This window comes from Curtobacterium aurantiacum (assembly GCF_018598555.1).
GTDB lineage: Bacteria > Actinomycetota > Actinomycetes > Actinomycetales > Microbacteriaceae > Curtobacterium > Curtobacterium aurantiacum.
Genome location: NZ_JAHEWN010000013.1, coordinates 1 through 104,883, shown reverse-complemented (window position 1 = coordinate 104,883; position 104,883 = coordinate 1). Strand labels below are relative to the sequence as shown.

The 104,883-nt window shown below is 70.4% G+C and carries 94 protein-coding genes, 1 rRNA gene, 1 pseudogene and 1 riboswitch; of the genes and pseudogenes, 52 read left to right on the top strand and 44 right to left on the bottom strand.

What is annotated here, in order from left to right; genetic code table 11:
• Positions 1–370: 370 nt before the first annotated feature.
• Positions 371–628 carry a hypothetical protein gene (locus tag KK087_RS12635; RefSeq protein ID WP_307860060.1) on the bottom strand — a complete coding sequence of 86 codons (258 nt, stop codon included), beginning with the start codon at positions 626–628 and terminating at the stop codon, positions 371–373.
• A gap of 33 nt (positions 629–661) precedes the next feature.
• Here KK087_RS12635 and KK087_RS12630 point away from each other — a divergent pair, with 33 nt between their 5' ends.
• Positions 662–1,024 carry an Hsp15 family ribosome-associated heat shock protein gene (locus tag KK087_RS12630; RefSeq protein WP_017886594.1) on the top strand — a complete coding sequence of 121 codons (363 nt, stop codon included), beginning with the start codon at positions 662–664 and terminating at the stop codon, positions 1,022–1,024.
• Here KK087_RS12630 and KK087_RS12625 read toward each other — a convergent pair.
• The 4 genes from KK087_RS12625 to KK087_RS12610 form a co-directional block, all read right to left on the bottom strand.
• Positions 1,018–1,392 carry a hypothetical protein gene (locus KK087_RS12625; protein WP_214530213.1) on the bottom strand — a complete coding sequence of 125 codons (375 nt, stop codon included), beginning with the start codon at positions 1,390–1,392 and terminating at the stop codon, positions 1,018–1,020. The genes KK087_RS12630 and KK087_RS12625 overlap by 7 nt on opposite strands.
• Positions 1,392–2,330: a J domain-containing protein gene (locus KK087_RS12620; protein ID WP_214530212.1), complete on the bottom strand. Its 939-nt coding sequence runs from the start codon at positions 2,328–2,330 to the stop codon at positions 1,392–1,394. The genes KK087_RS12625 and KK087_RS12620 overlap by 1 nt, the downstream gene beginning before the upstream one ends.
• A gap of 173 nt (positions 2,331–2,503) precedes the next feature.
• On the bottom strand, positions 2,504–3,250 hold the full coding sequence (locus tag KK087_RS12615; RefSeq protein ID WP_214565751.1) for a phosphotransferase enzyme family protein: 747 nt from the start codon (positions 3,248–3,250) through the stop codon (positions 2,504–2,506).
• A 102-nt stretch (positions 3,251–3,352) separates the two neighbouring features.
• Positions 3,353–4,273 carry an NUDIX domain-containing protein gene (locus tag KK087_RS12610; protein ID WP_214565749.1) on the bottom strand — a complete coding sequence of 307 codons (921 nt, stop codon included), beginning with the start codon at positions 4,271–4,273 and terminating at the stop codon, positions 3,353–3,355.
• 68 nt (positions 4,274–4,341) lie between these two features.
• Positions 4,342–4,437: riboswitch (TPP riboswitch) on the top strand.
• On the opposite strand from KK087_RS12610, the gene thiM reads away from it, so the two are divergent.
• The 3 genes from thiM (at position 4,426) to thiD (ending at position 7,525) form a co-directional block, all read left to right on the top strand.
• Positions 4,426–5,292: a hydroxyethylthiazole kinase gene (gene thiM, locus KK087_RS12605; protein ID WP_214530209.1), complete on the top strand. Its 867-nt coding sequence runs from the start codon at positions 4,426–4,428 to the stop codon at positions 5,290–5,292. It overlaps the preceding riboswitch by 12 nt.
• Positions 5,289–6,038 (top strand): thiamine phosphate synthase, encoded by a 750-nt coding sequence (gene thiE, locus KK087_RS17460; RefSeq protein ID WP_307860059.1) that lies wholly within the window; start codon positions 5,289–5,291, stop codon positions 6,036–6,038. Before thiM ends, thiE begins: the two co-directional genes overlap by 4 nt.
• Positions 6,035–7,525 (top strand): bifunctional hydroxymethylpyrimidine kinase/phosphomethylpyrimidine kinase, encoded by a 1,491-nt coding sequence (gene thiD, locus KK087_RS12600; RefSeq protein ID WP_250901073.1) that lies wholly within the window; start codon positions 6,035–6,037, stop codon positions 7,523–7,525. The genes thiE and thiD overlap by 4 nt, the downstream gene beginning before the upstream one ends.
• Before the next feature lie 89 nt (positions 7,526–7,614).
• Here the strand turns inward: thiD and KK087_RS12595 are convergent, their stop codons facing one another.
• The 3 genes from KK087_RS12595 to KK087_RS12585 form a co-directional block, all read right to left on the bottom strand.
• Positions 7,615–8,124: a metallophosphoesterase family protein gene (locus KK087_RS12595; RefSeq protein WP_214565747.1), complete on the bottom strand. Its 510-nt coding sequence runs from the start codon at positions 8,122–8,124 to the stop codon at positions 7,615–7,617.
• Entirely contained in the window at positions 8,121–8,591 is a 471-nt protein-coding gene (locus tag KK087_RS12590) for a MarR family winged helix-turn-helix transcriptional regulator (protein WP_214530207.1), read from the bottom strand. Before KK087_RS12590 ends, KK087_RS12595 begins: the two co-directional genes overlap by 4 nt.
• 99 nt (positions 8,592–8,690) lie before the next feature.
• On the bottom strand, positions 8,691–8,987 hold the full coding sequence (locus tag KK087_RS12585) for a GNAT family N-acetyltransferase (RefSeq protein ID WP_214565745.1): 297 nt from the start codon (positions 8,985–8,987) through the stop codon (positions 8,691–8,693).
• A 76-nt stretch (positions 8,988–9,063) separates the two neighbouring features.
• Here KK087_RS12585 and KK087_RS12580 point away from each other — a divergent pair, with 76 nt between their 5' ends.
• Positions 9,064–9,699 (top strand): NADPH-dependent F420 reductase, encoded by a 636-nt coding sequence (locus KK087_RS12580; RefSeq protein WP_214530205.1) that lies wholly within the window; start codon positions 9,064–9,066, stop codon positions 9,697–9,699.
• Between the two features lie 133 nt (positions 9,700–9,832).
• Here the strand turns inward: KK087_RS12580 and KK087_RS12575 are convergent, their stop codons facing one another.
• Positions 9,833–10,801 carry an aldo/keto reductase gene (locus tag KK087_RS12575; RefSeq protein ID WP_214565743.1) on the bottom strand — a complete coding sequence of 323 codons (969 nt, stop codon included), beginning with the start codon at positions 10,799–10,801 and terminating at the stop codon, positions 9,833–9,835.
• 97 nt (positions 10,802–10,898) lie between these two features.
• On the opposite strand from KK087_RS12575, the gene KK087_RS12570 reads away from it, so the two are divergent.
• Positions 10,899–12,185, top strand: a complete 1,287-nt coding sequence (locus tag KK087_RS12570) for a hypothetical protein (RefSeq protein ID WP_214565729.1) — start codon at positions 10,899–10,901, stop codon at positions 12,183–12,185.
• A gap of 217 nt (positions 12,186–12,402) precedes the next feature.
• On the opposite strand, the gene KK087_RS12565 is transcribed toward KK087_RS12570, so the two are convergent.
• The gene (locus tag KK087_RS12565; RefSeq protein ID WP_214565727.1) at positions 12,403–13,260 is read right to left on the bottom strand and encodes a LysR substrate-binding domain-containing protein; all 858 of its coding nucleotides are present in this window, start codon (positions 13,258–13,260) and stop codon (positions 12,403–12,405) included.
• 143 nt (positions 13,261–13,403) lie between these two features.
• Here KK087_RS12565 and KK087_RS12560 point away from each other — a divergent pair, with 143 nt between their 5' ends.
• Complete coding sequence (locus KK087_RS12560) at positions 13,404–14,726, top strand: MFS transporter (RefSeq protein WP_214530201.1); 1,323 nt, start codon at positions 13,404–13,406, stop codon at positions 14,724–14,726.
• Between the two features lie 179 nt (positions 14,727–14,905).
• Here KK087_RS12560 and KK087_RS12555 read toward each other — a convergent pair whose 3' ends face one another.
• A complete protein-coding gene (locus KK087_RS12555; RefSeq protein ID WP_250901071.1) occupies positions 14,906–15,553 on the bottom strand; it encodes an NAD(P)-dependent oxidoreductase in 648 nt (215 codons plus the stop codon).
• Positions 15,554–15,661: 108 nt separating this feature from the next.
• Between KK087_RS12555 and KK087_RS12550 the strand changes: the two genes are divergently transcribed.
• Together KK087_RS12550 and KK087_RS12545 are read left to right on the top strand one after the other, a co-directional pair.
• Positions 15,662–16,024, top strand: a complete 363-nt coding sequence (locus KK087_RS12550) for a winged helix-turn-helix transcriptional regulator (RefSeq protein ID WP_071247254.1) — start codon at positions 15,662–15,664, stop codon at positions 16,022–16,024.
• A gap of 76 nt (positions 16,025–16,100) precedes the next feature.
• Positions 16,101–17,132, top strand: a complete 1,032-nt coding sequence (locus KK087_RS12545) for an NADPH:quinone reductase (RefSeq protein ID WP_214565723.1) — start codon at positions 16,101–16,103, stop codon at positions 17,130–17,132.
• Between the two features lie 126 nt (positions 17,133–17,258).
• On the opposite strand, the gene KK087_RS12540 is transcribed toward KK087_RS12545, so the two are convergent.
• Both KK087_RS12540 and KK087_RS12535 read right to left on the bottom strand, forming a co-directional pair.
• Positions 17,259–17,444 carry a hypothetical protein gene (locus tag KK087_RS12540; RefSeq protein WP_111093138.1) on the bottom strand — a complete coding sequence of 62 codons (186 nt, stop codon included), beginning with the start codon at positions 17,442–17,444 and terminating at the stop codon, positions 17,259–17,261.
• 41 nt (positions 17,445–17,485) lie between these two features.
• On the bottom strand, positions 17,486–18,295 hold the full coding sequence (locus KK087_RS12535; protein ID WP_214530197.1) for a hypothetical protein: 810 nt from the start codon (positions 18,293–18,295) through the stop codon (positions 17,486–17,488).
• A 113-nt stretch (positions 18,296–18,408) separates the two neighbouring features.
• Here KK087_RS12535 and KK087_RS12530 point away from each other — a divergent pair, with 113 nt between their 5' ends.
• Both KK087_RS12530 and KK087_RS12525 read left to right on the top strand, forming a co-directional pair.
• Entirely contained in the window at positions 18,409–19,305 is an 897-nt protein-coding gene (locus KK087_RS12530; RefSeq protein WP_214530196.1) for a patatin-like phospholipase family protein, read from the top strand.
• Positions 19,302–21,374: a S9 family peptidase gene (locus KK087_RS12525; RefSeq protein WP_214565721.1), complete on the top strand. Its 2,073-nt coding sequence runs from the start codon at positions 19,302–19,304 to the stop codon at positions 21,372–21,374. The genes KK087_RS12530 and KK087_RS12525 overlap by 4 nt, the downstream gene beginning before the upstream one ends.
• Positions 21,375–21,437: 63 nt before the next feature.
• Here the strand turns inward: KK087_RS12525 and KK087_RS12520 are convergent, their stop codons facing one another.
• Positions 21,438–22,643 (bottom strand): glycosyltransferase, encoded by a 1,206-nt coding sequence (locus tag KK087_RS12520; RefSeq protein WP_214565719.1) that lies wholly within the window; start codon positions 22,641–22,643, stop codon positions 21,438–21,440.
• Between the two features lie 62 nt (positions 22,644–22,705).
• On the opposite strand from KK087_RS12520, the gene KK087_RS12515 reads away from it, so the two are divergent.
• Together KK087_RS12515 and KK087_RS12510 are read left to right on the top strand one after the other, a co-directional pair.
• Positions 22,706–23,602, top strand: coding sequence for a UbiA family prenyltransferase (locus tag KK087_RS12515; RefSeq protein ID WP_307858421.1), 897 nt, complete (start codon positions 22,706–22,708; stop codon positions 23,600–23,602).
• Entirely contained in the window at positions 23,599–25,044 is a 1,446-nt protein-coding gene (locus KK087_RS12510; protein WP_214565717.1) for a phytoene desaturase family protein, read from the top strand. The genes KK087_RS12515 and KK087_RS12510 overlap by 4 nt, the downstream gene beginning before the upstream one ends.
• Before the next feature lie 67 nt (positions 25,045–25,111).
• On the opposite strand, the gene KK087_RS12505 is transcribed toward KK087_RS12510, so the two are convergent.
• Positions 25,112–26,293 (bottom strand): acyl-CoA dehydrogenase family protein, encoded by a 1,182-nt coding sequence (locus tag KK087_RS12505; RefSeq protein WP_214565771.1) that lies wholly within the window; start codon positions 26,291–26,293, stop codon positions 25,112–25,114.
• Between the two features lie 59 nt (positions 26,294–26,352).
• Here KK087_RS12505 and KK087_RS12500 point away from each other — a divergent pair, with 59 nt between their 5' ends.
• Positions 26,353–26,961, top strand: a complete 609-nt coding sequence (locus KK087_RS12500; RefSeq protein WP_214530192.1) for a QsdR family transcriptional regulator — start codon at positions 26,353–26,355, stop codon at positions 26,959–26,961.
• The gene (locus KK087_RS12495) at positions 26,958–27,401 is read left to right on the top strand and encodes an acyl-CoA thioesterase (RefSeq protein WP_214565709.1); all 444 of its coding nucleotides are present in this window, start codon (positions 26,958–26,960) and stop codon (positions 27,399–27,401) included. Before KK087_RS12500 ends, KK087_RS12495 begins: the two co-directional genes overlap by 4 nt.
• Positions 27,402–27,512: 111 nt before the next feature.
• Here the strand turns inward: KK087_RS12495 and KK087_RS12490 are convergent, their stop codons facing one another.
• Positions 27,513–30,995, bottom strand: a complete 3,483-nt coding sequence (locus tag KK087_RS12490; RefSeq protein ID WP_214565707.1) for a proline dehydrogenase family protein — start codon at positions 30,993–30,995, stop codon at positions 27,513–27,515.
• Between the two features lie 105 nt (positions 30,996–31,100).
• Between KK087_RS12490 and KK087_RS12485 the strand changes: the two genes are divergently transcribed.
• From KK087_RS12485 to KK087_RS12475, 3 genes are all read left to right on the top strand, one after another.
• Positions 31,101–32,003 (top strand): LysR substrate-binding domain-containing protein, encoded by a 903-nt coding sequence (locus KK087_RS12485; protein ID WP_214565705.1) that lies wholly within the window; start codon positions 31,101–31,103, stop codon positions 32,001–32,003.
• Between the two features lie 322 nt (positions 32,004–32,325).
• Positions 32,326–33,912: a putative Ig domain-containing protein gene (locus KK087_RS12480; protein WP_214565703.1), complete on the top strand. Its 1,587-nt coding sequence runs from the start codon at positions 32,326–32,328 to the stop codon at positions 33,910–33,912.
• A gap of 142 nt (positions 33,913–34,054) precedes the next feature.
• Positions 34,055–34,687, top strand: a complete 633-nt coding sequence (locus tag KK087_RS12475) for an FMN-dependent NADH-azoreductase (protein WP_214530188.1) — start codon at positions 34,055–34,057, stop codon at positions 34,685–34,687.
• A gap of 23 nt (positions 34,688–34,710) precedes the next feature.
• On the opposite strand, the gene KK087_RS12470 is transcribed toward KK087_RS12475, so the two are convergent.
• Positions 34,711–35,754 carry an MBL fold metallo-hydrolase gene (locus KK087_RS12470; RefSeq protein WP_214565701.1) on the bottom strand — a complete coding sequence of 348 codons (1,044 nt, stop codon included), beginning with the start codon at positions 35,752–35,754 and terminating at the stop codon, positions 34,711–34,713.
• A 157-nt stretch (positions 35,755–35,911) separates the two neighbouring features.
• Here KK087_RS12470 and KK087_RS12465 point away from each other — a divergent pair, with 157 nt between their 5' ends.
• The 3 genes from KK087_RS12465 (at position 35,912) to KK087_RS12455 (ending at position 37,400) form a co-directional block, all read left to right on the top strand.
• Positions 35,912–36,955: an ATP-dependent DNA ligase gene (locus KK087_RS12465; RefSeq protein ID WP_214565693.1), complete on the top strand. Its 1,044-nt coding sequence runs from the start codon at positions 35,912–35,914 to the stop codon at positions 36,953–36,955.
• A 143-nt stretch (positions 36,956–37,098) separates the two neighbouring features.
• A complete protein-coding gene (locus tag KK087_RS12460; RefSeq protein WP_214530183.1) occupies positions 37,099–37,260 on the top strand; it encodes a hypothetical protein in 162 nt (53 codons plus the stop codon).
• Positions 37,257–37,400, top strand: coding sequence for a hypothetical protein (locus KK087_RS12455; RefSeq protein WP_214530182.1), 144 nt, complete (start codon positions 37,257–37,259; stop codon positions 37,398–37,400). Before KK087_RS12460 ends, KK087_RS12455 begins: the two co-directional genes overlap by 4 nt.
• 24 nt (positions 37,401–37,424) lie before the next feature.
• Here KK087_RS12455 and ligD read toward each other — a convergent pair whose 3' ends face one another.
• Positions 37,425–38,447, bottom strand: coding sequence for a non-homologous end-joining DNA ligase (ligD, locus tag KK087_RS12450; protein WP_214565685.1), 1,023 nt, complete (start codon positions 38,445–38,447; stop codon positions 37,425–37,427).
• 153 nt (positions 38,448–38,600) lie between these two features.
• Here ligD and KK087_RS12445 point away from each other — a divergent pair, with 153 nt between their 5' ends.
• Genes KK087_RS12445 through KK087_RS12435 form a run of 3 tightly spaced genes read left to right on the top strand, consistent with a single transcriptional unit; the run spans position 38,601 to position 41,257 of the window.
• Positions 38,601–39,437, top strand: a complete 837-nt coding sequence (locus KK087_RS12445; RefSeq protein ID WP_214565683.1) for a DUF429 domain-containing protein — start codon at positions 38,601–38,603, stop codon at positions 39,435–39,437.
• Positions 39,438–39,446: 9 nt separating this feature from the next.
• Positions 39,447–40,649 carry a glycosyltransferase gene (locus tag KK087_RS12440; protein ID WP_214565681.1) on the top strand — a complete coding sequence of 401 codons (1,203 nt, stop codon included), beginning with the start codon at positions 39,447–39,449 and terminating at the stop codon, positions 40,647–40,649.
• Positions 40,646–41,257 (top strand): uracil-DNA glycosylase family protein, encoded by a 612-nt coding sequence (locus KK087_RS12435; protein WP_214565679.1) that lies wholly within the window; start codon positions 40,646–40,648, stop codon positions 41,255–41,257. Before KK087_RS12440 ends, KK087_RS12435 begins: the two co-directional genes overlap by 4 nt.
• Before the next feature lie 48 nt (positions 41,258–41,305).
• Here KK087_RS12435 and KK087_RS12430 read toward each other — a convergent pair whose 3' ends face one another.
• On the bottom strand, positions 41,306–41,734 hold the full coding sequence (locus tag KK087_RS12430) for a DUF6892 domain-containing protein (RefSeq protein WP_214530177.1): 429 nt from the start codon (positions 41,732–41,734) through the stop codon (positions 41,306–41,308).
• 98 nt (positions 41,735–41,832) lie between these two features.
• On the opposite strand from KK087_RS12430, the gene KK087_RS12425 reads away from it, so the two are divergent.
• From KK087_RS12425 to KK087_RS12420, 3 genes are all read left to right on the top strand, one after another.
• A complete protein-coding gene (locus KK087_RS12425) occupies positions 41,833–43,287 on the top strand; it encodes an APC family permease (RefSeq protein ID WP_214565677.1) in 1,455 nt (484 codons plus the stop codon).
• Entirely contained in the window at positions 43,287–43,415 is a 129-nt protein-coding gene (locus KK087_RS17680; RefSeq protein ID WP_284732980.1) for a hypothetical protein, read from the top strand. The genes KK087_RS12425 and KK087_RS17680 overlap by 1 nt, the downstream gene beginning before the upstream one ends.
• A 257-nt stretch (positions 43,416–43,672) precedes the next feature.
• Entirely contained in the window at positions 43,673–44,293 is a 621-nt protein-coding gene (locus KK087_RS12420) for a hypothetical protein (protein WP_214565675.1), read from the top strand.
• Positions 44,294–44,297: 4 nt separating this feature from the next.
• Here the strand turns inward: KK087_RS12420 and KK087_RS12415 are convergent, their stop codons facing one another.
• The 3 genes from KK087_RS12415 to KK087_RS12405 form a co-directional block, all read right to left on the bottom strand.
• Positions 44,298–44,732, bottom strand: a complete 435-nt coding sequence (locus tag KK087_RS12415; RefSeq protein WP_214565673.1) for a hypothetical protein — start codon at positions 44,730–44,732, stop codon at positions 44,298–44,300.
• Positions 44,733–44,827: 95 nt separating this feature from the next.
• On the bottom strand, positions 44,828–45,286 hold the full coding sequence (locus KK087_RS12410) for a DUF6264 family protein (protein ID WP_214565671.1): 459 nt from the start codon (positions 45,284–45,286) through the stop codon (positions 44,828–44,830).
• Positions 45,286–45,666, bottom strand: a complete 381-nt coding sequence (locus KK087_RS12405; protein WP_214565670.1) for a DoxX family protein — start codon at positions 45,664–45,666, stop codon at positions 45,286–45,288. The genes KK087_RS12410 and KK087_RS12405 overlap by 1 nt, the downstream gene beginning before the upstream one ends.
• Before the next feature lie 90 nt (positions 45,667–45,756).
• Here KK087_RS12405 and KK087_RS12400 point away from each other — a divergent pair, with 90 nt between their 5' ends.
• Positions 45,757–46,089 carry a hypothetical protein gene (locus KK087_RS12400; RefSeq protein ID WP_214530171.1) on the top strand — a complete coding sequence of 111 codons (333 nt, stop codon included), beginning with the start codon at positions 45,757–45,759 and terminating at the stop codon, positions 46,087–46,089.
• 93 nt (positions 46,090–46,182) lie between these two features.
• On the opposite strand, the gene KK087_RS12395 is transcribed toward KK087_RS12400, so the two are convergent.
• Positions 46,183–46,683 (bottom strand): DUF427 domain-containing protein, encoded by a 501-nt coding sequence (locus KK087_RS12395; protein WP_214545238.1) that lies wholly within the window; start codon positions 46,681–46,683, stop codon positions 46,183–46,185.
• Positions 46,684–46,898: 215 nt separating this feature from the next.
• On the opposite strand from KK087_RS12395, the gene KK087_RS12390 reads away from it, so the two are divergent.
• Positions 46,899–48,311, top strand: coding sequence for an amino acid permease (locus KK087_RS12390; protein WP_214565662.1), 1,413 nt, complete (start codon positions 46,899–46,901; stop codon positions 48,309–48,311).
• Between the two features lie 32 nt (positions 48,312–48,343).
• On the opposite strand, the gene KK087_RS12385 is transcribed toward KK087_RS12390, so the two are convergent.
• Positions 48,344–49,345, bottom strand: coding sequence for an AraC family transcriptional regulator (locus KK087_RS12385; protein ID WP_214565660.1), 1,002 nt, complete (start codon positions 49,343–49,345; stop codon positions 48,344–48,346).
• A 116-nt stretch (positions 49,346–49,461) separates the two neighbouring features.
• Positions 49,462–49,659 (bottom strand): hypothetical protein, encoded by a 198-nt coding sequence (locus KK087_RS12380; RefSeq protein ID WP_214530165.1) that lies wholly within the window; start codon positions 49,657–49,659, stop codon positions 49,462–49,464.
• Between the two features lie 122 nt (positions 49,660–49,781).
• Between KK087_RS12380 and KK087_RS12375 the strand changes: the two genes are divergently transcribed.
• The 4 genes from KK087_RS12375 (at position 49,782) to KK087_RS12360 (ending at position 55,347) form a co-directional block, all read left to right on the top strand.
• Positions 49,782–53,228: a DEAD/DEAH box helicase gene (locus KK087_RS12375; protein WP_214565658.1), complete on the top strand. Its 3,447-nt coding sequence runs from the start codon at positions 49,782–49,784 to the stop codon at positions 53,226–53,228.
• Positions 53,229–53,302: 74 nt separating this feature from the next.
• Positions 53,303–54,109 carry an HNH endonuclease family protein gene (locus KK087_RS12370; RefSeq protein ID WP_250901069.1) on the top strand — a complete coding sequence of 269 codons (807 nt, stop codon included), beginning with the start codon at positions 53,303–53,305 and terminating at the stop codon, positions 54,107–54,109.
• Between the two features lie 76 nt (positions 54,110–54,185).
• Positions 54,186–54,851 carry a GOLPH3/VPS74 family protein gene (locus tag KK087_RS12365; protein WP_214565655.1) on the top strand — a complete coding sequence of 222 codons (666 nt, stop codon included), beginning with the start codon at positions 54,186–54,188 and terminating at the stop codon, positions 54,849–54,851.
• 79 nt (positions 54,852–54,930) lie between these two features.
• Entirely contained in the window at positions 54,931–55,347 is a 417-nt protein-coding gene (locus KK087_RS12360) for an SseB family protein (RefSeq protein ID WP_214565653.1), read from the top strand.
• 209 nt (positions 55,348–55,556) lie between these two features.
• Here the strand turns inward: KK087_RS12360 and KK087_RS12355 are convergent, their stop codons facing one another.
• The 3 genes from KK087_RS12355 to KK087_RS17675 all read right to left on the bottom strand — a co-directional run bounded on the left by KK087_RS12355 (position 55,557) and on the right by KK087_RS17675 (position 59,825).
• Complete coding sequence (locus tag KK087_RS12355) at positions 55,557–55,973, bottom strand: hypothetical protein (protein ID WP_214565651.1); 417 nt, start codon at positions 55,971–55,973, stop codon at positions 55,557–55,559.
• 64 nt (positions 55,974–56,037) lie between these two features.
• Positions 56,038–59,532 carry a TM0106 family RecB-like putative nuclease gene (locus tag KK087_RS12350; RefSeq protein WP_214565649.1) on the bottom strand — a complete coding sequence of 1,165 codons (3,495 nt, stop codon included), beginning with the start codon at positions 59,530–59,532 and terminating at the stop codon, positions 56,038–56,040.
• Positions 59,533–59,609: 77 nt separating this feature from the next.
• Positions 59,610–59,825: a DUF1653 domain-containing protein gene (locus KK087_RS17675; RefSeq protein ID WP_307860058.1), complete on the bottom strand. Its 216-nt coding sequence runs from the start codon at positions 59,823–59,825 to the stop codon at positions 59,610–59,612.
• Positions 59,826–59,916: 91 nt separating this feature from the next.
• On the opposite strand from KK087_RS17675, the gene KK087_RS12340 reads away from it, so the two are divergent.
• The 13 genes and pseudogenes from KK087_RS12340 to KK087_RS12280 all read left to right on the top strand — a co-directional run bounded on the left by KK087_RS12340 (position 59,917) and on the right by KK087_RS12280 (position 76,980).
• On the top strand, positions 59,917–60,669 hold the full coding sequence (locus KK087_RS12340) for a hypothetical protein (RefSeq protein ID WP_214565647.1): 753 nt from the start codon (positions 59,917–59,919) through the stop codon (positions 60,667–60,669).
• Positions 60,670–60,760: 91 nt separating this feature from the next.
• Entirely contained in the window at positions 60,761–61,240 is a 480-nt protein-coding gene (locus KK087_RS12335; RefSeq protein WP_307860057.1) for a TlpA family protein disulfide reductase, read from the top strand.
• Positions 61,237–61,716, top strand: coding sequence for a DUF4395 domain-containing protein (locus KK087_RS12330; RefSeq protein ID WP_214565645.1), 480 nt, complete (start codon positions 61,237–61,239; stop codon positions 61,714–61,716). Before KK087_RS12335 ends, KK087_RS12330 begins: the two co-directional genes overlap by 4 nt.
• Positions 61,717–61,819: 103 nt before the next feature.
• Positions 61,820–62,422 carry a hypothetical protein gene (locus tag KK087_RS12325; protein ID WP_214565643.1) on the top strand — a complete coding sequence of 201 codons (603 nt, stop codon included), beginning with the start codon at positions 61,820–61,822 and terminating at the stop codon, positions 62,420–62,422.
• On the top strand, positions 62,419–63,021 hold the full coding sequence (locus KK087_RS12320) for a hypothetical protein (RefSeq protein ID WP_214565641.1): 603 nt from the start codon (positions 62,419–62,421) through the stop codon (positions 63,019–63,021). The genes KK087_RS12325 and KK087_RS12320 overlap by 4 nt, the downstream gene beginning before the upstream one ends.
• 234 nt (positions 63,022–63,255) lie before the next feature.
• Complete coding sequence (gene vsr / locus KK087_RS12315) at positions 63,256–63,744, top strand: DNA mismatch endonuclease Vsr (RefSeq protein WP_307860056.1); 489 nt, start codon at positions 63,256–63,258, stop codon at positions 63,742–63,744.
• 84 nt (positions 63,745–63,828) lie between these two features.
• Positions 63,829–64,941 (top strand): TerB family tellurite resistance protein, encoded by a 1,113-nt coding sequence (locus tag KK087_RS12310; RefSeq protein ID WP_214565639.1) that lies wholly within the window; start codon positions 63,829–63,831, stop codon positions 64,939–64,941.
• Between the two features lie 469 nt (positions 64,942–65,410).
• Complete coding sequence (locus KK087_RS12305) at positions 65,411–65,848, top strand: N-acetylmuramic acid 6-phosphate etherase (protein ID WP_307860061.1); 438 nt, start codon at positions 65,411–65,413, stop codon at positions 65,846–65,848.
• A gap of 45 nt (positions 65,849–65,893) precedes the next feature.
• A pseudogene (locus tag KK087_RS18030) lies at positions 65,894–66,004 on the top strand (PTS sugar transporter subunit IIB); the annotation flags it as partial.
• Between the two features lie 424 nt (positions 66,005–66,428).
• On the top strand, positions 66,429–67,415 hold the full coding sequence (locus KK087_RS12295) for a PTS transporter subunit EIIC (RefSeq protein ID WP_367575437.1): 987 nt from the start codon (positions 66,429–66,431) through the stop codon (positions 67,413–67,415).
• A 536-nt stretch (positions 67,416–67,951) separates the two neighbouring features.
• Positions 67,952–68,746 (top strand): hypothetical protein, encoded by a 795-nt coding sequence (locus KK087_RS12290; RefSeq protein WP_214550803.1) that lies wholly within the window; start codon positions 67,952–67,954, stop codon positions 68,744–68,746.
• Positions 68,747–68,840: 94 nt separating this feature from the next.
• Entirely contained in the window at positions 68,841–71,888 is a 3,048-nt protein-coding gene (locus KK087_RS12285) for a DEAD/DEAH box helicase (protein WP_214565635.1), read from the top strand.
• Between the two features lie 301 nt (positions 71,889–72,189).
• Positions 72,190–76,980 (top strand): DEAD/DEAH box helicase, encoded by a 4,791-nt coding sequence (locus tag KK087_RS12280; protein WP_214565633.1) that lies wholly within the window; start codon positions 72,190–72,192, stop codon positions 76,978–76,980.
• 21 nt (positions 76,981–77,001) lie between these two features.
• Here the strand turns inward: KK087_RS12280 and KK087_RS12275 are convergent, their stop codons facing one another.
• Positions 77,002–78,144, bottom strand: coding sequence for an McrC family protein (locus tag KK087_RS12275; protein ID WP_214565631.1), 1,143 nt, complete (start codon positions 78,142–78,144; stop codon positions 77,002–77,004).
• A gap of 46 nt (positions 78,145–78,190) precedes the next feature.
• Positions 78,191–80,332: an AAA family ATPase gene (locus KK087_RS12270; protein WP_284732978.1), complete on the bottom strand. Its 2,142-nt coding sequence runs from the start codon at positions 80,330–80,332 to the stop codon at positions 78,191–78,193.
• Positions 80,333–80,455: 123 nt separating this feature from the next.
• On the opposite strand from KK087_RS12270, the gene KK087_RS12265 reads away from it, so the two are divergent.
• Positions 80,456–81,721 carry a hypothetical protein gene (locus KK087_RS12265; RefSeq protein ID WP_214565627.1) on the top strand — a complete coding sequence of 422 codons (1,266 nt, stop codon included), beginning with the start codon at positions 80,456–80,458 and terminating at the stop codon, positions 81,719–81,721.
• Positions 81,722–81,826: 105 nt separating this feature from the next.
• On the opposite strand, the gene KK087_RS12260 is transcribed toward KK087_RS12265, so the two are convergent.
• Positions 81,827–82,030, bottom strand: a complete 204-nt coding sequence (locus KK087_RS12260) for an HTH domain-containing protein (protein WP_214565625.1) — start codon at positions 82,028–82,030, stop codon at positions 81,827–81,829.
• Between the two features lie 91 nt (positions 82,031–82,121).
• Positions 82,122–83,054, bottom strand: a complete 933-nt coding sequence (locus KK087_RS12255) for an NADP-dependent oxidoreductase (RefSeq protein ID WP_214565623.1) — start codon at positions 83,052–83,054, stop codon at positions 82,122–82,124.
• A gap of 441 nt (positions 83,055–83,495) precedes the next feature.
• Here KK087_RS12255 and KK087_RS12250 point away from each other — a divergent pair, with 441 nt between their 5' ends.
• Genes KK087_RS12250 through KK087_RS12235 form a run of 4 tightly spaced genes read left to right on the top strand, consistent with a single transcriptional unit; the run spans position 83,496 to position 86,990 of the window.
• Entirely contained in the window at positions 83,496–84,335 is an 840-nt protein-coding gene (locus KK087_RS12250) for an ABC transporter ATP-binding protein (RefSeq protein WP_250901067.1), read from the top strand.
• Positions 84,332–85,129 (top strand): ABC transporter permease, encoded by a 798-nt coding sequence (locus KK087_RS12245; protein ID WP_111023905.1) that lies wholly within the window; start codon positions 84,332–84,334, stop codon positions 85,127–85,129. Before KK087_RS12250 ends, KK087_RS12245 begins: the two co-directional genes overlap by 4 nt.
• Positions 85,130–85,158: 29 nt before the next feature.
• Entirely contained in the window at positions 85,159–86,361 is a 1,203-nt protein-coding gene (locus KK087_RS12240) for a sensor histidine kinase (protein ID WP_214565621.1), read from the top strand.
• Positions 86,358–86,990, top strand: a complete 633-nt coding sequence (locus tag KK087_RS12235) for a response regulator transcription factor (RefSeq protein ID WP_214565619.1) — start codon at positions 86,358–86,360, stop codon at positions 86,988–86,990. Before KK087_RS12240 ends, KK087_RS12235 begins: the two co-directional genes overlap by 4 nt.
• Here the strand turns inward: KK087_RS12235 and KK087_RS12230 are convergent, their stop codons facing one another.
• From KK087_RS12230 to KK087_RS12195, 8 genes are all read right to left on the bottom strand, one after another.
• Positions 86,991–88,196 carry a hypothetical protein gene (locus KK087_RS12230; protein ID WP_214565617.1) on the bottom strand — a complete coding sequence of 402 codons (1,206 nt, stop codon included), beginning with the start codon at positions 88,194–88,196 and terminating at the stop codon, positions 86,991–86,993.
• Complete coding sequence (locus KK087_RS12225) at positions 88,154–88,459, bottom strand: hypothetical protein (protein WP_111058151.1); 306 nt, start codon at positions 88,457–88,459, stop codon at positions 88,154–88,156. Before KK087_RS12225 ends, KK087_RS12230 begins: the two co-directional genes overlap by 43 nt.
• Positions 88,460–88,723: 264 nt before the next feature.
• Complete coding sequence (locus KK087_RS12220) at positions 88,724–90,832, bottom strand: glycoside hydrolase family 36 protein (RefSeq protein WP_214565615.1); 2,109 nt, start codon at positions 90,830–90,832, stop codon at positions 88,724–88,726.
• Entirely contained in the window at positions 90,829–91,722 is an 894-nt protein-coding gene (locus KK087_RS12215) for an ABC transporter ATP-binding protein (RefSeq protein WP_214531544.1), read from the bottom strand. The genes KK087_RS12220 and KK087_RS12215 overlap by 4 nt, the downstream gene beginning before the upstream one ends.
• On the bottom strand, positions 91,719–92,675 hold the full coding sequence (locus KK087_RS12210; RefSeq protein WP_214565613.1) for an ABC transporter ATP-binding protein: 957 nt from the start codon (positions 92,673–92,675) through the stop codon (positions 91,719–91,721). Before KK087_RS12210 ends, KK087_RS12215 begins: the two co-directional genes overlap by 4 nt.
• Positions 92,672–93,712, bottom strand: coding sequence for an ABC transporter permease (locus tag KK087_RS12205; RefSeq protein ID WP_214531542.1), 1,041 nt, complete (start codon positions 93,710–93,712; stop codon positions 92,672–92,674). Before KK087_RS12205 ends, KK087_RS12210 begins: the two co-directional genes overlap by 4 nt.
• Positions 93,713–93,726: 14 nt before the next feature.
• Positions 93,727–94,716, bottom strand: coding sequence for an ABC transporter permease (locus KK087_RS12200; protein WP_071247140.1), 990 nt, complete (start codon positions 94,714–94,716; stop codon positions 93,727–93,729).
• Between the two features lie 34 nt (positions 94,717–94,750).
• Positions 94,751–96,436, bottom strand: coding sequence for an ABC transporter substrate-binding protein (locus tag KK087_RS12195; protein WP_214565611.1), 1,686 nt, complete (start codon positions 96,434–96,436; stop codon positions 94,751–94,753).
• Between the two features lie 116 nt (positions 96,437–96,552).
• On the opposite strand from KK087_RS12195, the gene KK087_RS12190 reads away from it, so the two are divergent.
• Positions 96,553–99,141 (top strand): glycoside hydrolase family 2 protein, encoded by a 2,589-nt coding sequence (locus KK087_RS12190; RefSeq protein WP_214565609.1) that lies wholly within the window; start codon positions 96,553–96,555, stop codon positions 99,139–99,141.
• Positions 99,142–99,280: 139 nt separating this feature from the next.
• On the opposite strand, the gene KK087_RS12185 is transcribed toward KK087_RS12190, so the two are convergent.
• The 4 genes from KK087_RS12185 to rrf all read right to left on the bottom strand — a co-directional run.
• The gene (locus tag KK087_RS12185) at positions 99,281–101,440 is read right to left on the bottom strand and encodes an alpha-galactosidase (RefSeq protein ID WP_307860055.1); all 2,160 of its coding nucleotides are present in this window, start codon (positions 101,438–101,440) and stop codon (positions 99,281–99,283) included.
• Positions 101,437–103,452, bottom strand: a complete 2,016-nt coding sequence (locus tag KK087_RS12180) for a beta-galactosidase (RefSeq protein ID WP_307860054.1) — start codon at positions 103,450–103,452, stop codon at positions 101,437–101,439. Before KK087_RS12180 ends, KK087_RS12185 begins: the two co-directional genes overlap by 4 nt.
• A gap of 104 nt (positions 103,453–103,556) precedes the next feature.
• Positions 103,557–104,687: an ROK family transcriptional regulator gene (locus KK087_RS12175; protein ID WP_214565608.1), complete on the bottom strand. Its 1,131-nt coding sequence runs from the start codon at positions 104,685–104,687 to the stop codon at positions 103,557–103,559.
• 127 nt (positions 104,688–104,814) lie between these two features.
• A 5S ribosomal RNA gene (rrf, locus tag KK087_RS18040) occupies positions 104,815–104,883 on the bottom strand; the annotation flags it as partial.

Genomic DNA, 104,883 nt, shown 5'->3' with positions numbered 1-104,883 from the left:
GGGTTCGCGTCGCCGGGGTCGCACGGTGCGGATCTTGTCGGTGGGTGCGTGCGTGCGTGCGTGCGGCGCGGGGGCGTGGGGTTCGCATGGTGCGAGGTTCGTCAGCCGGTGCGAGGCTGGTGGCTCCGTGCCGCACCACAACCCCGCACCGAACCCCCGACGACGCACCCACCGACAAGATCCGCACCGTGCGACCCCGGCGACGCGAACCCCGCACCGTGCCGCCTCCGCCACACCGTGCGAGGCTGGCGGCTCCGTGCCGCACCACAACCCCGCACCGAACCCCCGACGACGCACCCGCCGACAAGATCCGCACCGTGCGACCCCGCCTCGACAGCACGACAAGGCCGCACGGTGCGAGATGAGCGCGTCAGCGCCGAGCAGGCCGCGCGGGCGGGGGCGGCGGGACGGGCTTCGCGGCGACGACGTCGGTGAGCCGGACCTCGACGGGGCCGCGGCGGGTCGCGATCGTCACGGTGTCGGGTGTCCGGGCGACCAGGTCACCGAGGGCGTCCTGCGCACCGTCCCCGTGGTGCGCCCGGACCACCAGGCGGTCCCCGATCGCGGCATCGTGCAGCACCCCGAGCGCACGGGCTCGGGCGATCGCCGCCTGTTCGTCCGCATGCACCGCCCCAGGGTACGGGCCGCCTAGAGTGTCGGCATGGAGAAGGCCCGGGTCGACAGCTGGATCTGGGCCGTCCGGATCACCAAGACCCGGTCGGCCGCGACCGCCGCGTGCAAGGCCGGTCACGTCCGGGTCAACGGGGAGCGCGCGAAGCCGGCGCAGCCGATCGGCCCCGGCGACGAGGTGCGGGTGCGCCAGAACGGCTTCGACCGCATCGTCATGGTCACCGGCATCATCCTGAAGCGGACGAGCGCGCCCGAGGCGGCGAAGCACTTCGAGGACAAGACCCCGCCGCGGCTCTCCAAGGAAGAGGCCGGGTTCGTCCCGATGCGCGAGCGCGGTGCCGGACGGCCGAGCAAGCGGGAGCGCCGCGACCTCGAGAAGCTGCGCGGCTACTGACGCTTCGGCTTGCCGTACGGGTCGATGACGACTTCGAACTCCGTCTCGCCGTCCCAATCGACGGCAACCGGCTGCCCGGTCCAGCGGGCCTCGAGGTGACCGTCGTCGTCCTCGTCGGAGCCGCACAGGGCCGAACCGCTCGGAACCCGCTCGATTGCCACCCGTCCGTCACGGCCGACCGCGTACAGCTCGACGACCCGTCCACGGATCGACTGCGTCCGCGCCGAGTCGTGTCGGACCTCGCCGAACCGCCGTGCTCCGTCCGCAGAGACGACCCAGTACTCGACGACGTCGCCGATCTCGACGGCCAGGCCGCAGCACTCGTGCTCCCAGCCGCCGATCTCGACCACGACGTGCGACGCGGACATCAGACGAAGCGGACGGTCTGCTGCAGGCGGTCGCGGATCTCGAAGACGTCGACGGAACCGGCTGGCGACCAGACGCCGTTCAGCACCTGGGCGAGCGCACTCCGGCGGACGACGAGGGCGGTGGGCTTCTTCGGGGAGCCGACGAGCTGCACGTCCTCGGTGACGGCGGCGTCCGGCACGACGAGCAGCCGCCCGGAGAACCGCACCCGGGTCTGCTTCTGCACGGCACGGGCGGCGCGCACGAGCTCCTTGACCGGGCGCTCCCCCGGCGCGAGCGTCTCGCCGACGATCTCCCCGTGCTCGACGCGCACGGGAGCGCCCCAGTCGATGGACTCGACGGCCCACAGCCCGCTCGGGGTCAGGACGGCGTGGTCGAGCTTGCCCTCGGACCCGGCGTCGAGGTCGTGCCAGACCGTGACGCCGATGCCCATGTCGGAGACGATCGAGGCGGTCGCTTCTTCTGCCAGGGCCTCGGCCAGCAGCCGCCGGATGTGCCGTGGCGCGGAGCGGATGAGCGTGGGGTCGTACGGGTCCTCGATGGGATCGCCGAGTCCGACCCACTCGCGCTCCGCCTGCAGGAAGACCTCGCGCGACCGACCACCGGGGTGTCCGTGGGACCGGGCCCGTGGGCGGGTGTCGCGACGCGCTGCCGGGGGTGCGTAGGCGTCGCGACCGGTGTCGGGCCTCCCGGCGGTCGCCCCGGACGGACCGGACGCGCCGTACGCGCGGGACCCGACGTCGTACGCGCGCCGCGCGGCGGGGGTCCCGATGCGCTCCCATGCGAGCTGGACCTGACGGAACCGCTGGGCGTCACCGCCGAGGTCGGGGTGGGTCTCGCGAGCCGCCCGCCGGTAGGCGCGGCGGAGCGCGTCGTCGTCAGCCGTCGCGGGGACGCCGAGGACTTCGTAGGGGGTGGCGTCGGCCGGGCTGTCCGTCATGGCCCTGCGACATTACCGGAGGCAGTGTCGGAGTCCGCCGCATGGTTGCTGGGTACGGTCTGGGCCACGCCGCCGGTTCCGCACCGACGCGCCACGGCGGCTCGCGGTCCGTCCTCGGTGGCGTCAGACCACCGCGGTCGCGACGGGCGCGCTGAGGACACCCCGGCTCGTGGTCACGCGACGGCGGCGCTGATGGCGTCGGCGTGCTGCTCGAGGTAGGCGACGTCGGCGCGGTACAGGTCGGCGTGGCCGTGCTGCAGGTCGCTGACGAACTTCGGGTTGCCAGCGGCGGCCTCGTGCTCGATCGTGGTGACCAGGGCGACGAGGGACGCGATCATCGTCTCGGCGAGGACGCCTCGGGAGCGGTCGTCGAGGGCGTAGGCGCGGCAGAACTCGGCGGCCCGCGCGAGCCGTGCGTCGAGGTCGGGTGCGGTCGCGCCCTCCACCGCGCCGGTGGTGAACGGGGCGAACCGGTAGACGGCGCTCGCGACGTCCCACACCCGTGGGCCCGGGTGGGCGGTGTCGAAGTCGATGAGGCCGACGGCGGCGATGCCGTCGTAGACGCAGTTGTAGGGGGCGAAGTCGCCGTGCACGATCGTCTCGACAGGGGCGCGGTCCGCCTGCGACCAGAGGTCGTCGGTGGCGCTGCGCGGGAAGCTGGCCGCGGCGTCGTGGAACTGACGGAGCAGTCGGGCGCTGGTGACGAGGGCCGCTTCGCTGGCGATGTCCTCGGTCCAGGGGTACTCCCCCGCGACGCCGGGGACGAACGAGACCGTCTCGAGGGTGTCGCCGAGGGCGATGGGTTCCGGGGCCGCGACGAACCCCTGCTCGTGCAGGTGGGCGAGCAGCCGGTGCACCGTGGGGGTCCACGGCCCGGCGGGGCGGTGGACTCGGTCGTCAGCCCTGGTGATGCGCTCCAAGGGGAACCTCCTGCGTGTTGCGTCTCCGTCGACGGAGGGCCAGCGTACCGGCAGCGACCGACGGTCGTCCCCCGACCATCCGGAACACGGCGGTCGGATCCGCTACAGCTGGTCGCGCAACCAGGACGGCCCGTGGACCGTCGCGCCGAGGGTCTCGACACGGTCACGGAGCTCGCGGTCGGCCGTCACGACGACGACGGGGCCGTCGCCGTCCGCCACCGCGGCACGTGCGGCCTCGACGATGGCGTCGTCACCCGAGGCCGGGGCACGGACGACGTCGACCGCGCCGGTACCGGCACCTGTACCTGCACCGGCACTCGGGTCTTCGGCGGCAGCGCGCGCCTCGCCCTCGAGCACGACCGTCCACCGCGGCCACCACCGCGCGAACGGCAGGTCCAGCAAGGGAGCGGACACCCCGCCCGCGGCGAGCGCCGACACCTGTGCCAGCAGGCGCGAGGCGGCTCCGGCCCGGTCCTTCCACCAGCCGTCCGGAACGCTGCCGACGACGTTCGCCGCGTCGACGACGACGTGCGGCGTGGTCGCGACGGTGGCGCGGAGCGCCGGCCACGACCTCCCGAACCCGGGGTGCAGGGGCAGGTCGTCGACCTGGTCGATCGGGATCCAGGACAGCGCGAGGCTCTCGCGGTCGGCGATGACCGGTTCGAAGGGCCGGGAGGCGCGCCCCACGACGGTCGTGTAGGTCCAGAACCCCAGGTCGAGGAGCGCCGTGTGGCGCAGGGCGATCGCGTCGTCGGGGACGCCGGCTTCTTCGGCGGACTCGCGCAGCGCGGCGGTCACCGCGTCCTCACCCTGGTGCCGTGCCCCGCCGGGGATGCCCCAGGTGCCGCCGTGGTGGCTCCACTCGACGCGGTGCTGCAGGAGGACGCGGCCGGCGCCGTCGTCGACGAGCAGGCCGGCGGCGCCGAAGCGTCCCCACGCCTTGGTGCCGTCGGGGCCGACCGACCAGGCGTCACCGGGGTCGCGGGGGCCGGGCGGGGGCCCGGGAGGCGTTGCATCTGGCACGGTCCAACCCTGGCACACGGTGCCCCGAGCAGGCCTCGAAGTGGTCACCGGGCGTCGTGTACGGTGTCGGTCGAGACACGGGGTGCCGCATCCAGCGGCTGAGATCACACCCGTCGAACCTGCTCGAGCTCGTACTCGCGAAGGGATCGTCCATGGAAACCGCTGCGCCCTCCCCTGACTGGGCCCACCGAACCGCCGAACTCCTCGAGGCCGTCCGTGCCCGGGGCCCGCTGGTGCAGTGCATCACGAACACCGTCGTGCAGAACGTCACGGCGAACGTGCTGCTCGCACTCGGGGCCTCACCAGCGATGGTCGACGTCGCCACCGAGGCCGGGCCGTTCGCCCGTGTCGCCGACGCCCTGCTCGTGAACACCGGCACCCCGCACGCCGAACCCCGGGTCGCCGCGCTCGAGGCCGTGCACGCCGCCCGTGACGCGGGGACCCCGTGGGTCCTCGACCCGGTGGCCGTCGGCTCGCTGCCGGTGCGGACCGCACTGGCGCGCGACCTGCTCGCCCTGCACCCGACGGTGCTCCGCGGCAACGCGTCCGAGGTCCTCGCCCTGCTCGGCGACTCGGCCGGTGGCCGCGGGGTCGACAGCACGGTGGGCACCGAGGACGCCCGGGTCGCGTCCGTCGCCGCTTCGGACGGGAGGCTCGTGGCCGCGGTGGCCGTGTCGGGTGCGGTCGACCTGCTGGTCGCGCCCGGCATCGGTGTGGTCCGGGTCGCGAACGGCACCGACCTGCTGACACGGATCACCGGTGGTGGGTGCGCGCTCGGCGCGGTCGTCGCCGCGTTCTCCTCGGTGTCGCCGGAGGACGCCGGTGCCGCCGCGGTCGCCGCCACCGCGGTGCACACGATCGCCGCCGAGCTCGCCGCCCGCGAGGCGGGCGGACCGGGGACCTTCCAGCCGCTGTTCCTCGACCGGTTGGCGTCGCTGACCCCGGAGGACGTCGTGCGCGAAGCCCGGATCACCATCGAATCGGCACCCGAGGTCGAAGCATCGGCGGTGTCGGCGTGAGTGCGCTGGGGCCGGTGGACTTCGGCGTCTACCTGGTGACCGACGGAGCGTTGGCGGACCGGCACGGCATCGGGGTGCTCGGGGTCGTCCGCGCCGCCGTGCACGCCGGGGTCCGGATCGTGCAGGTGCGGGACAAGGACGCCTCCGCCCGCGACCTGCTGGCACTCACGGCCGCCGTGGCCGACGCCGTCGGGGACCGCGCGAGGGTGGTGGTCGACGACCGGCTCGACGTCGCCCTCGCCGCCCGGCACGCGGGACACCGGGTCGCCGGGGTGCACCTGGGCCAGTCCGACGTCCCGGTCACCGCCGCCCGTGCCCTGCTCGGTCCGGACGCCCACGTCGGCCTCACGGCCAACACGCTCCAGCACCTGGCTGCCGTCGAGCGGCTCCCCCGCGGCACCGTGGACCTGCTCGGCGTCGGGGTCGTGCACCCCACGGCGACGAAGGCGGACCACCCGCCAGCGCTGGGCCACGACGGGTTCGCCCGGCTGGCCGCCGCGACCGACGTGCCGTGCGTGGCGATCGGCGGGGTGACCCTCGACGACGTCGGACCGCTCCGGGCAGCCGGCGCCGCGGGTGTCGCGATCGTGTCGGGCATCTGCGCCGCGGCCGACCCGGGATCCGCCGCGGCGGCGTACGTGGCCGCGTGGGGCACTGGACCCGGCCACGGGGCGGAGGCGGGGCCGTCCGGTGATGGCGACCCCTTCCTCCAGGCCGACGCCGCGCGCCACGGGGCGGACGCATGAGCGTCCCACGGGTGCTGAGCATCGCCGGGACCGACCCGACGGGCGGGGCCGGGATGCAGGCGGACCTCAAGGCGATCGCGGCGCACGACGGGTACGGGATGGGCGTCGTGACGGCGCTCGTCGCGCAGAACACGCACGGGGTGCGGTCGGTGCACGTGCCGGACGTCGGGTTCCTTCGGGAGCAGCTCGACGCGGTGTCGGACGACGTGGTGGTCGACGCGGTGAAGATCGGGATGCTCGGCACCGCCGAAGTCGTGCGGGTCGTGACGGACTGGCTGCGGGAGCACCGGCCGCCGGTGGTCGTCGTCGACCCGGTGATGGTGGCGACGAGCGGGGACCGGTTGCTCGACGAGGACGCGGCGTCGGCCATGGGGGCGCTGTTCGCCCTCGCCGACCTGGTGACGCCGAACCGGGCCGAGCTCGCGGTGCTGGCGGAGCTGGCGGGTGTGTCGGCGTCCTCGTCATCGGCTTCGTCGCTGGCGGCTTCGTCGCTGGCGGCGGCGCGGGCGGTGGCGGCGCGGTGGGACGTCCTGGTGCTGGCGAAGGGTGGGCACGACGAGGGGCCGACCTCGGACGACGTGCTCGTGGCGCCGGACGGTTCGGTGCGCGTCTTCGCCGGTCCCCGGGTCGCGACGACGAACACGCACGGCACCGGGTGCTCGCTCTCCAGCGCGATCGCGACGCTCGCCGGCCGGCACGGCGACTGGGAACTCGCGGTCGGGGTGGCGAAGGAGTGGCTCACCGCAGCGCTGCACGGGGCGGACGCCCTGTCGGTCGGGAGCGGCAACGGGCCGATCGACCACGGCGCGCAGGCGCGGGCGGCACGTCCGGCGCTGTCGTACACGGACGTGTGGTGGGCGGATGCGACGTCGGTGCTGCAGGAGACGATCGAGTGCGCCTTCCTGGTGGGGCTCGGGGACGGGACCCTCGAGCCGGAGGTGTTCGCGGGCTACCTGGCGCAGGACGTCCACTACCTGCGGGCGTACGAGCGGCACCTGGCGGCGCTCGCTGGTTCCTCCGGTTCGGGTGATGGTGCTGGCGCTGCTGCTGCCTTCTGGGCAGCTGCTGCGCAGGGGTGTGCCGACGAGGCCCGCGACCTGCACCACCGTCGGCTGGCCGGCTCGCACGCCGACGATCCCGTGCACCCCACGTGCGCCGGGTACCTCGCACACCTGCAGGAGGCCGCCGACTCCGGGTCAGCAGCGGTGCTGGCCGCCGCGGTGCTGCCGTGCTTCCGGGTCTACGCCTGGGTCGGGTCGCAGCTCGGCGTCGCTCCGGACGGGCACGCCTTCGCCGACTGGATCACGGCGTACGGGGACCCGGGGTTCGCGGCGTCGAGTGCCGAGGCGACCCGGCTCGTCGAGGAGCTGGCCCGTGCGGCGACGCGCGACGAGCGGGGGCGGATGGCGCGGGCGTTCCGGCGCTCGACGGAGTGGGAGCTCGCGTTCTTCCGGATGCCGACGGCTGCTGCCGAGCTCACGCGCTGACCGACACCCCACGGGCACCGCGCCCCGTGCGGTGTCGGTGGGCGCGAAACCAGGGCCAGCGGGCTACCGCGGCCAGCGGGCTACAGGGGCTAGCGGGCGACCGGGGGCAGCCGCACCAGCTCGACGGACAGCTCGGCGCCCGTGACCGTGCCGCGCATCCACGTGTGGTCGGGCTGGCGGCGGCGATCGGTGGGCGAACCGGGGTTGAGCAGGCGCATCCCCGACGGTGCCACGGTGTCCCACGGGATGTGCGAGTGGCCGAAGACGAGCACGTCGGTGTCCGGGTACTCGGCGTCCATCCGCCGCTCCCGGCCCGTCGCGGCACCGGTCTCGTGCACCAGGGCGACGCGCAGGTCCTCGACACCGAACCGGGCCACGAGCGGCAGCCGGTCGTCGAACTCCGGCCCGTCGTTGTTGCCGCGGACGCCCTCGAAGCGGCGGGACCGCGCCTGCACGGCGTCCAGGGTGGACAGGTCGACCCAGTCCCCCGCGTGCACCACGAGGTCGGCGGCGTCGATGTCGGCCCAGAGCCCCGGCGGCAGGTCCTTCGCGCGCTTCGGCAGGTGTGTGTCCGACAGCAGGACGAACGACGTCGTCACGGCTCGGTCGGTGCCGGCATCGGGAGTCCGGCCTCGTCGGCGGCACCCAGGCGCTCCAACAGTCCGGCGAGCAGTGCGATGTCGTCGTCCGACCAGTCGGCGAGCCGTTCGTCGAGCGCGTCCCGGTGCAGCTGCACCGATCGTTCGAGCGCTGCTCGGCCGGCGTCGGTCGCCTCGAGCGGCTTCGCGTTGCCGCTGCCGCTGCCGGTCGTCCGCACCAGCCCCGTGGCGAGGAGCCCGGACAGCTGCCGCGAGATCGTCGATCGGTTCAGCCGCAGGTAGCGGGCGATGTCGATGGCCATGCAGCCGGGGTGCTGGACGACGAAGTCGACGAGGGACTGGTCGACGACGCTCAACACCTGGTCCGAGCCGCGCGCACGGATGCTCGCACGGCGCGTGATGCGGGCGAGCTCGGTGTACGCCCGGCTGATGTCGCTGTTCCGGACCTTCGAGCTCGGGTGCTCCATGGTGCTCCAGCCTGTCTGCGCCGACGCCTGCCGGCGGCCTTGTCGTCCCGTCACCATACCGGCGGGTACCCGTGGGTGGGGGTGCGCTTCGGCCGGTGCTCAGTCCGCGGCGCTGCGGCTGAGCAGGTCGGCCTTCTCGGGGTGGTCGTCGAACCACTTGCCGACGAACCAGCACATCGGCACGATGCGCTTCGTGGTCGACGACTCGACGTCGGTGACGGCGTACTCGACGAGCTGTGCCGCGTAGCCGTGTCCACGGTGCTTCGGGACCGTGTAGGTGTGCGGGAACGCCACCGCGTCACCGTTCACCCGGTAGTCGAGCACGCTGACGAGCTCGCCGCCGGCGTACATCGCGTAGCGGTCCTGATCGGTCTCGTCGCGGAACTCGTGGTCCATGCCGCCATCATGCTCCGCGCCGGGCGTCCGTGCCGCGCAGGGAATGCACGACGTCGAGCAGCGTTGCAGGGACACCATGACCACCATCGGAATCATCGGCGCAGGCAACATCGGATCCCAGCTCGCACGACTGGCGGTGCGGAACGGCCACCGGGTCGTCATCGCGAACTCCCGCGGGCCGGAGACCCTGACCGACCTGGTCACGGAACTCGGCGACGACGCACGCGCGGCCACTCGCGACGAGGCAGCCGCAGCGGGCGACATCGTCGTGGTGACGGTGCCGCTCGCCGCGATCGAGACGATCCCCGTCGAGCCCCTCGTCGGCAAGGTCGTCATCGACACGAACAACTACTACTGGGAGCGCGACGGCCACATCGCCGCCCTCGACGACCAGTCCACGACCACGGCGGAGCTGCTGCAGGACCACCTGCCCGGCGCCCGTGTCGTGAAGGCGTTCAACCACATCGGCGCCGACGACCTGACCGGCCACGCGACGCCCGCCGGCACCCCGGACCGACGTGCCCTCGTCATCGCCGGCGACGACGACTCCGCCAAGCAGACCGTCGCCGAGCTCATCGACGTGTTCGGCTTCGACGTCGTCGACGCTGGACCGCTCACCGAGGGCTGGCGCATCCAGCGGGACACCCCCGGCTACGGCCCGCGGATGACCGCCGCCGAGCTGCGCGACGCCCTGGCCGCCGCGACGCGCTAGTCGCAGCACCAGCGCCGCACCGCCGCCGTTTCGCGCTGAGCGACACCCCACGGGCTCCGCGGCCCGTGACCTGTCGCTCAGCGCGAAACGACCGGCGCGAACCGAGCGAACCCCGGCCTGCGCCCGCGCCCGCTCAGGCCCGGTCGAAGATCACCGTCATGTCGGTGATGTCGTCCTCGCTCGGCGTCCACGTGGTGCCGGCCTCGACGTTCTGCGTGATCTGCTCCGGCTTCGTGGCCCCGGCGATGACGCTCGACAGCCCGGGCTGCGCCAGGAGCCACGCGAACGTCGCCTGCAGCATCGTCACGCCGCGGTGGTCGCAGAACCGCTGGTAGTCGTCGAGGACGTCCCACGGGGCGTCCTCGAGGACCTGCGGCTTCGACGTCGACAGCCGCCCGTCGGCGGGCCCGCCGGCCTTCGTGTACTTGCCGGTGAGCAGCCCGTTGTACAGCGGGAAGAACGGCAGGAACCCGAGCGCGTACGCCCGCACGGCCGGCAGGACCTCGGCCTCGGCGGCACGGGCGAGCGGGCTGTACTCGTTCTGTGCGGACACGAACGCCGTGGTCCCGGCGATGGACGCCGTCAGCTCGGCCTCGGCGATCTGCCACCCCGCGAAGTTCGAGTGACCGATGTACCGGATCTTGCCCTCGCGCACCAGGTCGTCGAGGACCGACAGCGTCTCCTCGATCGGGGTGACGTCGTCGGGCCGGTGCATCTGGTAGAGGTCGATCCAGTCCGTGCCGAGGCGGCGGAGCGACGATTCGACGGCGAGCCGCACGTACCGACGGGACCCGCGGACGCCCCAGTCCGGCCCGTTCGCGCCCTGCATGTCCATGCCGAACTTGGTCGCGAGGACGATCTCGTCACGACGGCCGCGGATCGAGCGCCCGAGCATCTCCTCGGACATGCCCGGCTCGCCGCCGTAGATGTCCGCGGTGTCGAAGAGCGTCACGCCGGCGTCGAGGGCCGCGTACACGACCGCGTCGGTGCCCTCCTGCGACTCGGACGCGGTGCCCCGCCGGCCGAAGTTGTTGCAGCCGAGGCCGACGGTGGAGACGACGAGGCCCGAGGGGCCCAGGGGACGGTGTTCGATTCCGGTCATCACCCGAACGTACCGGCGACCCCGAACTGGGGCTGCGATCCTCACAGCGGTTGCCGCTACAACTGAGCATGGATCAGTCGACGGAAGGAGCGCCGCAGTGGCAGCGCATCGCATGCCCGAATCGGACCGGCCCCGTCGCCCCGTCCCGGCCTGGGTGACCGCGCCGCCCGTCGACGAGGTCGCGCCCGAGCGCGTCGCCGCAGCAGGTCACGTGAACGCCGCCGGCCGGGAGGCCCGCCCCACCCCCGCCTCGTCCCGCGCCGCCCACGCGGCGCCGGTCCCACCCACCATGGTCGCGCCCGCAGCGCACGTGCCGGCCGTGCACGCACCGGCAGCGGAGCCGACGTCGATCGCCGCCTTGGTCGAATCCGACGCCCCGGTGCCGGACTTCCCGCCGCAGCAGGACCAGCTCCCCCCGGCCCCGATGTCCCCGACTGTGCACACGGTGCCGTTCGAGAACCCGGCGGTGCCCGCGGCGACGATCGCGCCCTCGGGAGCGCTCGCCATGCCCGTCTCCCCCGCCGTGGCCGTCCCCACGCCCGCTCCCACGGTCCCGCCGACCGTCGCTCCGACCGCCGGCGCGCTCTCCGTCGCGCCAGCCGTCGCAGAGCCGGCACCGATGCCCACTCCGGCAGCGACCACCCCCGCAGCGCCTGCTCCCGCAGCACCCGCCGTCCCGACCGTCCCGGTCGCCGGGCAGCCCCGGTTCTCGGTGCCCGGCCTCGAGCACGTCGTCGTCGAGGGCACCGAGCCCGAGCCCGTCGGACCGATCGGCTACCGGACCCCCCGCCGCTTCGCCCACCAGCAGGCCGCCGCCGCCGCGAAGTCGGCCGCTGTCCCGGCTCCCGGGCGGTCGTTCGACGCCGTGCTGCACGCCACGCCGTCCGCGGCCGTCGCCCCCGTCGTGCCCGTGGTCACGCCGACCGCGGACGCCGCCGCGACCGCGGCCCTGGTCGCACCCGTCTCGGGGCCGGAGCGTCCTGGCGGAGGCGATGCGGGCCTCCCGACCGAACTGCTCGACCAGCCCGTGGCCGCAGCCGCGACGCCGGAGCCGCGCCGTGCGCTCGGCGCGACCGCCGGTGCCGTGCTCGGTGCCGTGGCCGGGATCGCGACGATCGGTCTGGCGGCCTGGTGGTTCTCCGCCCCCGCGACCGTGCACGGTGTCGGCGTGGTGCTCGGACTGCTCGCGCTGGTGCTCTCGATCGTGACCCTGCGCGACCGGACGGCCACGTGGCAGCGGCCGGTCGCCCTGGTCGGCGCCGTGCTCGGTGGCGTCGGGACGATCGTGCTGCTGTGGGCGGTCGCCGCGGCGCTGCTGCCGCTCGTCGGCGTCTCGCTGCCGGACGTCACCGGCACCGGCACGACCCCGACGCTCGCCCCGTAGGGCCGCGGCCGGCGTCCCGTCGAGACGCCGTCGTGTTCGCACGACGCCGCGTGCCCGTCGAGACGCCGTCGTGTTCGCACGACGCCGCGTGCCCGTCGAGACGCCGTCGAAAAGCGCGGCGTCTCGATGACTCGGCGGTGTCGGGACAACACGACGGCGTCCCGTCGCACGCACCCGCCGCAACACGCCGGCGTCTCGCGGCCGATGCACCCGCGGGTCAGACGGCGCGGACGACCCCGCGCGACAGGATCGCGTTCGTCAGGGCGTCGATCGGCTCCCGCTGCACCGTCGGGTTCGCGATGAGGACGTAGTCCACCGCCGGCAGGTCCGGCAGCCCGAGCCGCTGCGACACCTTCACCAGGTCCGCCGGGATGAGCGAGTGCGGGAACACCGCGACGCCGATGCCCGCCCGGACCGCCGCGAGCACACCGTTGACGTCGCGCGTGTTGCAGGTGATGCGCCAGGTGCGGCCGGCGGCCTCGAGGGAGTCGATCGCCATCTGCCGGCTGATGCTCGGCGCCTGGTAGGCGATGAGCGGCACGGGCTCACCGGGTTCGAGGGCGATGCCGTCCTGCGCCATCCACACCATCTGGTCGGTGGCGACCCGGGTGCCCTCGGCGGACTCCCCCGCCGTCTGCTTGATGAACACCAGGTCGAGCTGCCCGGCGTGCACCCGGCGGAGCAGTGGTGACGACTGGTTCACCGTGAGCTCGAGGTTCACCTGGGGGTGCAGCCGCCGGAAGTCCCGCAGGATCCGGGGCAGTTGGGTGATGGCGAGGTCGTCGGCGGCCCCGAACCGCAGCCGTCCGCGGGTGGCCGCGCCGGAGAAGTAGGCGTCGGCGGTGGCGTGCGCGGCGAGGATCGTCCTGGCGAACCCGGCCATCGCGTCCCCGTTGTCGGTCAGGGCCACACCACGGGTGTCCCGGGCGACGAGCGTGCGCGACACCGCGGTCTCGAGGCGCCGGACGTGCTGCGACACCGTCGGCTGGCTGATGCCGAGCCGGGTGCCGGCCTGCGTGAAGCTGCCGGTCTCCGCCACGGCCAGGAACGTCTGCAACAGGACAGGATCGAGCACGGGCACCTCGTTCGTTCGCGCGGTCGCGCAGTCATTCGACATCGCAATGGAGTGATAGCCACCATAGGGGTATCGAATGGGGCGCGGTCACGTAGTTTCGTTGGGGTACCAGATCCACACCGACGTCCGGAGAACCCCGCACCGTGAGCGCGTCACCGACGACCCTCCCCCCGCCCACCGAACCGCTCCCGATCCAGGCCACGCGACCGCCGTGGCGCCACACGCTCATCGCCCTGTCCGTGCCGAACTTCCGGCTGTTCACGGCGACGAACCTCGTGGCGATGACCGCCGGCTGGATGCAGCGCATCGCCCAGGACTGGCTCGTGCTCGAGCTCACCGGGTCGGTCGCGCAGGTCGGCATCACGGTGGCCTGTCAGTTCGCGCCGATGCTGCTGTTCGGGCTGCTCGGCGGGGTGCTCGTCGACCGGTTCTCGAAGCGTGCGCTCATGATGATCACGCAGGGCGCGTTCGCGGTGCTGTCCGCGCTGCTCGCCGTGCTGACGCTCGCCGGCGTCGTCGAGGCGTGGCACATCTGGGTGATCGCGTTCCTGGTGGGCATGGTCACCGTGATCGACAACCCGGCGCGGCAGGTGTTCGTCACCGAGATCGTCGGGCACAAGCACCTGCGGAACGCGATCAGCGTGAACTCGTCGGTGTTCCAGCTGGGCGGGATGATCGGGCCGGCACTGTCGGGCGCCCTGCTCGTCGCGGTCGGGGCGGGCTGGTCGTTCGGCGTGAACGCGATCGCCTGCGTCGCGGTCGTCGTGACGCTCGGGTTCCTGAAGGTCTCCGAACTGCACCGCACGCCCCCGGCGCCACGCGGCAAGGGGCAGCTGATGGAGGGCCTCCGCTACGCCGTGCACAAGCCGACGATCATCGTGCCGGTGATCCTCGTCGCGTTCTTCTCGGTGTTCGCGCTGACCATGCCCGTGCTGCTGTCCGCCTTCGCGTCACAGGTGTACGACGTCGGCGCCGGCGGCTACGGCGTGTTCAACTCCGCCGTGGCGATCGGCGCCCTCGTCGGTGCACTGCTGTCCACCCGGAGGGCCGTCGTCCGGCTCCGCACCATCGTCGGCGGGGTGTTCTGGACGGGGGTGCTGCTCGTCGTCTCGGGCTCGATCCCGGCGATCGCACCGTTCACCGTCGCGCTCGTGGCCGTCGGGATGTCGCAGCTGCTGTTCCAGACCGCGTCGAACTCGCTCGTGCAGCTGTCGTCGAACGTGGCGATCCGCGGCCGGGTGATGTCGCTGTACGTCCTGGTGCTGCTCGGCGGGCAGGCGATCGGCGGGCCGCTGATGGGGCAGATCGTGGACCGCTTCGGGGCGCACGTGGGGATGATGGTCGCCGGTGGCGTGCCGGCCGCGGCGGCCGCCGTGGTCGCGCTCGTGCTCGCCCGCCGCGGAGGCCTGCACCTGTCGGTGCGGATGCGCCACCACCTGCCGGTGCCGGCGATCGTCACCCACTGACGCGGGGGCCCTGGCGGTGACCATCCGCCGGCCTGGAGGCCCGTGGCGGCCCCGCCCCGCGCCTCCCGTCCGCCCGTTGGTCGCGTCGGGAGGTACGCAAAACACCGGTGTTCACGCTCGACGCCGCGGGATCCCGCGGTGTGTTGTGTGAACACCGGTGTCTTGCGAAGGGCAGTGCCTCAGTAGGCGACGCCGAAGCGCGTCTGGTGGTGCGCCGGGGTGACGATCTCGTCGACGAACGCGATCGCGTAGTCGGCACCGGAGATGTCCGAGTTGCCCTCGGCGTCGGCGAGCAGGACCTCGTCGGAGACGCGGTAGGTGCCGCGACGCTCGCCCGGGTTGTAGCTGCCGAAGGCCGCGGCGGGGCTCACGTAGAACCAGTCGACCTCGGTGTCCGAGGCGCGGAGGGCGTCGAGGATCTGCGCGTGGCTCTTCGCCTCGCCCTTGAAGGCGTCCGGGAAGCCGTCGGTGTCGAACACGCGGGGGCCGTCCTCGGACACGCGCATCGAGCCGGCACCACCGACGATGCCGAGGCGCGCACCGGCTGCTGCCGCGGCGTCGACGAAGTGCTGGAACTTGTCCTTCAGCTCGCTGCCGTCCGCCTGCACGGCGTGGAGCGAGACGATGACGACGTCGGCGCCCTTCGTGACCTCGGACACGAAGTCGGCGTCGAACGCGTCACCCTGCGCGAGCGTGAGGCCCTCGGCCGGCTCGAGCTTGCTCGTGTCGCGGGCGACCGCGGTCACGGTGATGCCGCGGGAGAGTGCCTCGTGGGTGATGGCGGAGCCGGCGTAGCCGGTGCCTCCGAAGACGACGATGTTGGTCATGCTGTTCCCTTCTCGGACGTCACGGGCGTCGGTGACGTTGACAGTCACCGTACAAGAGTTACTCTCTTTCAGTAAGTAGGCACCTGGCGGTGCGTTGCGGAGGACACCATGTCAGCACTCGAGTACAGCCCGTACGCGGCGGACTGCCCCAGTCGGCAGCTGCTCGACCGCATCGGCGACCGGTGGAGCGTGCTGACGATCGGCGCCCTCGCCGACGGTCCCGCACGGTACTCGGCGGTGGCGGCCCGGGTGCAGGGGGTCTCGCAGAAGATGCTCACCCAGACGCTGCGGGCGCTCGAACGCGACGGCATGGTGACGCGGACGGTGTTCCCCGAGATCCCGCCGCACGTGGAGTACGAACTGACCGAGCTCGGGCGGTCGCTGCGCACGGTGCTCGTGCCGCTGGAGGACTGGGCCACGTCGCACATGCCCGACGTCGCCGAGGCGCGCGAGGGGTACGACGCGCGCTGAGGCGCGCGAGGGGTACGACGCGCGCTGGGCGGCCGCACTCGGAATCCCCGACGGCGACGAGTGGTTGCCTGGGGACATGCGATCGATCGTCTACACGAAGCCCGGTGCCAGCAGCGTCCTCGAACTCGTCGAGCGGGAGATCCCTGAGCCCGGCGCCGGTGAGGTCCGCGTCCGCGTCGTCGTCTCCGGCGTCAACCCGACCGACTGGAAGGCCCGCGCCGGCGGCACCTACGGCGACGGGCTGCCCTTCCCCGAGATCACGCCGAACCAGGACGGCGCCGGTGTCGTCGACGCCGTCGGCCCCGGAGTCGACCGCCTGGCCGTCGGCGACCGCGTCTGGATGTTCATGGCAGCGGCGTCACGGCCGACCGGCACCGCGCAGGAGTACACGGTCGTTCCCGAGTCCCGCGTGGTGCCGTTGCCCGAGGGTGTCTCGTTCGACGTCGGCGCCTCGCTCGGCGTCCCCGCGATGACGGCGCACCGAGCCCTCACCACGCACGAGGACGGCCCTGCCCGACTCGGTCCCGGAGCCCTCGACGGCTTCACCGTGCTCGTCGCCGGGGGAGCCGGTGCCGTCGGGCACGCAGCGATCCAGCTCGCACGCTGGGCCGGGGCGACCGTCATCACGACGATCAGCTCCGACGCGAAGGCAACGCTGGCGACGGCGGCCGGGGCACACCACATCGTGAACTACCGCGAGGAGGACGCCGCCGAGCGCATCCGGTCGATCGCCCCCGACGGCGTCGACATCGTCGTCGAGGTGTCGATCCCGCAGAACGCCGCGCTGGTCGCCGACGTGCTGGCCAACCACGGGGTCGTGTCGATCTACGCGAACAACGGTGGTGACGAAGCGAGCCTGCCGATCCGCCCGAACATGAGCGTGAACGCCCGATACCAGTTCCTGCTGCTCTACACGATCGGCGACGAGGCCCTGTCCGCGGCGGCCGAGGACGTCACCGAGGCGCTGCACGACGGTGTGCTGCCCGTCGGCGAGGACGCCGGGCTCCCGCTCACCCGCTTCACGCTCGAGCAGACCGCCGAGGCACACGATGCGGTCGAGCAGGACACGGTCGGCAAGGTGCTCGTCGACGTGACCGAGGCGCCGTAGCCGCGACACGGGATCCCGGCTCCGGCGCCTGCTTCGGCTCCGGCTCCGGCCTTCCCTGCCTCCGCAGACGACGAACGGCTCCCACGCACGCGTGGGAGCCGTTCGTCGTGGACGATGCGGGAGGGGTCAGCGACCCAGTCGCGCGGCGATGGCTGCGGTGACCCGGAGCCGGGCTGCAGCGCGCTCGCGTTCGATGTTGGCGGCGATGACGTCGAGGTCTTCGTAGTCGGCGTCGGTGGTGGTGTCGTTCCAGTTCGGCGAGGAGATCCGGGCACGCCCGAACGACGGCGGAGCAGGGTTCACGGTCGTCATGGGGGCATCGTACGTCGAGCGTCCGACAGAGCGTGTGAGCATCACGGGCCTTTCCTTGGATTGCGGTCGCGCTCGGGAAACGAGTAGGTCAGCGAGAACGCAACAGCCATGAACGACGCCATCATCGCGATGTTCTTGGCGTCGAGCTCGGTGAAGGCGTCGGGGACCGGGGAGTCGACGGTGAGCATGCCGAACGAGTACTGGTCGGACCGGATCACCACCGAGACGTACGAGGAGTACCGCGGTTCGAAGCCCGGCACGTCCTGGTCGACGTCCACATCGGCGGAGCGGTCGCCGACGATCCGGGGTGATCCCCCGACCAGCACCCACTCGAGGTTGCGATCGCCGTAGGGCGTGCCGGCGCGGAACACCCCGGCGGTGTCGCCGGCGCCCCCGTGACCGATCGGCTCGAGCGCACGCAGATCGGTGGACAGCTGGTACACGTTGGCGCGCACGTCGGGCACCTTCGGCAGCAGGTAGAACGCCAGGGCCACGGCGACGCGGTCGGCGACGACGGTGAGTTCGGCGTGGCGATCGGACCGGGGCAGTTCGGTGAACCGGACGAGACGGGTGGCGATCTGGCCGAACGCGTACCGGACCGCCGTCGACTGCTCGAGCTCTGCCGCGGTCGCGTTGTCCTCGGCCACCGACCGCGCAGCGTCGCTGCGCCGGGTCCGCACCACCTGCACCGTCACGGCGCCGACGAGCACGACCAGCCCGAACGCGACGAGCGACAGCCGGACCGCCGGGGTGACGAACAGGTTCGGCAGCTGGAACGCCGCGGTGGGCGCAGCAGCCACCACGATCGGCCACACGACCGTGCCGACCCGTCCTGAACGCTGTTGCCCCATGACCACGACGCTAGGTCACGCCACCGACGCGGACGGAGTTGTCCACAGGCGGGTTCTCCACAGGAGCTGTCGGCCTCCACCGACCCGTCGCACGCAACTGGTAAGCAGGACCCATGACCGACGTCAGCACGCCCGTTCCCGGATCCAGAGCCCTCGTCCTCGGTGGCGGAGGTGTCGCCGGCATCGCGTGGGAAGTCGGTGTCCTCGTCGCGCTGCAGGAAGCCGGTGTCGACCTCGACGCCGCGGACCTCGTGGTGGGCACGAGCGCCGGCAGCGTCGTCGGCGCCTTCGTCCGGAACGGTGCCGTGCAGCAGGCGTACGACCAGCAGCACACCCCCGCGCCGACGACCTACGTGGAACCGGCACCCATCGACGTCGAAGCGGTGCAGCAGCACATCGGCGCAGCCCTGCAGGGCGCGACCGGCGAGCAGGACGCCCGCGCTCGACTCGGACAGGCCGCCCAGCAGGTCGTCGGCGGGCAGAGCGACGACGAGCGCACGGCGACCTTCGGCGAGACGCTCCCGTCCACCGAGTGGCCGGACAAGCCGCTCGCGGTCACCGCGGTCGACGCCACCGACGGCGCGTTCCGCCTGCTGACCGCAGCCGACGGCGTCCCGCTCCCCCGTGCCGTCGCCGCCAGCTGCTCGGTGCCGTTCGTGTGGACCCCCGTCAGCATCGACGGCCGCCCGTACGTCGACGGTGGCGTCCGGTCCGGCACCAACGCCGACGCCGCTGCCGGGTACGAACGGGTGCTCGTCATCGCCTGCGGCCCCGAGGGGCCGTCACCGTGCGGGCCCTGGCTCGACGTCGCCGTCGAGGCCCTGCGCGCAGGCGGCTCGTCGGTCGAGGTCGTCGTGGCCGACAGCGCGTCCCAGCAGGCCTTCGGCACGAACTCGCTCTCGCTCGCCACGCAGGCACCGTCGGCCGAGGCCGGCCACGCCCAGGGAACCGCCGTCGCCGAGCAGGTCGCCGCCTTCTGGGCCGAGGACCTGGCGAGCGTGCACGCATGAGCACCCCCTTCTCCGACCTCGACCAGTACATCGCGCTCCCCCGCGTCGACGGCATCGACATCAGCCCGGACGGCACCCGCGTCGCCCTGACGGTCAGTGCGCTCGACCCGGACGGCACCGGGTACCGCCGGTCGATCTGGCAGGTGCCCGCGACGCCGGTCGACGACACCGGTGACGCCGACAGGGCCGCCGTGGGCCCGGTCCGCCTCACCCGCTCCGCCACGGGCGAGGGCGGCATCGCCTTCACCCGCGCCGGCGACCTGCTCTTCGTCTCGGCGCGGCCCGACGCCGACGCCTCCGACATCGAGGCCGCTCAGCTCTGGGTGCTCCCGGCGGCCGGCGGCGAGGCCCGTCCGCTCACGCGGCTGGCCGGCGGCGTCGGCGGGGTCCTCGCCACCGCGGCGTCGTCGGACGTCGTCGCACTGACCGCCGACCTGCTGCCCGGTGCCGGTTCCGACCCCGCGACCGTGCTGGAGGCCGACGCCGAGCTGCGGAAGACGCGGAAGGACAAGAAGGTCCGCGCGATCCTGCACGAGACGTACCCGGTGCGGTACTGGGACCACGACCTCGGGCCGGCCCAGACGCACGTCCTGACGCTCGACACGGCCAGCGGCAACGCCGACAGCGCCGCCGGCAGCGCCGGCGGCGACCCCGTCCAGCCCGTCGACCGCACACCGGCGCCCGGCCGCTCGCTCGACCACGTCAGCGGGGCGCTCACGCCCGACGGATCGGTCCTGCTGGCATCCGTGGGCGTCCGGGAGGCCCGTGGGGACCGCTCGACGCTCGTCACCACCGACCTGTCCAGCGGCCACCGCACGGTGCTGTTCGACGACGTCGAGGTCGATCACGAGATGCCCACGCTGAGCCACGACGGCCGGACGATCGCCTGGGTCCGCACCGTCCGTTCCACCCCTGCCGGCGCACACCAGCAGGAGGTCTGGGCCGCCGGCATCGACGGCTCCGACGCCCGCCGCGTCGCGACCGACTGGGACCGCTGGCCGAGCGAGCTGGTGTTCGAGCACGGCGACCGCGCGCTGCTGGCCGTCGCCGACCAGGACGCCCGCGCACCGGTCTTCCGCCTCCCCCTCGACGGCGGCGCCGTCGAGCAGCTGACGCACGACGACTGGGCGTACTCGAGCCTGCGCGTGGCGGAGGCGACGGGCACGGTCGTGGCGCTCCGGGCCTCCTGGGCGGCACCGCTGCACCCCGTGCGGATCGCGACGGACGGCACGGTGACCCCGCTGGCGACGCCGGCGCCGCTGCCCGACGTCCCCGCCCACCTGGAAGAGGTCGAGACGACCGCAGCCGACGGTGCCCGCGTGCGTGGCTGGCTGGTCGTGCCCGAGGGTGAGGGTCCCCACCCGCTCGTCCTGTGGATCCACGGCGGACCGCTCAACTCGTGGAACCAGTGGTCGTGGCGGTGGAACCCGATGCTGCTCGCGGCCCGCGGCTACGCGGTGCTGCTGCCCGACCCCGCACTCTCCACCGGCTACGGACTCGACTTCGTGAACCGCGGCTGGAACGCCTGGGGGCAGGCGCCGTACACCGACCTGTTGGCGATCACCGACGCCGTCGAGGCCCGGTCCGACATCGACGCGACCCGCACCGCGGCGATGGGCGGGTCGTTCGGCGGGTACATGGCGAACTGGATCGCCGGGCACACCGACCGGTTCCGGGCGATCGTCACGCACGCGAGCCTGTGGGCGCTCGACCAGTTCAACGGCACGACGGACTCGTCGCAGTACTGGTCGTCGATCTTCGACGCCGACGGGATCGCGGCGAACGACCCGCACCGGTTCGTGGCCGACATCACGTCACCGATGCTCGTCATCCACGGTGACAAGGACTACCGGGTGCCGATCGGCGAGGGGCTGCGGCTCTGGTCCGAGCTCGCGGAGCACCACGCTGCGCCCGACGGCTCGATGCCGCACCGGTTCCTGTACTTCCCGGACGAGAACCACTGGGTGCTCGCTCCGCAGCACGCCGTGGTCTGGTACGAGACGGTGTTCGCGTTCCTCGGGCAGCACGTGCTCGACGAGGACTGGGAGCGACCCGAGCTGCTCGGCTGAGCGACACACGTCCGGACCGGAGGAAGAACCGCGACGATCCCCGCTCGTCCCCGCGACCACGGCTCAGAGCGCTTCGAGCACGTCGAGCGCCCGCTCCACGCCGTGCTCTCCCCGCATCCGTCGCCCCACGTCGGCGGCACGGTCGCGGCGGGTGAGGGCGTCGCGCATCGCGGCTTCGAGCGCGCCCGCCGACACGCGACGCAGCGGAACCGGAGCGGCGGCCACGCCCTGTCGGTGCAGCTGGGCGGCCCAGAACGGCTGGTCCGCGGTGACGGGCACGACGACCGCGGGCACGCCGGCCCGGGCAACGGCGTGCGCGGTACCGGCCCCGCCGTGGTGCAGGGCGAGCGTCGCGCCCGGCAGCACCGTGTCGAACGGCGTCGACGGCACCGTCAGCACGTCGGGGCCACGGAACTCAGCCGGCAGCGCGAGGCCGCCCGCCCCGGTGACGAGCAGCACCCGGAGGCCGTGGGAACGCGCCGCCGTGACGATCGCGGACCCTCGATCCGAGGCGTTCCGCGCCGTCCCCGTCGTCATGGACCCGAACGAGGCGACGATGAAGGGACCGGCCCGCAGGAAGTCGCCGACCTCGGGGTCGAGTGACGCCGCCGGTGTCGCCTCGTACCAGGCCCCCGTCTGGTGCACCCGCTCCGGCCAGTCGTCGGGTCGCGGGAGCAACGCAGGACTCAAGGCCATGAGCGTCGCACGCGACGGGGACCGCCGCGCGGGACGACGGCCGCCCGGCAACTCGGCGGCGGCGCGCACCACGTCGGCGTCGAAGAGGCGGGCGACGGCGCGCGGGACGGCGTAGGTGGACCGGTTGCGCGAGCCGAGGTCTCGGGTCGCCGTCGGGCCCCCGGCGGCGGGGAAGCGCTCGCTCGGGGTGGCCACGGGCGCGAACTCCACCAGCACGCGGGGAACACCGAGCGCGTCCGCCGCCATCGGAGCGCTCAGGATCAGCGGGTGGTGCACCACCACGTCGGGGTCGAAGGCGACGCTCTCCCGCACCGCGGCCGTGAGCATCCGCCGCATCGCGGGACGCACCTCGGTGCGCAGGTGGTGTGCGAGCGCTCGAGGGGTGCGCCGGGCGGGGAACAGCACCCGGTGCGCGTCCAGACCGAGGCGCACGGTGTCGACGCCCTCGGGCGCGACCGCGTCGTCCGGCAGCGCCAGCCGGACCTCGTGTCCGCGGGAGAGGGCGTGTCGTGCCAGTGCGGCGAAGGGCTCGACGTCGCCACGGGTACCGGCGGTGAGCAGCATCATGCGCATCCGACCAGTGTGGCGGTGAAGCCGGCGTCCGGCGTCACCGTCGGCCGGGTACGCTCGGGCCGGTGACTGACGGCCTCGAGCGAATGCCGCGCACCGCGCCGTCCAGGATCGGACCGGCCGTGCGCCGGCTCCTGCTGATCTCGCGACCGGTGCTGTGGATCAACACCATCGGCTCCGGGCTCGTTGCCGTGTGGCTCACCGGAGCGCTGTTCGACGTGCGGGCACTGCCGCTCATCCTGTGGCTCACCCTGCCGTTCAACCTGCTCATCTACGGCGTCAACGACATCTACGACCAGGACACCGACGCGGCCAACCCCCGCAAGGGATCGATCGAGGGTGCCAGGATCCGACAGTCCGAGGTGCGGCTCATCGCCTGGGCCGTCGCGGTCGTGAACGTCCCGTTCCTCGTCTACTTCTCCATCGCACTGCCGCCGCTCGCGAACGCGGTGATCCTGCTCTACGCGGGTGTCTTCGTCTTCTACTCCGCACCGCCGCTGCGCTTCAAGGCGCGGCCGTTCCTCGACTCGCTGAGCAACGCCGCGTACGCGCTGCCGCTGGTCATCGTCCCCGCGGCACTCTCGGTCACCCCGGTGTGGCCGGCCGCCCTCGGCCTGATGGCGTGGAGCGTTGCGAAGCACGCCTTCGACGCGGTGCAGGACATCGTGGAGGACCGCGATGCGGGCATCACCACCACCGCGGTCCGACTCGGCGCGCGCGGGACGGCATGGTGGAGCGGGTCCTGGTGGATCGTCTCCACGGCACTCTTCGCCGTGGTGAGCGTGCCCGTGGCCGCCGTCAACCTGCTCATCGCCGGCATCCTCGTGGTGTCCCTGCTGCGCGAGCCGACGCCGGAGACCGGTCACCGCCTCTACCGTCTGTCGGTCGCCTTCCCGTACATCGCGGGCTCGTTCGCCGGGGTGCTCCTCATGGTGTCGATCGTGCTGGGAGGCCGCTCGTGAGCCGCATCGTCGTGGTCGGGGGCGGGATCGGCGGACTGACCGCCGCCGCGCTGCTCGCACACGCTGGGCACCGGGTCACCCTGCTCGAATCCTCCGCCGAACTCGGCGGCAAGAGCCGGCGCATCCACCTGGGTGCGGACCGGATCGACACCGGCCCGTCGTTGATGACGTTCCCCGCCGTGTGGGACGAGTTGCTGCGGCGACTCGGCGACGGTGCGGGCGCGGGCGCGGGCGCACCCGAGCGCACTCGCGATGACGGTCACCTCGACCTGGTGCGGATGCCCGAGGTCGGTCGCTACTACCACGACGGCGAGGAGACCTCTCTGCCGGTGGCGCCCGACCACCCGTGGTACCCCGCCTGGCGGCGGTTCTCGGACCTGCACGCGCCCCTCGCCGACGACGTGACCGAGTTGCTGCTCGCCGACCCCCTCGACCGCGCGGCCCTCCCGGCGCTCCGTCGACTGCTGGCCGTCTACGGTTCGCGTCTCACGACGCGCGCCTACCTGGACGGCCTGCCGTGGCTGCCGGACGGACTGCGCGAGATCATCGCGATCCACACCCTCAACGCGGGCGTCTCGCCTGCACGCACCCCCGCCCTCTACGCGAGCATGCCGGCGATCATGGCGGAGACCGGCGCCTGGGTGCCGCGCGGCGGGATCTACGAGATCGTGCTCGCGCTGGGCCGGCTGGCCGAGGCCGCCGGAGCCGAGGTGCGCACCGGCGAGACCGTCACCCGCATCGAGCGCGGGTGGGTCACCACCGATGCCGGCCGGTACCCGGCCGACCTCGTCGTCAGCGCCGTGGACGCCGACCGGCTCACCACGCTGACGGGTCCGTCGCGGATCCCACCGCTCCCCCGCCTGCGCCCCCGCACCCTCTCCTGCTCGGCCGTCGCGCTGTACGGCGTCCTCCGCCAGGAGCTGCCGGCGGACCTCGCGGCGCACAGCGTGGTGCTCCCGACGAAGCCCGCCGCACTGCACCGGAGCCTCGAGGCCGGCGACGAGCCGGCCGACACCATGGTGTTCGTCAACCAGTACCGCGCGGGCGAGGTGTACCCGAACCCGCGCAGCACCGTCGGGATCCTGCTCACCGCTCCGGCCGACGGCGGTCACTACACGGCGGAGCACCCCTTCGTGCAGCGCGAGGTCGACCGTGTCTCCCGCGCGATGGGACTCGACGGGCCCCTCACCGACCTGCTCGACGAGCAGGTCGTGCTCGATCCGCAGTACTACGGCGAGGGCGGCGAACCACACGGTGCGCTCTACGGAGCGGCACGTCCGCCGTGGCTGAGCGGGCCGTTTCACCGCCCCTCGTACAACGACCGCTGGCGGCCCTGGCTGTGGCGGGTCGGCGCGTCGGTGCACCCCGGCGGTGGCGTCCCGGCCGTGGTGGGTGGCGCGATGATCGCGGTGAACCGGCTGCTCAAGTCGACACCGGCCTGACACGAACCAGCGACCCGCGCGACACGGCCCGACACGAACCAGCGACCCGCGCGAGACCGGCCGGCCGCTACACGAACGCGGCCTGCCCGGTGATCGCCCGCCCGACGATCAGGGTGTTGACCTCGCGCGTGCCCTCGTACGAGTAGATCGCCTCGGCATCGGCGAAGAACCGGGCCACGCCCTTGTCGAGCACGATGCCGTTGCCACCCTGCACCTCGCGGCACCAGGCGACGGTCTCACGCATCTTCGCGGTGGCGAACGCCTTGGCCATCGCCGAGTGCTCGTCGCCCCCGACCCCGGCGTCCTGCATGGCCGAGGCCTGCGTGCAGAGTGCGATCGAGGCCGTGATGTTCGACAGCGACTTGACGAGCAGGTCCTGCACGAGCTGGTGCGCCGCGATCGGCTTGCCGAACTGGATCCGCTCGCGGGCGTAGGCCAGGGCAGCCTCGTACGCACCGACCGCGATGCCGACGGCCTGCCAGGCCACCTCGGTGCGGGTCAGGCGGAGCACCTCGGCGGTCGAGCGGAACGACGTCGCGTTCTGCAGCCGACGCGACTCGGGCACCCGGACGTCCTGCATGACGATGTCGGCGTTCTGCACGCCGCGCAGCGCGATCTTGTCCTCGATCTTGGTCGCGGTGAAGCCCGCGGTGTCGGTGGTCACGAGGAAGCCCTTGACCTGGCCGTCCTCGACGTCCTTCGCCCAGATCACGACGACGTCGGCGAAGGTGGCGTTGCCGATCCAGCGCTTCTCGCCGTCGAGCACCCACTCGTCACCCTCGCGTCGGGCGGTGGTGCGCAGGCCCTTTGCGGAGTCGCTGCCGGAGTACGGCTCGGTGAGCCCGAACGCCCCGACGATCTCGCCGGCGGCCATCCGCGGCAGCCACTCACGCTGCTGCTCGTCACTGCCGGCGACCGCGATCGAGTTCATCGCCAGGCCGGACTGCACGCCGATGAAGGTGGCGACGCTCGCGTCGACGCGACCGAGTTCGAGGGCCGCCCACCCGCGGTACACGGCCGAGTTCTCGAACTGGCGCACGAGCGGGACGCCCGGCCCGTACATGCCGAGCTCGGCGAGCGGCGCGATCACCTGCATCGGGAACTCGGCACGCGCCCAGTACTCGTCGGCGATGGGCCGGACCTCCTGTTCGAGGTACTGCCGGAGCTGCCCGAGCGCCCCGCGCTCCTGCTCGGTGAGCTGCTGCTGGAAGCCGTAGAAGTCCGATTCGAGCAGGGGCGTCGCGGGCATCGTCGTTGACATGGGAACCACGATGCATCATTCTCGAAAACGTTGCAAGGGAGGACCGCGTGTACACATCAGACTCTGCGCTGCGCGCCTTCCGGGAGGCCCGCCACACCTTCATCGCCGGCTCGCGGATCGACATGGGGGCGTTGGCTGCCTCGCTCGGCGTGGACCGCACGTCGCTGTTCCGGTGGGTCGGCAACCGTGACCGGTTGCTGTCCGAGATCCTGTGGTCCCTCGCAGTCCCGACACTCGACGGGGCCACCCACGTCGCCGACGAGATCGGGGCGACCGGAGCAGCCCGGCTCGTCGTCGTGCTCGACCGGTTCACCGCGGACCTCATCGAGGCCCCGTACTTCCGGGCGTTCCTGACCCGCGAACCCGCTCGGGCGATGCGCCTGCTCACCACCTCGGAGAGCGACGTGCAGAGCCGGTTCGTGGCCCGGGTCACCGCACTCATCGAGCAGCAGGCGTCGTCCGGTACGTTCGATCCGGCACCGTTGTCGGCTGAGGAGCTCGCACGGCTGCTCGTCCGGATCTCCGAGTCGTTCACCTACGCCGAGTTCATCTCCGGCGAGACCCCTGATCCCGATCGAGCCCGTGCGGCGTTCGAGTACGTCCTGCGGCCCGACGCGGTGCACGCCACACCCGCACCACCGATCGGAGACCGATGACCATCGACGAGTACCCGTTCCGCCGCACCTACCCCACCAGGTGGAACGACAACGACATGTTCGGGCACGTCAACAACACGATCTACTACTCGGCGATGGACAACGCGTCGACGTACTGGTTCCGCGGGGTCGCCGGGCTCGACCCGTTCTCGTCGGAGTGGATCGCCGTGCTGGTGTCGTCGAGCTGCCGGTTCGTCGAGTCCGCCGTCTGGCCGGACGTCATCGAGGTCGGGATGCGCTCGAAGCACCTCGGCACCACGAGCCTGTCGTGGGAGTTCGGCCTGTTCCGGCAGTCCGACGGCGCCCTGCTCGCCACGGGTGAGTTCGTGCACGTCATCATCGACCGCGAGGGCGCCCGCCGCCCGATCCCGCTGCCCGCCGAACTCCGCGAGCTCGTGACCGGCTCGATGGTCGCGCAGCAGCCCGCCGTCGCCGACTGACCAGGACCCTCCGCAGAACCGAAGTGCCCCCGAACCACGCGATCACGCGGTTCGGGGGCACTTCGGTTGTGCGAGCGGCGCCGGACCCGAACGCCAGCGCCGCGGTCCGGGTCAGATCAGGTCGTCCGTCAGGTGGTTCGGCGTGCCGAAGCGGTGCGCCGTGATCGACACCGCCTGTTCGCGGACGAACGGCAGGATCTCGAGCCGCCCGGCCTCGGTCACGGGGCCGCCGTGGACCGCGACGTCCGGACGACCACCGACGGCCGAGTACAGGCCCGAGGTGTCCCCACCGATGAGCCGCACCCGGGTCGACGGACCCGAGGCGACCGAGCTCGCGAAGGCCGCGTCGGGCACCGTCTGTGACAGCGACTGGACGATCGGCAGCGAGCGGATCGCCGAGGCGACGGACGACGGCAGCGTCGCGGCCGTGGAGACGTCGATCGTCGTGCCGGCACGGAGCGCAGCGGCGACGACGCGGACGAGCTCGACCACCGAGGCGTCCGTGTCTGCGTCCGGGTCGGCAACCGCGGCCAGCCGCACCTGCACCGACGGGAACGGCAGGTACCGGGCGATGTTCCGCTCGGCGGAGAGTGCCGAGACGTCCGTCGCGGTGCCGAACAGCGTCGACCACGCCCGCTCGTCGGACGCCAGCGCACGGTCGAGCATCGGCGAAGCGACCTCGGCAGCCCGGGCGAACGCCGAGACCGGACCCGAAACGGCGACACCGGACGCGGCGACCGCCGGTGCAGGCGTCCACGACCCGAGCCCGAGCAGGTAGTTCAACCCGCCGGCCTTCGTGCCGGCGCCCACGGCCGACTTCTTCCACCCGCCGAACGGCTGGCGGCGGACGATGGCGCCCGTGATGCCGCGGTTGACGTAGAGGTTGCCCGCCTGGATCCGCGACAACCACGTGCCGATCTCGGCCGGGTCGAGCGAGTGCAGGCCCGAGGTCAGGCCGTAGTCGACCTCGTTCACGATGTCGATCGCCTCGTCGAGCGAGTCCGCGGTCATCATGCCGAGGATCGGGCCGAAGTACTCGGTGCGGTGGAACTCCGAGCCGCGGCGGACACCCTGTCGGACGCCCGGGCTCCAGAGCTTGCCGGTCTCGTCGAGCTGCTTCGGCTCGACCGCCCAGGACTCCCCCGCGCCGAGCTTCGTCAGGCCGTCGAGCAGCTTGCCCGACGCCGGCTCGATGACCGGGCCCATCTGGGTCGCCGCGTCGGTCGGGTAGCCCACCGTGAGCGAGGACACGGCGTCGAGCAGCTGGTTCCGGAACCGCTTCGACTTGGCGACCGAGCCGACCATGACGACGAGGGACGCGGCCGAGCACTTCTGCCCGGCGTGCCCGAAGGCCGATGCGACGACGTCCTTCACGGCGAGGTCGAGGTCGGACGACGGCGTGACGATGACGGCGTTCTTGCCCGAGGTCTCGGCGAGCAGCGGCAGGTCGGGGCGGAACGAGCGGAACAGCTCGGCCGTCTCGTAGGCACCGGTGAGGATGACCTGGTCGACCATCGGCGAGGTGATGAGCTGCTGGCCGAGGTCGTTCTCCGACACCTGCAGGAACGCGAGCACGTCGGCCGGGGCGCCGTGGGCGTCGAGCGCGGTCTCGATGATCGAGGCGAGCACGGCACCGGAGCGCTCCGCGGGCGGCGCGGGCTTCAGCACGACGGCCGACCCGGCTGCCAGCGCGGCGAGGGTGGACCCGGCGGGGATCGCGACGGGGAAGTTCCACGGCGGCGCGACCAGCGTCAGCTCGGCCGGGGTGAACGTCGCTCCGTCGACCTCGTCGAGCGACGACGCCAGGGTGCCGTAGAAGTGCGCGAAGTCGATCGCCTCGGACACCTCGGGGTCGGCCTGGTCGATGGTCTTGCCGGTCTCCGACGCCATGACCTCGATGAGGGCGGCGCGGTTCGCCTCGAGTGCGTCGCCGACGGCGTGCAGCACGGCGCCACGTGCACCACCGGACCAGGTCCCCCAGACCGCACCGGCGGCCTTGGCGCGACCGAGCGCGGAGTCGAGCGCCGTGGCGGAGTCGGCCCGGGCCTCCTGGACGGCACGGACGCCGAGCGTCGACGAGGCGACCCGTGCGGTGATGGCGTCGCCCCAGGCGCGGACGGCGCCGACCGAGGGGTCGCTGTCCGGGGTGTTCTCGAAGTGGCCGGGGCCGGGGCGGCCGACGGCGGCGTACCGGTCGGCGACACGGTGGGAGGCCGGCGCTTCGAGACCCTCGGGCGTCGCGAGCGGCACCAGGGACGCGCGGAAGCGCTCCTCTTCGCGGGCGAACAGCGGCGGCGAGGACACCAGCGAGAAGACCGCGGACATGAAGTTGTCCTGCGACGCGCCCTCCTCCAGACGACGGATCAGGTAGGCGATCGCGACGTCGAACTCGCCCGGGTGGACGACCGGCGTGTAGAGCAGGAGCGAACCGACGGTGTTCTTCACGGCCGACGCCTGCCCCTGCGCCATGCCGAGCAGCATCTCGAACTCGATGCCGTCCCGCACGCCGCGCTCACCGGCGAGCAGCCAGGCGTGCGCGACGTCGAACAGGTTGTGCCCGGCGACACCGACGCGGACGTTCTCGACGCGCGATGGGGTGAGCGCCCAGTCGAGCACGCGCTTGTAGTTGGTGTCCGAGTCCTGCTTGGTGTGCCAGGTGGCGAGCGGCCAACCGTGCACCGAGGCCTCGACCTGCTCCATCGGCAGGTTCGCGCCCTTGACCAGACGGACCTTGATGCCGGCACCACCGCGGGCACGGCGGGCGGCGGACCACTCCTGCAGCTCCTGCATCGCGGCGAGCGCGTCGGGCAGGTACGCCTGCAGCACGATGCCGGCTTCAAGGCCGAGGAACTCGGGCTCGTCGAGGAGCTTCGTGAAGACCGCGATGGTGAGGTCGAGGTCCTTGTACTCCTCCATGTCGAGGTTGATGAACTTGGCCGGGGTGGCGGCTGCGGCACGCTGGAAGAGCGGTCGGAGCTGCTCGACGATGTCGTCCACCGCGTGGCCGAACGCCCACGGCGAGTGCGGGTGCACGGTCGAGGACACCTTGATGGAGACGTAGTCGACGTCGTCGCGGGCCAGGAGCTTGTGCGTGCCCTCGAGCCGGCGGGCGGCTTCGCGCTCGCCCAGGACGGCCTCGCCGAGCAGGTTGACGTTGAGGCGGACGCCGTCGCGCTTGATGCCGGCGATGGCCGGGCCGAGCTTGGAGTCGGTCGCGTCGACGATGAGGTGGCCGACCATGTTGCGGAGCACCCGTCGGGCGATGGGGACGACGACGTTCGGCAGCATCGGGGCCATGCCACCGCCGAGCCGGACGAGTCCGCGGAGCGCGGCGGGCAGGAACCCGGGGGCGTCCGGGGCGATCTGGCGGAGCTTGCGGGCGGCGACCGCGAGGTCTTCCGGCCGCACGACGCCGTCGACGAACCCGACGGCGAAGTCGAGTCCGGCGGGGTCGGCGAGCACGCCGGCCAGCTGCTTCGCCGAGCCGTCGACCGGGTAGGACTCGGCCTCGGCGAGCCACTGTCGGACGAGTGCGACGGACTGGTCCGCCAGGGCGTCGTGGTCGATGGCGGAGTCCTCGTGCAGCGTCGTCATGGGTTCAGTGTGGAGGTCCGGGATGCGGTAGCGGAAGTGAGCGTTCCTGATGGATACCGTTCAGTTGCGCTACCGTTCCCGCCACGACCCGGCTACCGTCGGAGCATGCTCGACGTCCGTCGTCTCGTGCTCCTCCGTGAGCTGTCCATCCGCGGCACGATCGCGGCCGTCGCCGACGCGGTGAACTTCACCCCGTCGGCGGTCTCGCAGCAGCTGAGTGCCCTGGAGCGGGAGGCCGGCGTGCAACTCCTCCGCAAGGCCGGGCGACGGCTGCAGCTCACCCCGCAGGCCGAGGTGCTGGTCGCTGCGGCGGGCCAGGTGCTCGACGTCCTCGAGCACGCGCAGTCACAGGTCGAGGACACCCTGTCGTCCGTGCAGGGTCGCGTGCGGGTCGCGGTGTTCCAGTCCGCGGCCCTCGCCCTGATGCCGAGCGCCCTGCACGAGATGGCGACGGAGCACCCCGATGTCCGGGTCGAGATGGTCCAGCGGGAACCGGAGACCGCGCTGAACGAGACGTGGGCGCGCGACTTCGACATGGTCATCGCCGAGCAGTACCCGGCCCACGCCGCTCCGCACCTGCCGGGGCTCGACCGCTCCGACCTGACGACCGACGCCGTCCGGCTGGCCCTGCCTCCGCTCGACACGGCCCTGCGCCCGGTGTCGTCGCTCGAGGACGCCCGCACCATGCCCTGGGTGATGGAACCCCGCGGCACCGCGTCGCGGCACTTCGCCGAGCAGGTCTGTCGGCGCTGGGGCTTCGAGCCCGACGTCCGGTACGAGACCGCCGACCTGCAGACGCAGATCCGCCTGGTCGAGTCGGGCAACGCCGTCAGCCTGATGCCCGACCTGATGTGGACCGGCCGGACGACGACCTGTCGGCTGCTCGAGCTGCCGGAGCGTCCGCGGCGCACGATCTTCACCGTGGTCCGGTCCGCCGGGTCGTCCTCCCCGGCGGTCCGTGCCCTCCGCGACGCCCTGGAGCGCGCCGCAGCCGCGGTCGGCGACTGATCCGCCCTCGCGATGCCCGGTGCGGTGGCGCCGGGTCGCCTGGGCGTCCGCACGCTCGGCCGCGCCTGAGACGCGACACCGGACGGACGGGAGGCACGGTGCGGGCCCGCACCGTGCCTCCCGTCCGGCACAGCGCGCCACACGGCGGGCCGCGGCCTGCGGGGGTCAGGCGGTTTCCCGCACGCACCCCCAACCCGGGTCACATTCCGATCAATCGGCCCGGATCGGCAACGTCATCCCGCTACGATCCGAGAACGCCGACATTCTCGGCAAATTCACATGATCCGGGCGTGCAGCCCGGACCGAATCCCTGGGGGAACCCGTGCATCGCAGCACCTCCACCGTCCGACGCGCCTGCGCCGTCGGCACCACCGTCGCCCTCGTCGGTCTGACCACCGGCCTCGGCATCATGACCGCGACGGCCGCCAACGCCGAGACGCTCGACACGACGCAGCCGATCACGGCCGTCGAGTCGCCGGCCCCGGTCGACGGCGACGAGACGCCCACGCCGACGGACCCGCCCGCCGAGACCACGCCCGAGACCCCGGCTCCGGCCGAGGAGCCCCCGGCGGCACCGACCCCGGAGGCCACCGACGAGCCCGCCGCTCCGGAGACCACCGCGCCGGCCGCCACCGAGGCCCCGAAGCCGACCGAGACCCCGAAGCCGGACGTCTCCACGAAGGCCGCCGACGTCACCGTCACCATCGAGGGCACGGCGAAGGTCGGCACCCGACTCGTCGCCGTCGTCACCGGCTTCGACGACGAGGCGGGGTACAAGTACTCCTGGACCGACCAGGACGACAACGTCCTGTCGAAGGCCGCGAGCTACGTCGTCGACCCCACCGACGTGCGCAAGACCATCACGGTCGCCGTGACGGGCACGCTGCCCGGCGCGACCGAGACGTCGACCGTCACTTCTGCCGCGACCGCCGCCGTGTCGCAGACCCCGGTGTTCCTCGGTGAGGACGGCCAGCCCACGAAGGCCGGCGCCACGCAGGACAGCCCGCTCGAGCTGAACACCGCCGCCGGTGACGCCTTCTCGCACACCTTCCGTGCGCAGGGCTTCCCGGAGCCGAAGTACAGCCTGTCCTGGTTCTACGACGAGGACGCCGACTACGCGGAGGAGTTCCCGGAAGACCAGACGGCCCCCGAGGACCAGCTCCCCTACGACCTGACCTTCGACGCCTCGACCGGTGAGCTCAGTGGCACCGCGACCCTGGCGCTGGACTACGAGTTCGCGGTCACCGCGACGAGCGGCACCGAGTCGGTCACGCAGTACGTCTCGATGACCGTCGAGGCCGCGGACCCGATCGGTGTCCTGGTCTACACGACCGATCGCGCCGGCCTGTTCGACGAGGGCGACGAAAGCGACGAGGACCGCACCTCCTGGATCATCGAGCCCGACGGCAGCATCTACACCCTCGGCGAGGACGACTTCCAGATCGGCGGCCGTCCGACCATCAAGCAGGGAGGGACGCTCATCATCCAGGGCGGCCTCGTGGACCGCTTCGGCAACCCAATGGGCGGCTTCGACAACGAGACGCCCGAGCTGCCGACCGTGACGTCCGACGTCGCCAGCGACGTGATCGCACCCGACCCCGAGCTCGGTGACTTCGGCCTCGTCGGCGTCACGTTCCCGCACGCCTCGATCCACACCCTGACCGTCGCAGCGGGCGAGTTCGCCACGTCGTTCGCCGTGGACGTCCAGCCGACCGCGGTCGCCGGCATCGCCGACCCGACCCCGGTCGCGCCGGCAGCGGCCCCGGTCACCCCGGTCAACACCGGCGGTCAGCTCGCCTACACCGGCTCGGACTCCACCGACGCGCTGCCGTGGGCCCTCGGCCTGCTCGTCGCCGGTGCCGGCCTGATCGGCGCCCGCTTCGCGCGCCGTCGTCGCGCGCAGCGCTGACCCCCTGAAGACGTCTCCCGTCCGTCGCGTGCCCGCGCGGCGGACGGGAGGCCCGTGACGGCCCCGCCTGCTCCCTCACCGGAGCAGGCGGGGCCGTTTCGCATCCGCGCCCGGCCGGGTCCGCGCCGGTAGCGTTGGCGACATGCCCACGCTGCTGCACATCGACTCCTCGGCCGACCTGTCCCACTCCCGCTCGCGCGCGCTGACCGCGGCCTTCGCCGAGGCCTGGCGCGCCCGCGGCCCGGAGTACAGGGTCGTTCGGCGGGACCTGCACGTCGACCAGCTCCCCCACCTCGAGAGCTCGGCGCTGCACTGGGCAGCCGCCGACCGCACCGCTGAGGAGACCGTCACGCCCGAGGCCGAGGCCCTGCGTCAAGAGGTCATCGACGAGCTCCTGGCCGCCGACGTCGTCGTGGTGGGTGCGCCGCTGTACAACTACACCGTGCCGTCGACCCTGAAGGCGTGGATCGACCGCATCCACGTGCCGGGCATCCTGACCGGCGGCGTGCAGCCCCTGGCCGGTCGACCCGTCGTGACCGTGGTGAGCCGCGGCGCGACCTACGACGCCGGCACCCCGACCGAGGGGTGGGACCACGGCTCCCCCGTGCTGCACATCGTGCTCGGCACCGCGCTCGGCATGAAGCTGTACCCGATCACCGTCAGCGCGACCCTGGCCGACCGGCTGCCGGACCTCGCACCGCTGGCCGAGCACGCCGCCGCCGAGTTCGCCGACGCGAAGACGACGATCGAGCGCCTCGCGACGACGCTCGGCTGAGCCGCGCGTCTGCGAACGGACGCTCAGGCGGGCCGGACCTCGTCAGCCCGCCCGAGCAGCTCCGCGTGGAAGGCCGTCTGCGTCAGCGCGCTCGCGAGCAGGAACCCGGTCATCGACTCGATCCCACCGCTGAACGGCACCCGGGCCGCGACCTCGAACAGCGTCGGGCGGTCGAGCGCATCGAGGGCCGCGGCGACGTGGCGTGAGCGTTCCTCCCGGTGCCGGGCCAGGGTCTGCGCGCGGGTCACGACGTCGCGGAACCGGTACTCATGCCCCGGGCAGACCTCGAGGTCGGCGTACGGGTCGAGCCGGGCCAAGGACGCCAGGTAGTCCCCCAGCGGGTTCGTGTCGGTCCGGCCACCGAGCCCGATGCCGGAGTTGATCCGCGGCAACACGTGGTCGCCGGAGAACAGCAGCCCGTCGGCCTCGTCGAGGAAGCACACGTGACCGGCCGTGTGCCCCGGAGTCCACAGCGTGCGGATCGTCCGACCGGGGATCGGCAGCAGGTCGCCGTCCTCGAGCAGCACGTCGGCGAACGGCGCCTCGATCCGGCCCATCCCGATCCGGCGCCCGCTGCCCCACGCCTCGACGACCCCGGCGCGCAGGTGTTCCGGCAGCCCCCACGTCGCGATGTCGGCGTCGTTCCGCTCGGCGTCGGTACGCTCCCGTTCGAGCGCACGGACCTCGAGGCCGTGCATCGCCACCCGTGCTCCCGTTGCCCGGCGGATCGCGGCCGCGGCGCCCAGGTGGTCGGCGTGCAGGTGTGTGACGGCCACGAGCGACACGTCGTCCAGGGTGCGTCCGATCGCGGCGAGCCCGTCCCGCAGCTCCGCGAGTCCGCCGTCGGCCGACCACCCGGGGTCGATCACCGCGAGCGAGCCGTCGGGCCCCTCGACGACGTACACGAGGGTGGCGTCGGGCACCCCGAACCGGAACGGCACCGCGAGGGTCCAGATGCCCGGCCGGACCTGCTCGACGGGCGGCAGCACGCCGTCGCGGAGCGCGGCGGCCTGCACGGGGCTGATCGGTTCCGGGGCCGGCGCTGCCGGAGGGGGCACGGTCGTCACGCCGGCCACCCTACCGACGCAGGCCGACCTGCCCGGTGTGATCCGGGCCTCCCGGCCGCGCATCGTGAGCAGACGATGTCGGGTCGTTGCGCCGGACCCGACCATTCCTGCTCACGAAGCGCGCAGCGCTGCCAACGCGCGCGAGTAGACAGGACGCATGGAGATCGCACCGATGCTCGCCAAGGCCGTCGCCACCGTCCCCGACCCGGACAGCACGAAGGGCGGGCTGCGGTACGAACCGAAGTGGGACGGATTCCGGGGCATCGTGACCATCGACGGGGACGACGTCGAGATCGGCAGCCGCGGCGCCAAGCCGCTCACCCGGTACTTCCCCGAGCTCGTCGAGGCGTTCCGCGCGCAGTTCGGCGGCCTCGACCACCCGGTCGTCCTGGACGGCGAGGTGATCCTGCGCTCCGGCGAGCCCGGTGCCGAGCGCCTCGACTGGGAGGCGTTGTCGCAGCGCATCCACCCGGCGGCCTCGCGGATCGCCAAGCTCAGCGTCGACACCCCGGCGCAGTTCGTGGCCTTCGACCTGCTGGCCGTCGACGGGGAGGAACTCCTCGACCTGCCCTTCGACGAGCGCCGCGAGCGCCTGGAGCAGCTCGGCGACGCCATGACGGACCCGCTCTTCGTCACCCGCACCACCCTCGACGTCGAGCAGGCGCGCGAGTGGCTCACCACCTTCGAGGGCGCCGGGCTCGACGGCGTCGTCGCGAAGCCCCGCGCACGGCCCTACGAACCGAACAAGCGCTCGATGCTCAAGATCAAGCACCACCGCACCGCCGACGTCGTCGCCATCGGCTACCGCGTGCACAAGAGCGGCTCCGGCGTCGGGTCGCTGCTGGTCGGTCTGTACGACGCGGACGGCGAGCTCCGCCAGGTCGGCGGCGTCTCCGCCTTCTCCGACAAGCGCCGGGCCGCGTTGATCGACGAACTCGAGCCCGTCGTGCTCCGCGATGCGGACGGGAGGCCCGTCACCGGAGACGGGGAACGGTCGCGGTTCTCGTCGGGTCGCGACACGTCGTTCGTCCGGCTGGCGCCGGAGTTGGTGCTGGAGGTCCGGTACGACCAGATGGAGGGCGACCGGTTCCGGCACACCGTGCAGTTCGAGCGGTGGCGGCCCGACCGCGAGGCGACGTCGTGCGGGTTCGAGCAGCTCGAGGTGCCGAGCGCCTACGACCTGAACGACGTGCTGTCCTGACGACGGAACGCACTGCGGTGTCCGTTTGTCGCTGTTCTGTCACGTTCGGCGAAAAGTAGTTAGCCGAACTAGTGAAGCCGTGCCAGGATGATCTCAGCAGCACGAGGTGTCCAGCCCGGATGCCCGGATCGAAAGCGGTCGACATGAGCACCAGCACGCTTGTCCGCCACCCTCGGCGGAGCCCCTTCACAGAAGTCCGAGAGGCACGGCGCCAGCGCGTCCTGCAGCTCAGCGCGGTCGTCAGCGCCATCGCCGGCGTGACCGCCACGGCACTCGCGCTCGTCACGATCGGGCTCGGCGCGTGATCGTCGACGGCATCACCGACGTGCACCGTGGCACGTGGTCGCGGCTGACCCGCCTGCACACCGCCAGCATCGGCGTACCGACGCACACCACGCGCGTCGAGGACCCGGATCGCCAGCGGGACGTCTCCTCCGCCGCCTGAGGCTCGGCGGCTCAGCGCTCGGCCTCAGCTCGGCTTCTTCGCTCGTGAAGGCTGGACGCGCAGCGGCTCCCCCGGCATCTTCGGGAAGTCCGGCGGGAACGGCAGTTCACCCTCTCCGTTCGCCAGGTCGCGCTCCCACCACTCGAGCAGCGGTGCGATGCTGCCCGGCTGCTCCCCCATCGACTCCCACGGGTCGCCGGTGGTCCGCAGCCGGTCCGGCACCGTGCGGATCGTGAAGGCCGTCGGGTCCGCGGTGCGCAGTTCGTCCCATGTGATCGGCGTCGACACCGAGGCGTGTGCCAGGGCCCGGGGGCTGTAGGCGCCGGCCATCGTGCGGTCGCGGTTCGCCTGGTTGAAGTCGACGAAGATCCGCTGCCCCCGCTCCTCCTTCCACCACGCCGTCGTGACCCGGTCGGGCATGCGGCGTTCGAGCTCGCGGGCCGCGGCGATCACCGCGTGCCGCACCTCGAGGAACTCGTGCTCGGGGCGGATCGGCGCGAACACGTGCAGGCCGCGGTTGCCGCTCGTCTTGATCCAGGTGGTCAGGCCGACCTCGTCGAGGACCTTCCGGAGTTCCTCGGCCACCGGCACCGTGTCGCCGAAGTCGGTGCCGGGCTGCGGGTCGAGGTCGATGCGGAGCTGGTCCGGGTGGTCGCTGTCCTCGGCACGAGAGGCCCACGGATGGAAGACCACCGTGTTCATCTGTGCGGCCCACACCGCCACTGCCGGTTCGTCGATCACGAGCTGCGGGTGCGACCGGGCACTCGGGTAGGTCACCGTGACGGAGCGGACGTAGTCGGGCGCCCCCTTCGGCGGGTTCTTCGAGAAGAACTGCTCGCCGTCGACACCGCCGGGGAACCGCTGCAGCGAGATCGGCCGGTCGCCGTTCGCCCGGACGAAGGCGCCGCCCACCGTGACCAGGTACTCGGCGAGGTCGAGCTTCGTGATGCCCGCCTCGGGCCAGAGCACCCGCGAGGGACTGCTGATCCGGACCTCGCGGTCACCGTCGGGCCCGGGCACCCGCACCGTCGTCGCTTCGCTCGCCATGCAGCGGAACCTACACGCGTCCGTGCCGCCCGCCCGCAGCCCGACCCCCGCCTCCGCGCTCCCGCAAGACACCGGTGTTCACTCGTCGAACACGCGCACGCCGGTGTTCAGCGTGCGAAAACCGGTGTTTTGCAGAGCGGGCAGGATGGGCGAGTGAACGCGTACCTCGGGGTGGACCTTGCGTGGGGACTCGGCTCCGAGCGGAAGGCCGCGAACGAGACCGGGCTGGTCGCGATGGACGACGACGGCACGATCACCGATGCCGGCTGGGCGCGCGGGGTCGACGCCGTCACGGACTGGATCGCCCAGCACCTCGGGCCACGTTCCCTCATCGCGGTGGACGCCTCGCTCGTCGTGACCAACCCGACGGGCATCCGCGAATCCGAGCGGCAGGTCGGGCAGCGGTACGGCCGGTGGAAGGTCGCGGCGAACCCGACGAACCAGGCCTCCGCGGCGAGCGCCGGCTCAGCGCTGCTCGACCGGCTGACCGCCCTGGGCGTCGGGTACGTCTCGGACACGGACTCGATGCGGGCCCGCACCGGACCGGCGACGTTCGAGTGCTACCCCTACACGACGCTGGTCGGGGTGGAGGAGCTCGGCTACGACGTGGAACGACCCCGGTACAAGCGGCTCGACCTCCGGATCCCCGCCGCCGAGGCACGTGCCCGTCGCGCCGAGGCCTTCGACGAGCTGGTCCGGCGGCTGCGCGAGACCCCGCTCGACCCGCCGCTGCTGGTCGACTCCCATCCGCTGACGCGGCGGCTCGCCGATCCGTCGGTGCTGCACGGTCCGACGCACAAGCACCGCGAGGACCTGCTCGACGGGGCCCTGTGCGCGTGGACGGCGGCGTTCTGGGAGCGACACGGCGACCAGCGCGTGCAGATCCTGGGAGGTGATCGGGGCCTCCCATCCGACCTGCTGGACGAGGCGGGCCGCCGGCCCGTCGTGGTGGCGCCCGCGCGCCCGTCGCAGCGGAGGCCGCGCGGCTAGGGTTGAGCGGTGAGCGCGACGACCGAACCCCTGCACATCGGGCTGGTGTCGCTGCACACCTCCCCCGGAGACGAACCCGGCTCGGGCGAGGTCGGCGGCATGAACGTCGTCGTCCGTCACCAGGCCGAGGCGCTGGCCGACCTGGGCCACCACGTCGACATCATCACGCGCCGTTCTGCCCCGACGCAGCCGGACTCGGTGTCACTCGTGCCGGGTGTGTGCCTGCGGTTCCTGTCCGCGGGTCCGGCCGAGCCGGTGCCGAAGGGTGAGCACGACGCCTTCATCGAGCCGTTCCGTCACGAGCTGGAGCAGCTCGGGCCGTTCGACGTCCTGCACTCGCACCACTGGTTCTCCGGCGCCGCTGCGCTGCCCGTCGCCCGTGAGCGCGGGATCCCTCACGTGCAGTCGTTCCACTCGATCGCCGCCGACCCCGAGACGCCGCTGTCCGAGGGTGAGCGCCCCGAGTCAGCCGGCCGCATCGCCGGCGAGGAGCTGCTGGCGCGCGAGTCCGACGCCGTCGTCGTGGTGTCCGAGGCCGAAGCCTCGACCGTGCGCACACGCCTGGGCGGCGACGACGCCCGCATCTGGATCGTGCCGCCGGGGGTCGACGGGTCCGTCTTCCGCCCCGCCGGGGTCGGTGCGCGCCGCGCCGCCACCCCCTACGTCGTCGCGGCGGCGCGCGTGCAGCCACTCAAGGGCCTGGACCTGGCGATCGAGGCGATCGCCGGCATCAGCCTGGAGGCCCGCCCCACGTTGGTCATCGCGGGGGACGCCTCTAGTGAGGCGGGCGACTACGTGGACGAACTGCGTCGGCTCGCCGCCGCGCGGGGCATCGCCGACCGCGTCACCTTCATCGGTCCGCAGTCGCGTGCCGACCTGGCGTTCCTGTTCCGTGGCGCGGCAGCCGTGCTCGTGCCGTCCCACTCGGAGACGTACGGGCTCGTCGCGCTGGAGGGCTCCGCTTCCGGGGTGCCGGTCGTGGCCGCCGCTGCCGGAGGCCTCCGCGAAGCCGTGGTCGACGGGGAGACGGGCGTCGTGCTCGAGTCCCGCGACCCGCACGAGTGGGCGGCGGAGATCGAGCGGATCCTGACGGACGCTCCGTACGCGACTGCCCTCGCCGCTGCCGGCCGGGAGCACGCGGAGCGCCTGAGCTGGGAGCGGTCGGCCGCGGGGCTCGAGGACGTGTACCGCCGGGTGCTCGGCCGCTCGTGAACGGGTCGAGCGACCGGTTCGCCGCGTTCTGGGCTGCGCTCGACGCCGTCCCCGTGGAGCCGGACGCCGAGGCGCTGTACGACGTCGGGACGGCCGAGGGGAGACTCCGACGCGAGAACCTGGCGCGCTACCTGGCCGCCGTCGGTCCCCGGGCAGACATGTTGCTCGTCGCCGAGGCGCCCGGGTGGCGTGGCATGACGAACACGGGCATCCCGTTCACGAGCATGCGGGAGCTGGGATCGGAGTCCCTCGTCCCGCCGGAGCCGACCGCGCCGTGGGAGGCGTCATCCCGCGTCGTGCACGCCGCGCTGGAGGGCTGGCGCGGCGCCCTCCCGGTGGCGTGGGCGATCTTCCCGCACCACCCGTTCGTCGCGCCGGACCGGCTGACGAACCGCACGCCCCGCCCCGGTGAGGTGCGCTCAGGAGCGCCGGTCGCCCTCGCCCTGTTGGATGCCCTGGGCGGCGTCGACCGGGTCCGGGTCGTCGCCGTGGGTCGCAAGGCGCAGGGAGCGCTCGCGCTGGCGGGCATCGAGGCCGTCGCCGTCCGGCATCCCGCGCAGGGCGGTGCGAAGCAGTTCACCGAGCAGCTACGGGCGCTGGACCACTAGCCTGCCGGTCCGCCGTCGACTGGTCGGCTGGTCGGCTGGTCGGCCCGCTCAGGCGGAGCGGACCTCGACACCCTTGGTGGCCAACCGGTCGGTGACGTGGGCGGGCAGTGGCGCTGCCGCGTAGACGGTGCGGAGTTCCGGCAGGTCGAGCAGATCGTCCCAGTTCTGCGGGTCGAAGCGGTCGTCGGAGCCGTCCCAACCGGGGTGCACGTCCTGCAGCACCTCGAGGTCGGAGTCGACGGTGATCTCCGTGACGAGCGACAGGTGCGACGGCAGGAGGTCGAGGTCGTCGTAGTACGCGCGCGCCCGGTCGTCCTGCCCGTCGACGTCGAGGTCCTCGTCGGTCTCGTCCTCGGCGTCCGGGTCGTAGGGGTCGAGGACGTCGAGGTCGTAGCAGAGGACATCGAGCACCAGGAGCTTCGCGTTGAAGTCCGCGAACTCGATGGGCTCCTCGGTGGTGTTCGACTGCTGGTCCATGGCCCGGAGCGTATCCGTCGCCGAGCGACCGTGTTGCGATCGCGAGAAACCTTCCTGTGGGACTGGACAGCAAGGCATCTCGCGCGCAAGGGTGACGCATGGCCACCACCAACACGGACCGCCCACAGCAGGAGCAGCACGAGCTCCGCCGGGTCATCGGTCCCAAGCTCCTGTTGCTGTTCATCATCGGCGACATCCTCGGTACGGGTGTCTACGCGCTCACCGGTCAGGTCGCGGCCGAGGTCGGCGGGGCAGCGTGGCTCCCCTTCCTCATCGCGTTCGCGGTCGCACTGCTGACGGCGTTCTCGTACCTCGAGCTCGTGACGAAGTACCCGCAGACCGCCGGTGCCGCGCTCTACGTGCACAAGGCGTTCGGCATCCACTTCGTCACCTTCATCGTCACCTTCATCGTGATGTGCTCCGGGATCACGTCGGCATCGACGGCTTCGCGGGCGTTCGCGGCGAACCTCGGCGCGGGCTTCGGCATCGAACTGCCGAACGGCGTGGTGATGCTCATCGCCATGGGCTTCATGCTCGCGGTGATGCTCATCAACTTCCGCGGCGTGAGCGAGAGCGTCAAGACGAACGTCGTGCTGACGCTCGTCGAGCTGTCCGGTCTCGTGATGGTGATCCTGATCGGCTTCTGGGCGATCGCGGGCGGCAACGCGGACTTCTCGCGCGTCGTGATGTTCGAGACACCCGAGGACAAGTCCCTGCTGCTGTCGATCAGCACGGCGACGTCGTTGGCGTTCTTCGCGATGGTCGGGTTCGAGGACTCGGTGAACATGGCCGAGGAGACGAAGGACCCCTCGCGCATCTTCCCCAAGATCATGCTCACCGGCATCGGCATCACCGCCGTCATCTACGTGCTCGTGTCGATCTGTGCCGTCGCCGTGGTGCCGATCGGCGAGCTTGCCGGCAACGAGACCCCGCTCGTGACCGTCGTGCAGACGGCGGCGCCGGACTTCCCGATCGCCGACCTGCTGCCCTTCATCTCGATGTTCGCCGTCGCCAACACCGCCCTGATCAACATGATGATGGCGTCGCGCCTGCTCTACGGCATGAGCAAGCAGGGCGTGCTCCCGGGCTTCCTGTCCCGCATCTCCCCCGCACGCCGCACCCCGTCGAACGCGATCGTCTTCACCACGCTCATCTCGCTCGTGCTGATCGGGTGGGTCTCGCTCGACCCGGAGTCGCCCATCGTCGTCGTGCTCGGTGGCACCACCTCGCTGTTGCTGCTGACGGTGTTCGCGGTCGTCAACGTGACCGTGCTCGTGCTGCGCCGCGACAAGGTCGACCACAAGCACTTCCGTGCCGGCGTCATCATCCCGGTCATCGGCATCATCACGTGCCTGTGGCTCGTGCTGCCGTTCTCGTCCGGACGTGACCCGCAGCAGTACCAGATCGCCGGCGCTCTGCTGGCCCTGGGCGTGCTGCTCTGGGTCCTGACCTGGTTCACCCACGGGCGGAAGCAGGCCGAGAAGGCCCCCACCGGACTCGTGACGGAGCCGACGAAGGTGCAGCGCCCGCCGCACGACCGCCGCGACAGCTGATGGACGCCTCGAGCGTCATCTGGACCCTCGTCGTCGCCGTGATCGCCGCACTGTCCCTGTCCGCCGGGGGCTGGCGCCTGCGCCGGGGTCGGGGTCGGGGCCGACAGGACGGTCGCCGCGAGCGGTGATCGCCTTGCACGGATGACCCGTGACGGTTCTGGTTCGCGAAGTCCCCGCTTCGTGAACCAGAACCGTCACTCGTCGTCGGGGATGCACCTTCCCCGCCGCGAGCAACCGGCGGCGAACCGCGAACCGTGAACCGTGAACCGCTGAGCGTGCGATCACGGCGGGGCGCCGCACGCTTCCCAGCGGGCACCCGTACGCTCGTGCTGCTCTTCCCGCTCCGCCCGCCCAGCACCCGCCCAGCCCGTCGAGAGGTCCCGTCATGCACCGCGTCGGCATCACCCTCGCCTCGGTGTTCGGCGCCGGGATCGTGGCGGTCGGCATCGGCGTCGTCGTCCTCGTGGTGATCGCGGTGAACTCCATCGCCGGCATCGCGAAGTCGAGCGCCGCGACCCCGACTCCCGCGTGTCCGGCCGTGTCGTCGAAGACGATCGGCGGGATGGTCGTGCCGGCCGGCCCCGTCGGCGGCTTCTGCCAGGACCGCCTGGTGAACGCCGCGCACGTGATCGAAGCCGCCCGGGCGCTCGGCATCGGGCCGCACACGCAGGCCGTCGGCGTGATGACCGCGATCGGCGAGTCGAGCCTGGTGAACCTGGACCACGGGGACGCCGCGGGCCCGGACAGCCGCGGCCTGTTCCAGCAGCGCGACAACGGCGCCTGGGGCACGTACGAGCAGCGGATGGACCCGTACACGGCCGCGTCGATGTTCTACGCGAAGCTCGTGAAGGTGCCGGGCTGGAAGACGATGACCCCGACGCAGATGGCGCACGCCGTGCAGATCAACTCGGACCCGGACCACTACGCGAAGTCGTGGCCACAGGCGAAGACGATCGTCGAGGAGCTCACCGGCCAGGCCGTGCCGGACACCGCCCCGCAGGGCTGACCGCTCACGAGGCCACCGCATGCGTTTCCTCGTCGAACTCGACGATCGCGGCGCCCCCGCTGTGCACGACGACCTGCGCGCGGAGCCGGACCGACTGCTCGTCGAGGGCACAGGCGCAGGCGTCGACCCACTCCCAGTCGACCGGGTGGAGCCGGTCGGCACCGGGCCGTTCCCACACGAGCACCACGTCGGCGGCACCGAGCTGCGCCACGATGTCCGCGATCAGGGCCGCGAAGTCGTCGACGTGCTCGTCCGGCGAGTACGGCAGGTCGGCGATCGGCAGCAGGAACGGGATCGAGATCCCGCGGTCGTCGAGGAACAGCACCCAGCACTGGCGGCGGAGCGGCCGTTCGACCACGGCTTCGACGAGCTGGACGACGTCGTCGTCGGTGCGGACGGGTTCACGGATGAGGCGGGCGAGCATGTCGGTGTCAGGCATGACTCCAGCGTGGCGACCAGACCACCGCCACCGAGGCGAACCCCGGCTTCTGTGGACAGCTACTCGAACGACACAGGCTGTGGAGGAACGAGCCGTCAGATGCCGTGCGTCACGGAGCTGTCGACGAGCAACAGCGACGCGAAGAACACCGCGACGACCGCCGCCATGCCGACGAGCACCACCGGCCAGGTCAGCCGCCGACGCACGAGCCGCAGCACGCAGACCGCGATCGTCGCGACGAGCACCCCCGCGACGAGGATCGGCCCCACGACGACCACCGAGTCCCCCAGCGTCTCGTTGCAGGTGTTGCCCGGCGCCGCGCACGACACGAACGCGAGCGACATGAGCTTGATGCCCCATCCCGCTGCCAGCGCCTCGACCGTGAGCAGCACGAGCAGGGCGGTGGAAGCGACCACGTCGGCGACGCGGCTGCGACCGGCCAGGGGGTGGCGGGCCTCCCGACCGAAGCGTGCCGGGCCGGACCCGAGCGGATCGAGGCCCGCCCCGGCACCGGGCCCGGGTGCCGGACCGGTCTGCCGCGCGGGCGCGCCCATCAGGAGCGCCGGCCGCGCGTCGACCAGAGGGCGAGCGCGACGAGGAGGGGCTGACCGAACAGGCGGACGAAGCGCTTCTCGTCGCTGTCCAGACCGAAGGCGTCACGGCGGTTGACCCACTGCGACAGGTTGCCGGGGAAGATCACCGTGAAGAACAGGGCCGCGACCGTGCCGACGACGCGGCGGGCCCGCTTCGGAGCGAGCACCAGGGCCGAGCCGAGCGTGATCTCCGCGACACCGGACGCGAGCACCGTGGTGTCGTCGTCGAGGGGCACGAAGTCGGGGACCTGGGCCGTGAACTCCCCACGCGCGACGGTGAGGTGGCTCGTGCCCGCGACGACGAGGACCAGGCCGAGCAGGACGCGGAAGACGGAACGCATGCCCCCATGGTGCCCGTTCTGACCGACGCCTGCCCGCGTTGCGCGGCCTGGACGCGCACGAAGCGAGGTTCACTCGCTACATTCAGACGCATGGGAGCAGTCGCTCGGGACCACGAACCGCCGGCAGCCCCGGCGACGTTCGCGGTGTTGCTCGGACCGGTCGCGTTCTACCTCGGCATCATCGTGCCCGCGCAGTCGACCACCCGGCACGTGCTGCTCGGTGCGGTGTTCGGGCTCGTGTGCGTGCTGAGCGGGTGGCGGGCGATCCGGATCGCCGGCCGTCGTCGTGCGGTGCGGGTGTGGTCGTGGATCGGCATCGTGATCGGCGGCGCCGGACTCGTCATGCTCGTGTGGCAGGTGCTCGTGATCGTGACCGGCGGCGCGTTCCCACCGCCGTTCTGGTCGCCGTACGCCAACCGCTGACGCGGTCCGGACTGGAGGCCCGGGTCGGGTCCGCCCCGCCGCGCACGACCCTGGTCGGTCCGGCTCGGAGCCACCCGGCGTCGCGACGCCGGGTCACCAGCCGAGCGTGCCGGGCGCTCCCTTGAACGGGCCGACGACGTCCGCCGTTATCCAGCCGCCGTAGAAGTCGCCGTCCTGCGCCTGGACTCGTTCGCCGCCGACCTCGCAGGAGTCCATCGCGGACGGGTAGATCGCGACGCGTTCCCGCAGCGACCCGTAGCCGGGAACGGGCGTCGGGTAGTTCCAGGCGGCACGGCTCGCGACCGTGCCGTCACCGCCCACGACGTCGAAGTAGCGCGCGAGCCCCTTGAACTCGCACATGCTCGAGCCGGACGCCGCGACGAGCGCCCCCTCGGCGAGGTCGGCCATCGGCAGGTAGTAGACCGGCGGGTGCGAGGTCTCGAGCACGCGGACGGCGTCGGTCGTGTCCGCGACGACCGTGCCGCCGAGGCGGACGACGACGCGGGCGGTGACCGGCTCGACGGCGGGCGGGCGGGGGTAGTCCCAGACGGATTCCTGGCCGGGGCCGGGCTCGGTCCTGTTCGGGTGGCGCATGCTCCAGGTCTACGCGGGCTGCCTGCGGTCCGGCCGCGTGCGTGGGGCGGTGGCGGGGCGCGTTCGTGCGGGTCGGGCTGTTCTTTCGCGCTCAGCGACAGTTCACGGGCCCGGCGGCGCGAGGACTGTCGCCCAGCACGAAACCTCGCCCGGAACCGCGCAGCCCGCCGCGTGCGCCACGTGCGCGGAATCGTCTCCGGGTGCACCATGGGCGGGTGACGACGACGACACGCACCCTGTTCCGACGGAAGCCCATCGAGACGATCGATGACGAGGCCGGGGGCGAGGGCGGCCTGAAACGGCACCTCGGCCTGTGGCAGCTCACCGCGATCGGCATCGGCGGCATCATCGGCGCCGGCATCTTCACCCTCGCCGGCACCGTGGCGAACGGCGTCGCCGGACCCGCGGTCCTGATCAGCTTCCTCGTCGCCGGGGTCGCGAGTGCCGCCGCAGCGCTGTCGTACGCCGAGTTCGCCGGGCTCATCCCGAAGGCCGGCAGCGCGTACACGTACGGTTACGCGGTGCTCGGCGAGATCGTCGGCTGGTTCATCGGCTGGGACCTGCTGCTCGAGTACACCGCGATCGTGGCGGTGGTCGCGATCGGTATCTCCGGGTACGTCGGGTTCCTGGTCGGCCAGTTCGGCATCGACCTGCCCGCCTGGATGCTCGGCGCACCCGGCACGGGCGAGGGCCACGTGGTCGACGTGTTCGCGATCATCCTGTGCCTGCTCACCGCGTTCGTGCTCACCCGTGGCATCCGCAGCGCCGCCCGGTTCGAGTTCGTCGCCGTCGGCATCAAGGTGGCGCTCGTCGTGCTCATCGTGGTGCTCGGGGTGTTCCACATCAACAGCGCGAACTACTCCCCGTACTTCCCGTTCGGCTTCGGCGGCGTGATGACCGGTGCCGCGACCGTGTTCTTCGCCGTGTTCGGCTACGACGCGATGTCCACCGCGGCCGAGGAGTCCACCGACGCCCGCAAGCACATGCCGAAGGCGATCCTGCTGTCCCTCGGCATCTCGATGGTCCTCTACGTCCTGGCGACGATCGTGCTGACGGGCATGCAGGACTACAAGGACATCGACCCGGCGTCGGGCTTCTCGTCGGCGTTCGCGTCGGTCGGACTCGGCGGGGTCGCGAACATCATCGCGATCGGGGCCATCGTCGGCATCGTCACGGTGCTCGTCACGTTCATGCTCGGCGCCTCGCGCGTCTGGTTCTCGATGAGCCGCGACGGCCTGATGCCGAAGTGGTTCGCGAAGACCGACCCGAAGCGCCACGTCCCGACCCGGGTCACGTGGATCCTCGGCATCGCGTCGGCGGTCCTCGCCGGTGTGCTGCCGATCGGCGTGGTCGCGGAGCTGACGAACATCGGCATCCTGCTCGCGTTCGTGGTCGTCTGCGGCGCCGTGATCGTGCTGCGCTACCGGCAGCCCGAGCTCGACCGGCAGTTCCGGCTGCCGTTCATGCCCGTCATCCCGATCATCGGCGTCATCGCGTCGCTGTGGCTCGTGACGTTCCTGCAGTGGGAGACGTGGGTGCGGTTCGGGATCTGGTTCGCGATCGGCCTCGTCGTGTACTTCGCGTACTCGCGGAAGCACAGCAAGCTGGCCGAGCCGACGAAGCGCTGACGCCGCGGCGACGCCGGCAGCGCCCACGCCCCTCAGCGCCGCAACGTCTCCCGCGGGTACTCCCCGAACCGGTTCGCGTACACCGAGGCGAACCGCCCCATGTGCGCGAAGCCCCAGCGCCGGGCGACGTCGGCCACCGAGGTCGCCTGCGGGTCGAGGATCCGCAGCTCCTCGTGCACCCGTCCGAGCCGCACCTCGCGCAGGTACGTCATCGGCGAGCGCTCGAACGCCCGCTGGAACGACTCCTGGATCCCGCGGATGCTGAGACCGGCGGCCTGCGCGATGTCGGCGACGGTGAGCGGCTGGTGGGCGTGCGCCTGGATGAACTCGACCGCGGCACGGAGCCGTCCGTCGCTCCGGGTGCCGTAGCCGGCGGGGAACCGCTCGGCCTGCAGCGGGTACATGCGGAACAGTGCTCGGGCGACGTCGCGCTGGGCCTCGTGCCAGGCGAGGGACCCCTCGCCCTCCTCGCGCAGGGCCCGCAGCGCTCCCGACACCGCGGTCCGCCACAGGCCGACTGCGGCGGGGTCCGGCGCTGCGGCGGTGTCGAACGCCATGGTGCCGTCGACGAGGTGGTTCTCGGCGGCGACGTCGAGCACGAGGTCGCGTCGGAGGTGCACCAGGCGCTGGTCCCAGTCCTGGTACTCCATCTCGAACCGGCGCTCGACGGGGAACATCGTCGGCACGCCGGGCTGCATGCGGACCTCGTCACGGCCGACGTCGACGCGCGCTTCACCGCGTTCGAGCCACTGGACGACGACCTCGCCCTCGGTGGCGACGTCGCCCCGCAGGTACCCGTGCATCTGCGAACGGCGGATGCTCAGCCGTTCGTCACCGACGCCGACGTACTTGAACCAGTAGTCCTGGTCGAGTGCCCGGGAGTACCAGGCCTTGCCCGCGTACATGCCGGCGAGCGAGTTGATGGCTTGGTCGGTGTCCTGGCCGGCCACGGCGACGAGCGAACGTGGCTGGGCGGGCCGTGCAGCAGGATCGGAACCCGGAGCGGGCGCCTGCGACTCGGTCGTGTCGGTCATCGGAACACCTCTCTCTCCTGGAGCAGAGCGGTGCGGTCACCTCCGGGTGGTCCCCAGCCTGCTCTCTCACGCTAGGGAGCAGTGGGTTGTCGTACAACCAGGTTGCGCTCTGCGGCCTAACGGCCGGACCAGCGGACCCAGCCGTGCACCTGCGCTGCTGCGCTCTCGAACGACGAGTGCCCACCGGTCAGCGAGTGGTCGGGGGAATCGACGTTGTACGTGTCGGTCCGGGTGATGTCGCACACGACCTCGGCGTCGAGCCACCCGTTCCAGTGGTCGGCGGAGTCGCGTACCCACCGCAGTCGGTCCGGCATGCGTTTCCAATCGGTTCGGCGGATCGCAGTCGTCGCGATCCGAGTTGGACGGTAGTCCTGTCAGATGTTCGTCGCACAGGGTGGCGGCGGGGATCGTCGGTGGTGACTGGCACGATGGTCACGTGCCAGCCGCCCCGATGATCGACGCCGTCGACGTCATCCGCTTCGTCGGGCCGCAGACCTTCGGTCGCGCACGCGACGTCGTCCGCGCCGGTCTGGTCGACGACGCCACCTGGCACGACGACGACGGCACGGTCACCGCGGTCGTGTCCGGCACCGCCGACGACCCGTACGAACTCCGCGTGGACACCACCCCGGCGCGCGGCGACTTCGTCCGCCCGGTCCGCAGCACCTGCAGCTGCCCCCTCGGCGGGGACTGCAAGCACGTCGCGGCCGCGCTCCTCACCATCAACGCCCGTGCCCTCGCCGCGAACGCCGGCCCACGTCCGGAAGCGCCGGCTCCGCCGCCGTCTGACTGGAGGCACGACCTCGCCCGCCTCGCCGGTGACGACGAGCGGGCTCCCACCTCGCAGGGCACGCGGATGGGACTGCAGTTCGAGTTGCGTGACGCGGTCCCCGCCAAGCTCGCCTCGCGAGCCCGTGCGGCCGGCCGCGCCCTGCCCGCACCGTCCCGCAGTGTCCGACTCGGGGTCCGCCCGGTCACACGCAGCGACGCCGGCAACTGGGTGCGCGGGCAGCTGACCTGGGGCACGCTCCCCTACTCGCAGAACCGGCTCGGCGTCGGTGCCGAGCAGCACGCCTGGTTCCTGCAGCTCGCCGCCCTGCACCGCGCCGGGCAGCTCGCCGGGCTCCCGGGTGAGAGCGACTGGCTGCACCTCGACGACTTCCGGAGCCCGCTGCTCTGGCCACTCCTGCAGCAGGCCGCGGCGCTCGACATCGCGTTCGTCACGGGCAAGCGCGAGGGCGGAGCGGTGCTCGGAACGCAGGCCCAGGTGCTGCTCGACGTCGCCCGGCGCGACGACGCCGTGGTGATCGGCGCGAGTGCCGTGCTCGACGGCCGGCCCGTGGTGCCCGGTGCCGCGCGGATGATCGGCGACCACGGCGTCTACGTGTTCCGCGAGAGCCCCGAGTTCACGGTCGCCGTCGCCCCGACCCCGGCGCCGGTGCCCGAGGACCAGCGCCGCATGCTCGTCGAGGGCACCCGGATCACCGTGCCCACCGCCGAGGTCGACGAGTTCCTGGCCGACTGGTCGCCCCGGTTGCGCGGTGCCCTCGGCCTGGTCAGCTCCGACGGCTCGGTGGAGCTGCCCGAGCGCACCCCGCCCGAGCTCGTCCTGACCGCGACGTTCGAGCCGGCCCGGGCGCCGCGCACCGACGACCGCGTGCACCTGCACTGGCGCTGGCACGTCGACGGCCGGAAGGACCCGGTGTCCCTGCACGGCCCACTCCCCGACCTCTCCGGGCTCCGTGCCGCCGACGATCCAGCCGGCACCGACGAGCAGGCCGGCAACGACGACGCACCCGTGGCGGAACCGACCACGGCGGTGGAGCCGACCACGTCGACGACGCCGGCCGACGACGCGACGCAGGCCGGGCCTCCCGTCCGCCCTGCCGGACCCGGTGGCGGACTGGACTGGTTCCAGGACGGCGCCATCGACGGGGCCGACGTCGCGGTGTTCGCGAACGAGTTCCTGCCCGAGCTGCCGTCGCTCGGCGTCCGCACCGTCGTGCAGGGCGAGCGCCTCGACTACGAGCGGCTGAGCGGTCGGCCGCACATCCGTGTCACGACGATGCCGTCGGACAAGCACGACTGGTTCGACCTCGGCATCATCGTGAGCGTCAACGGCAAGCAGATCCCCTTCACACCGCTGCTCACCGCGCTCGCGGGTCGGCAGCGACGACTCAAGCTCGTCGACAACTCGTACCTGTCGCTCGCCGACCCCGCGTTCGACCGGCTCAAGGAGCTCATCGACGAGGCCCGCGACCTGGACGAGTGGGAGCCCGACCAGCCGATCGCCGTCACGCCCCTGCACGCCGGGCTGTGGTCGGAGTTCGACCTGCTGGCCGACGAGACCTCGCACGACGAACGCTGGCAGGCGATCGCCTCCGGGCTGCTCGGGGCGACTCCTCCGGGTGACGTCCCCGTGCCGGACACCGTCCACGCCGACCTGCGGCCGTACCAGCACGCCGGGTACGCGTGGCTGTCGTTCCTGGTGACGCACGGCATCGGCGGGGTGCTCGCCGACGACATGGGCCTCGGCAAGACGCTGCAGGTGCTCGCGATGGTCGCCGCCCGTCGCGCCGCGGAGCCCGCCGCTCCCCCGTTCCTGGTCATCGCACCGACGTCGGTCGTCGGCAACTGGGCCGCCGAAGCCGCCAAGTTCGTGCCGTCGCTGCGGGTCGCGACGGTGACCTCGACGTCGTTGAAGGACCCGGGGCTCGTCGCGCGGACCGCCGCAGCGTCGGACGTCGTCGTCACCTCGTACGCGTTGCTCCGGCTCGACGCCCGCGCCTGGACCGACCTGCCGTGGTCGGCACTGGTGCTCGACGAGGCCCAGTTCGTGAAGAACCCGCAGTCCCAGACCCACCGCGTGGCCTCGGAGCTGCAGGCACCGGTGAAGTTCGCGATCACCGGCACCCCGCTCGAGAACGGCCTGACCGACCTCTGGGCACTGTTCCACATCGTCGCGCCGGGGCTGCTGTCCACCTGGACCCGGTTCGGCGACGACTACGTGAAGCCCCTCGCCTCGCCCGAGCTCCGCGGCGAGGCCCGCCAGGAGCTCACCGCGCGACTGCGTCGACGGATCCGGCCGCTCATGCTCCGCCGCACGAAGGAAGCCGTCGCCGCCGACCTGCCCCCGAAGCAAGAACAGGTCGTCCGGGTCACGCTCGACCCCGCGCACCGCGAGCTGTACGAGCGCACCCTGAACCGGGAGCGGTTGAAGGTCCTCGACCTGATCGACGACCTGTCCAAGAACCGGATGATCGTGTTCCGGTCGCTGACGCTGCTGCGGATGCTCGCGCTGTCGCCGGCGCTGGTGTCGTCCGGGGTGTCCGGGTCGGCGTCGTCGGACTCGCCCCTGTCGCCGTCGACGCCGATCCCCTCCGCCAAGCTCGACCTGCTGCTCGACGAACTCGAACAGCTCGCCGCCGAGGGCCGCCGCGCCCTGGTGTTCAGTCAGTTCACCTCATTCCTGCGGATGGTCTCGGATGCCCTCGACGCCCGGGGCATCGGCTACGAGTACCTCGACGGTTCCACCCGCAAGCGCCCGGAGGTCATCGAGCGCTTCCGGCAGGGCACCGCCCCGGCGTTCCTCATCTCGTTGAAGGCCGGCGGGTTCGGGCTCACCCTGACCGAGGCGGACACCGTGTTCGTGCTCGACCCGTGGTGGAACCCCGCCGCCGAGTCCCAGGCCGTCGACCGCACGCACCGCATCGGGCAGACCCGGTCGGTGAGCGTCCAGCGGTTCATCGCCGAGGACACCATCGAGGAGAAGGTCCTCGCCCTCGCCGCCCGCAAGGCCGAGCTGTTCGCCACGATGATCGACGACGACGCCCTGTTCGCCGACGACCTGACCGCGGACGACATCCGCTCCCTGCTGACCTGAGCCGCACCCGCACCACCGTTCCGCCGTTCCGCCCGCACCACCGTTCCGCCCCGCACCACCTGGAGTCCCACCGCATGACGTCCCGCCGACGCCGCAGCCACATCACCCTGACCTCCGTCATCGTCGTCCTGGCCCTCGCCGTCGGCGGCTACGCCCTCGACGCGACCGGCCTCCTCGGCCCGGACGCCGACGCCGCGGGTCCGTCCGCTGCGGGCACGACCGCTGCGGACGGTCCCACGGCCGTGGAGACGACCACGATCGGAGCGCAGCAGGCGTCGTCGGGGGCGAGCCCCGCCTCCAGTCCGACCGTCAGCCGCGGAACCGACGCCGACGCCGTCCGCGCACGTGCGCTGCTCGCCGACCTGCCCGTCAAGGGCAAGGCGGCCGGCACGGGCTACGACCGCACGGGAGACTTCGGCAGTGCGTGGCTCGACGTCGACCACAACGGGTGTGACACCCGGAACGACGTCCTCGCCCGCGACCTCGCCGGCATCACCCGCGAGGGCCGCTGCAGGGTCCTCACCGGCACCCTCGTCTCGCCGTACACCGGTGCGACGGTGGACTTCGTGCGCGGCAACACGACCTCGACGCTCGTGCAGATCGACCACGTCGTCGCGCTCGAGAACGCCTGGCGCACCGGAGCCCAGCGCCTCACCGAGACCGAGCGGCAGGCACTGGCGAACGACCCGGTGAACCTGTTCGCCGTCGACGGGCGGTCGAACTCGCAGAAGGGGTCCGGCGACGCGGCGACCTGGCTCCCCGCGAACAAGGCGTTCCGCTGCACCTACGTCGAGCACCAGGTCACGGTGAAGGCGAAGTACCGCCTGTGGGTCGCTCCGGCGGAGCGGGACGCGATGGTGCGGGTGTTGGACGCCTGCTGACGCCCGGTGGTCCGGCGCCGCTGGGCGTCAGCCTGGAGGCCCGGCGCACCTCCGCCCCGCGTGGCAGGCTGCGGGCATGGCTGAGCAACTCACGGTCCCGCAGGCGTTCGCGCTCCTCCAGGTCGAGCCCGACGGGCGCCACGCGCTCGATGGGCAGACGCTGGACACCGGTCTCGCTGGCGCGGTGCTCGCCGACCTCGCCCTGCGCGGTGCCGTCTCGCTGCAGGACGGGCTCGTCACCGTCGTGGACGGTGCCGCCACCGGTGACCCTGTGCTCGACGGCGTGGTCGGTTCGATCGCCGCGTCGGGTGCGCCCCGCAAGGCGAAGTGGTGGGTGAGCCGGCTCGGCAAGCGCCAACTCCGCGACGACGTGCTCGCCGGACTGGTGGCGGACGGGGTCCTCAGCGTCGAGCAGGGCAAGGTCCTCGGGATCTTCCCCACCACGAAGCACGCGGAGCGCGACGGCGCCCCGGAGTCCCTGCTGCGGTCGGGCATCGCCGACGTGTTGGCACGCCGGGCGGGTCCGACGCCGTTCTCCGCCGCGGTCATCGGCCTGCTCGACGCGACGAACACCCTGCGCAAGCAGTTCGGTGCGGTCGACAAGGACCTGGTCAAGGAGATCACCTCGGGCACCTGGGCGAGCCCGGCGGTGAAGGCGGTGCTCGAGGAGATCGAGGCCGCGACGATGGTCGTGATCATGGCGGCGACCGCGGTGACGACGACCTCGATCGTCACCAGCTGAGGCTCCCGGAGGAACGGCTCGACCCCGCCGTTCCCACAGTCCGTGACAGCATGGCTGGTGACACCCTGGAGGGGAACGCATGAGCACCAACGAGCAGCACGGGTCGGCCTTCGGCCGTGGCGTCGATCGGACCCCGCCCTCGGCGGCCACCGAACTGCGTCGGCGGATGGCCGCCTCGCCCGCGGGCTTCCTGCGGAGTGCCGCCTGGGTCCCGTGGAAGCCGGAAGGCGACCCCGAGGGTGGCAGCGTCACCCACGTCATGATCCGTGACAAGCCGTTCGTGCCGGTGTTCACCGACCCGGCCGAACTCGCCGCTGGGCTGCCCGACGCCGAGGGGCGTCCGGTGCCGATGTCCGAGCTCGTGACCGCACTGCCCGAGCAGTTCGGCATCGTGGTCGACCCCACCAGTGCGGCCGAAGCGAACTTCCTGCACGCCGACGTCCTCGCCGAGATGCGGGCGCAGATGCAGGGTGGCGTCCCGGCCAGCGACGACTGACTCGCTCCGTCTCACCGTCCGCTCCGGGCGAGTGCGGGGCATCCCGCTCGGTGACGGTTCTGGTTCGCGATCCTCGGGCTTCGTGAACCGAAACCGACAAGCGGCTCGCGCTCACCCGCCATGCTCCGCGACGACGACAGTCATCGCTGCAACGCCTTCCAGCACTGTCGCGATGAACAGCACGATCGTGACGACTGGCTGGCGTCGCGTCAGGATCCCGACGCCGCCCCGATCACCGCCAGCGTCAGCGCGAGAGCGATCGCTACCGCTGCGGCCGTCCCGAGTGCGACGAGCCACCCGAACGGCCGCTTCCGACGGACCTTGGTTGCGAGGACCCCGCCTCCCGTGCACAGGACGACGAGGACGATCGCCTCGACCACTGCGGTTTGGACCCCCATCGATCGGTTGCACACGCGCGTCGAGGACTCCCAGTCGCACCCGTACTGCGACATCGTCCCGAGGACCCAGCCGAACATCACCGCGAAACCGCTGAGCATCGCGATGACCACGAACAGGGCGATGGTGACGACGAGGTCAACCGTCCAGACCGCGTTCCCCTTCGGTGCCGCGACCGGGTTTGGCGCTGGCCCTCCGGCCGGCAGCGGTCCTTGCGCTCCTGCAGACATCGTCCCCCACTCCCCTGGCCCCCTCGGCCGTCTGCAGCCTAGAAGACTCGGCGCGCCGACTCGGTCAGCGAGCCGGCTCGACGAGCTCGATGAAGCGGGACAGCAGGGACAGGCCCGCGATCGACGGCGGCAGCCCCGTGGTCAGCGCCGGCGAGTGCACGAGGTAGGCCGCCCACTTCGCCCGCGAGATCGCCACGTTCAACCGGTTCGGCATGAGCAGGAAGTCGAGTCCGCGCGGGATGTCGGCCGCACTCGACGCCGCCAGGGAGACGATCGACACGACGGCTTCACGGCCCTGGAACAGGTCGACGGTGCCGACCTGGGTGCCGGTGAAGCCCGCGCGGTCGAGCTCCTGCCGGATCAGTGCGCCCTGCGCGTTGTACGGCGCGACCACGATGACGTCCTCGTCGGTCAGGTCCCGGGTGTCGGAACCGTCGGTCCACGTGCGGCCGACCACGTCACCGACGAGGGCGACGACCCGGGCGGCCTCTTCGGCGGACGACGTCGTGTTGCCCGTGTGCACGACCGGCACGGGGTGCACCCCGGCGTCGATGCCGTCGAGGTGCCGCCCGGAGACCATCGAGGCCAGCTGCCCGTCGTAGGACAGGGCCGAGACGGACTCGGTCAGCGCGGGCTCCATGCGGCGGGTGCGGGCGAGGAAGTACCCGAACTCGGGCGGCAGGACGTGCTGTCCGTCGGCGAGCCAGCCCAGCGAGGACTCGTCGACGGGCTCCGGGTGCGAGCCCTGCGACACCTGGGGCAGCTGCTGGGGATCACCGAGCAGCAGGAGCCGGGTCGCGGCGACCGTCGAGGCGATGGTCGGAGCGAGGGAGAACTGTCCGGCCTCGTCGACCACGAGCAGGTCGAGAGATCGACGCTCGATCGTCGACTCGTTCGCGAACGTCCACGCCGTGCCACCGACGACACCGCCGGCGCCGGAGGCCTCACACGACGACAGGAACGCGGCAACCGCGGCACCGTTCTTCACCGGGGTCCAGGCTGCGGCGTCGAGCTCGTCCTCGGTCGCGCCGGACTTCGGCACCTTCACGACCCGGTCCGCGGGGACGCCGGCCTTGACCACCGAGGCCAGGAAGTTCTCCGACGTCGCGTGCGACTGCCCGACGACCCCCACGCGCCAGCCGTACTCGCGAACGAGTCGGGCGACGACGTTCGAGCCGACGTAGGTCTTGCCCGTGCCGGGAGGGCCCTGGATCGCCAGGTACGACCGGTCGAGGCCGAGCAGGGTCGACACCACGGCCGACACCGTGTCGTCGCCCTGCACCGGGACGATCGGGCCACGTGGGGGCACCCGGCGCAGAAGGTCGAGCGCAGGGTCGGGCAGCATCGCCGGCAGCTCGTCGAGCACGGCCTGGCCCCACCACGCGATCGCCTCGGGCTGGGGCTTCGCTCGGGGCGGCGCCGACGGGGCGAGTGCCACGGGGAACTCGTGGTGCGGCTCGCCGCCGACGGGCAGCCCCTCTTTCACGAGCACCTCGACGGCATCGCCGTTGTCCCACACGTCCACGATCACGGCGCGCGACGACGCACCCTTCGACCCGGGGCCCGGAATAGCGACCGATGGCGGAAGTGGGTCGTCGTAGACCAGGTGGGGCGTGCCTCCAGGCCGCAGCCGCGAGCCGGGCGCGAGCGTCCCCGACAACCGGAGTTCCCGCGACTGCGAGCGGGCACGCGGCAGCGTTTCCCAGTCGCGCTCGACGGACGCACGCTCCACGACCAGGACGTCGCGGGTGTCGGCCCAGTCGTCGACCGGGTTCCGCAGGCGGTCGAAGTGGTCCTGCCAGAAGGTCTTGGCCTCGCGGCGGTGGTAGTCGATCGCGGCTGCGGCGAGCGCCAAAGCGGTCTGGTCCGGGGTGCGGTCGAGGGCGTCGACGTCCTCGAGCTGCGCGGCCAGGGCGACGTACACCGGGTTCGGCTCGCGCTCGACGGGGATCGGTGGGACCTCGAGCTCGAGCGCCGGGTCGGCCGCGTCGGGGTCGTCGGCGCGCAGCGAGCGGAGCCAGTCGCGCAGGCGCAGGGTCGAGCGGCAGTCGTAGGCGTTGTAGTCGGCGACCTGGTCGAGCATCCGCTGCCCCTCGGCGGCGTCGCCGTTCCGGAGTTCCTCGATCGCGTCGACGTAGGCGGTGATGCTGTCCGCGGCGTTCGTGACGTCGCTCTCGCGCAGGTCCGAGCCCATGTACAGCGGTTCGAGCTTCTTGATCGAGTAGCTGTGGCTGCCGACGACCAGGGCCTTGCGGACGATCGGGTACAGGTCGACCAGGACCCCGGCGCGCAGCAGGTCATCGACGGCCTCTTCACCCACCCCGTGCCGGGCGGCGAGCGACAGCAGGTGCGTCCGCTCGTAGGCCGCGTAGTGGTAGATGTGCATGCCGGGGTACCGCTCGCGCCGCTCGTCGATGAAGGCGAGGAAGTCCACCAACGCCTGTCGTTCGTCGCGGATGGTGTGCGCCCAGAATGCAGTGAACTCGGCGTGGTCGTCGACCAGGCCGAACAGGTAGTCGAGTCCCCAGTGCACGCCGTCCTCGGTGTGCAGCGGGTCGCCCTCGAAGTCGAAGAACACGTCTCCCGGGTCGGGCGCCGGGATCGCGTCGAGCGCGCGGGCGTCGAGGACCTCGAAGCGCGGCCTCACGGGCTGACCCGGCCCGTCGGCGCCTGTCCGTCGGGCGTCTTCCGACTCGATCTGGAGGCTCGCCTGGCGTACCAGCCGATCCTGCGTCGCGCGGGACAAGCCCGGTACTGCCCGGGTGCAGACCGCCAGGTCGTCGATCGTCCGCACCTCGTGCTTGATCAGCTTCGCCCGCTGGTCCAGGCGCATGCCGGCGACGAGGACGAGGTCGCGGTGCTCGGCGACCTGGGTCGAGCAGATCGCACAGCGCCCGCAGCTGGAGTACCGCGGGTCACCCCACTGCAGCGACTCGTCGGCAGCGATGCGCTCGGCGATGACCCGCTGCAGTTCGGCGCGCTGCGTGCGGTACACCGGCGCGATGTCGGCGAGGTCGTGTGTGGTCGTCGTCCGGTCGCCGAGCACCAGGTGCACCTGCTGCCCGGTGGGGATGCCGTGCGCCTGCATCTGCTCGGCATAGGCGGCGAGCTGCAGCAGGGCGCTGATCTTGGCGTGCCGAGCGAGCTTGGTGTCGTAGACCTCGTACTCGCCGCGGTCGTTGCGGATGATGAAGTCCGCGAAGCCGATGAACCCGGGGGCGTCGGCCGTCGGCGCTGCGTGGAACGTCGGTTGGTACAGGACGTCGGCACCGTCGGCGAAGGCCTGTCGTGCTTCGGCTGCGGCGTGTGCGTAGTCCGGTGGGGCGGGGCGGTCGAACTCGACGACGTCGCGGGTCTGGCGCAGGATCTCGAGGTAGTCGAGTTCGTGCTGGTCTCCCAGCCGTGCGGTGCGCTCGAGCATGTCGTCGTGCACGTCCGGCAGGGCTTCCCCGCGACCGAGCTTGGCGTCGAGGCGGCGCAGGAACGCCCACTCGCAGGCCGACCACGTGCTCAGGTCACTCGGGCTGAGCAGCACGTGCCCGTCGACGCCGATCTGCATGCGCTCCCCCTTGCTCTCCGGTGCGCTGAAAGCCTAGGGGCGGGCGCTGACACCGAACCGTCCGGGTCGCGCGGCGGTCACCGGATCGGTACGAACCGCGGCCCGTCGTACCCGTCGCGCGTGACGTGCGCGGTGAAGTCGGCGAGCGAGCGCACCCAGTGCCCGCGTTCGCCGTACAGCGCCTGGTACACGACCACCGGCTCCTCGGTCTCGACGTCACGGGCGACCAGGACCACCTCGTAGTCGTTGCCCTTGAAGTGTCGGTAGCGGCCCGCGGTCACGTCGTCAGTCACGCGACCGAGGGTACGGCCCGAGCGGTGGGACCATGACCGCGCGTCCTGCTTGACTGAGCAGGACGGGGAACGCGCACTACGGGGGAACCACATGACCACACTGAGCACTCGCGAGCGGGACCGTCGCGGACAGCGCGTCTTCTTCGTCGTCATGGCGGTCGTCATGGCGGTGGTGGACGTCTGGCTGCACTTCCACGCCGGGGCCATCCACCCCTCGGCCTTCTGGGTCCCCACGGTCGTCGGACTCGTGTACGGCGCCGTGGTGTGGCCGCTCGGCCTGCGTCAGGGGTCGAGGTGGTGGCCGAACCTGGTTGCGGCGGGGTTCCTCGGTGGCTTCCTCGTCCTCATCGCGACGAAGACGTTCTCGCCGTACGCCTGGTTCCTCGCGGTCGTGATCGGGACGTTGCTGTTCCAGGCTGCCCTCCCGCCGAGACGACCCGCGGCGCGGGTCGCCGCCAGGCTCCCCCTGACCGAGGTGCGACCCTGGACCGGCTCGGGAGTCACGGCCACGGCCGTCGAGCACCCCTTCCGCAAGAGTCGGACGAAGCCGGCCGTCGCGCTCACCACGCAGGACGGAGCCACCGCGTTCCTGGTGACGGAGCTCGCCTCGTTCTTCGACGGTGAAGCGGCGATCGCAGAATCGACGAACGGCGAACAGCTGACCTTCCTCACCAGGAAGGGCGTCGCGGCGAAGTCGTCCATCCTCGACGACGCGACGCCGGGGACGGCCGACGGCGCGCTGTTCCTGCACTCGGCGAAGGACGAGTCGCGACCTTCCGCCGTCTTCAGCGACGACGACGCCGCCGCGTTCGAGCAGTGGGTCCGCACGCTTCCCGAGGACTGAGCACCCGCCAAGCCCGGCGCGACGCGCACACCTCGGCGTCACGTCCGGTCACGTTCGACAGCAGTTCGTCGGCTGGGCGTACCGTAGCCGTGTGACCGTCGGAACCGCAGTGGCCGTGCTCGTGGGGGTCCTCGCGCTCGCGACGGTCCTCGGTCTCCTGCTCCGCCACCGGACCGGTCGAGCCCGATCGGCGGGCACCGCCGCCTCGATGAGCCAGGACGCAGACGGCCTCGCGCTCGACACCGACTACGGCACCACCGCCACGTTCGTCCAGTTCTCGACGCCGACGTGTGCTCGTTGCCCGGCCACCCGGCGCCAGCTCGACGCCGTCGCCGGTCAACACGAGGGCGTCCGACGCATCGAAATCGACCTCGCGGAGCGCCCCGAACTCGCGAGCCGCTTCGACGTCATGCAGACCCCGACGGTCCTGCTCCTCGACGCCGACCGCACGGTTCGCACCCGCTTCGGAGGACCGCCCCGCCCACCCGAGCTCACCGCAGCCCTCGACGCCGTCTTGACCACAGGCAGCACAGGCACTTCAGGCACCACCAGCCCCCAGGAGTCCCGATGACCACCACGAACGACAGCGACCGCGGCATCGACCCGCGCTCCCCACGCTTCGGCGCCGCCATCACGGCGGTGCTCCTCGCCGCGACGATCGTCCTCACGCTGATCCCCGAGACGTGGATCGCCGGCATCGTGCTGCTCGCGGTCATCGTCGTACTGTTCGCCGTCGGAGGCATCGCCGGCATCCGCCGCCACCCCTACGGCGCACTCTTCCGACGGGTCGTCCGCCCACGCCTGGCCCCACCCGCCGAACTCGAGGCTCCGGAACCCCCGACCTTCGCCCAGCAGGTCGGCCTGTTCGTGACCGCGGCCGCTCTGCTCCTCGCGCTGCTCGGCGTGCCGTACGCCGCCCCGATCGGTGCCGCGGTCGCCCTGGTGGCCGCGTTCCTCAACGCCGTCTTCGACGTCTGCATCGGCTGCCTGCTCTACGTGTGGCTGGTCCGCGCGGGCGTCTTCCGTCCGCGACGCGGCGTCGCCTGACGGCGTCCGGCCTGGAGGCCCGTCCCACCTCCGCCGCACCGCCAGCGCCCGACAGGTGCTCGGCTCCGGAACACGGGTGAGCCCCGCACCGTAGGGTGAGCGGGTGGGGGAAGACGAACGAATCATCCGGCGTGCATGGCGTCGTACTGCCCTGGTCGTGCTGATCGCCGCCATCGCCGGGGCGGTTTCCGGCTGGGCCACGTCACGGGGCGAGGACGGTTGGACCGTCACCCTCGCGATCTTCACGTGCGTCATGGTGCTGGGCGGCATCGCCGGGATGCTCTCGTTGCTCCCCGCCAGTGTGCGCGCGTCCGCGACGATGACCGAGGCTGTCGAGGGGCTGGCGCGGGATCGTCGCAAGATCATCAGCAAGGCCATCCGCTCGGGCGTCCCGCTCGATGAGAACGAGGACCCGGAACTGCAACACCGCGCGCTCACCCTCGCCCGCGGTACCGCCATGTTCAACGGGATCATGCTTGGGCACGGTGTGATGCTGGTCGCGGCGGTTGCCACTCCCCAGTTCGCTCGAGCCGTCACCGACGACGGTGGTGTGACCTTCAGCCGGGTCTTCCTGGCGCTCTTCGTCATCGAGACGGCGTTCCTCGTGCCGTTGCTGGTCGTCCGAGGCCGCCGAGCTCGGCGCTACGCGGAAGCCGCCACAGCCGAGAACGAACGCCGCACCGCTACTCCGGTACCTGTCGCATGACCGCCGTGACGGAGATGCCCTCGACGCCGGAGGTGATCGCCCGCCGAGCTTGGCGCCGGACGGCTTGGATCATCCTGGCCGGAGCCGTGGCCGGCGCGATCATCGGGGTTCTGCTCGAGCGCGTGAGCCCAGGACGGGGCTGGCCGCTCTTGATCGTCGGGTGCACCGCGGCTGTCGGCGGACTGTCCGGAGCATTCTCGTTGCTCGCCACCAGCCTTCGCCTCTCTCCGCAGATGCAGGCGCCCCTCGCAGGTCTGTCGCGCTCCGGCCGGAAGACGCTCTCGCAGGCGATAGCGAAGCAAACCCCGATCGAGCCAGTCGATTCCGACCTCGCACGGCGGGCGTTCGACCTCGCACGCCTCCGCGCCGTCTACCAACCGATCGCGCTCGGCCAGTTCTTGCTGCTCTACCTCGGCATCGCCGGGCCACAGCTCCCGAACCTCGTCGAGGACGACCCCTTCTCTGCCGTATTCAGTCGAATCTTCTGCAGTGCTCTCCTCGTCGCAGCCGTCGTCTTTACACCGCTCCTCCTCCGCCAGTCCCGCAACGCCGGCAGGTACGTGCAAGCAGCAGCTGCCGCTGACACCCGCACGGCGTAAGTCACCTCTCTCCAGGATGCGTCGGCCTCGAGGCACATGGTGATGTCGTCGTTCTGCGGGTCAGAGCTGCAGTGCGCCGACGTGGAGAAGCTATACGGCGTACTGCGCACGGCGTGTCGGACAGGCGTCGTTCCTGGGCGTGAGCGCTCCTCCACAGTCGCCCCTTCGGAGACGTAGTCCACCGTTCGACGATCTTGTCCACGGGTTGCTCCGCCTTGAACGAGGATCTTCGCCGTGGAGCGATGGGAAGCGGATGACGCACGCCGACGGCACATGGCGCGTTTCGGCCGCCGGGACACTACACCCGAGCTTGCTGTACGCAGGGAACTCCATCGTCGTGGGCGCCGCTTCTTCGTGGATCGACAGGTGAGTGGTCGCAGCCGTGTGCGCCCTGATCTTGTGTTCCCTCGTGCCATGGTCGCAGTGTTCGTCGATGGGTGCTTCTGGCACTACTGCGAGGAGCATGCCCATCTCCCGAAGGCGAATGCCGAGCTGTGGCGCCGGAAGCTCCTGGCGAATCGGCAGCGCGATGCTCGGAACCAGGCGATCCTCGTCTCGGAGGGCTGGCGTGTCTTGCGGTTCTGGGAGCACGACGACGAGGTGACGTCAGCCACGGTGGTCGAAGACGAACTCGACCGGTGGGACGCAATCGTTCGAGCAGTGCGACCAGACGGAGCGAAGCAGCCCACGGATCCTGAGCACGGAGCCGAGTCGACACGCTGATCCGTCACACAAGGAGGACGAGCATGCGTCAGTATTGCCAGGCTGGGGTATCACCTCAGCCCCATTCCTCAACAGGAGACCGCGATGATGAAGTCCGCCCAGACCGACGCCACCGAAGACGAGCGCGCCGAGGTCGAGAACGAGCGCGAAGAGCTCAAGGACTTCGTGAAGAGCCTCACCGGAGACGACATCAAATCGGGGAACTGGTTCTCGAAGCTCCTGAGCAACGCCCTGGCCGCCTACACGCAGAAAGTCGACGCGGCGTACTTCCAGGAGCGGTACAAAGGCGTCCCAGCGGACGCCATCGTCGATCAGCGGATCAAGATGGCCGCTCGCTACGCCGCGATCGAAGGTGGTCTCTCGGCTGGCGCCTACACGGCTGCGGTGGTCGCCACGCTCGGCACGTTGGGCGGCGCCTCACCGCTGACTTTGCCGGCAGCCGGCGTCACGTTGCTCGTCGACGTGGCCTACATCGCACGGCTGCAGTTGCACCTTGCCTACGACATCGCGGTCCTCTACCGCGTCCCGATCAATGTTGACGACCCGGATGACCTGTGGAAGCTGATCCGGGTCGCCTTCACGATCCGCGGCGCTCAGGCGGTCAGCGAGGGCGTCACCAAGGTGGTCCCCGCACTTGTCCGCCCGTTCGTCAAGAAGTTCTACTCGAGAGCTGTGCTCACGACGGCGCGAGGTTTGCCTGTCGTCGGGAAGTTCCTGCTGCAACGAAACGTCATCAAGATCGGAATTCCGATCGTCGGCGTTCCTGTGTCAGTGGCGCTCAACTACTACTCGACGATCATCGCTGGCAAACACGCTCGGGCCGTCTTCCGGAACGATGCCCGCGTCGACGAAGCTGCGACCAACGCGGTGTCCAAGGCGGATCACCCCCGCTCGATGTTGTGGGTCGCCTGGATGATGGTGCTCGCGGACGGAAAGATCACTGACGACGAAGCCCTCCTCATGCGGAAGCTAGTCGAGCAGTTGCACGACCAACACGATCTGAACGATGACCAGTTCGCCAACGTGATCGACCTGGATGTCGAGGACGTCTGGCGACGCCTAGACGAGGAGGCCGGTGATCTCGCGGATCTCCTCGATGTGGCGGTGATGACCGCTGAAGTCGATGGTTCGGTGCACAAGCTCGAGACAGCGGTTCTCAAAGAGCTTCGCGACCGCCACGGGGACCGACTGGCGTAGGGAAGTATCGGAGTGGAGCGACCGCGGTGGGTTCCTCGGCGAGGCCATCCCGTGATCACACGCTGACCGACGGGTCAAAGCCGCTACTGCTCGTTCTTCCCGCTGATCGCCGCTAGAACAGCGGGCAGGAAAGTCCCAGGCTCGTCGTCGAGCACGCATCTTTGGATGGAATTAGAGGGCCCCTAGGCGCCCGGCAAGCGTTCTCGCCGGGTTGATCGCATCGTCAGTCCTGATCCGGATGATTAGGCTGGTTGAGGCCAAACGTGACCCGCACATGTCATGGCTCGCAAGCAAGGGCCCCTAGGGGTAGCCCGCTGATCGGCGGCGACCCCGCCCTGACCACCGCGGTCGAGGGCGCAGGGGACAACGAAGCGGTCGCCGTCCGCGACCTCGGCACACTCGGGCTGACGGCGACTACGCAGTCGTCGGGATCAGCGCGTCCGGCTAGACGCCCTACGTCACCGCGGCCATCCTCGAGGCCTGGCGCCGCTCCGCCCTCTCGGTCTCCGTCGCGTGCAACCCCGACTCGGCCGCGGGGCGGGAGGCCGACATCGCCATCGACGCCGTCGTCGGCCCCGAGTTCATCGCCGGCTCGACCCGCCTGAAGGCGGGCACCGCGCAGAAGCTCGTCCTGAACATGCTCACCACGCTCGCGATGGTGCGCAGCCACAAGACGTACGGCAACCGCATGGTCGACGTGCGGGCGACGAACGCGCAGCTCGTCGCCCGGGCGTTCTCGCTCGTGCAGGACGTCACCGGCGCTCGCCCCGCCGAGGTCCGGGCGGCGCTCGACGCCTCGGGCGGCGAGGTGAAGACCGCCATCGCCGTGATCCTGACCGGCGCCTCGCCTGCCGACGTGCGTTCTCGCCTCGATACTGCTGCTGGCTCGTTGCGCGCCGTGCTGTAGAGCTCGTTCCCCTTTTCCGTCTCCTGTCCCCCGAGGAGCACAGCAATGCCCGATGCCCAGCAACTCGCCCAGCAGATCCTCGACGCCGTCGGCGGTTCCGCGAACATCGCCGACGTCGAGAACTGCATGACCCGCCTGCGGGTCGAGGTCGTGTCCGACTCCTCCGTCACGCTCGACGACCTGAAGGCCACCGACGGCGTCATGGCCGCCATCGCGGCCGGCTCGAACCTGCAGATCGTGCTCGGCCCGGGTCTCGTCGACCGCGTGGCCGACGGCCTGGAGGCCCTGCGCACGGCCGCCCCGCCGGCTGCGGTTGGTGGGTCCTCACCTGAAGAACTCGCGGCTCGCGGAACCGAGATCAAGGCGTCGGCGCGGGCTCGTTCCGACGGCCGCACCATGCGCGCGATCCGGAAGATCTCCGCGATCTTCATCCCGCTCATCCCCGCACTGATCGCCTGCGGGCTGATCGCCGGGATCAACGGCATCCTGACGAACCTGGGGTGGGTGCCTGCGCTGACTCCGTTCCTCGGCGTGCTCTCGTCCGGCTTCCTGTCGCTGCTCGCCGTGTTCGTCGGGATGGCTGTGCCGACGAGAACCGTGTCGCGATGGGGTCCAGCGGCACGCCCGCCCTCGGTGGTGCGGTCGGCGGCATCATCGTCGCGGCCGGTGTCGCGAACGTCACGGTGTTCGGCGAGACCCTGGCTCCCGGGCAGGGCGGTGTGCTCGGCGCGCTTGCCGGCGGCATCCTCCCGCCTACGTCGAGCGCTTCATGCGCCGGGTCACGCCGGACGTCATCGCGCTCATCGTCGTGCCGACCGTGACCGTCCTCGTCGCCGGCTCGATCACCCTCGGCGTGCTCATGTCCGTCGCGGGCGTCGTCTCCGTCGCGATCGGGACCGCTGCGACCTGGCTGCTCGCGAACGGTGGTGCCTTCGCCGGCTTCGTGCTCGGAGGCCTGTTCCTGCCACTCGTCATGACCGGCATGCACCAGGGACTCATCCCGATCCACACCACCCTGATCGACCAGACCGGGTGGACCGTGCTGCTGCCCGTGCTGGCGATGGGCGGTGCCGGGCAGATCGGTGCGTGCATCGCGCTGTGGGTTCGGTTCCGATCGAACGCTTCGCTGGTGCGGACCATCCGTGGTGCCCTGCCGGCTGGGTTCCTCGGCGTCGGGGAGCCCCTGATCTACGGCGTGACGCTCCCCCTCGGCCGGCCGTTCATCACCGCGTGCATCGGTGGAGCGTTCGGTGGCGGTGTCGTCGGGTTGTTCGACCAGCTCGGGCACTCCGTCGGGGCGATCGCCATCGGCGCCTCGGACCTGTCGCTCATCCCGCTGCTGAACGGTTCGTCCGGGTACGGGTGGGCGCTGCTCGGGTACGGGTCGGGGCTCGTGGTGGCGTATGTCGTGGGGTTCGTGGCGACGTTGTTGTTGGGGGTGTCGGACTCAGTGCGGGCTGACCTCGAGGCGCAGTCGGACACCTCGACCGGTGATCCGGTAGACCCCGATGCACCTATCGATGGGCGGGTCGCACCCGTCGGAGCTACATCGAACGCCCGTCGTTGATCCTTCGTTCGCTCACCGTTCCGTTCAACCTCCGACAGTCAACAAATGACTTCCCACGTTCTCGCAGCGAGGACCTTTGGGCAAGGATCGGGCCGACGCTATGACAACCGGAACAAGCTCGGCAAACGGCACACGGCTCGCTCTACTCGGCGGGAGACGGCACCCGAGCTGGCGTTGCGTCGAGAGCTGCATGAAGGTCGGCGCCTTCTTTGTCGACCGTCAGGTTAGCCGCAAGTGCCACGCGCGGATCGAAGTCGGGTGCCCGCAAGCAAGGATCGCCGTCTTCATCGATCTGAGCCGGACACCTCGACACCCGACAAGACGGCGCTGGCACGTGCCCCGACCCGAGGCAACGACCTGACTAACTCGGCGTCACCTAAGCGGGCCGTCTCGGTAAGTCGTCGGCCAAGCTGGACCCTCACCTGAGCCACCGCCAAGACTTCGAGGGATCCGAGCTTCGTCTACCAGCGGCAAGGATTGCACGACGCGCGCAAGTACTACCGACACCGTACGCAACGGTCGTCCAGTATGAGCGAGTGGGCAGACTCTTCAACCTCAGCGAGCTTCAACCCGAGCATGCCCTGTTCTGTGGGCGAATCTGGGAACCCCAAGATCTCGAAGGGCTCTCCCGCGCCATCGCGGACCTGGCACTGGGACAGTGCGCGCACGTCGAGGCCATCCTGCGCACCGCGGCCCCGTGGCACCCAATCTCAGCTTCGTACGCCGTCGATGCGGCCATCAAGTCTCTAACAGTCCCAGCAGGAAAAGATCCTTGGCACCGCGACGGTTGGGTATTCCAATTCATTTCGTGGATTGTCGCGATTGAGGAGTCTCCAGCGCTGACTCGTGCGCCGCAGATGGATCAAGCGTCGAAAGGTTTTGATGGCTTTCAATTGGAGCTTGATCCAATTACCGGCCGCGTGAAACGCGCCGTCGTATTCGAGGACAAGGCAACCGATTCACCGAGGGACACAGTGAGAGAAAAAGTGTGGCCCGAATTCGAAGACATTGAGGCTGGCCATCGTCATCCCGCGATCGCGACCGAGATCGGCGCACTCCTGCGAGGTCGGTGGTCCACGGATGAGATCATCGAGATCGTGGATCGCATAATGCGGACGCCAGACGGCTTGGCGTATCGAGCCTCATTGACGGCCGGGAGCTACCATGTCCAGTCGGCAGGGTTCAACGGACTGTTCGACGGTTTTGAGTCCTCGGTGTCTGGGGACCGCTTGCGTCGACAGGGCAACGTGCTAGAGGTCGAAGATCTTCGAAGCTGGATGGATTCCCTGTGCGACCGGGCCATCGCGCTACTGGAGGCGAGTCTTGTTTGATTCAGTCACTTCCGCGCTAATTGCCGCGGCCCCCCGGCTAGCTGGGATAGACCGTGAGAGGCTCGCGGCGCAAATCACTGAGGCGTACGTCCAAGTGACGGTGTCCAAGTCGCTACTGGGCGAGGAGATGACTACACAGACCCAACTTCTTGATGATCTTCGCTCAATCGGTGCTTCCAACGAGGCGATTGCTCTAGCAGTTGACGATTTCGAGATCCAACAATCGGCGTCATACGTCGCCGCCAGCGCATATCGCGCCATCGCTGAAGCTTCCCCGAGCAGCGATGTACGTTCTACTTCGCTTAGCACGGAATCAATCTCAGCTGCTATCGCGTCAACCTTGCTCTTTCTCATTGCCGATGCCGCCGCCGATGCGTCCGAGGCGGCGGCCTCCATCATTGTGGAGGCCGATGATCCCAACGCGACCTTAGTAGAACTTGTGCGCCTCTTAGGCAGAGGCGAGGTACATCTGGGTAAGGCTCGTGCCACTATTACATTGAAAACGGACGAAGAACCGTCGAGTCTGATCGCGCCCATCGGTTACTGGAAATGCGAACGCAGACTGTTGCAACTAATAGCGCGTCTCGATGACGGGTCAAAGCCAGAACAGGAGACCGAAGCATTCGCAATCATCGCGGCGAGCATGGAGTCCGCTATCACCTTCGGCTTCGACGACAACCGCCATGTGGTCACAAACCGAATCAATGGCCCGTGGCACCTCGCGAGACTCTTGGAACTGACGGAACCCATCCTTCTTCGATCCGCTACCTCCGCCATCGAAGCACCGCCTGGGGTCGACTCGTATAAATGGTCGCAACATCGTATGCGCATTAGCAGGCGGCGTCCGGTGCTGTGGCGCAATCATCGGGATGCTCTACAAAGGGGCTTGCTCGACCAAGGCATGTCCGCCGTACTGGCCTTCCCGACTGGCGCGGGCAAGTCGACACTCTCTGAGCTGAAGATCATCGCCACGGTCCTGCGAGGCAGGAACGTGATCTGCCTAGCTCCGACTCTTTCACTCGTCGACCAGCTTGCACGTTCTTTCCGGCAGGTAGCACCCTCTGCGACAGTGATCGCGCAACACGACCCCGACGAAGACGTTACTGGAATCGACGGGGATGGCACGCAGATCTACGTCATGACGCCGGAGAGCTGTTTGGCAACACTCGGCATCGACCATGAAAGATTCGGCGACGTTGGACTCGTCATGTTTGACGAGGCACATTTGATGCATTTCGCGGGCGGAGAGCCTTCGCGACGCTCAATTGACGCGACCTTATGTTTCCTGACGCTTGCAGCTCGGTTCCCAACAGCCGACCTATTGCTCGTTTCGGCAATGATCGCTAACGCAGATGAACTTACAAACTGGCTGGAGACAATCACCAGCAGACCAGCGATCGCCCTAAATAGCCCATGGAAACCGACTCGGCAGGCTCGTGGTGCGCTCGTCTATGACGCACAGCGCGTGCGCGAACTGAGACAGCAGCTGGATGCGGCGTTTAAGTCCTCGTCGAACCAAGGTGCCCCGTCGGCCATACGCGCAACGATGACGGCTGTGCCGTACGGCTTCTTCAGTCTCTGGTCGACGTGGGAATCGAATAGCATCGACGACTATCGCCTCGTCCGTCTACTTGAAGAGCCGGTCCCGCTCGAAACCGGAGGAAAAAGGAACACGGACGGCACATGGTGGTTGACACCGAATAGTAATAACGTAGCTGCCCATATTGCTCGAGCGGCGGCCAAATCCGACATGAAAACGCTTGTGTTCACTCACCAGCCGCTTTGGACAGCGTCGATTGCCCGTACCGTTTCGAACGGATCGACTCGTCGCACTCCCTTGGCCCCTGTGGAACGGGACCTGACAAGCCGTATCATCGACGCGCTCGGATCTGAATCGGCGCTTTATCTCGATATCAATGGCACTGATGTGATAGGCGATGCTATCCCGCATCACGGCCTCCTGTTGCCCGACGAGCGTCGGCTCCACGAGCGGCTATATCAGCGTGCCGATGGCATTCCCGTTATGGTGGCGACATCTACTGTGGCGCAGGGAATGAACTTTCCTAGCGAGTTTGTCATCGTGGCGAGCGATCGACGGTTCGACCCGGCGACCAATACTCGCGGTCGCGTCGAAGCCCACGAGCTACTGAACGCAGCAGGACGGGCGGGTCGCGCCGGCTCTCGTTCGAACGCGCTTGTGCTTGTTATCCCCGGAGCCATCGTCGAGTATGGTGGCGGCACGAATATTGGTTCGGCGTGGGCACCCTTGCAAGAAACGTTCTCTAAGAGCGACCAATGCCTAGCCTTTGAGGACCCCCTTCTTCCTCTGCTGGGCGGCTTGGATGACGACGATCGACCACCACTGGTCGATTACCTCGCCCGTCGTCTCGACAGCGTTTCCGATGCAACTATTGGTCCTGAACTCATTCGGAGCAGCTTCCTAGCGCATACTTCACGCGGGACAGACATGGCTCGGTGGATTGACCGGAAAGTTGCGCAGTTATCCGCGGTAGTGGACGGTCAAGATGCTGAGATTTGGATTCGCCAATGTTCACTCGTCTCAGGCCTACCACTGGCTGATATTCAATTTATCGCGGAATTATTGGACTTCCCTCTAGCGGAAACCGGCACAATCGACTCCTGGTCGGCGTGGGTTCTCGATCTGTTGAACAATCGTCCAAGTCTGGCTGAGTCGGTTCTCCGCGACGGAAGTAGATCTGCACTCGCAGGCACGGCCGAAGATCTGGATGCCTGGTCTACATCAGGTAGTACACTCGTCCATCACCTTCGCGAGCTTCTACCGCGTTGGCTTCACGGTAGCTCGTTGCTGGAGATTCAACGCGTAGGTATCTCCCGCGGCCTAGCTAGCGAGAAGGATGAGAAACTAACGTTTGCCAGGAAGTTCGTCCTCCGGGTCGTTCCTGACTTGGCGTACCTGTTCTCTCTACCAGGCTTGATTGCGGAGCAGAGGGCGCTGCTCTCGAATACAGAACCACTTCCTGAAGGTCACCCACTACGCAGTATCGGTAGGTGCGTAGAACTTGGTGTGGAAAGCGCCGAGAAGGTTGCCATCTTGGAAGCAGATCCCCGCTCTAACCGACGAACTGTTAGGAATTATGGTGCGCCTCGACAGGGCCTCTAAGTCGCAGCGTTCGGGGTTCGCGTCGATTGCATACAGCCTGCAAATCTCTTCACACCCGTCCTGCACGCTGATCCAAAAGCGCGCCCCTAGTCGTCGAGCGTTCCAGCTTGCGCGCAGCGCCGAGCATCGTGTGCAACCTTCAACATCCACCTCCACCTCAGCTTGCACCTCCGACAAAACACCGTTGGCCAAGGAAACTTGCCGCTAAGCGAGCCGCTGGGCAAGGCGGGCCGCCGCTCCAGCTAGTCTGGATCTCGCTTCAACCGGCGTGCGCCGGCTGTATCTCAAGGGGAACTGCATCATGGCGATGTCCATCCACGACCTGCTCGACGTATACGCGACCATGGCTCCTGACAAGCGCTCCAAGGGCCGACTCTTCGAGCGGTTGACTCGTGCTTACCTCACCACCGACCCGAAGTGGACGGCGCGCTTCGACGAGGTATGGCTCTGGCAAGACTGGCCTGACCGGAACGGGAAGACCGACACCGGCATCGATCTCGTTGCACGGGAGCGCCATGGTGGCGGGCTGTGCGCGATCCAGTGCAAGTTCCACGACCCGGAGAACACCGTCCAGAAGAGTGACCTCGACTCGTTCTTCACGGCATCGGGGAAGGCAGCCTTCTCATCGCGTTTGATCGTCGCCACCGCTCCACTCGGGAAGAACGCGCTCGAGGCCCTCGTCGATCAGCAGTTGCCGACCGCGCAGATCCCGATCGAGGAGTTCGAACACAGTGGGATCGATTGGTCAGACTACTCCTTCGACCACCCCGACTCGCTTGCTGCCCCCGTTCAGAAGTCGCTGCGCCCGCACCAGGTAGAAGCGCTGAACGCGGTGCAGGCTGGCCTGGACAGCACCGACCGCGGCAAGCTGATCATGGCCTGCGGCACGGGCAAGACGTTCACCAGCCTTCGTATCGCGGAAGCTGTTGCCGGCCGCGGGGGAAAGGTACTCTTCCTGGTCCCCTCGATCGCGTTGTTGTCCCAGACACTCCGAGAGTGGTCACAGGAGCGAGCCATGCCGCTCCGCGCTTTCGCCGTGTGCTCGGACAGCAAGGTCGGACGAGTCAGCGAAGACTTCACGGTCGCCGATCTCGCCTACCCAGCCACCACCAACACGCAACAGCTCCTCAAGGAAGTTGCTAAGGCTGATGAGCCCGACGGCTTGACCGTCTTCTTCTCGACGTATCAGTCGATCGATGTCGTCGCCAAGGCGCAGGCTGAAGGGCTGGCGGACTTCGACCTCGTGATCTGCGATGAAGCGCACCGCACCGCTGGTTTCTCTCGTCAGGGCGCAGACGAATCGGCCTTTCTGCGCGTGCACTCGGATGATGTAATCAAGACCGCTGCCCGCGTCTACATGACTGCGACGCCGAAGATCTACGCTGAATCCGCGAAGAACCAGGCCGACGAGAACGCGGCCGTCATCTACTCGATGGACAACGAGAGCGTGTTCGGGCCCCTCTTCCACCGCCTGGGGTTCGGTGAAGCAGTGGAGCGCGACCTTCTCTCCGATTACCGGGTGCTCGTTCTCACCATCGACGAGGACTCGATCGGCAGTGCGTTCCAGGAGACCTTCGCGGCCGACGGCGAGCTGAACATCCCCGACGCTGCTCGGATCGTCGGCATCTACAATGGGCTCGCCAAGCGCGGCGTGCACGGCATCGACACCACGACGCCGAATGCGCATCAACCTTTGCGTCGAGCTGTCGCGTTCTCTCGTTCAATCAAAGACTCGAAGACCGTGCGAGGCTTCCTTGACGGCTACGACGGAGTCGATGGAGTCCGGCCCGACAGCATCGCCGGGCGCCGGATCGATCTCTCGGACGACGGCGACGCCCAGACCTACCGTCTCGAGGCTCGACATGTCGACGGCGCGATGAACATCCTTGAGCGCAACGAGCACCTCGACTGGTTGAAGGCGGACACGAGCGATCAGAACGTCTGCCGGATCCTCACCAACGCGCGCTGCCTTTCCGAGGGCGTCGACGTGCCTGCACTTGACGCCGTCATCTTTCTCAACTCCCGAGACAGCCAGGTCGACGTCGTGCAGTCGGTCGGTCGTGTCATGCGGAAGGCCCCGGGAAAGGACTACGGGTACATCGTCCTGCCCATCGCAGTGCCCGCGGGGCAGTCGCCCGAGCAGGCCCTGAACGACAACACTAAGTTCAGGGTCGTCTGGGACGTTCTGCGCGCGCTGCGAGCTCATGACGAGCGGTTCGAAGCGAAAATCGAGCAGATCGACCTCAACGGTCGCACTGACACCGGCCCGGTCATCGCGACCAACTTCTCCGACGCCGACCTGCCCGAACCCGCTCCCGACTCCACGACCCTCGAAACGTCGCAAGTCCCGCTCGACATGAGCGTGCTCGGTACAGATTGGCAGAGCGCCATCTATGCGCGCATCGTCGACAAGGTCGGCGAACGCGACTACTGGGAGAACTGGGCTCAGGACGTTGCAGAGATCGCCGCCCGACAGATCGCCCGCATCACGGGCCTCGTGGGCGGCTCGAACGCCGAGCTCCGCACCGAGTTCACCCGTTTCGTGAAGGGCCTGCAGGACAATCTCAACCCCGGAGTCACCGAACCGCAGGCAATCGAGATGCTCTCCCAGCACCTCATCACACAACCCGTCTTCGACGCCCTCTTCGCCGGCCATGCATTCAGCGACCACAACCCGGTCTCTCAGGTCATGCAACGCATGGTCGACGCCCTGGAAGAGCAGAACCTCACCACCGAAACCAGCGAGCTCGCCGGGTTCTACGCCGGCGTGCAACGCACCGTCGCCGGGATCACCGACGCGGCCGGCCGGCAGACCATCATCAAGCGGCTGTACGAAAAGTTCTTCACCGGCGCCTTCAGAGGCACCTCCGAACGGCTCGGCATCGTGTACACCCCCAACGAGATCGTCGACTTCATCCTCCGAAGCGCAGATCGGCTCTCCCGTGACCACTTCGGCGCCGGGCTCACGGACCACGGCGTCCATGTTCTCGACCCGTTCACCGGGACCGGCACATTCATCGTCCGACTTCTGCAATCCGGTCTCATCACCCCGGCCGACTTGGCACACAAGTACCGTCACGAGCTGCACGCGAACGAGATCGTGCTGCTGGCTTACTACGTCGCCGCGGTGAACATTGAAGCCACCTACACCGGCCTCCAGGGCGGTGAGTACGTGCCGTTCCCCGGCGTGGTCCTCACCGACACGTTCCAGACTGCCGAGGACGACGACACCTACGACGACCAGGGCGTGTTCGGCGACAACAACGAACGCGTTAAGCAGCAGAACGCCCTCGACATCCGTGTCATCGTCGGCAACCCGCCCTACTCATCCGGGCAAGACTCTGCCAACGAAAACAACCAGAACCTCAAGTACCCGTACCTCGACAAGCGCATCGCCGACACTTACGCGGCACGATCGAGCGGGCAGAACAAGAACAGCCTCTACGACTCCTACATCCGCGCCATCCGTTGGGCGTCCGACCGGATCAAGGACCACGGCATCGTCGCCTACGTCACCAACGGCGGGTTCCTCAACGGCAACACCGCCGCCGGCCTTCGCCTCGCCCTCCAAGACGAGTTCACCGAGCTCTACATCCTCAACCTCCGCGGCAACCAACGCACCGCCGGTGAGGAATCCCGGCGTGAGGGCGGGAAGATGTTCGGCTCAGGTAGCCGGGCCTCCGTCGCTATCTCGCTGCTGGTGAAGAACCCGGACCGCCCAGCTTCTGGCACGATCCACTACCGCGACATCGGCGACTACCTCACCCGAGACGACAAGCTCGGCCTCCTCGAGCAGTACCGAGACGCCGACGGCGTGCCTTGGCAGCAGATCACTCCGAACGAGCACGGCGACTGGATCAATCAACGTAACGAAGCATTCGACACCTTCACTGCTATCGGAGACCGCAAGGCGCCCGAGTCGTCAATCTTCCGAGCGTTCTCACGTGGTCTCGAAACTGGCCGTGATGTCTGGGTCTACAACTCGTCCGAGCCGGCGCTTCGCAGCAACGCCACCCGCATGATCGACGCGTACAACGCCGAACTCGACCGCTGGGCAGCAGCCGGCAGCCCGCGGCCTGTCGAGGACTTCATCGACACCGACCCGGAACGCATCAGCTGGTCGCGCAGCCTCCGCAACGCCTTGAAGAAGAATCAACGGCTCGCCTACTCCGGCGAAGCGATAACCGTCGGCCTGTACCGGCCGTTCAACAAGCAGCGCGTGTACTTCGCCCCCGTGATGAACCACGAACGGAGCCAACAGCCGAGATTCTTCCCGCCAGATGAACAGAACCACGGCTTCTACTTGACTTCACCGTCAACGCACTTCCCGTCCTTCGCAGTGCTTGCAACGGACGTCCTACCTGACCTTCACGCTTTGGACACTGGTCAGTTCTTCCCGCGATACGTGTACGACGTCGAGCAACCGGACGGAGCGTTCTCGATGTTCGACGGACCACAGCGCCGTGACAATATCACCGACACGGCGCTCGCCCGGTATCGGAAGCTGTACGGCGCGAAGGTGACGGCCGACGACGTATTCTTCGCCGTCTACGGACTGCTGCACTCCGAGGACTACCGGCGCGAGTTTGACGCGGACCTGAAAAAGATGCTGCCCCGCATCCCGGAGCTCACCAATCCCGCAGACTTCCGCTCGTTCGCAGACGCCGGACGGGCGCTGTCCGAGCTGCACATTGGGTACGAAGCCGCGCCGCTGTATCCGCTAACGTTCAGTGGCCCGCTCCCTGCTGACCTCAGGGTGACGAAGATGAAGTATGGCGGCAAACCGGGCAACCTCGACCGGACGCAGATCACCGTCGCGCCGGGCCTAACTATCACCGACATCCCGGCGGAAGCGCACGAATACAGGCTCGGCTCCCGATCGGCCCTTGACTGGATCCTCGAGCGATACCAGGTCAAGACCGACAAAGCGTCCGGCATCGTCAACGATCCCAACGACTGGGGAGCTGAGCATGGCAACTCGGCATACATCGTCGAGCTGATCCAACGCATCGTTACGGTCAGCGTGGAAACGGTTGGCATTATCCGGACCCTTCCCACACTGGAGTACAGCAGCGGACCGACTACCCAGTGAAGCGAATCCTGGCCGACGCGCTCACGACTTCGGCCGGGATTCCTCACTTAGCAGCTCGCCCGCAACGCGAGCGCTCAGTTGGGAGAACTCGGGTCGAGACGCAACTCCGATCCGATTGAGATCGATCGGACTTCGCGTGACTGTCGGACCGTTTGTCAACTTCACTGAGGAGTGTGCGCCGCCGATTCCGGCGTACACGAGCCACCCCTCCCTCAATCCGAACCGCCGGCAGTACGCCGCCATCTGGTACAGATCAGCGTTCGGGTACTGCCCGTGCTTCTCCACCTTGTACTTCACATCGATGCACGCCCGTACCTCTCCGTCGACGAGCCACACGAGGTCCGGCGCGATCTTCACCGTGCCCTCGACGTCGAGTGTCGACTGGTACTGCGACGCCAGCACTCCCCCGTACGGCCTGAACGCCTCTCGTAGTGCAGCCGACACGAAGTCTTCGAACACCGACCACATGTCGACCAGGAACCCCGACGCGACGACAGCCCCGGCGCGCTGCTCGACCGACGACCCTGACAACACGAGGGACGCCAGAGCCAACGCCGATGGGTACCGCGCGTTCCGTCGATCCTGTCGGGCCTCGGGCACCGGCGCCCCAACGGGGATCACCGACACTCCGTCGAGCACTCGCACGATCCGCCGCAACGGCCCGAGCACATCGGCCGGCACACCCGGCAGGCGCAGCAACCGCGTCGCTGCGGTCAGCAGCACCTGGTTCTCCGCGATGTCGTCCACGTAGTCATCGAACGACACCTCGACCGGCAGCGGCTGCCCGCCCCGCCGCGTCAGCTGGTCCCCGATCCGCCACCGGCCACGCACAAGCGGCAGCGCATCCTCGCGCGTGACGTACCCGCGGAGCGGTCCTCCGGCCAACGCCCGCGAAGCCTGCCGCACGAACGCGTGCGCCAACGCCGGCACGAGGTCATCGTCCTCCTCGAACCCGAAGTCGTCCTCCGTCCAGATCGCACTCCCGGCACGGGCGTACGCGAGCATCGCGAACAGCCGCCGCACCGGGGTCTTCGGCTTCAGCCACACCGTGTGCCCGGCGATCCGCACGACGCCGACCTTCCGGACACCGCTCACGCGGTACTCGTCAGCGCCGAGCGTCGGCGCGACCGTCGCGATGTTCGCTGACGCAAGACCGACCGCCACCGCGCGCGGCAGCCGATGCACCACCGGCTGGTCTGCTTCCCGCAGCTCAATCGTCGACGGAAGCACCTTCGGCCCCGTCCGCAGCGTCGCGCGTCGCCTGGCGACGCAGCGTTGCCAGGCCGTACCGCGCCTCCAGGTCGACGCCTTCGCCGTAGTGGTGCTCCGCTAGGAGCGGCAGGATCTCGTACCGCCACACGTCCTGCAGACCGGTCCCGGCGAGATCGCGCATCAGGAAAGACGGCCCGACCTTCGCATCGTGGTCCTGGATCTGCGCGTTGAGTCGCGTCAGCAGGTCGGCGCGATCGTCCTGGAGGCCCTTGGTCGCCACCCAACGCATCAACACGTTCTGCACGGGGGCGCGTTCCGGGTGCAGTTCGATGAACGCGAATCGGCGCCGCATCGCGGCGTCCAGCATCGCGATCGAGCGATCGGCGGTGTTCATCGTGCCGATGACGAAGATGTTGCTCGGCAGGGTGAACGGCTCGTCGCTGTAGAGCAGGGAGATGTCGCTGTCCCGGTACTCGAGCAGGAAGTACAGCTCGCCGAAGACCTTCGCGATGTTGCCGCGATTGATCTCGTCGATGACCAGGAAGTAGTTCGCCTCAGGGTTGGCCGCAGCCGCGTCGGCGAGCCGCCGGAGCGGACCCTTCCGGAGCGTGAAGGCGAGGTTGCCGCTGTCGTCGTTGGCGACGGGGCGGAAGCCCTCGAAGAAGTCCTCGTACGAGTACGTCGGGTGGAACTGCACGATGGTGGTGTCGCCGTCGGTGCCGTCCGTCACGTGCTTTGACAGGGCCTGGGCGAGAAACGTCTTGCCGGTGCCCGGAGGGCCGTAGAGGATGACCTGCTTGCGGCTCTCGATGAGGTTGAGGGTGTCCTGCAGCCAAGGTTCGGGCATGTGAAGCTCGGCCGCGAGCTCATCGTCCACGCGGGTGAACGGCACGCGGACATTGAGCTTCGGGTCGGGGATGACGGGACCGGGACCCGGGGCCGTGAAAGGCACCGGCTTCGGCGGCGTCGAGATCTTGTGCCGCCATCGCGGCGCCAGCGGTTCCTTGTAGAACAGCGCCGGCCCCTTCGCCTTCTGTTGGAGCGCGATCGTGATCTGCTGGAAAGCCTCGTCCGGGTCATCCTCCATCTGTCCCTCGACCTCGCCGGCGAATGCGCTGCGGATCGCCTCGCGGTCGTCACTGGAGACGACCTCCCCGAAGAACCCGGGGTGCACGAGCAGGAGCAGCTCATTGCGCTGGATGGGCAGGGGTGTTCCTGGCAGCGCCGAGACGACATCCCTCCACGCCGTGGGGTCGTCGAGCGCGTGGTCACGCTCTTCCTCACCGAGCCGGAGCCACGCGTCGACGCACTCGATGAGGATGGACGTCGCTGCGAACATGTGCCCGGAAATGCCCTGCCCGGGATTGAAGGACCACGAGCGGAATGCCTCGTCGATCTCGGCCGGGATGGTGACGGGGTGCTCCATCCGGTCGAGGAGGAACGTCACGCGCTCCCGCTTCTTCCGCTCCCCCGGTTGCTCGAGTGGCAGGACCTGCCAGCACAGGAGTTCGGCCATGAGCAGCTTGGCGTCGTCGCTGGCACCGTCGAACTGGGTCGCGAGCTTCTCGAGGAAGACGTCGCCGTTGACCTCGGGTCGTCCGATGAAGCGCTCGCGGAGTTCTGCGACGACCTCGTTGCGCCAGACACCACGTCCCGGAGCGAAGACCGAATCGAGCTGGCGGAGGCCTCGGTCGACGAAGATCGCGCTGGTCGAGCGGATCGTCTCGGCTCGCCAGTCAGGCGGGACGATCTCCGTGGCGAGTCGGAGCTGGAGGTCCGCCTTGCGCCGCCGGTCGAACTCTCGCTGGCGCGCGTTCAGTGCCGTCCCGAAGTCCTCAACGGCGACGGCATCTGCGCTGAACTCACGCCCGACGTCAGTCACACGCCACTCGCCGCGCCTCGGCTTCTCCATGAAGCCCGCGTTGACCATGGTCGACGAACCCCAGAAGAAGTCGGAGTCACCGACCGGCTTGCCTTGTGAGTCCGGCGCGAGCTCGTCGCCCTCGAGGGGCACGCGCTCGAGAACGTTGTTCCACACGTCCATGCGTCGGGCTTCTCCACCGATGCTGTCGAGGTAGCGGAGTGCTTCCTGAAGTCGCCGGAGTCGGTTCTCTGCTCGAGACACTGCTGTTCCCCTCATCGTCACGGCTGCGGTGCCGCTCGCAAGCCATTGTGCCGGTCGCACTCGACACGACGGCGTTTCGAGAGCATTCGTCACCCCTTATGATCAGCTCACCCGACCTGCGACGAACACGGAGCACACATGACCGACGAGATCGACGTGGTGCGCGACGAAGACGGTGTGACGTTGTTCGGATCAGACACGGCCATCGAGCGCTTCCTCTCAGCGAACGACCTGCCCTCGCGCCAGTTCGATCTGCCCCGCCTGAGTCAGACGCTCAGCGGTGCGTCCGGCGCAGCCAACGCTGCCGCACAGGTCGCGGCGGGGTCTGGCCGATGGGTCAAGCTGACGAAGGAGTCCGCGAAAGCGCTCGACAAGTTCTCCGCCATGAAGGGGTCGAGTGCAGGCGTGAGCCGCGCCATCGTCACCGAGAACGGGAAGATCAAGAACATCCTCGAGTTCACCAAGGTGAGCTCCATGCTCACCAGTCCCGCGATGCTCACCGGGGTCGCCGGCATCATGGCGCAGCTCGCCATGCAGCAGGCGATGGACGAGATCACCGACTACCTCGCGAAGATCGACACGAAGCTCGACGACGTGCTCCGGGCGCAAAAGGACGCCGCCGTCGCCGACCTCATCGGAGTCGAGCTGATCATCAACGATGCCTTGCGCGTCCGCGACCGTGTCGGTCACGTGAACGCGGTGACGTGGTCGAAGGTGAACGGGACGGAGTTCACCATCGCTCGCGCGCAGTCGTACGCGCTCCTGCAACTCGACGCCCTGGCGGAGAAGCTCGAACGCACTTCCAAGGTCGGAGAACTTGCCGACGTGACGGAGAGCGCCGAGCGAACCGTGCATGAGTGGCTGGCAGTCCTGGCGCAGTCCTTCAAGCTCCAGGAAGGCGTCGCGATCCTCGAGCTCGATCACGTGCAGCTGACCGCTCCGGAGGACCTCGATCACCACCGGGAGTCACTCCGCGACACCCGCCGGTCACGCCGCACCGCCATCACGCAGCGCACGGAGACGCTCCTGGGTCGGATCGACGCGGCAGCACGTGTGGGAGACGTCTCGGTGGTGATGCATCCTCTCGACTCCCGCACAGTCGTTCGTTCGACGAACGCTGTAGCCGGCCAGGTGATGGCGTTCCACGGCGGGATGGGCATCGAGGGTTCGCGCGCAGAGCTGGAGTCAAAGCGATGGCGTGCCGCTTTCGGCGACGCGGCCGAGGACGCCCGGGACCGAATCGTAGAAGGTGGCGCCGACGGCGTCGAGGTGGCGCGCAAACTCGGAGGGAGCGCGCTGGAGCAGGCGGGCAACGCTGCAGAGGTTGTGTCCGCTCGTCTCGGAGGTTGGGCAAGCAAGCTCCGTCGTAGGCCCGGTGACGGAGACACCGGCGACGCTCGCTGAAATCGGACACAACGCCCTTGAGGCGCCGGCGGGCCATGGCCATTGCAGTGGCAGGCGCGCCCAGGCCGTCACCGATGGGGCTGACGGTCACGGGCGATTCGCACGTCACCGCACAGCGATGTGGCTCGCGGTTCGATGGAAGAGCTGGTGGTAGTTCCGCGCTCGTGCACTCACCTGCCCGGCGGGCAGCGCACGGCCGTCCTTCCGTCGGTGCAGCTCTCGAGCATTGATGATGTCCGCGATCTCACGGCTCGTCATCGGCGCGCCGTTCTCGCGGAGTACCTCGATCATCGCTTCGTGCAGGGTCACACGGTCATCATCGCGCGTCGAACACCCACAACCAACGGGAGACGTGATGCCAACCGGCACCGCGCCTCCCGTCCATCACCACGTCATCAACTCACCAAGTCAGCACGAACCGCCCCCGCGTCCCCCCAGCCTCCAACCGCTCATGCGCTTCCACAGCCCGCGCAGCCGGCAGCACCTCGGCCACCCGCGGCGTCAACGTCCCACTCTCCACCGCGTGCCGCAGCTGCTCGAGCTTGTCGAACGACCGGTACTCCGAGAACACCATCACCTGCACGAACTCGATGCCACGAGCACCGTTGCCCTGCCACCCCCGCACGTCGAAGAACACTCCCCCGTCGCGAACGGCGTCGACGGCCTCGTCGCGCTGCACGGCAGCATCGGCAAGCGCATCGACCCCGTCCGGCACGAGTTCACGGACAGCGGAGGCGAAGGAAGCACCTCGCGGCACCACGTGGTCCGGCCCGAGCGACCGGACGAGTGCTTCGTCCGCCGGAGCAGCATCCGCGATCACGGTCAGCCCGGCGGCCTTCGCCAGCTGCACCACGTAGTTCCCGAGCAGCCCCGCGGCCCCGGTCACGGCGACCGTCTGCCCCGGCGCGAGCGAGGCGTGCGACAGGATCTGCAACGCCGTGAGCCCGTTCATCGGCACGGTCGCCACAGCCTCGATCGACGTCCCGCGAGGGATCCGCGTGAACGACCCCACCGGCGCGACGAGCTCCTGCACGTAGGCGCCACCGTGGGCGCTGAGCGGCAGCGCCATCGCCATCGCCTCGTCGCCGACCTGCCATCCGGTGACGTCGGGCCCGACCTCGTCGATGACGCCGGCGGCGTCCATCCCCGGCACGTACGGCGGCGAGGCCTGCGAGCTGTCCCGCTGCCCGGCACGCACCCCCGTGTCGGTCGGGTTCACGGCGAACGCCTGCACCCGGATCCGCACGGACCCCGCACCGGCGTGCGGCTCCGGCACCTCGTGGACGGCGAGGGCCTCGGGCCCTCCGAACTGTTCGACTCCGACGACCTGCATCCTCCCGGTCTACGCGCACGTTGCTTGACGCAACCTGACGCGGCCACCCCACGGCCTGGAGGCCCAGCACCACCCCGCCCCGCGCCTCCCGCCCGTCAGGGGGTGCGGTCCACGGCACGTGGTGCGCCATGCTGGCACCGTGCGTTTCGACGAACTCCTCACCCGGTCCGACGGTCCCGTGATCGCCGAGGAGCTCGCCGCCCTCCGCCGACCCGGACGAGGTCCTGCCCCGCGCCCGCTTCGTGCAACCGACGAACTGGATCCGGCCGCAGTACTGAGACGGTGACGGTTTCGGTTCACGATCCCCGACGATCGCGAACCAGAACCGTCACGGCCGGAAACCGAACCACCTCCCCCGCCGGCACCATCCCCCGATCGGACGATGCCGACACCACCGCCCCGGTCGATCCCCCACGGCCACCCGGCGGCGAAGCTGGACCCATGCCCGAGTCCCCCGCCATCGAGGTCCAGCACCTCGGCAAGCAGTACGCCACCGGCAAACGTGCCGTGGACGACGTCTCCTTCACGATCGAACGGGGCGAGACCTTCGCGCTCCTCGGCCCGAACGGTGCCGGCAAGTCCACGACGGTCGAGATCCTCGAGGGGTACCGATCCCGCACCGCCGGCGAGGTCCGCGTCCTCGGCCACGATCCGGCACGAACGAGCCGCAGCCACAACGCACGCATCGGCATCGTCCTGCAGACCAGCGCGGAGTCCCCGAACGTCACCGTCGCCGAGCAGCTGAACCACTTCGCGACGCTCTACCCGAAGCACCGCAGCACCGAGGAACTCCTCACCGCGACGGGGCTCGAGACGCAGCGCAACACCCGCATCAGCCGCCTGTCGGGTGGCCAGCGGCGACGCGTCGACGTCGCCCTCGGCATCATCGGCCGCCCCGAGGTCCTGTTCCTCGACGAACCGACCACGGGCTTCGACCCCGAGGCCCGCCGACAGTTCTGGGACCTCCTGCGCCAGGTGCAGCACGAGGGCACGACGATCCTGCTCACCACGCACTACCTCGACGAAGCCGCCCAGCTCGCCGACCGGGCCGCGGTCATCGCCGACGGGAAGCTCCTCGACCTCGCACCCATCGACGAGATCGGCGGTGCCGAGGCCCGTACGCCCCGGGTCCGCTGGCGTGACGACGACGGCGGACACCACGACGAGCGCACGACCGACCCGACAGCGCTCGTCCGCAGCAGCACCGCACCCATGCACGACCTCGAAGTCATCCGTCCGTCCCTCGAGGGCGTCTACCTCGACATGGTGGGACAGCAGTGAAGACAGCGACCAGCCGCATCTCGTACGAGATCCGCACCTACTTCCGCGCTCCCGACGCGGTCTTCTTCACGTTCCTGTTCCCGATCATCATGCTGGCGCTGTTCTCGGTGGCGTTCTCCGGCGCCGCCGACATCCAGGCCGGCCCCGACGTCAGCGTCGACTACGCCACCTACTACCTGCCCGGACTCGTCGCGACGGGCATCCTGCTCTCCGGCACGCAGTCCCTCGGCGTCGACATCGCCACCGAGCGCAGCGACGGCACGTTGAAGCGCCTCGGCGGCACACCGCTCCCGGTCCTGTCCTACTTCGTCGGCAAGATCGGCATGGTCCTCGTCACCACGCTCGTGCAGACGGCCCTGCTGTTGGCGATCGCGAGCCTGGTGTTCGGCGTCGACCTGCCGACCGACGCGAGCAACTGGGGTGTCTTCGCCGGGGTGATGGTCCTCGGCATCGCCACCAGCTGCGTCCTCGGCATCGCGGTCTCGGCGCTCCCCCGCGAGGGCCGACGCGCCACCGCCACCATCGTCCCGATCGTGCTGGTGCTGCAGTTCATCTCCGGCGTCTACCTGCCCTTCACGCAGCTCCCCACCTGGTTGCAGGACGTCGCGTCCGTCTTCCCCCTGCGCTGGATGGCGTCCGGCATGCGGTCCGTCTTCCTGCCCGGTGCGTTCGAGTCGGGTGAGCCGGGAGGCGCGTGGCACCTCGGCCTCGGAGCCCTCGTGTTGGCAGCGTGGCTGGTCCTGGGCACGGTGGCCTGCCTGCTGACGTTCCGGTGGAACCGCAAGGACGCCTGATGGTGCACCGCGGATGGGATGCTGGGCACATGAACGGCGAGACGTGGATGCGCAACCGGTGGTTGCACGTCTTCTTCGCGGGCACGATGCTCCTCACCGCCGTGATCACCGTGTTCGGCTGGTCCCCGTGGTCGAACCGCTGGCCCGCGTACACCGCGGTCGTGGTGCTCGTCGTCGCCTACGCCGTGTTCGGCCACCGTGGCTACGACAGCCCCCGTGCCGCCGCGGCCTTCCTGCCGCTGGTCCTCGTCGCCGCCCTGGTGCTGCCCGCCGTCGTGCCGAGCACCGCGTTCGTGCAGTGCATCGCGTTCCCGCTCGTCTGGGTACAGTCCGAACGGATCCGAACCGCCGTCCTGCTCTCGGTCGCGGTCGGGCTCGCGAGCGGCATCGGCCTGCAGGTCTCCGGCGGCCCGGACGACCTCGTGAGCACCCTGCTCATCGAGGGCATCAGCGTCATCGGTGCCTGCGCGATGGGCGTGTGGATCTCGAGCGTCGCCGGCCTGTCCGAGGAGCGCCGCCAGCTCCTCGACGAACTCCGCGCCACCCAGCAGTCCCTCGCCGACGCCCATCGCAGCGCGGGCGTCGCGAGCGAACGGGAGCGCCTGGCCCGCGAGATCCACGACACCGTCGCGCAGAACCTCGCCGGCATCGTCATGCTCACCGAACGCGCCCGCAAGGACCTGGCGAACGACCGCGGTGCCGCGCTCGACGAACGGCTGGCGGTCCTCGAGGAGTCAGCGCGCGCCGCCCTCGAGGACTCCCGCGCCCTCGTCGCCGCCGGGGTCGCCGGTGCCACGAGCGGCAGCCTCGCCGGGGCCCTGCACCGCCTGGCCGAGCGCTACACCCGCGAGACCGGCACGCCCGTGACGGTCGACGCGACCGACGGCCCGCTCGACCGCGATGCCCAGGTCGTGCTGCTGCGGGTCGTCCAGGAGTCCCTCGCGAACATCCGCGCGCACGCCGACGCCGGGTCCGTCCGCATCGTCCTGCAGCACGCGCCCGAACACGTCGGCGTCCGTGTGACCGACGACGGCGTCGGGTTCGACACCGGCGTCCCGACAGCCGGGCACGGTCTCCGGGGCCTCCACGAACGGTTGTCGCTCTCCGGCGGTGCCTGCACGATCACGAGCAGCCCTGGCGGCGGCACCGTCGTCGACGCGAGCCTGCCCACCGGAGCCGAGCCGGGCCTCCCGGCCGTCGACCGTGACCCAGTGGCGGAGGTGACCCCGTGATCCGCGTCGTGGTCGCCGACGACCACCCGATCGTCCGGTCGGGCATCGTGGCCCTGCTGCAGGACGCCGACGACGTCGAGGTCGTCGGCCAGGCCAGTGACGGCCGCGCCGCGGTGACGGTGGCACTGGCCGAACGCCCCGACGTCGTGCTCATGGACCTCCGGATGCCCGTGCTCGACGGCGACGCGGCGACGGCGCAGATCCTCGCCGCCGACCCCGGCGTCCGCGTCCTGATCCTGACCACGTACGAGTCCGACGACCAGATCCTCGCCGCCATCGAGGCCGGCGCCACCGGCTACGTGCTCAAGGCCGCCCCGGAGTCCGAGATCCTCGCCGGCGTCCGGGCGACCGCACGGGGTGAGACCGCGCTCGCGCCCTCCGCGGCCGCAGCGCTCGTCCGCCGAGCGACGGGCTCGCTCCCCGCCGCCGCCGGCCCGTCGCTGACCCCGCGCGAACTCGACGTCCTGCGCCTCGTCGCCCAGGGCAACAGCAACCCGGCGATCGGCCGCGCGCTGTTCCTCAGCGAGGCCACGGTGAAGACCCACCTCGGCCACGTCTTCGAGAAGCTCGGCGTGAACGACCGCACCCGTGCGGTGACCCGGGCGATGGAGCTCGGTCTGCTCCGCTGATCAGCGCTGCTGCCGGGCGCCGTCGGTGAGACCAACGAACGCGTTCACTCCGTCGACAGCACCCCGAACGACCACCGCGGTGCGCTCCGGACGCAGGGTGATCGTTCCGTCACCGCTCTGCCTCGTCAGCGCACCGACACCCGGTACGAACAGCCCGTGGACGCCCTTCCCGGCCTGGTGGCTCCAGCCGTTCACCGACCGCCACCGAGGTTCCGTCCAGGCACGCCGGAACCACGCGACGTCGCTCGGGCAGGGACCGGATCGGTCTTCGTACTGCGCCGTCGTGATCGTGACCGGCTCACCGAAGCCGACCGATTCGACGGGGTCGACGTCGAGCCACCGGAGCAGGTGTGCCACGAGGGATCCTGGACGAACGACACCGAGCGACTCCGAACCGTCCTCGTGGCCGGCACGCACGACGCACTTCTGGCCCTGCATCCAGCACGCCCAGCGCAGTGGCGGAGCGTCGCTCGCGGGGTCACTCGACTCGACGACGAGGAGCGCATCGTGATCGACCACCGGGCCGACGAGTTCGTGGCCCTTGTCGGTGAGGCCACCGAAACGCCCGACGAACCCGAGCTCTCGCGCGGCGACCCCGGTCTCCGAGCGTCGCGCCGCTGCCGGCACCATGCCGCGCTCCCGGAACCGCACGAGCTGGTCGAGCACTCCGACGGGAGTGCGCCACGGAAGGGTCGCACCCGGGCCGGCGGCTGCGGCTGCGGCGAGCGCGCGGTTCCCGGTCGACGGATCGTCGAGGGGACGGAGCCACCGCGAATCGAGCAGCCCGTCGACGACCGCGGCGGCTCCAGGCCAGTCACGGGCCGAGCACTCGACCGCGACCCGGACCCGTACATCGCGGAGGATCCGGAGATCACTGATGACGACGTCGTCCGGTTCGGGCAGGGCGACGAGGACGCGGTCGTCCGCGGATTCGAGGACCAGGGCGTCCGGTCGGTCCCCGAGTCGCCGGGTCATCCCGACAGCGGGATCACCAGAGAAGGACCGCACGTCGATGGACACCGCGTGGTCGTCGCGCTCAAGCCGGATGCCCGGTTCGACCGGACGGGCCGTCCACCCTTCCGGCACCTCGAACACGAGACCGTCGACGATGGCCAGTGCATCCCAGCGGACGTCAGGCCAGGGGTCCCACGGCACGTGCCGGGTCATCGGCGAGCCGCCCGTCGCGACCACCGCGGTGTCGCCCACCGGGCCCCGCCGAACAGCAACCACATCCCGAGCACGCCGCACAGCACGAACGCCACCATCAGGACGAGGGCGAGCACCACAGGCCCGTTGAAGCAGAACGCCGCGACGCCCTCGCAGGCGAGCGCCAGCCCGAGCCAGAACAAGCCGAAGGGCATCGCCGGCGTGCTGCGTCGCATCCACGACCGCCAGAGTCCGGCGTACGCCAGTCCGCCGAGGACGACGAACACCCCGCCGATCGCGATCAGCCAGATCGGTGCGCTCACGCTCGACTCCCCCGGTTCTCCGCAACTCCCCTGCTCTGATCCTACGGCGCTGTGCACGAGCGGGGATCCCGTCCTGCGGCGCTCCTGACGGTTCTGGTTCACGACCCCCGAGGATCCTGAACCGGAACCGTCACCGCGCGGACACGAACCCGCGTCCCCCGCGCCGTGGACGCGACCACCGACGGAACGGGAGGCACGGTGCCTGCCCGCACCGTGCCTCCCGTCCGCTCCAGCGCGCGCCCTGCCATCGCGACGCGCGCCCGCTCAGGCCTCCGCGTCCGCCTCCTGCGACCGGATGCGGAGCACCCGCGCACTGGGGGTGGACCCGCCGTTCGTGACCTCGAGCGAGCCCGAAGCGGCGTCCCACGCCACGGACCACGACCCGAGTGCCGTCGGGAACAGCGGCTCGACGACCCCCGTCTGCCCGGCGAACGCCGGCAGCGGCAACGACACCGACGCCGACGCACCAGGCAGCGCCCACACCGACAGGAACAGGTCCCCATCGGGGACGGCGAGGACGAGCGCGACCCAGGTGTCCTCCCAGGCGGGTAACCCGAGCGGCCAGACCGGCACTGCGGACTCGATGATCTCCAGGACCTGCCGGTGCGCAGCGATGGCGTCACCGACGACCGCACGTTGCGAGGCGGTCATCTCGTTGAGGTACCCCGACAGGTACATCCGCCCGAGCACCCCGTTGACGAGCGAGAGCGTGAACAGCTCCGGGTCCATCGTCGGCGCCGGGTACGCCCAGTTCCCCGCCTGCTCGGGCAGCATCGCGGCGGGAGCGGCGGCGGCGATCGTGGCGGACGACACCGGGTCCTGCTGGTCCGACGTCGACTGCATGTGCAGGCGGGACAGCATGCCCCAGTCGGCACGCATCGCCCCCGAGGCGCAGTTCTCGATGAGCAGCGCCGGGTACCGCTCCTGCACGGCGTCGAGCCAGTCGAGCAGCGCCCGCTGGTGGTCGAGCATCCCGGCGAACGGACCCGTCATGGTGTTGTTGTCCATCTTGAAGAACGTCACCCCGAGCTCCCCGACGAGCCGGTCGACGACGGCGTCGAGGTGCGCGCGGGCCTCCGGCGAGCGCAGGTCGAGCAGGTGCCGCCCGTGCTCCGCGACCCGGACCCCGTGATGGTGCACGAAGGCGGACGGCGGCAGGGACGAGGCCAGCGGCGAGTGGATGCCGATGACCTCGGGTTCGAGCCAGAGGCCGGCCTGCATGCCGCGCGCACGGATGTGGTCGATGACGGCCCCGAGCCCCGTCGGGAACCGCGACGCCGCTTCCTCCCACGCTCCGACGGTGTCCCACCAGTGCCCCTCGGCGTACCAGCCGGCGTCGATGCAGAACAGGTCCGCTCCGGCGTCGGCTGCCGCGTCGATGAGCGGCAGGAGCTTCTCGGTGGTCGGGTCGCCCATGAGCGTGTTCATGTAGTCGTTGAACACCAGGGGCAGGGCACGGTCGGCGTCCCGCACGTTCCGGAACGTCCGGCGCTGCCGGGTGAGCACCCCGAACGCGTCGTCGATCGGCCCGGCGATGCCGACGGACACCGGCACCGAGGTGAACGGCTGCTCCGGCGTGATGACGGTGGTCCACTGGTGTTCCTGGTCGGTCGGCCCGCTCAGCAGCACGTACGCATGCCGCCGGGTCTCGCCGAGCTCGTACAGCCAGGGCCCGTTGTGCTCGACCTGCCACACGAGCGCGTACGGAAGCGACACAGCGTCCTCCGTCCGCAACACCCCGATCGGCAGCGCCTCACCGGTCGACCACGAGCCGCGGTTCTGCACGACGGCGCGGCTGCGGGGCGGGTGGTGCTGGGCCTCCCGGTCGATCGCCGCGAGCCCGATGTCACGCAGCGGATCGGTCCGCCAGCGGCTCTCCGCTGCCCAGTCGTTGTCGGCGTGCACGAGGGCGAGCTCGTCGACGGTGGCGCCCGAGTCGGTCAGGAACGCCCCGGTCGCACACGACGACACGAAGTCCACGACGTGCTCACCGTGCTCCGCCGACACCTCGGTCCACGTCTGGAACGCGGGCACGCCGGCGCGCGCCCGGAACACCGACTCGGCCTGGAGGCGCGTGGCCGCGTCCATCTGCACGATCCGGAACCACAGGTCGGTCCCGTCGTCGTGCACGTGGTGCGACACGGGGCGCAGTCGCGCCCCGATCGTCGAGTCCACGTGCCGGAACCCACCCGGGAACCGCCCGTGCCCGACGGTCGTCAGCTCGACGAGCGGCTGCGGGTCGTCCGGTCCGTCGGCGAGCGCGCCACCGGTCGCGACGAAGGACACGAGCGCCGCGGGCTGGTCCGCACCGACCCGGAACCGTGCCGAGAACCCCTCGGTGACCCAGTCGACGAACGTCGGCCCGTCGCTCATCGTGCCCCGACCGGTGCGGGCCGACTCGGCACCCAGTCCCCGACGGTGTGGTCGTAACAGGTCGTGTTGTCGATCTTCGTCCGGTCGAGCGGCGGCCCCGCGGTGATCCGGCGCTCGGTGCGCTCCGGGTCGGGGGCGGCCTCGGCGAGCAGCCGGGTGTAGTCGTGGTGCGGGTCGAGGATGACGGCGTCCGACGGTCCCCGCTCGACGACCCGGCCGCGGTAGAGGACCAGGATCTCGTCGGAGAAGTGCCGCGCGGTCGCCAGGTCGTGCGTGATGTAGAGGACCGCGAGGTGGTCCTCCCGCTGCAGCCGTCCGAGCAGGTTGAGCACACTCAGGCGGATCGAGACGTCGAGCATCGACACCGGCTCGTCGGCGATGAGCACCTGGGCGCCCGGGGCGAGTGCGCGGGCGATGGCGACGCGCTGTCGCTGCCCGCCGGAGAGCTCGTGCGGTCGCCGCGACGCGAAGTCCTCGTCGAGGTTCACCCGGCCGAGCAGTTCCCGCACCTTGTCGGCGGTCTCGTCGGCGCCGCGGGCCCGGTGGTGCAGCTGCAGCGGTCGGGCGATGTGGTGCTCGATCGAGTGGAACGGGTTGAGCGAGGCGAACGGGTCCTGGAACACCATCTGCACGTGCCGCCGGTACATGCTGCCCTCGACGGGGGTGCCGTCCTCGAGCCGCACGTCGATCGAGCCGCGCGTGCGGGTCTCGAGCTTGGCGAGCATCCGCGCGATGGTGGACTTGCCCGAGCCGGACTCCCCCACCAGCGCGACGGTCCGGCCGGGCAGCAGGTCGAACGACACGTCGTCGACGGCCCGCAGGGTGGTGCGCTTCAGGCCCTTGCGGGTGTGGAAGTCCTTGCCGAGGTGGCTGACGGTCACACTGGTCATCGGTCCGTCTCCTGTGCTGCCTGGACCACGACGGCCCGGGTGTCGGTCTCGGGTTCGGCGCCGTCCTCGACCCCGGTGCGGATGAACGCGCCGCGGGCTCCGGACAGGCTCGGGAACGACTGCAGCAGCTTCCGCGTGTACGGGTGCTGCGGGTCGTGCTGGATCACGCTGGCACGGTCGCACTCGACGACCTCGCCGCGGAGCATGATCGCGATCCGGTCGCTGATCTCGAGCAGCAGCGGCAGGTCGTGCGTGATGAACACGACGGCGAACCCGAGCTCGTCGCGCAGGCGGACGATCTCGCGCAGGATCTCCCGCTGCACCACGACGTCGAGTGCGGTGGTCGGCTCGTCCATGATCATGATCTGCGGTTCCAGCAGCATCGCCATCGCGATCATCACGCGCTGCCGCATGCCGCCGGACAGCTCGTGCGGGTACGCGGTGATGCGGGACGGGTCGACGCCGACGCGACGCAGGGCGTCCTCGGCGATGGCCCGTCGTTCCCTGCGCGGCAGGCCCTTGCGGTGTTCGACCAGGGCGTCGTCGAGCTGGGCGCGGATCGTGGTGACCGGGTTGAGCGCGTTCATCGCCCCCTGGAACACCATCGACAGCTTCGACCACCGCACCGCCCGGAGCTGCTCGTGCGGCAGACCGAGCAGGTCGACGTCGGTGCCGTCGCGGTCGTGGAACGTGATGCTGCCCGACGTGACCTTCGCCGGCGGCCGGTGCAGCCGGGTGATGGCGTACGCCAGGGTCGTCTTGCCGCAGCCCGACTCCCCCGCGAGCCCGAGGATCTCCCCGGGCGCCAGGCTGAGCGAGACGTCCTTGACGGCGTGCACGGGGTGCTCGGTCTCGTAGACGACGTCGAGGTGGTCGATGGTCAGCACGGCCGGGCGGCGGCCGTCGCCGGTGGCGTCGGAGGTGACCGGTCGTGCGGTGTCGGTGGCGCTCATCGGGCGACCCCCTTCGTGTCGTGACCGGCGGTGGCGACGCGGGCCGGGCCTCCCGATCGGGCCGCACGCTTCGCACGACGGTCGCGCCGTCGCTGCGCACGCACGTTCGCGAGTCGCGGGTTGATGACCTCGTCGATCGAGAAGTTCACCAGGGACAGGCCCATGCCGAGCAGGGCGATGAGCAGGCCCGGCGGCACGAACCACCACCAGGCGCCGTTCGCCAGTGCGAAGCCGTTCTGGGCGTAGAAGAGCATCGTGCCGAGCGTCGACGAGTTCGACGCCCCGAGCCCGAGGAACGACAGTCCCGCTTCCCCGAGGATCGCGGCGATCACCGCGAACACGAACTGCGACGCGAGCACCGGCAGCAGGTTCGGCAGGATCTCGACGGCGATGACCCGCCAGGGCCGTTCGCCGGCGACCCGGGCGGCGGACACGTAGTCGCGGTTCCGGATCGACATGGTCTGCGCCCGCAGCACCCGGGCGGACCCGGCCCACGACGTGATGGCCAGGACGATGGCGATGGTCCACAGCCCGCGGGCCTCACGCGGCACCAGGCCGGAGATGACGATGACGAGCGGCAGGCCGGGGATGACGAGGAACACGTTCGAGAACAGCGAGAACGCCTCGTCCATGATCCCGCCGAGGTACGCGCCGAGGATGCCGAAGAACGCGGACAGCACCGTGGCGAGGACACCGACGATGAGGCCGATCTGCAGGCTGCCCCGGGTGGCGAAGGCGAGCTGGGCCAGGACGTCCTGACCGGTCTGGGTGGTCCCGAGCACGTTCGAGCCGCTCGGTCCCTGCAGTCCGGTGTCGCGGATGGTGGTCGGGTCGCCGACGAGCAGCGGTCCGATCACCCCGAACAGCGTGACGCCGGCGACGAGCGCGATGCCCGTGACGAGCCACGGGGTGAGCGTGGGGAGGAACCGACGGATGCCGCCCTTCGACGCCCGCCGGGTGGCGATCGACGTGGTGCTGTCGGCCTCCTCGGTCAGCGCGCCGATGGTGGGCTCGGTCTCCTGCTGGATGTTGGTCATGGTCGTCTCCTCCCCTAGCTCCGGGCCCGCGTGCGCGGGTCGATCAGTCCGTACAGCAGGTCGACGACGAGGTTCGCGCCGAGCACCGCCAGGGTGATGAACAGGAAGATGCCCTGCATGAGCGCGTAGTCGTTGTTCGTCACGGCGGACAGCAGCTTCGACCCGATGCCCGGGTACGAGAACACCTGCTCGGTGACGACGGAGCCGGACACGATGAACCCGAGGGAGATCGCGAACCCGGCGACCGACGGCAGCACGGCGTTCCGGGCGGCGTAGTTCCGCAGGATCTTGCCGTCGGACAGGCCCTTCGCCTGCGCGGTGGTGATGTAGTCCTCGGACAGCGTCGACACCATCATGTTGCGCATGCCGAGCAGCCAGCCGCCGAGCGACGCGAGCACGATCGTCACCGCCGGCAGCACCCCGTACTGCACCGCCGAGACGATGAAGTCCCAGTTGAAGCCGGGGGTCAGGATGACGTCGTAGCCGCCCTGCGCCGGGAACAGGTGCAGCCCGGTGGCGAAGAAGTACACCAGGATCAGCGCGAGCCAGAAGTACGGCACCGCGGCGAGCAGGGTGGTGGCCGGCACGAACGAATCGAGCCAGGTGCCGGGCCGCCACCCGACGAAGGCCCCGAGGCCGACGCCGATGATCGCGGCCACGATGGTGGCGATGCCGACCAGGGCGATGGTCCACGGCAGCGAACTGCCGATCACCTCGGTGACGGGCGCCGGGAAGTAACTGACGGACACCCCGAGGTCACCACGGAACACGTTGACCAGGTAGTGGCCGTACTGGGAGATGAGCGGCTCCGAGGAATCGCCACCGAGGAGCAGCTCGTACGCCTCCCGGGTCGCCGGGGTCACCTGCCCGCCGCGCTGCTGGAGCTTGGCGAGCAGGATGTCCACCGGGTTGCCGGGCAGGAGCCTGGGGATGATGAAGTTCAGCGTCAGGGCCGCCCACAGTGCGACGACGTAGAAGCCGATCTTGCGCAGGAAGTAGGTCATCGTCGAGTGCCCCTCGGTCGCGATCCCATCGGTGTCAGCCCTTCGCCGGCTTGAGCGCCTTGAAGATCTCGGCGTTGTCCGGGCTCGCCCAGACCGCCGGGAACGCGTACAGGTCGTCCTCGGTCGGCCAGCCGGTGAACTTCGCCGCGTGGAACTCGCTCGTCGTACCGCCGGTCATCACGGGGATGTAGGGCAGGTCCTCGACGATGTGCTCCTGGATCGTGTCGAGCTGGGGCTGGGTGGCCTCGGTGTCCTCCGGGTCGATCGTGGCGAGCTGCTTCAGGGCCGCGTCGACCTCGGGGTTGCTGTAGCGGGCGATGTTCATCGGGGCCGCTTCGCCGACCTTCGCGGTGTTCGCCGTCGAGAAGTAGTTGTTGTACAGGTAGTACGGATTCGCCGTCGGGCCCTGACCGAGCGAGTCGATCGCGAGTTCGAAGTTGCCCTTGGTCTTCTTGTCGGTCCACTCGTTCCACGACGACTGCTGCGCCTTGAGCTCGATGCCCGCGGCCTTGAGCTGCTGCGTCATCGTGTCGATCGCGGTGATGTAGTCGGTCCACCCGGTGACGACCTCGACCGTCAGGGACAGCTTCTTGCCGTCCTTGGCGTAGATGCCGTCCGAACCCTTCTTCCACCCGGCGCCTTCGAGCGTCGAGGCGGCCGCGTCGGTGTCGGCGGTCTCCGGCATCACCGCCGGCTCGATGTCCTCCGAGATGGTGTCCTTCTGCGTCGTGGTGAGCGCGAAGGTCGGCGAGATCTCGCTCGCGGTGTTCTCGAACGCCAGCGAGTTGAGCTGCTTTCGGTTGATGGCGTCGGCGATCGCGTGGCGGACGGCCGGGTCGGTCTGCGGTCCGGCGCAGCCGAGGTCGGTGCTCGAGCAGGTCAGCAGCGCCATCTGGTTCTGACCGACGGTGATGCCGTCGTAGCCGTTGTAGTTGGCGGGGATGTCGTCCATGTTCGGCACCGGGCCGGTCTGCCAGTCGATCGACCCCTGCTTCAGCGCGTCGGCGCCGGCGGTGTTGCCGGAGAGCGACAGGTAGCGGATGGTCTTCACGGCCGGGGCGCCGTCCCAGTACTCCTTGTTCGCCTCGAGGGTGAAGGCCTGCGCCTTGAAGGTGCCGAGCGTGTACGGGCCGGTGCCGACGGGCTCGCGCACGACGTCGGTGGTCGGGTCGATGTCCTTCCACAGGTGCTCGGGCACGATCCAGGTCTTGCCGAGCAGGTTCGGGCCGAGCACGAACGACGGCTTGTCGAACGAGACGACCACCTTGTCGTCGCCGTCGGCCTTCGCGCTGCCGTCGTAGCCGATCGAGTTCAGGGCCTTCTGCTTCGTGAGCATGTCGAGCGTGAACACGACGTCCTTCGAGGTGAAGGGTTCCCCGTCGCTCCAGGTGGCTCCGTCGCGCAGCGTGATGGTGAGCTGCGTGCCGTCCTCGTTCCACTCGTACGACTTGCCGAGCAGCGGCTTCGGGTCGTTCGTGTTGACGTTGGTGATGAAGAAGAGCGACTCGTAGATCGTGCCGACGCCACCGATGTTCGACGGCGACCACGGGTTGTAGTTGATCTGGTAGTCGCCGGACTGGCCGGTGTAGGCGACCAGGGTCGAAGCGGCCGCGTCGTTCGTGCTGGCGGTGCCGCTGGAGCTGCAGCCGCTGAGCGCGAGGCCGGCGGCGAGGAGAACGGCGCCGCCGATGGCGAGCCGTGAACGGGTTGGGTTGAACATCGTTGTCCTCTCGGTCTGCGTCGTCGCAGAGTCCACGTTGTGAGCGTGATTGTTACACGCGTAAACTAAGGCGGTCAAGGGGTCGGGTCACGGCCCCGTAACGATGAGGAGACGCAATGGAGCGGACCACCCTGGACGGCACGTGGACCCTCGAGGCGGTGACCGGGCCCGGGCAGTCGGCGGAGCACCGCGAACCGATCGCGGCGCAGGTCCCCGGCTGCGTGCACACCGACCTGCTGCGGGCCGGCCGGATCCCCGACCCGTTCGACGGCGACGGCGAGGCCGCGACCCAGTGGATCGGCGACACCGTCTGGCGGTACCGCCGCACCTTCGACTGGACCGCGCCGGACGAGACCCGCCACGACCTCGTCGCCGAGGGCCTCGACACCCTCGCCACGATCGAACTGAACGGCATCGTCGTCGCGACGACCGCCAACCAGCACCGCTCGTACCGGTTCCCCGTCGGGCACCTGCTGCGACCGGGCGCGAACGAGCTCGTCATCACCTTCGACGCGCCCGTCCCCGCCGCCGATCGCCTCTCCGCCCTGCACGGCGGCGAGCTGCCGCACGTCAACCACCACCCCTACAACGCGCTGCGCAAGAACGCGTCGAACTTCGGGTGGGACTGGGGTGTCGACGTCGCCACGAGCGGCATCTGGAAGTCGATCGGCATCGAGTCCTGGAGCGGCGCCCGCATCGCGGCCGTCCGCCCCCTCGTCGACGTCGACGGCACCACCGGCGTCCTGACCGCCCACGTCGACGTCGAGTACGCCGGTTCGACCGGCTCCTTCTCGCAGGCGATCGGCAGCGCGCCCGTCGCGTCCGCGGACGGTTCCGCGGGCACCGGCCTGGAGGCCCGGATCACCCTGGCCCCGCACCCCGCGTCCGCAGGGCACCCGGGTTCCGACACCGAGCCTCCCGTCCGTCCCGGTGACACCGCGGACACCGCCGGCCGGGTCGTCGGCACGCGCCCCGTCGTGACCGGCCCGGACGTCACCACCGGCTCCGCCGTCGTGCGCCTCGAGGTCCCCGACGTCGCCGTCTGGTGGCCGCGCGGCGAGGGCGACCAGCCCCTCTACGACGTCCGGGTCGAGGTCGGCGACGACGTGTGGAACGGCCGCGTGGGCTTCCGCACCGTCACCCTCGACACCGCGGCCGACGCCGGCGGGGCCCCGTTCCTGCTCCGCGTCAACGGCCGGCCCGTCATGGTGCGCGGGGCGAACTGGATCCCCGACCACGCCTACCTGACCGAGATGACCCGCGAGCGGTACGCGGACCGGATCCAGGACGCGGTCGACGCGAACATGAACCTGCTCCGCATCTGGGGCGGCGGGATCTACGAGTCCGACGACCTGTACGACCGGTGCGACGAGCTCGGCATCCTCGTCTGGCAGGACTTCCTGTTCGCCTGCGCCGCCTACGCCGAGGAGCCCTGGCTCGCCGACGAGGTCGAGCCCGAGGTCCGCGCGGCCGTCACCCGCCTCAGCCCGCACCCCTCGCTCGTGGTGTGGAACGGCAACAACGAGAACCTCGTCGCCTACGCCGAGTGGGGCTGGCGACCGTCGCTCGTCGGCCGGACCTGGGGCAACGGCTACTACCGTTCCCTGCTGCCGTCGGTCGTCGCCGAGCTGGACCCCACCCGCCCGTACACGCCGGGCAGCCCGTTCTCGTTCGACGAGTACCTGACGCCGAACGACCAGCGGAACGGCAGCGTGCACATCTGGGACGTCTGGAACCGCCTGGACTACCGCGCCTACGCCGACTGGGAGCCGCGGTTCGTCGCCGAGTTCGGGTTCCAGGGCCCGCCGGCGTGGTCGACCCTGGCCGCCGTGGTGCACGACGAGCCCCTCGACCCGGACGGTCACGAGATGCTCGTGCACCAGAAGGCCGACCAGGGCAACCGGAAGCTCGCCGACGGCATGCGGGGCCACCTGCCCGAACCGACCTCGATCGAGGACTGGCACTTCGCCGCGCAGCTCAACCAGGCGCACGCGATCCGCTTCGGCATGGAGTGGTTCCGCTCCCGCACCCCCGACAACACCGGCATGGTCGTCTGGCAGCTCAACGACGACTGGCCCGTGGTGTCGTGGGCCCTCGTCGACCACGCCGGCATCCGGAAGCCCGTCTGGTACGCCGTCCGGCAGGCCTACCAGCCCGTGCTGCTCACCGTGCAGCCGTCGTCCGACGGTGCGGGCGGTCTCGACGTGGTCCTCGTCAACGCGTCCGGGGCATCGGTCGCCGACGAGGTCACGGTCTCTCGCGTCGCCTTCGACGGCACCGTGCTCGGGTCGTCGTCGTTCGCACTCGCAGCTGCCCCCGCCGACGCCGACCGGGTGCAGCTGCCGACGTCGCTCGCGGCGCCCGGGAGCCCCGGTTCCGAGGTCCTCGTCGTCACCGGAGCCGGCACCCGCACCGTGCACGACTTCGCCGAGGTCGTCGACCAGGCGCTGGAACCCTCGCCACTGCAGACCGAGGTGACCCCGACGGCCGACGGCGCAACGGTCACCGTCACGGCGACGGCGTACGCACGCGACGTCTCGCTGTTCCCGGACCGCGTGGACGCCGCAGCCCGTGTCGACGAGGGCCTCGTGTCCCTGCTCCCCGGCGAGGCGGTGACCTTCACGGTGACGGGCGCACCCGGCATCGCTCCGGACGCCCTCGTCCACCCGCTCGTCCTCCGCCACGCGGGCTCGCTCCTGCCCTGAGCCTGGACACCGCTGGGGACGGCGACGTTCCCTCGAGCCGCTGACGGTTCCGGTTCACGATCCCCGAGGTTCGCGAACCGGAACCGTCACGTCACCGAACCTGGACGCTTCCCCCGCCGAGCAGCGCCGTCGGCCGCGCTCAGTCGACGGCGCTGAGCTCCAGCACGATCGCGGTCGCCGGCGCGAGCATCGGGAGCCGTGCCCCGACGTCCTCGAACACCGCACCGGTCAGCTCCAGGTGCCCGCGTACGAGCCACTCCGGCGGCACCATGTCGAGCCCGCGCGGCACAGCGAGCCCGGACACCGGGGCGAGCCGGTACCGCCGCGACCGGTCGAGTCCGCGCACCCGGAGCGGCACCGGCAACGACCGCGGCCCGGTCTCCGTCCGCGCCACCCGCACCAGTGCCCGCGAACGGTCGGTGGCCACCACGGACGTCGCCACCATCCCCGCGTCGCCGAGGTCCAGGTGCCGCAGCCGCCCGGAGTGCAACAGCCCGCGCTCCCGCCGGTACAGCGCCGTCCAGGCCCGGAGCCGGTCGAGCTCCTCGGGCGACAGCTTCGTGACGTCGGTCTCGATGCCGGCCGAGCCGAACAGGGACACCGCCATCCGGAAGTCCAGGTCGAGGTGCCGGCCCGTGGTGTGCGAGATCTCCGGCCCGACGTGCGACCCGATCAGCTCGAGTGGCAGCAGCGCCTCCGTCCACCGTTGGATCGGCAGCCGCTCGAACGCGTCGTTCGAGTCCGAGGGCCACACCCGGTCGGTGCGCTCGAGCACGCCGAGGTCGATCCGTGCCCCGCCGCTCGCGCACGCCTCGATCTCGAGCCACGGGTGCCGCGCACGCAGCTCGTCCATCAGCGCGTAGACCCCGCGGGTGTGCGCGTCCACGCCCGCGCGTCCGGCGTGCACCGCGTGCACGATGTCCCGGTTCTGGTCCCACTTCACGAAGTCGACGTGGTGCTCCCCGATCACCCGGGACATGCTCTCCAGTACGTGGTGCCGGGCCAGCGGGTTCGCCATGTCGAGCACGTACTGGTTCCGCCAGGTGCGGACGTCGTCCTCGGGCCGCTGCAGCATCCACTCGGGGTGCGCCGCCGCGAGCTCGGACACCGGGCTCACCATCTCCGGTTCGAACCACAGCCCGAACTCCATGCCGAGCGCACGCACCCGGTCGACGAGCGGTGCCAGCCCGTCCGGCCACACCGACGGGTCGACGCGCCAGTCCCCGAGCGACGTCGCGTCCGACCGCCGGCCGAGGAACCAGCCGTCGTCGAGCACGAACCGCTCGACACCGATATCCGCGGCGGTCTCCGCCAGGGCCACCAGCGGTTCGAGCTCCTGCCGGTAGTAGACGGCCTCCCAGGTGTTCAGCACCACGGGCCGGGGCCGTCGCGGGTGGCCCGGACGGCTGCGCAACGAGTCGTGCAGCCGGTCGGAGAGCCCGTCGATCCCGCTGTCGCTCCACACGAACACGGCGTCGGGGGCGGTGAACGACTCCCCCTCGCCGAGCACGACCTCACCCGCACGCAGCAGTTCCCCGGCGCCGAGCAGCGGCCGCGCCTCGGCGAGCTGGTCGTACCGGTACACGGAGTCCGCGCTCCAGGCCAGGTGCACGGCCCACAGCTCCCCCTCGGCGTCCGAGAACCCGGGCGTCCCGAGCACGAGCAACGTCGGGGAGTCATGGCCCGTCCGTCCGCGCCGGCTCTCCCGCGCGTGGCTCCCGGCGGAGGTCGCACGCCGCTGTGGTGTCCGCTCCCGGGTCCACCGCCCGCCGAGGTCGAGCACCTCGGCGACCCGCTCCCCCACGGGCAGCGTCGCCTCGAGTGCCTGCAGGTGCACGGGTCCGGCGTGCGTGTTCGTCACCGCGTGCCGCACCCGCAGCACCCCCGCGGAGTCGAGCGCGAACTCGCTTCGCAGCGTCAGCGAGTCGGACTCCGCGGTGACGACGATCCGTTCGTCGTCACCGATCACCACCACGTCGGTCCACCGCGGCACGAGCGGCAGCCCGTCCACGTGTCCGGCGATCCCCGGCCGCCCCTCCCACCCGTCCCGTTCCGTCGGCAACACCGTCAGCGGCCACGGCGCGTCGAGGGCGCTCGGTCCGAGGGGCCGCCCGAGCGCGAGCAGCAGGTCCTCGGTGTCACCGGCGTCCACGGGTCCGACGTCCCGCCCCCAGTGCAGCACCTCGGGCAGCCCGTCCGCAGCCGTCGCCAGCACGAACGACACCCCGGCCGACCGCAGCACGTGCACCCGCCGATCTCGAGCGCCCACCGATGCCGACTCGCGCTCCACGACGGTCACGAGGCCCGCTCCTCGCGCAGCACCCGGGCGCGTCCGGCGGGCACGACGGTGTCCGGCCCGTGGCCGGACCCGTCGAGCAGGTCCGTGCCGGACGCACGGACCGTGACGTCGTCAGCACGGTGGTTGACGAGGAACAGGAAGGCGGAACCGTCGTCGCCGACGCGACGCACCGCCTCCAGGCCTGGAGGCCCGGTGACCGTCCGCAGGATCCCCCGCTCCGCGATCACCCCGTCCACGAGCCGTTGGATGCTGTCGTCCGCGAGCATCGCGGACACGTACCAGGCGCCGCCGCCGACGGCGCGACGCGTGACGGCAGGTCGGCCCGCGAGCGGGCCGTCCGTGTAGGTGAGCACCGGCTCGGCGCCCGCGAGGACGACCGCCTCGGCCCAGTCGGTGACGGCCTCGCCGTCGTCCAGGGTCCAGCGTTCATCGCGCTGCAGCGGCGTGAACTCCTCGCTCCACGCACCGAGCACGTCGCGGAAGGCCCCCGGGTAGCCGCCGGTGCGGATGCGGGCGGTCTCGTCGGCGACCCCGGACAGGTACGTGACCACCAGCGTTGCACCGCGCTCGACCACGGCGGCGATCCGAGCAGCGGTCGCGTCGTCGACGATGAGCATCGTCGGCACGATCACCACGTCGTACCCGCTCAGTTCGGCGTCGGCGGGGACCACGTCGGTGAGCACCTGCCGGTCGTGGAACGCACGGTGCCAGGCCCGGAGCTCCCGGCCGTAGCGCAGACCCCGGTGCGGCTTGAGCCCGGACTGCACGGCCCAGCCGGAGGCCTCGTCCACGACGATCGCGACCCGGGCCGGCTCGACGCGGGTTCCCTGTACCGGAGCGAGGTCCTGCAGCGCCCGGCCGAGGGCGAGGACCTCGCGCCAGATCCGGGTCCGGGTGCCGGCGTGCGGGACCATCGCGGAGTGGAACTGCTCCGCTCCCGCGGTCGATGCACGCCACTGGAAGAACAGCGCCCCGTCGGAACCGTGTGCGACGTGGGCCAGGGCGTTCCGGACCAGCTCGGCGGGTTCCTTGGCGCGGTTGCGCTGCTGCCAGCTCGGGCCACCCGTCGAGTGCTCCATCAGCAGCCAGGGACGGCGGTCCGCCGACATCCCGCGCATCCGGTCACCGGCCAGCGCGAGGTCCTGCTCGCGGCGGGCGTCGTCGACGAGCGTGTAGTGGTCGTTCGCGACGATCGCCACGTGCTTCGCCCACCCGGCGTAGTCGACGACCTGCGAGCTGGCTCCCACCATGAAGTTCGTCGTGACCGGCACGTCGGAGTGCCGCTCGATGACCTCTTTCTCGGCGTCGAACTGCCGGAGCAGCGCGTCGGAGGAGTACCGCTCGAAGTCCAGCGCGAGCCCGGGGTTCGGCGCACCGCCGACACCGCGTGGCGGCGAGACCTCGTCGAACGACGTGTACGTGTGCCCCCAGAAGGCCGTGCCCCAGGCGTCGTTCGCGGCCTCGACGTCGCCGTACTTCGCGACGAGCCAGTGCCGGAAGTCCGCTGCCGACTCCTCGCAGTAGCACCGGCCGTTGCCACCGCCGAGCTCGTTGCTCACGTGCCAGAGCCGCACCGCGGGGTGCCGGCCGTACCGTTCCGCCAGCGCATCGACCATCCGGAGGGCGTGCTCCCGGAACAGTTCCGAGGCCGGGCACCATCCGAGCCGCCCACCGGGGCGCTCTCGTCGCTCGGTGGCGTCGAGGGGCAGGATCTCGGGGTGTGCCGTCAGCAGCCAGTTCGGCGGGGCGGCCGTCGGCGTCGCCAGGTCCACCGCGATGCCGTGCTCCTGCAGCAGCGCGAGCACGTCGTCCAGCCACTCCCACGTGAAGTCCCCCGGCGACCGCTCGAGCAGTGCCCACGAGAAGACCCCGACGGTGACCAGGTTCACACCGGCTGCACGCATCAGCCGGACGTCCTCGAGCCAGGTCGCCCGGGGCCACTGCTCGGGGCTGTAGTCGCCGCCGAACGACAGGCCGTCGGTCGGCCACGGGACGGTGGGGGCAGCGGTCACGGCATCTCCTTCGATGGTGTGGACCGCTCAAGCCTCCCGGCTCCGTCCACGTTTGTCAACGCGTGTAACTAACGCGCCGATGGGTCAGCCACTGTCTCGGGTGATCACTCCCCCAGCAGTCGGCGGATCGCGAGCACCGCACCGGCACGGGCCCACTCCGAGAACTCGAACGGCTGCACCTCGACGGTGACGGGCTCGGTGTACGGCGCCAGGGCGGCACGCAACGAATCGTCGACCGCGGCTCGGGCGAGGTCGTACACGGGCAGCCCGTCGCCCGTCAGCACGATCGCCGAAGGATCCGCGATGTGGACCGCGGTGGCGAGCAGGACCCCGAGCGCACGGCCGGCGTCCTCGAACGCAGCGAGGGCTCCTTCGTCGCCGTCCCGAGCGAGCTCGACCACCTGCTCGTAGGTCTTCCCCTCGTGTCCCGCGTTCCGCACGATCACCGGACTCGGCAGGTAGCTCGAGGCACACCCGGCGTGCCCGAGCCCGCAGTCCGGTCCGCCACCGAGGACCGGCAGGTGTCCAATGCGTCCCAGCCGCCCGTGCTCCCCGGTGGAGACCTGCCCGTTCGCGATGAGCCCGAGCCCGAGGCCCTCACCGACCGTGACGAGCACCATCGACCCGCGTCCCGCACCGGCCCCGAACCAGTGCTCCTTCGCGGTCAGGGCGTGCACGTCGTTCGCCGTGAAGCTGGCGACGCCCGTCCGTTCCTCGAGCATCCCGGCGAAGGGCACCTCGTGCCACCCCAGGAACACCGACGCCGCCACCACGGACTCCCCCGCGCGGACGATGACGTCACCGGGCAGCGAGACCCCGATCGCGCAGATGGCCGGATGCGCCGCGCGGAGCCGCTCGAGCACGGCCGCGATCCGCTCGGCGAGGGAGGCGGGGTCGGTGTCGTCGATGACTTCTTCGTGCAGGGCGAGGACTCGGCCGCCCAGGTCCGTCACGGCGGCGTACAGGCGGTCCTTCGTGAGCTTGATGCCCAGGAACTCCCACTGCCCGCTGCTCACCTGCAGGAGCTCCGACGGCCGACCGGTCGCACCACGCACATCGGTGCCGACCTCGACCACCAGCCGCTGTGCCACGAGGATCCGCATCGCCCGGGTGAGGCTCGCCCGCGAGAGCCCGAGCGACCGGGCGATCTCAGCACGGGAGAGCACCCCGTGGATGAGGATCTCCCGCAGTGCCAGTCGGGAGCCGTCGGGCAGCGCCGGCCAGGCTTCGGTCATCGTTCCTCCGTCGTCGGCTGATCCTAAGGCCTGACCGGTCCCCGTCGACAAGGACCCAGAACGGGCCGCAAACGCAGAAAACCCCTGACCACGAATGGTCAGGGGTTCCCTGGTGTTTCTACGTTAAGTCCGGCGGCGTCCTACTCTCCCACAAGGTCCCCCTTGCAGTACCATCGGCGCTGAGAGGCTTAGCTTC

Bases quoted from the DNA above. Each gene is read 5' to 3' on its own strand.
- KK087_RS12175 (WP_214565608.1), bottom strand. From the start codon at position 104,687: ATGACCGAAGCCTGGCCGGCGCTGCCCGACGGCTCCCGACTGGCACTG.
- KK087_RS12425 (WP_214565677.1), top strand. From the start codon at position 41,833: ATGGCCACCACCAACACGGACCGCCCACAGCAGGAGCAGCACGAGCTC.
- KK087_RS12420 (WP_214565675.1), top strand. From the start codon at position 43,673: ATGCACCGCGTCGGCATCACCCTCGCCTCGGTGTTCGGCGCCGGGATC.
- KK087_RS12575 (WP_214565743.1), bottom strand. From the start codon at position 10,801: ATGACCGGAATCGAACACCGTCCCCTGGGCCCCTCGGGCCTCGTCGTC.
- KK087_RS12395 (WP_214545238.1), bottom strand. From the start codon at position 46,683: ATGCGCCACCCGAACAGGACCGAGCCCGGCCCCGGCCAGGAATCCGTC.
- KK087_RS12460 (WP_214530183.1), top strand. From the start codon at position 37,099: ATGAGCACCAGCACGCTTGTCCGCCACCCTCGGCGGAGCCCCTTCACA.
- KK087_RS12530 (WP_214530196.1), top strand. From the start codon at position 18,409: ATGACCGACGTCAGCACGCCCGTTCCCGGATCCAGAGCCCTCGTCCTC.
- KK087_RS12485 (WP_214565705.1), top strand. From the start codon at position 31,101: ATGCTCGACGTCCGTCGTCTCGTGCTCCTCCGTGAGCTGTCCATCCGC.
- KK087_RS12495 (WP_214565709.1), top strand. From the start codon at position 26,958: ATGACCATCGACGAGTACCCGTTCCGCCGCACCTACCCCACCAGGTGG.
- KK087_RS12280 (WP_214565633.1), top strand. From the start codon at position 72,190: ATGGCGATGTCCATCCACGACCTGCTCGACGTATACGCGACCATGGCT.
- KK087_RS12525 (WP_214565721.1), top strand. From the start codon at position 19,302: ATGAGCACCCCCTTCTCCGACCTCGACCAGTACATCGCGCTCCCCCGC.
- KK087_RS12505 (WP_214565771.1), bottom strand. From the start codon at position 26,293: ATGCCCGCGACGCCCCTGCTCGAATCGGACTTCTACGGCTTCCAGCAG.
- KK087_RS12585 (WP_214565745.1), bottom strand. From the start codon at position 8,987: ATGGACCACGAGTTCCGCGACGAGACCGATCAGGACCGCTACGCGATG.
- KK087_RS12540 (WP_111093138.1), bottom strand. From the start codon at position 17,444: ATGACGACCGTGAACCCTGCTCCGCCGTCGTTCGGGCGTGCCCGGATC.
- KK087_RS12240 (WP_214565621.1), top strand. From the start codon at position 85,159: ATGAACGGCGAGACGTGGATGCGCAACCGGTGGTTGCACGTCTTCTTC.
- KK087_RS17680 (WP_284732980.1), top strand. From the start codon at position 43,287: ATGGACGCCTCGAGCGTCATCTGGACCCTCGTCGTCGCCGTGATCGCC.
- KK087_RS12270 (WP_284732978.1), bottom strand. From the start codon at position 80,332: ATGAGGGGAACAGCAGTGTCTCGAGCAGAGAACCGACTCCGGCGACTT.
- KK087_RS12400 (WP_214530171.1), top strand. From the start codon at position 45,757: ATGGGAGCAGTCGCTCGGGACCACGAACCGCCGGCAGCCCCGGCGACG.
- KK087_RS12555 (WP_250901071.1), bottom strand. From the start codon at position 15,553: ATGACCAACATCGTCGTCTTCGGAGGCACCGGCTACGCCGGCTCCGCC.
- KK087_RS12620 (WP_214530212.1), bottom strand. From the start codon at position 2,330: ATGACGGACAGCCCGGCCGACGCCACCCCCTACGAAGTCCTCGGCGTC.
- KK087_RS12380 (WP_214530165.1), bottom strand. From the start codon at position 49,659: ATGCCGGACCGACTGCGGTGGGTACGCGACTCCGCCGACCACTGGAAC.
- KK087_RS12320 (WP_214565641.1), top strand. From the start codon at position 62,419: ATGACCGCCGTGACGGAGATGCCCTCGACGCCGGAGGTGATCGCCCGC.
- KK087_RS12370 (WP_250901069.1), top strand. From the start codon at position 53,303: ATGACGTCCCGCCGACGCCGCAGCCACATCACCCTGACCTCCGTCATC.
- ligD (WP_214565685.1), bottom strand. From the start codon at position 38,447: ATGGCGAGCGAAGCGACGACGGTGCGGGTGCCCGGGCCCGACGGTGAC.
- KK087_RS12490 (WP_214565707.1), bottom strand. From the start codon at position 30,995: ATGACGACGCTGCACGAGGACTCCGCCATCGACCACGACGCCCTGGCG.
- KK087_RS12520 (WP_214565719.1), bottom strand. From the start codon at position 22,643: ATGCGCATGATGCTGCTCACCGCCGGTACCCGTGGCGACGTCGAGCCC.
- KK087_RS12535 (WP_214530197.1), bottom strand. From the start codon at position 18,295: ATGGGGCAACAGCGTTCAGGACGGGTCGGCACGGTCGTGTGGCCGATC.
- KK087_RS12265 (WP_214565627.1), top strand. From the start codon at position 80,456: ATGACCGACGAGATCGACGTGGTGCGCGACGAAGACGGTGTGACGTTG.
- KK087_RS12220 (WP_214565615.1), bottom strand. From the start codon at position 90,832: ATGAGCGACGGGCCGACGTTCGTCGACTGGGTCACCGAGGGGTTCTCG.
- thiM (WP_214530209.1), top strand. From the start codon at position 4,426: ATGGAAACCGCTGCGCCCTCCCCTGACTGGGCCCACCGAACCGCCGAA.
- KK087_RS12355 (WP_214565651.1), bottom strand. From the start codon at position 55,973: ATGTCTGCAGGAGCGCAAGGACCGCTGCCGGCCGGAGGGCCAGCGCCA.
- KK087_RS12630 (WP_017886594.1), top strand. From the start codon at position 662: ATGGAGAAGGCCCGGGTCGACAGCTGGATCTGGGCCGTCCGGATCACC.
- KK087_RS12340 (WP_214565647.1), top strand. From the start codon at position 59,917: ATGACCACACTGAGCACTCGCGAGCGGGACCGTCGCGGACAGCGCGTC.
- KK087_RS12215 (WP_214531544.1), bottom strand. From the start codon at position 91,722: ATGACCAGTGTGACCGTCAGCCACCTCGGCAAGGACTTCCACACCCGC.
- KK087_RS12255 (WP_214565623.1), bottom strand. From the start codon at position 83,054: ATGCAGGTCGTCGGAGTCGAACAGTTCGGAGGGCCCGAGGCCCTCGCC.
- KK087_RS12205 (WP_214531542.1), bottom strand. From the start codon at position 93,712: ATGACCAACATCCAGCAGGAGACCGAGCCCACCATCGGCGCGCTGACC.
- KK087_RS12350 (WP_214565649.1), bottom strand. From the start codon at position 59,532: ATGCAGATCGGCGTCGACGGGCACGTGCTGCTCAGCCCGAGTGACCTG.
- KK087_RS12590 (WP_214530207.1), bottom strand. From the start codon at position 8,591: ATGGAGCACCCGAGCTCGAAGGTCCGGAACAGCGACATCAGCCGGGCG.
- KK087_RS12195 (WP_214565611.1), bottom strand. From the start codon at position 96,436: ATGTTCAACCCAACCCGTTCACGGCTCGCCATCGGCGGCGCCGTTCTC.
- thiD (WP_250901073.1), top strand. From the start codon at position 6,035: ATGAGCGTCCCACGGGTGCTGAGCATCGCCGGGACCGACCCGACGGGC.
- KK087_RS12410 (WP_214565671.1), bottom strand. From the start codon at position 45,286: ATGGGCGCGCCCGCGCGGCAGACCGGTCCGGCACCCGGGCCCGGTGCC.
- KK087_RS12385 (WP_214565660.1), bottom strand. From the start codon at position 49,345: ATGACCGACACGACCGAGTCGCAGGCGCCCGCTCCGGGTTCCGATCCT.
- KK087_RS12330 (WP_214565645.1), top strand. From the start codon at position 61,237: ATGACCACCACGAACGACAGCGACCGCGGCATCGACCCGCGCTCCCCA.
- KK087_RS12360 (WP_214565653.1), top strand. From the start codon at position 54,931: ATGAGCACCAACGAGCAGCACGGGTCGGCCTTCGGCCGTGGCGTCGAT.
- KK087_RS12430 (WP_214530177.1), bottom strand. From the start codon at position 41,734: ATGGACCAGCAGTCGAACACCACCGAGGAGCCCATCGAGTTCGCGGAC.
- KK087_RS12310 (WP_214565639.1), top strand. From the start codon at position 63,829: ATGATGAAGTCCGCCCAGACCGACGCCACCGAAGACGAGCGCGCCGAG.
- KK087_RS12365 (WP_214565655.1), top strand. From the start codon at position 54,186: ATGGCTGAGCAACTCACGGTCCCGCAGGCGTTCGCGCTCCTCCAGGTC.
- KK087_RS12580 (WP_214530205.1), top strand. From the start codon at position 9,064: ATGACCACCATCGGAATCATCGGCGCAGGCAACATCGGATCCCAGCTC.
- KK087_RS12550 (WP_071247254.1), top strand. From the start codon at position 15,662: ATGTCAGCACTCGAGTACAGCCCGTACGCGGCGGACTGCCCCAGTCGG.
- KK087_RS12415 (WP_214565673.1), bottom strand. From the start codon at position 44,732: ATGCCTGACACCGACATGCTCGCCCGCCTCATCCGTGAACCCGTCCGC.
- KK087_RS12250 (WP_250901067.1), top strand. From the start codon at position 83,496: ATGCCCGAGTCCCCCGCCATCGAGGTCCAGCACCTCGGCAAGCAGTAC.
- KK087_RS12210 (WP_214565613.1), bottom strand. From the start codon at position 92,675: ATGAGCGCCACCGACACCGCACGACCGGTCACCTCCGACGCCACCGGC.
- KK087_RS12190 (WP_214565609.1), top strand. From the start codon at position 96,553: ATGGAGCGGACCACCCTGGACGGCACGTGGACCCTCGAGGCGGTGACC.
- KK087_RS12465 (WP_214565693.1), top strand. From the start codon at position 35,912: ATGGAGATCGCACCGATGCTCGCCAAGGCCGTCGCCACCGTCCCCGAC.
- KK087_RS12545 (WP_214565723.1), top strand. From the start codon at position 16,101: ATGCGATCGATCGTCTACACGAAGCCCGGTGCCAGCAGCGTCCTCGAA.
- KK087_RS12475 (WP_214530188.1), top strand. From the start codon at position 34,055: ATGCCCACGCTGCTGCACATCGACTCCTCGGCCGACCTGTCCCACTCC.
- KK087_RS12625 (WP_214530213.1), bottom strand. From the start codon at position 1,392: ATGTCCGCGTCGCACGTCGTGGTCGAGATCGGCGGCTGGGAGCACGAG.
- KK087_RS12200 (WP_071247140.1), bottom strand. From the start codon at position 94,716: ATGACCTACTTCCTGCGCAAGATCGGCTTCTACGTCGTCGCACTGTGG.
- KK087_RS12405 (WP_214565670.1), bottom strand. From the start codon at position 45,666: ATGCGTTCCGTCTTCCGCGTCCTGCTCGGCCTGGTCCTCGTCGTCGCG.